Annotated in this window: 118 protein-coding genes and 2 pseudogenes (1 of these 120 cut by a window edge); 79 read left to right on the top strand and 41 right to left on the bottom strand. The window is 44.3% G+C overall.

Annotated features, from left to right (window positions below; genetic code table 11):
• Window positions 1-81 precede the first annotated feature (81 nt).
• Window positions 82-642 carry a GNAT family N-acetyltransferase gene (locus AC6CIB_RS09520; RefSeq protein WP_498279997.1) on the top strand — a complete coding sequence of 187 codons (561 nt, stop codon included), beginning with the start codon at window positions 82-84 and terminating at the stop codon, window positions 640-642.
• A 38-nt stretch (window positions 643-680) separates the two neighbouring features.
• Here AC6CIB_RS09520 and AC6CIB_RS09515 read toward each other — a convergent pair whose 3' ends face one another.
• The 5 genes from AC6CIB_RS09515 to AC6CIB_RS09495 form a co-directional block, all read right to left on the bottom strand.
• Complete coding sequence (locus AC6CIB_RS09515) at window positions 681-2,360, bottom strand: hypothetical protein (RefSeq protein ID WP_498279995.1); 1,680 nt, start codon at window positions 2,358-2,360, stop codon at window positions 681-683.
• 406 nt (window positions 2,361-2,766) lie between these two features.
• Window positions 2,767-3,570: an endonuclease/exonuclease/phosphatase family protein gene (locus AC6CIB_RS09510; protein WP_498279993.1), complete on the bottom strand. Its 804-nt coding sequence runs from the start codon at window positions 3,568-3,570 to the stop codon at window positions 2,767-2,769.
• 3 nt (window positions 3,571-3,573) lie between these two features.
• Window positions 3,574-5,208, bottom strand: coding sequence for a PTS transporter subunit IIBC (locus tag AC6CIB_RS09505; protein WP_498279991.1), 1,635 nt, complete (start codon window positions 5,206-5,208; stop codon window positions 3,574-3,576).
• Window positions 5,209-5,722: 514 nt separating this feature from the next.
• Window positions 5,723-7,639, bottom strand: a complete 1,917-nt coding sequence (locus AC6CIB_RS09500) for a heavy metal translocating P-type ATPase (protein ID WP_498279989.1) — start codon at window positions 7,637-7,639, stop codon at window positions 5,723-5,725.
• Between the two features lie 212 nt (window positions 7,640-7,851).
• Entirely contained in the window at window positions 7,852-9,036 is a 1,185-nt protein-coding gene (locus tag AC6CIB_RS09495) for an MFS transporter (protein WP_498279987.1), read from the bottom strand.
• A 129-nt stretch (window positions 9,037-9,165) separates the two neighbouring features.
• On the opposite strand from AC6CIB_RS09495, the gene AC6CIB_RS09490 reads away from it, so the two are divergent.
• Window positions 9,166-9,549, top strand: a complete 384-nt coding sequence (locus AC6CIB_RS09490) for an OsmC family protein (RefSeq protein ID WP_498280555.1) — start codon at window positions 9,166-9,168, stop codon at window positions 9,547-9,549.
• A 163-nt stretch (window positions 9,550-9,712) separates the two neighbouring features.
• On the opposite strand, the gene AC6CIB_RS09485 is transcribed toward AC6CIB_RS09490, so the two are convergent.
• Window positions 9,713-10,132 carry a pyridoxamine 5'-phosphate oxidase family protein gene (locus AC6CIB_RS09485; RefSeq protein WP_498279985.1) on the bottom strand — a complete coding sequence of 140 codons (420 nt, stop codon included), beginning with the start codon at window positions 10,130-10,132 and terminating at the stop codon, window positions 9,713-9,715.
• A 90-nt stretch (window positions 10,133-10,222) separates the two neighbouring features.
• Between AC6CIB_RS09485 and cax the strand changes: the two genes are divergently transcribed.
• The 4 genes from cax (at window position 10,223) to AC6CIB_RS09465 (ending at window position 14,729) form a co-directional block, all read left to right on the top strand.
• Complete coding sequence (gene cax / locus AC6CIB_RS09480) at window positions 10,223-11,278, top strand: calcium/proton exchanger (RefSeq protein ID WP_315634828.1); 1,056 nt, start codon at window positions 10,223-10,225, stop codon at window positions 11,276-11,278.
• Window positions 11,279-11,403: 125 nt separating this feature from the next.
• Window positions 11,404-13,362 carry a hypothetical protein gene (locus AC6CIB_RS09475; protein WP_498279983.1) on the top strand — a complete coding sequence of 653 codons (1,959 nt, stop codon included), beginning with the start codon at window positions 11,404-11,406 and terminating at the stop codon, window positions 13,360-13,362.
• A 236-nt stretch (window positions 13,363-13,598) separates the two neighbouring features.
• Window positions 13,599-14,441, top strand: a complete 843-nt coding sequence (locus AC6CIB_RS09470; protein WP_498279981.1) for a YfkD family protein — start codon at window positions 13,599-13,601, stop codon at window positions 14,439-14,441.
• A 102-nt stretch (window positions 14,442-14,543) separates the two neighbouring features.
• Window positions 14,544-14,729, top strand: coding sequence for a hypothetical protein (locus AC6CIB_RS09465; RefSeq protein WP_498279979.1), 186 nt, complete (start codon window positions 14,544-14,546; stop codon window positions 14,727-14,729).
• A gap of 296 nt (window positions 14,730-15,025) precedes the next feature.
• On the opposite strand, the gene yfkAB is transcribed toward AC6CIB_RS09465, so the two are convergent.
• Window positions 15,026-16,156, bottom strand: coding sequence for a radical SAM/CxCxxxxC motif protein YfkAB (gene yfkAB, locus AC6CIB_RS09460; protein ID WP_498279977.1), 1,131 nt, complete (start codon window positions 16,154-16,156; stop codon window positions 15,026-15,028).
• A gap of 114 nt (window positions 16,157-16,270) precedes the next feature.
• Between yfkAB and AC6CIB_RS09455 the strand changes: the two genes are divergently transcribed.
• From AC6CIB_RS09455 to AC6CIB_RS09415, 9 genes are all read left to right on the top strand, one after another.
• Window positions 16,271-16,453, top strand: a complete 183-nt coding sequence (locus AC6CIB_RS09455) for an SE1561 family protein (RefSeq protein ID WP_034761313.1) — start codon at window positions 16,271-16,273, stop codon at window positions 16,451-16,453.
• Window positions 16,454-16,747: 294 nt separating this feature from the next.
• Entirely contained in the window at window positions 16,748-17,194 is a 447-nt protein-coding gene (locus AC6CIB_RS09450; RefSeq protein ID WP_498279975.1) for a GNAT family N-acetyltransferase, read from the top strand.
• Between the two features lie 84 nt (window positions 17,195-17,278).
• Window positions 17,279-18,835 carry a fumarate hydratase gene (locus AC6CIB_RS09445; protein ID WP_498279973.1) on the top strand — a complete coding sequence of 519 codons (1,557 nt, stop codon included), beginning with the start codon at window positions 17,279-17,281 and terminating at the stop codon, window positions 18,833-18,835.
• Window positions 18,836-18,955: 120 nt separating this feature from the next.
• Window positions 18,956-19,522 (top strand): DUF4825 domain-containing protein, encoded by a 567-nt coding sequence (locus tag AC6CIB_RS09440; RefSeq protein ID WP_498279971.1) that lies wholly within the window; start codon window positions 18,956-18,958, stop codon window positions 19,520-19,522.
• Between the two features lie 286 nt (window positions 19,523-19,808).
• A complete protein-coding gene (locus AC6CIB_RS09435) occupies window positions 19,809-20,597 on the top strand; it encodes a DUF2935 domain-containing protein (protein WP_498279969.1) in 789 nt (262 codons plus the stop codon).
• A 106-nt stretch (window positions 20,598-20,703) separates the two neighbouring features.
• Entirely contained in the window at window positions 20,704-21,480 is a 777-nt protein-coding gene (gene pdaA / locus AC6CIB_RS09430; protein WP_498279967.1) for a delta-lactam-biosynthetic de-N-acetylase, read from the top strand.
• 566 nt (window positions 21,481-22,046) lie between these two features.
• A complete protein-coding gene (locus tag AC6CIB_RS09425) occupies window positions 22,047-23,438 on the top strand; it encodes a glycosyltransferase family 2 protein (protein WP_498279965.1) in 1,392 nt (463 codons plus the stop codon).
• 60 nt (window positions 23,439-23,498) lie between these two features.
• The gene (locus AC6CIB_RS09420) at window positions 23,499-24,932 is read left to right on the top strand and encodes a DUF1510 family protein (protein ID WP_498279963.1); all 1,434 of its coding nucleotides are present in this window, start codon (window positions 23,499-23,501) and stop codon (window positions 24,930-24,932) included.
• A gap of 98 nt (window positions 24,933-25,030) precedes the next feature.
• The gene (locus AC6CIB_RS09415) at window positions 25,031-25,219 is read left to right on the top strand and encodes a hypothetical protein (RefSeq protein ID WP_498279961.1); all 189 of its coding nucleotides are present in this window, start codon (window positions 25,031-25,033) and stop codon (window positions 25,217-25,219) included.
• 89 nt (window positions 25,220-25,308) lie between these two features.
• Here AC6CIB_RS09415 and AC6CIB_RS09410 read toward each other — a convergent pair whose 3' ends face one another.
• Complete coding sequence (locus tag AC6CIB_RS09410; protein ID WP_498279959.1) at window positions 25,309-25,677, bottom strand: DUF4362 domain-containing protein; 369 nt, start codon at window positions 25,675-25,677, stop codon at window positions 25,309-25,311.
• Between the two features lie 224 nt (window positions 25,678-25,901).
• Here AC6CIB_RS09410 and AC6CIB_RS09405 point away from each other — a divergent pair, with 224 nt between their 5' ends.
• A complete protein-coding gene (locus tag AC6CIB_RS09405; protein ID WP_498279957.1) occupies window positions 25,902-26,771 on the top strand; it encodes a DNA-3-methyladenine glycosylase family protein in 870 nt (289 codons plus the stop codon).
• A gap of 15 nt (window positions 26,772-26,786) precedes the next feature.
• Window positions 26,787-28,187 (top strand): 23S rRNA (uracil(1939)-C(5))-methyltransferase RlmD, encoded by a 1,401-nt coding sequence (gene rlmD / locus AC6CIB_RS09400; RefSeq protein WP_498279955.1) that lies wholly within the window; start codon window positions 26,787-26,789, stop codon window positions 28,185-28,187.
• Between the two features lie 60 nt (window positions 28,188-28,247).
• Here the strand turns inward: rlmD and AC6CIB_RS09395 are convergent, their stop codons facing one another.
• Window positions 28,248-29,021: a TerC family protein gene (locus AC6CIB_RS09395; RefSeq protein WP_498279953.1), complete on the bottom strand. Its 774-nt coding sequence runs from the start codon at window positions 29,019-29,021 to the stop codon at window positions 28,248-28,250.
• A gap of 416 nt (window positions 29,022-29,437) precedes the next feature.
• Here AC6CIB_RS09395 and abc-f point away from each other — a divergent pair, with 416 nt between their 5' ends.
• Complete coding sequence (abc-f, locus tag AC6CIB_RS09390) at window positions 29,438-31,069, top strand: ribosomal protection-like ABC-F family protein (RefSeq protein ID WP_498279951.1); 1,632 nt, start codon at window positions 29,438-29,440, stop codon at window positions 31,067-31,069.
• A 73-nt stretch (window positions 31,070-31,142) separates the two neighbouring features.
• Here the strand turns inward: abc-f and AC6CIB_RS09385 are convergent, their stop codons facing one another.
• Both AC6CIB_RS09385 and AC6CIB_RS09380 read right to left on the bottom strand, forming a co-directional pair.
• Window positions 31,143-31,601, bottom strand: coding sequence for a YusW family protein (locus AC6CIB_RS09385; RefSeq protein WP_498279949.1), 459 nt, complete (start codon window positions 31,599-31,601; stop codon window positions 31,143-31,145).
• A gap of 142 nt (window positions 31,602-31,743) precedes the next feature.
• Window positions 31,744-31,935, bottom strand: a complete 192-nt coding sequence (locus tag AC6CIB_RS09380; protein WP_498279947.1) for a hypothetical protein — start codon at window positions 31,933-31,935, stop codon at window positions 31,744-31,746.
• Between the two features lie 279 nt (window positions 31,936-32,214).
• Between AC6CIB_RS09380 and AC6CIB_RS09375 the strand changes: the two genes are divergently transcribed.
• Genes AC6CIB_RS09375 through AC6CIB_RS09365 form a run of 3 tightly spaced genes read left to right on the top strand, consistent with a single transcriptional unit; the run spans window position 32,215 to window position 34,717 of the window.
• Window positions 32,215-32,643 carry a DUF6526 family protein gene (locus AC6CIB_RS09375; protein WP_498279945.1) on the top strand — a complete coding sequence of 143 codons (429 nt, stop codon included), beginning with the start codon at window positions 32,215-32,217 and terminating at the stop codon, window positions 32,641-32,643.
• 59 nt (window positions 32,644-32,702) lie between these two features.
• The gene (locus AC6CIB_RS09370; RefSeq protein ID WP_498279943.1) at window positions 32,703-33,629 is read left to right on the top strand and encodes an ABC transporter ATP-binding protein; all 927 of its coding nucleotides are present in this window, start codon (window positions 32,703-32,705) and stop codon (window positions 33,627-33,629) included.
• The gene (locus tag AC6CIB_RS09365) at window positions 33,626-34,717 is read left to right on the top strand and encodes an ABC transporter permease (RefSeq protein WP_498279941.1); all 1,092 of its coding nucleotides are present in this window, start codon (window positions 33,626-33,628) and stop codon (window positions 34,715-34,717) included. The genes AC6CIB_RS09370 and AC6CIB_RS09365 overlap by 4 nt, the downstream gene beginning before the upstream one ends.
• Before the next feature lie 50 nt (window positions 34,718-34,767).
• Here AC6CIB_RS09365 and AC6CIB_RS09360 read toward each other — a convergent pair whose 3' ends face one another.
• On the bottom strand, window positions 34,768-34,902 hold the full coding sequence (locus tag AC6CIB_RS09360) for a hypothetical protein (protein WP_498279939.1): 135 nt from the start codon (window positions 34,900-34,902) through the stop codon (window positions 34,768-34,770).
• 399 nt (window positions 34,903-35,301) lie between these two features.
• Between AC6CIB_RS09360 and AC6CIB_RS09355 the strand changes: the two genes are divergently transcribed.
• The 4 genes from AC6CIB_RS09355 (at window position 35,302) to AC6CIB_RS09340 (ending at window position 41,255) form a co-directional block, all read left to right on the top strand.
• Window positions 35,302-35,616: a heterocycloanthracin/sonorensin family bacteriocin gene (locus tag AC6CIB_RS09355; protein ID WP_498279937.1), complete on the top strand. Its 315-nt coding sequence runs from the start codon at window positions 35,302-35,304 to the stop codon at window positions 35,614-35,616.
• 165 nt (window positions 35,617-35,781) lie between these two features.
• Complete coding sequence (locus AC6CIB_RS09350) at window positions 35,782-37,719, top strand: putative thiazole-containing bacteriocin maturation protein (RefSeq protein WP_498279935.1); 1,938 nt, start codon at window positions 35,782-35,784, stop codon at window positions 37,717-37,719.
• Window positions 37,716-39,659 carry a TOMM precursor leader peptide-binding protein gene (locus AC6CIB_RS09345; protein WP_498279933.1) on the top strand — a complete coding sequence of 648 codons (1,944 nt, stop codon included), beginning with the start codon at window positions 37,716-37,718 and terminating at the stop codon, window positions 39,657-39,659. Before AC6CIB_RS09350 ends, AC6CIB_RS09345 begins: the two co-directional genes overlap by 4 nt.
• Before the next feature lie 24 nt (window positions 39,660-39,683).
• A complete protein-coding gene (locus tag AC6CIB_RS09340) occupies window positions 39,684-41,255 on the top strand; it encodes a SagB family peptide dehydrogenase (RefSeq protein WP_498279931.1) in 1,572 nt (523 codons plus the stop codon).
• Window positions 41,256-41,592: 337 nt separating this feature from the next.
• On the opposite strand, the gene AC6CIB_RS09335 is transcribed toward AC6CIB_RS09340, so the two are convergent.
• The 4 genes from AC6CIB_RS09335 to AC6CIB_RS09320 all read right to left on the bottom strand — a co-directional run bounded on the left by AC6CIB_RS09335 (window position 41,593) and on the right by AC6CIB_RS09320 (window position 44,962).
• Complete coding sequence (locus AC6CIB_RS09335; RefSeq protein ID WP_498279929.1) at window positions 41,593-42,354, bottom strand: DUF3891 family protein; 762 nt, start codon at window positions 42,352-42,354, stop codon at window positions 41,593-41,595.
• Window positions 42,355-42,550: 196 nt separating this feature from the next.
• On the bottom strand, window positions 42,551-43,015 hold the full coding sequence (locus AC6CIB_RS09330) for a FixH family protein (protein ID WP_498279927.1): 465 nt from the start codon (window positions 43,013-43,015) through the stop codon (window positions 42,551-42,553).
• Between the two features lie 16 nt (window positions 43,016-43,031).
• A complete protein-coding gene (locus tag AC6CIB_RS09325; protein ID WP_498279925.1) occupies window positions 43,032-44,375 on the bottom strand; it encodes a PepSY-associated TM helix domain-containing protein in 1,344 nt (447 codons plus the stop codon).
• A 17-nt stretch (window positions 44,376-44,392) separates the two neighbouring features.
• The gene (locus AC6CIB_RS09320) at window positions 44,393-44,962 is read right to left on the bottom strand and encodes a DeoR family transcriptional regulator (protein ID WP_498279923.1); all 570 of its coding nucleotides are present in this window, start codon (window positions 44,960-44,962) and stop codon (window positions 44,393-44,395) included.
• 326 nt (window positions 44,963-45,288) lie between these two features.
• On the opposite strand from AC6CIB_RS09320, the gene AC6CIB_RS09315 reads away from it, so the two are divergent.
• A complete protein-coding gene (locus tag AC6CIB_RS09315; RefSeq protein WP_498279921.1) occupies window positions 45,289-45,684 on the top strand; it encodes a VOC family protein in 396 nt (131 codons plus the stop codon).
• Between the two features lie 468 nt (window positions 45,685-46,152).
• Here the strand turns inward: AC6CIB_RS09315 and AC6CIB_RS09310 are convergent, their stop codons facing one another.
• Both AC6CIB_RS09310 and AC6CIB_RS09305 read right to left on the bottom strand, forming a co-directional pair.
• The gene (locus AC6CIB_RS09310) at window positions 46,153-46,929 is read right to left on the bottom strand and encodes an alpha/beta fold hydrolase (protein WP_498279919.1); all 777 of its coding nucleotides are present in this window, start codon (window positions 46,927-46,929) and stop codon (window positions 46,153-46,155) included.
• A gap of 150 nt (window positions 46,930-47,079) precedes the next feature.
• Window positions 47,080-48,048, bottom strand: coding sequence for a helix-turn-helix transcriptional regulator (locus AC6CIB_RS09305; RefSeq protein WP_498279917.1), 969 nt, complete (start codon window positions 48,046-48,048; stop codon window positions 47,080-47,082).
• Between the two features lie 113 nt (window positions 48,049-48,161).
• On the opposite strand from AC6CIB_RS09305, the gene AC6CIB_RS09300 reads away from it, so the two are divergent.
• Window positions 48,162-48,995, top strand: a complete 834-nt coding sequence (locus AC6CIB_RS09300; protein WP_498279915.1) for an SDR family NAD(P)-dependent oxidoreductase — start codon at window positions 48,162-48,164, stop codon at window positions 48,993-48,995.
• A gap of 130 nt (window positions 48,996-49,125) precedes the next feature.
• Window positions 49,126-49,833 (top strand): YwaF family protein, encoded by a 708-nt coding sequence (locus tag AC6CIB_RS09295; protein ID WP_498279913.1) that lies wholly within the window; start codon window positions 49,126-49,128, stop codon window positions 49,831-49,833.
• Between the two features lie 120 nt (window positions 49,834-49,953).
• On the opposite strand, the gene AC6CIB_RS09290 is transcribed toward AC6CIB_RS09295, so the two are convergent.
• On the bottom strand, window positions 49,954-51,696 hold the full coding sequence (locus AC6CIB_RS09290; protein ID WP_498279911.1) for an ABC transporter ATP-binding protein: 1,743 nt from the start codon (window positions 51,694-51,696) through the stop codon (window positions 49,954-49,956).
• Between the two features lie 741 nt (window positions 51,697-52,437).
• Between AC6CIB_RS09290 and AC6CIB_RS09285 the strand changes: the two genes are divergently transcribed.
• From AC6CIB_RS09285 to AC6CIB_RS09265, 5 genes are all read left to right on the top strand, one after another.
• Entirely contained in the window at window positions 52,438-54,195 is a 1,758-nt protein-coding gene (locus tag AC6CIB_RS09285) for a cache domain-containing sensor histidine kinase (RefSeq protein WP_498279909.1), read from the top strand.
• Complete coding sequence (locus tag AC6CIB_RS09280; RefSeq protein WP_498279907.1) at window positions 54,173-55,330, top strand: response regulator; 1,158 nt, start codon at window positions 54,173-54,175, stop codon at window positions 55,328-55,330. The genes AC6CIB_RS09285 and AC6CIB_RS09280 overlap by 23 nt, the downstream gene beginning before the upstream one ends.
• Complete coding sequence (locus tag AC6CIB_RS09275) at window positions 55,327-56,595, top strand: ABC transporter substrate-binding protein (RefSeq protein WP_498279905.1); 1,269 nt, start codon at window positions 55,327-55,329, stop codon at window positions 56,593-56,595. The genes AC6CIB_RS09280 and AC6CIB_RS09275 overlap by 4 nt, the downstream gene beginning before the upstream one ends.
• A 255-nt stretch (window positions 56,596-56,850) precedes the next feature.
• Entirely contained in the window at window positions 56,851-58,320 is a 1,470-nt protein-coding gene (gene sacB, locus AC6CIB_RS09270; protein WP_498279903.1) for a levansucrase, read from the top strand.
• Between the two features lie 66 nt (window positions 58,321-58,386).
• A complete protein-coding gene (locus AC6CIB_RS09265) occupies window positions 58,387-59,949 on the top strand; it encodes a glycoside hydrolase family 32 protein (RefSeq protein WP_498279901.1) in 1,563 nt (520 codons plus the stop codon).
• Between the two features lie 267 nt (window positions 59,950-60,216).
• Here the strand turns inward: AC6CIB_RS09265 and AC6CIB_RS09260 are convergent, their stop codons facing one another.
• Window positions 60,217-60,816, bottom strand: coding sequence for a dienelactone hydrolase family protein (locus tag AC6CIB_RS09260; protein ID WP_498279899.1), 600 nt, complete (start codon window positions 60,814-60,816; stop codon window positions 60,217-60,219).
• A gap of 95 nt (window positions 60,817-60,911) precedes the next feature.
• On the opposite strand from AC6CIB_RS09260, the gene AC6CIB_RS09255 reads away from it, so the two are divergent.
• The gene (locus tag AC6CIB_RS09255) at window positions 60,912-61,127 is read left to right on the top strand and encodes a hypothetical protein (RefSeq protein ID WP_498279897.1); all 216 of its coding nucleotides are present in this window, start codon (window positions 60,912-60,914) and stop codon (window positions 61,125-61,127) included.
• Between the two features lie 277 nt (window positions 61,128-61,404).
• Here AC6CIB_RS09255 and AC6CIB_RS09250 read toward each other — a convergent pair whose 3' ends face one another.
• Both AC6CIB_RS09250 and AC6CIB_RS09245 read right to left on the bottom strand, forming a co-directional pair.
• Window positions 61,405-61,971 (bottom strand): DUF6434 domain-containing protein, encoded by a 567-nt coding sequence (locus AC6CIB_RS09250; RefSeq protein ID WP_498279895.1) that lies wholly within the window; start codon window positions 61,969-61,971, stop codon window positions 61,405-61,407.
• Between the two features lie 92 nt (window positions 61,972-62,063).
• Window positions 62,064-62,390: a YnfA family protein gene (locus AC6CIB_RS09245; protein ID WP_498279893.1), complete on the bottom strand. Its 327-nt coding sequence runs from the start codon at window positions 62,388-62,390 to the stop codon at window positions 62,064-62,066.
• 163 nt (window positions 62,391-62,553) lie between these two features.
• Here AC6CIB_RS09245 and AC6CIB_RS09240 point away from each other — a divergent pair, with 163 nt between their 5' ends.
• Window positions 62,554-62,922, top strand: a complete 369-nt coding sequence (locus tag AC6CIB_RS09240; protein ID WP_498279891.1) for a YkvA family protein — start codon at window positions 62,554-62,556, stop codon at window positions 62,920-62,922.
• 181 nt (window positions 62,923-63,103) lie between these two features.
• Here the strand turns inward: AC6CIB_RS09240 and AC6CIB_RS09235 are convergent, their stop codons facing one another.
• From AC6CIB_RS09235 to AC6CIB_RS09215, 5 genes are all read right to left on the bottom strand, one after another.
• Window positions 63,104-63,289, bottom strand: a complete 186-nt coding sequence (locus tag AC6CIB_RS09235) for a hypothetical protein (protein ID WP_498279889.1) — start codon at window positions 63,287-63,289, stop codon at window positions 63,104-63,106.
• 53 nt (window positions 63,290-63,342) lie between these two features.
• Window positions 63,343-63,684: a DUF3221 domain-containing protein gene (locus tag AC6CIB_RS09230; RefSeq protein ID WP_498279887.1), complete on the bottom strand. Its 342-nt coding sequence runs from the start codon at window positions 63,682-63,684 to the stop codon at window positions 63,343-63,345.
• Between the two features lie 153 nt (window positions 63,685-63,837).
• Window positions 63,838-64,074 carry a hypothetical protein gene (locus tag AC6CIB_RS09225; protein ID WP_498279885.1) on the bottom strand — a complete coding sequence of 79 codons (237 nt, stop codon included), beginning with the start codon at window positions 64,072-64,074 and terminating at the stop codon, window positions 63,838-63,840.
• A 179-nt stretch (window positions 64,075-64,253) separates the two neighbouring features.
• Complete coding sequence (locus AC6CIB_RS09220; protein ID WP_498279883.1) at window positions 64,254-64,436, bottom strand: hypothetical protein; 183 nt, start codon at window positions 64,434-64,436, stop codon at window positions 64,254-64,256.
• Window positions 64,437-64,468: 32 nt separating this feature from the next.
• Entirely contained in the window at window positions 64,469-65,251 is a 783-nt protein-coding gene (locus AC6CIB_RS09215) for a CPBP family intramembrane glutamic endopeptidase (RefSeq protein WP_498279881.1), read from the bottom strand.
• Between the two features lie 137 nt (window positions 65,252-65,388).
• On the opposite strand from AC6CIB_RS09215, the gene AC6CIB_RS09210 reads away from it, so the two are divergent.
• Window positions 65,389-65,841 carry an HAD hydrolase-like protein gene (locus AC6CIB_RS09210; protein WP_498279879.1) on the top strand — a complete coding sequence of 151 codons (453 nt, stop codon included), beginning with the start codon at window positions 65,389-65,391 and terminating at the stop codon, window positions 65,839-65,841.
• Window positions 65,825-66,004, top strand: a complete 180-nt coding sequence (locus AC6CIB_RS09205) for an HAD family hydrolase (RefSeq protein WP_498279877.1) — start codon at window positions 65,825-65,827, stop codon at window positions 66,002-66,004. Before AC6CIB_RS09210 ends, AC6CIB_RS09205 begins: the two co-directional genes overlap by 17 nt.
• A gap of 870 nt (window positions 66,005-66,874) precedes the next feature.
• Here the strand turns inward: AC6CIB_RS09205 and AC6CIB_RS09200 are convergent.
• Window positions 66,875-67,816: a nucleoside hydrolase gene (locus tag AC6CIB_RS09200; RefSeq protein WP_498279875.1), complete on the bottom strand. Its 942-nt coding sequence runs from the start codon at window positions 67,814-67,816 to the stop codon at window positions 66,875-66,877.
• Window positions 67,817-67,996: 180 nt separating this feature from the next.
• On the opposite strand from AC6CIB_RS09200, the gene AC6CIB_RS09195 reads away from it, so the two are divergent.
• The 17 genes from AC6CIB_RS09195 to AC6CIB_RS09115 all read left to right on the top strand — a co-directional run bounded on the left by AC6CIB_RS09195 (window position 67,997) and on the right by AC6CIB_RS09115 (window position 80,255).
• Window positions 67,997-68,641, top strand: coding sequence for an SDR family oxidoreductase (locus AC6CIB_RS09195; RefSeq protein ID WP_498279873.1), 645 nt, complete (start codon window positions 67,997-67,999; stop codon window positions 68,639-68,641).
• A 149-nt stretch (window positions 68,642-68,790) separates the two neighbouring features.
• Entirely contained in the window at window positions 68,791-68,988 is a 198-nt protein-coding gene (locus tag AC6CIB_RS09190) for a hypothetical protein (protein ID WP_498279871.1), read from the top strand.
• 64 nt (window positions 68,989-69,052) lie between these two features.
• Window positions 69,053-69,493 carry a hypothetical protein gene (locus AC6CIB_RS09185; protein ID WP_498279869.1) on the top strand — a complete coding sequence of 147 codons (441 nt, stop codon included), beginning with the start codon at window positions 69,053-69,055 and terminating at the stop codon, window positions 69,491-69,493.
• Between the two features lie 103 nt (window positions 69,494-69,596).
• Window positions 69,597-70,124 carry a nucleotidyltransferase family protein gene (locus AC6CIB_RS09180; protein ID WP_498280553.1) on the top strand — a complete coding sequence of 176 codons (528 nt, stop codon included), beginning with the start codon at window positions 69,597-69,599 and terminating at the stop codon, window positions 70,122-70,124.
• Between the two features lie 106 nt (window positions 70,125-70,230).
• Window positions 70,231-70,383, top strand: a complete 153-nt coding sequence (locus AC6CIB_RS09175; RefSeq protein ID WP_498279867.1) for a hypothetical protein — start codon at window positions 70,231-70,233, stop codon at window positions 70,381-70,383.
• Between the two features lie 85 nt (window positions 70,384-70,468).
• Window positions 70,469-71,020 (top strand): aspartyl-tRNA synthetase, encoded by a 552-nt coding sequence (locus AC6CIB_RS09170; protein ID WP_498279865.1) that lies wholly within the window; start codon window positions 70,469-70,471, stop codon window positions 71,018-71,020.
• Window positions 71,021-71,054: 34 nt separating this feature from the next.
• On the top strand, window positions 71,055-71,474 hold the full coding sequence (locus AC6CIB_RS09165) for a DUF4181 domain-containing protein (RefSeq protein WP_498279863.1): 420 nt from the start codon (window positions 71,055-71,057) through the stop codon (window positions 71,472-71,474).
• A gap of 404 nt (window positions 71,475-71,878) precedes the next feature.
• On the top strand, window positions 71,879-72,421 hold the full coding sequence (gene lepB, locus AC6CIB_RS09160) for a signal peptidase I (RefSeq protein WP_498279861.1): 543 nt from the start codon (window positions 71,879-71,881) through the stop codon (window positions 72,419-72,421).
• 39 nt (window positions 72,422-72,460) lie between these two features.
• A complete protein-coding gene (locus tag AC6CIB_RS09155) occupies window positions 72,461-73,075 on the top strand; it encodes a hypothetical protein (protein WP_498279859.1) in 615 nt (204 codons plus the stop codon).
• A 460-nt stretch (window positions 73,076-73,535) separates the two neighbouring features.
• On the top strand, window positions 73,536-75,305 hold the full coding sequence (locus tag AC6CIB_RS09150; protein ID WP_498279857.1) for a M3 family oligoendopeptidase: 1,770 nt from the start codon (window positions 73,536-73,538) through the stop codon (window positions 75,303-75,305).
• 217 nt (window positions 75,306-75,522) lie between these two features.
• Window positions 75,523-76,167, top strand: coding sequence for a uridine kinase family protein (locus tag AC6CIB_RS09145; RefSeq protein ID WP_498279855.1), 645 nt, complete (start codon window positions 75,523-75,525; stop codon window positions 76,165-76,167).
• A gap of 341 nt (window positions 76,168-76,508) precedes the next feature.
• Window positions 76,509-76,823 (top strand): hypothetical protein, encoded by a 315-nt coding sequence (locus tag AC6CIB_RS09140; RefSeq protein WP_498279853.1) that lies wholly within the window; start codon window positions 76,509-76,511, stop codon window positions 76,821-76,823.
• Window positions 76,824-76,909: 86 nt separating this feature from the next.
• Window positions 76,910-77,233: a non-canonical purine NTP pyrophosphatase gene (locus AC6CIB_RS09135; RefSeq protein ID WP_498279851.1), complete on the top strand. Its 324-nt coding sequence runs from the start codon at window positions 76,910-76,912 to the stop codon at window positions 77,231-77,233.
• A gap of 548 nt (window positions 77,234-77,781) precedes the next feature.
• Window positions 77,782-78,099 carry an RNA polymerase alpha subunit C-terminal domain-containing protein gene (locus tag AC6CIB_RS09130; RefSeq protein ID WP_498279849.1) on the top strand — a complete coding sequence of 106 codons (318 nt, stop codon included), beginning with the start codon at window positions 77,782-77,784 and terminating at the stop codon, window positions 78,097-78,099.
• Between the two features lie 166 nt (window positions 78,100-78,265).
• Window positions 78,266-79,159, top strand: coding sequence for a cidABC operon transcriptional activator CidR (gene cidR, locus AC6CIB_RS09125; RefSeq protein WP_498280551.1), 894 nt, complete (start codon window positions 78,266-78,268; stop codon window positions 79,157-79,159).
• 188 nt (window positions 79,160-79,347) lie between these two features.
• Complete coding sequence (locus AC6CIB_RS09120) at window positions 79,348-79,884, top strand: acyl-CoA thioesterase (protein WP_498279847.1); 537 nt, start codon at window positions 79,348-79,350, stop codon at window positions 79,882-79,884.
• Complete coding sequence (locus AC6CIB_RS09115) at window positions 79,881-80,255, top strand: hypothetical protein (protein ID WP_498279845.1); 375 nt, start codon at window positions 79,881-79,883, stop codon at window positions 80,253-80,255. The genes AC6CIB_RS09120 and AC6CIB_RS09115 overlap by 4 nt, the downstream gene beginning before the upstream one ends.
• A gap of 319 nt (window positions 80,256-80,574) precedes the next feature.
• On the opposite strand, the gene AC6CIB_RS09110 is transcribed toward AC6CIB_RS09115, so the two are convergent.
• Window positions 80,575-81,951: an aminotransferase-like domain-containing protein gene (locus AC6CIB_RS09110; protein WP_498279843.1), complete on the bottom strand. Its 1,377-nt coding sequence runs from the start codon at window positions 81,949-81,951 to the stop codon at window positions 80,575-80,577.
• Between the two features lie 143 nt (window positions 81,952-82,094).
• On the opposite strand from AC6CIB_RS09110, the gene blaOXA reads away from it, so the two are divergent.
• From blaOXA to AC6CIB_RS09075, 7 genes are all read left to right on the top strand, one after another.
• Window positions 82,095-82,877: a class D beta-lactamase gene (gene blaOXA, locus AC6CIB_RS09105; protein WP_498279841.1), complete on the top strand. Its 783-nt coding sequence runs from the start codon at window positions 82,095-82,097 to the stop codon at window positions 82,875-82,877.
• Window positions 82,878-82,917: 40 nt separating this feature from the next.
• Window positions 82,918-83,112 (top strand): hypothetical protein, encoded by a 195-nt coding sequence (locus AC6CIB_RS09100; RefSeq protein WP_498279839.1) that lies wholly within the window; start codon window positions 82,918-82,920, stop codon window positions 83,110-83,112.
• Window positions 83,113-83,400: 288 nt separating this feature from the next.
• Window positions 83,401-83,790, top strand: a complete 390-nt coding sequence (locus AC6CIB_RS09095; protein WP_498280549.1) for a GNAT family N-acetyltransferase — start codon at window positions 83,401-83,403, stop codon at window positions 83,788-83,790.
• 10 nt (window positions 83,791-83,800) lie between these two features.
• Window positions 83,801-84,061, top strand: a complete 261-nt coding sequence (locus AC6CIB_RS09090) for a hypothetical protein (RefSeq protein ID WP_498279837.1) — start codon at window positions 83,801-83,803, stop codon at window positions 84,059-84,061.
• Between the two features lie 274 nt (window positions 84,062-84,335).
• Window positions 84,336-84,524, top strand: a complete 189-nt coding sequence (ynzI, locus tag AC6CIB_RS09085; protein ID WP_498279835.1) for a small membrane protein YnzI — start codon at window positions 84,336-84,338, stop codon at window positions 84,522-84,524.
• Between the two features lie 46 nt (window positions 84,525-84,570).
• On the top strand, window positions 84,571-85,065 hold the full coding sequence (locus tag AC6CIB_RS09080; RefSeq protein WP_498279833.1) for a hypothetical protein: 495 nt from the start codon (window positions 84,571-84,573) through the stop codon (window positions 85,063-85,065).
• 101 nt (window positions 85,066-85,166) lie between these two features.
• Window positions 85,167-85,625 (top strand): DinB family protein, encoded by a 459-nt coding sequence (locus AC6CIB_RS09075; RefSeq protein WP_498279831.1) that lies wholly within the window; start codon window positions 85,167-85,169, stop codon window positions 85,623-85,625.
• A gap of 46 nt (window positions 85,626-85,671) precedes the next feature.
• On the opposite strand, the pseudogene AC6CIB_RS09070 reads toward AC6CIB_RS09075, so the two are convergent.
• Window positions 85,672-86,865 (bottom strand): annotated as a pseudogene (locus AC6CIB_RS09070) (MFS transporter).
• A gap of 322 nt (window positions 86,866-87,187) precedes the next feature.
• On the opposite strand from AC6CIB_RS09070, the gene AC6CIB_RS09065 reads away from it, so the two are divergent.
• The gene (locus AC6CIB_RS09065; protein WP_498280547.1) at window positions 87,188-87,427 is read left to right on the top strand and encodes a KGG domain-containing protein; all 240 of its coding nucleotides are present in this window, start codon (window positions 87,188-87,190) and stop codon (window positions 87,425-87,427) included.
• Between the two features lie 64 nt (window positions 87,428-87,491).
• Here the strand turns inward: AC6CIB_RS09065 and AC6CIB_RS09060 are convergent, their stop codons facing one another.
• Window positions 87,492-87,731 (bottom strand): hypothetical protein, encoded by a 240-nt coding sequence (locus AC6CIB_RS09060; protein ID WP_498279829.1) that lies wholly within the window; start codon window positions 87,729-87,731, stop codon window positions 87,492-87,494.
• A 236-nt stretch (window positions 87,732-87,967) separates the two neighbouring features.
• Between AC6CIB_RS09060 and AC6CIB_RS09055 the strand changes: the two genes are divergently transcribed.
• The 5 genes and pseudogenes from AC6CIB_RS09055 to AC6CIB_RS09035 all read left to right on the top strand — a co-directional run bounded on the left by AC6CIB_RS09055 (window position 87,968) and on the right by AC6CIB_RS09035 (window position 90,653).
• A complete protein-coding gene (locus tag AC6CIB_RS09055) occupies window positions 87,968-88,504 on the top strand; it encodes a CBO0543 family protein (RefSeq protein ID WP_498279827.1) in 537 nt (178 codons plus the stop codon).
• A gap of 97 nt (window positions 88,505-88,601) precedes the next feature.
• Entirely contained in the window at window positions 88,602-88,748 is a 147-nt protein-coding gene (locus AC6CIB_RS09050) for a hypothetical protein (RefSeq protein ID WP_498279825.1), read from the top strand.
• 324 nt (window positions 88,749-89,072) lie between these two features.
• A pseudogene (locus tag AC6CIB_RS09045) lies at window positions 89,073-89,534 on the top strand (DUF5412 domain-containing protein).
• 58 nt (window positions 89,535-89,592) lie between these two features.
• On the top strand, window positions 89,593-89,805 hold the full coding sequence (locus AC6CIB_RS09040; RefSeq protein WP_498279823.1) for a hypothetical protein: 213 nt from the start codon (window positions 89,593-89,595) through the stop codon (window positions 89,803-89,805).
• A 155-nt stretch (window positions 89,806-89,960) separates the two neighbouring features.
• Window positions 89,961-90,653, top strand: a complete 693-nt coding sequence (locus AC6CIB_RS09035; RefSeq protein WP_498279821.1) for a Dph6-related ATP pyrophosphatase — start codon at window positions 89,961-89,963, stop codon at window positions 90,651-90,653.
• 273 nt (window positions 90,654-90,926) lie between these two features.
• Here the strand turns inward: AC6CIB_RS09035 and AC6CIB_RS09030 are convergent, their stop codons facing one another.
• The 6 genes from AC6CIB_RS09030 to ahpC form a co-directional block, all read right to left on the bottom strand.
• Window positions 90,927-92,021, bottom strand: coding sequence for a Ger(x)C family spore germination protein (locus tag AC6CIB_RS09030; protein ID WP_498279819.1), 1,095 nt, complete (start codon window positions 92,019-92,021; stop codon window positions 90,927-90,929).
• Complete coding sequence (locus AC6CIB_RS09025) at window positions 92,018-93,112, bottom strand: GerAB/ArcD/ProY family transporter (RefSeq protein ID WP_498279817.1); 1,095 nt, start codon at window positions 93,110-93,112, stop codon at window positions 92,018-92,020. The genes AC6CIB_RS09030 and AC6CIB_RS09025 overlap by 4 nt, the downstream gene beginning before the upstream one ends.
• A gap of 31 nt (window positions 93,113-93,143) precedes the next feature.
• A complete protein-coding gene (locus tag AC6CIB_RS09020) occupies window positions 93,144-94,550 on the bottom strand; it encodes a spore germination protein (protein WP_498279815.1) in 1,407 nt (468 codons plus the stop codon).
• A 325-nt stretch (window positions 94,551-94,875) separates the two neighbouring features.
• Window positions 94,876-95,307 carry a CBO0543 family protein gene (locus tag AC6CIB_RS09015; protein ID WP_498279813.1) on the bottom strand — a complete coding sequence of 144 codons (432 nt, stop codon included), beginning with the start codon at window positions 95,305-95,307 and terminating at the stop codon, window positions 94,876-94,878.
• A gap of 271 nt (window positions 95,308-95,578) precedes the next feature.
• A complete protein-coding gene (gene ahpF / locus AC6CIB_RS09010; protein WP_498280545.1) occupies window positions 95,579-97,105 on the bottom strand; it encodes an alkyl hydroperoxide reductase subunit F in 1,527 nt (508 codons plus the stop codon).
• 12 nt (window positions 97,106-97,117) lie between these two features.
• Window positions 97,118-97,681, bottom strand: a complete 564-nt coding sequence (gene ahpC, locus AC6CIB_RS09005; RefSeq protein WP_498279811.1) for an alkyl hydroperoxide reductase subunit C — start codon at window positions 97,679-97,681, stop codon at window positions 97,118-97,120.
• A 140-nt stretch (window positions 97,682-97,821) separates the two neighbouring features.
• Between ahpC and AC6CIB_RS09000 the strand changes: the two genes are divergently transcribed.
• Both AC6CIB_RS09000 and AC6CIB_RS08995 read left to right on the top strand, forming a co-directional pair.
• Complete coding sequence (locus AC6CIB_RS09000; protein WP_498279809.1) at window positions 97,822-97,983, top strand: hypothetical protein; 162 nt, start codon at window positions 97,822-97,824, stop codon at window positions 97,981-97,983.
• A gap of 518 nt (window positions 97,984-98,501) precedes the next feature.
• Window positions 98,502-98,840, top strand: a complete 339-nt coding sequence (locus AC6CIB_RS08995; RefSeq protein ID WP_498279807.1) for a hypothetical protein — start codon at window positions 98,502-98,504, stop codon at window positions 98,838-98,840.
• Between the two features lie 666 nt (window positions 98,841-99,506).
• Here the strand turns inward: AC6CIB_RS08995 and AC6CIB_RS08990 are convergent.
• Window positions 99,507-100,055 (bottom strand): DUF3231 family protein, encoded by a 549-nt coding sequence (locus AC6CIB_RS08990; RefSeq protein ID WP_498279805.1) that lies wholly within the window; start codon window positions 100,053-100,055, stop codon window positions 99,507-99,509.
• 237 nt (window positions 100,056-100,292) lie between these two features.
• On the opposite strand from AC6CIB_RS08990, the gene AC6CIB_RS08985 reads away from it, so the two are divergent.
• From AC6CIB_RS08985 to AC6CIB_RS08975, 3 genes are read left to right on the top strand one after another with little or no spacing between them, the layout of a single operon-like run.
• Window positions 100,293-100,718, top strand: coding sequence for a DMT family transporter (locus tag AC6CIB_RS08985; RefSeq protein ID WP_498279803.1), 426 nt, complete (start codon window positions 100,293-100,295; stop codon window positions 100,716-100,718).
• A gap of 16 nt (window positions 100,719-100,734) precedes the next feature.
• On the top strand, window positions 100,735-101,430 hold the full coding sequence (locus AC6CIB_RS08980) for a Crp/Fnr family transcriptional regulator (protein ID WP_498279801.1): 696 nt from the start codon (window positions 100,735-100,737) through the stop codon (window positions 101,428-101,430).
• A 12-nt stretch (window positions 101,431-101,442) separates the two neighbouring features.
• Window positions 101,443-101,925 carry a DMT family transporter gene (locus AC6CIB_RS08975; RefSeq protein WP_498279799.1) on the top strand — a complete coding sequence of 161 codons (483 nt, stop codon included), beginning with the start codon at window positions 101,443-101,445 and terminating at the stop codon, window positions 101,923-101,925.
• A 471-nt stretch (window positions 101,926-102,396) separates the two neighbouring features.
• Here the strand turns inward: AC6CIB_RS08975 and katG are convergent, their stop codons facing one another.
• Window positions 102,397-104,613, bottom strand: coding sequence for a catalase/peroxidase HPI (katG, locus tag AC6CIB_RS08970; protein WP_498279797.1), 2,217 nt, complete (start codon window positions 104,611-104,613; stop codon window positions 102,397-102,399).
• A gap of 336 nt (window positions 104,614-104,949) precedes the next feature.
• On the opposite strand from katG, the gene AC6CIB_RS08965 reads away from it, so the two are divergent.
• The 4 genes from AC6CIB_RS08965 (at window position 104,950) to AC6CIB_RS08950 (ending at window position 110,024) form a co-directional block, all read left to right on the top strand.
• Window positions 104,950-105,636, top strand: a complete 687-nt coding sequence (locus AC6CIB_RS08965) for a response regulator transcription factor (RefSeq protein ID WP_498279795.1) — start codon at window positions 104,950-104,952, stop codon at window positions 105,634-105,636.
• Between the two features lies 1 nt (window position 105,637).
• A complete protein-coding gene (locus tag AC6CIB_RS08960) occupies window positions 105,638-106,633 on the top strand; it encodes a sensor histidine kinase (RefSeq protein ID WP_498279793.1) in 996 nt (331 codons plus the stop codon).
• A gap of 128 nt (window positions 106,634-106,761) precedes the next feature.
• Window positions 106,762-107,445 (top strand): ABC transporter ATP-binding protein, encoded by a 684-nt coding sequence (locus tag AC6CIB_RS08955; RefSeq protein ID WP_498279791.1) that lies wholly within the window; start codon window positions 106,762-106,764, stop codon window positions 107,443-107,445.
• Window positions 107,442-110,024, top strand: coding sequence for an ABC transporter permease (locus tag AC6CIB_RS08950; RefSeq protein ID WP_498279789.1), 2,583 nt, complete (start codon window positions 107,442-107,444; stop codon window positions 110,022-110,024). The genes AC6CIB_RS08955 and AC6CIB_RS08950 overlap by 4 nt, the downstream gene beginning before the upstream one ends.
• 68 nt (window positions 110,025-110,092) lie before the next feature.
• Here the strand turns inward: AC6CIB_RS08950 and AC6CIB_RS08945 are convergent, their stop codons facing one another.
• Entirely contained in the window at window positions 110,093-110,317 is a 225-nt protein-coding gene (locus tag AC6CIB_RS08945) for a YczF family membrane protein (protein ID WP_498279787.1), read from the bottom strand.
• A gap of 131 nt (window positions 110,318-110,448) precedes the next feature.
• Here AC6CIB_RS08945 and AC6CIB_RS08940 point away from each other — a divergent pair, with 131 nt between their 5' ends.
• From AC6CIB_RS08940 to AC6CIB_RS08930, 3 genes are read left to right on the top strand one after another with little or no spacing between them, the layout of a single operon-like run.
• Window positions 110,449-112,071 carry a spore germination protein gene (locus AC6CIB_RS08940; RefSeq protein WP_498279785.1) on the top strand — a complete coding sequence of 541 codons (1,623 nt, stop codon included), beginning with the start codon at window positions 110,449-110,451 and terminating at the stop codon, window positions 112,069-112,071.
• Window positions 112,061-113,290 (top strand): Ger(x)C family spore germination protein, encoded by a 1,230-nt coding sequence (locus AC6CIB_RS08935; protein ID WP_498279783.1) that lies wholly within the window; start codon window positions 112,061-112,063, stop codon window positions 113,288-113,290. Before AC6CIB_RS08940 ends, AC6CIB_RS08935 begins: the two co-directional genes overlap by 11 nt.
• 21 nt (window positions 113,291-113,311) lie before the next feature.
• Window positions 113,312-114,406, top strand: a complete 1,095-nt coding sequence (locus AC6CIB_RS08930; protein ID WP_498279781.1) for a GerAB/ArcD/ProY family transporter — start codon at window positions 113,312-113,314, stop codon at window positions 114,404-114,406.
• A gap of 195 nt (window positions 114,407-114,601) precedes the next feature.
• Here the strand turns inward: AC6CIB_RS08930 and nhaC are convergent, their stop codons facing one another.
• A protein-coding gene (nhaC, locus tag AC6CIB_RS08925; protein WP_498279779.1) for a Na+/H+ antiporter NhaC crosses the window boundary here: on the bottom strand, window positions 114,602-114,607 show its 3' portion. It continues 1,473 nt past the right edge of the window; the window shows 6 of its 1,479 coding nt (coding positions 1,474-1,479); its start codon lies beyond the right edge, outside the window; it ends in the stop codon at window positions 114,602-114,604.

Genomic DNA, 114,607 nt, shown 5'->3' with positions numbered 1-114,607 from the left:
TGAAAAAGGACTACCATTCTAAATGGCAGGTTGATACTATGAAAAATAGAAGCATGCATAAATGAAAAGGGAGGGGAAAGGATGAAGCACAAGGACTTAACCATCGAAACACCCCGATTGGTAATCAGACCTTTCGTAAACAGGGATTATGAAAACTGGTTAAGGGAACATCTGAACAGGCTCCCATCCCAGCATAAATATGACGTTGGCTATCAGGACATGAGTGAGTGCACGGAGTTTTGGTTCCGGGACATGCTTGAGAAGCATGAAGAGATGATTGATCGGGACCAGGTCTATATTCTAGGGATCTTTCTTAAAGAAAGTGGGGCGAATATTGGGACCATCGACTTCTCAACTCTGATGCGGTACAACTTTAACTGGGGAAGGGTCGGTTACACGATACATAATCGCTACTGGAACCGTGGCTACGGAAAGGAAGCGGTGAAGGCAGCTCTCCAACTGGCTTTTGTGAAATTGAATTTTCACCGGATAGAGGCCCATATCAATCTGGATAACGCGCCATCGATCAGCCTTGCAGAAAGTGTCGGCATGCAGTATGAGTGCACGCGGAAAGGTTTCATTTATGAGTTTGGGGAGTGGACGGATAATCTGGTGTATTATGTGAATGCAGGCGAGTCATGAAAAAACGATGAGAGCTCATGGGCCCTCATCGTTTTTTATTATAAGCCTTCGATGGTCAGTTCTTTCACTGGCAGGAATTCTTCCCCTGTATCCATGTACTTCACATTCACCTTGTCATTTTCCTTCAGGTAGATCGCAAGTAAGCTGTTTTCGGAAGAGACGATATAGTTTTTGCCGTTGTCGAGTAAGAATGATACGACCGTGTAGTCACCTGTCTTTTCTTTATAGACACGGACGACTGTACCATTTGTCTGTTTTTCCTCAGCTTTCGAGTTACCGTCAACGCTTCCGCCACCTCGTTGAAGTGCGGTTTTGTATTGCTTCAATGCCTGGTTTGGCGTGTTGGCATAGGCTGAGATTTCCGGATTGGCTGCCGAGACTATGAAGTAGTTTTGTAAGAAACCATTCGCATCGAGCACTGGTGTCAGCCAGCTTGCTTCTCCGTAGAAGTTATACAGTACCGGCATTTCGCCATCCCATTTTTTCTCGATGAATTTCTTCTGGATGATCTGCAGGGCACCCTGTGAATCCATGTAGGAGTCTTCAAGATTTCCTGTGTAGAACGTCGCTTCTCCCGTTCTTGAGTTCGTTAAGGAGTAACCGAGCATGGAATCGACGCCTTCTTTTGGCGAGGTGAAATCGGTGAAGTAGTACATGTCACCATTTTCGTCAAAAATAGGGCTCACATTGGCTTCGGTCCCTTCATCAGAAGGAAGCTTGACGTCTGATTTACCGAAGCGGCTGTTCCAGAATCCTTGAACGTAGTTACCGAAATAACTGTTTTGGAGGCTGACGGTTTCTGGTGAAATCGCGCCGTCAATGAAAGTCGGGACTTCATCGATTTTATATGACTTGGTATCACCGGATTTTGGATCCACCATGACGATTCCTTTTGCTTCAAATCCGTTACGTGCGGAAATGAACTCACCGTACGTTCGAATATAGAATGGCTTTCCTTCGTCATCGATCTCAAGCTGAACATCACCATTGAAGATTTGCTTCGGATAGTTCAAGCGGATGTGTCGCTCGATTTTTTTATTAAAGAAAGAAGAAGGTGTGTAGACCATTTCTTCTTTGATGAATTTAGGGTTTGATGATGAGTCGGTGGCACTTAGGGTGAAGTAACCAGGTGTTTCATCTCCCTTGAACCACTTGAAGAATCCGGAGAATTCAACCGGTGCAATGTAGACGTACTCACCATTTACCTTTTGAATCTGCAGTCGTCCAAGCTCATAGTAACTCGTATTCGGAACCTGACCGAATGCTTTCTTCATCTTGTTGCGGGCGAATTGTGGAGGGACGCTTGCCGGCGTTTCCTTCTCATCAAACGCTTCGATTTCCGTTTTTACGTCCATTTTCGCTGATTCAAATTTCTCATCGGCGTTGAACACAAAGGCGGTTAGGAAGTAAGCCCCGACAAGGAGACTTCCAAGGAACAAAGCGCCCTTCACCATTCGTTCGGTTCCAGTTGCAAGTGTGGCACCAAATCCTGCGGCAACGATGAGTAAGATCCACATGCTTGTAAAGTTCTGATCGAGATTCGTAATGTAATAGAAGACGAATACAATGATAGTCGTGATAAGGAGGGTGGCTCCGAATAGTGCTGCAAATGATGGATACCCCTCTTTTTTATTCTGCTTTTTCATAATTGCCATCGGTACGAGCAGTAAGGCCATGACCAATCCGACAATGACTGAAAATAATAAGATGTTTACCATATTGTTCCCCTTTCAAGGTTGTGTTTCTGTTTATAGTGTATATACGGATGAGGGGGTGGGGAGGTTTCATTTAGTTTTTTGGATTGGGGGGAACCCGTGTGTTGACTGAGTGATCGGTCGGGAGAGAGGGGACAGTGGCCTGGTTTTTGTCGATAAATGTAGAACGGTCGATATATGTGTATTTTTGGTTGATAAAATGAAATAACGGTCGATAAAATGAAAATAAGGTGGATATATTGAAAATACGGTCGATAAATCTCTGTAACGGTTGATAAACCCCAAAGCTCCCACAACCACCCCGGCAAGAACGACTTCAAAACCCAAAACTCATCCGATTCCCACCCAAACTGCCCCAAAAACAACTCAAACCCATTCGAAATACAAAAAAAAAGCAGCCAATCCAAGATCAGCTGCTTTCTCCGTCACCCAAAACCACTTCAACCCCGAAGTGATCCGATACAACAGGCTTATTCACATCATTAAAGATGACCCGTGAAGACCTAACGTCCACTTTCTCACTGGACAGTATAAGATCAATCCTTAAATCGACTATATTCTCATCCCATCCAGCAATCTTCCCTTCAACGGTGACGCCGCTGTCCGGTTCAACAGCCTCATTAAATGTGTCCACAAGCCCTCTTGAAAGAAGATAATCATACCCTTCCTCACGAACCCATGCATTATTATTGAAGTCGCCCATTAAAAAGAAGGGGGATTCAGGAGTGACTTGTTCGATCAATGAGTCAACCTGAAACTTAAACGGTTCTTCTTCGTCCATCCACCAGCCGAGGTGGCAGGAGTAGAAGGTGAGGGGATTTTCTTCATATGAAATCGTGGCCCCTACGATCTTACGGGTTTTCCAGTAAGATTGGTCATGGCTTTTTGAGATGAAGAAACGGTGTTCTTCTATGACCGGGTGTTTCGTTAAAATCGCCACGCCTTCTTCATACACGTCGTACCCAATATGAGCGAAGTCCCAGACGAGTGTGTAATCTGTCACGCCGAGTTTCTTCAGTTCCCCAAGAAGGACGAGGGCAAAATTGTCTTTTTTAACTAAGTCCTTCACTGGTTCACTTTCGATCAGCTGACTGACTTCCTGGAGGGCGATGACATCGTAGGATTTCTCCGCGATGTCATTTGCCAGGATCGAGATTTTTTCGAGTTGGTTGTCTTCTTGCCATGAGTGACAATTCAACGTGAGTAATTTCATGTATTACGCTCCCAGTAGATCTTGAATGTCAGATTTGATGACGTCTGCTTTCGGACCATAGATGGCTTGTACGCCTTTGTCTTTCAGGATGAGTCCCAATGCTCCGTTTTTCTTCCATTCCTGTTCAGTTCCAACAAGGCTTGTGTCTTTTACTGTTACACGAAGACGGGTCATACATGCATCCACGTCTACGATGTTGTCTTTTCCACCAAGCATGGCAACGACTTTCGGTGCGATGGAATCCGCTTTTACAGAACCGCCGCCGGTTGCAGCTTCATCTTCAATGTAGTTTCCGTTACGACCCGGCGTCGGGAAGTTGAACTTTTTGATTAAGAAATTGGCAACCGTAAAGTTAAGGCCAAAGAATACGATACAAGCAATCACAAAGTTCACAAGGTCAACCCATAGGCCGGCTTTGAGGATCATCGGAACACGAGTCAACAGTTCGATGGATCCGAAAGAGTGAACGCGGATGTTGACGATATCCACAATCGCGAAAGCAAGTCCCGTCATGATGGCATACACAACATATAAAAGTGGGGCTGCGAACATGAACATGAATTCGATTGGCTCTGTAACACCTGTTAAGAATACGGCTAAACCAGCTGATAGGAACATAGATTTGTATTTCTTCTTCTTGTCTTTATCCACATTGCGGTACATGGCATAGGCGATACCGATCAGGGCAGCTGTGGATAAAATCATTTGACCTACTTTGAAGCGGGCAGGTGTGACGTCATTTAATAATTGTTTGTAGCTTTCTGTATCTCCTGCAGCAAGGAAATTGTTTAAGTCAGCGATCCAAGCTAACCAAAGTGGATCTTGTCCGGCAACCGTCGAACCTGCACCTGAACCAGTCAGGATTTTGTATGTTCCTCCGAGTTCCGTGTAGTTAATTGGAACCGTTAACATATGATGCAAACCGAATGGTAATAATAGACGCTCTAACGCACCGAAGATGAATGGTGCAATGATTGGCGCTGTGTTACGGGATGTTGCGATCCATTGACCGAAGTCATTGAGTAACCCTTGAATGAATGGCCATACAATGGACATCACGACAGCGATTACAACAGAACCTACAATAACGACAAATGGTACGAAACGTTTTCCGTTAAAGAAGGAAAGGGCATCTGGCAATTTATCATAGTTATAATATTTGTTGAAAAGATTGGCTCCTAAGAAACCTGAGATGATTCCGACGAATACACCCATGTTTAAAGCAGGTGCACCAAGAACCGATGTGAAATAATCAGAAACAATTAACGTTTGTCCGAAAAGAGAAGAGACCGTTGCTTCGGGATCTCCAAGCATATCTCCATTGACTCCGAAGATCGCTCCGGTAATACGGTTAATCAGGACGAAGGCGATCAGTGCAGCGAAGGCACCGCCCGCACGTTCTTTCGCCCACGAGCCACCGATGGCTACGGCGAACAGGATGTGAAGATTGGTGATAATTCCCCAACCGATATCTTCCATAACTCTTGCAATCGTTTGCACTAGTGTGATGTCTCCACCCATCATCGCAATCAACTTACCGATGGAAATCATGATCCCTGCAGCTGGCATGACGGCCACTACTACAAGCAATGCTTTCCCGAACTTCTGCCAAAAATCAAACGACAATAAATTCTTCATAAACCCGTTTCCTCCTTTAATATCAATCTATTGGACTATATCACTTACATTGAATGACATGTGTGCGTTTACATTTCAGATTAAATGAAATGCTAATGGGTGCGTCTTCATCTTTAGAGTGCTATGTAACATGAAAGTAGATGCAACCGTTTGCACTAACTAAACACATTTTATGATATCCCTTTCAAGAAAGCAACCACAAAATATTATTTTAGTAAAATATCATTAGTTGGAGGGACGGACCTTGATAGGGGAAGATGTGTGGCAGAAATGTGGATAACTACCGGATGGAAGGTGGAGGAGTCTGAAACTGTGGATAATTTTAAGGGGGAGACATTGGTTGATTTATTGTGGATGGAATAGGGTGTGGATAAGTGTCGAAAATTCTTAGGAACGCCCTTAATTTTCAACCATTGCAGTTAAATCCCTCACGAATTCCATAAAGAGACATGGGACCCCACTAGACCATTTTCAAAAAAACATCCAATCTCTCAAGATTGGATGTTTTTCACCATTATTTCAACAATCGCAGACCATTTAATATAACTAAAATCGTACTACCTTCATGCCCGATGACCCCATAAGGAAGATCCAGGATTTGCAGGAAGTTCGACGCGATCAACAGCATGATCACAACAATCGAAAATACCACGTTCTGGTGCACGATCCGCTTCATTTTTTTCGATAGTTTAATAGCTTCAGCAATACGGGTAAGATCATTTTTCATTAACACGACATCGGCTGTTTCCAGAGCAACGTCGGTTCCTTCACCCATGGCGATTCCGACGTTGGCCGTTGCAAGTGCTGGTGCGTCGTTGATTCCGTCCCCGACCATTCCGACGGTACCGAATTGGCGTTTCAGCCTTTTCAGTTCGTCTACTTTCGTTTCCGGGAGGCACTCGGCAATGAAGGATGCGACCTTGGCTTCTACTGCAATGGCATGGGCTGTCTTTTCATTGTCCCCTGTCAGCATGATGGTTTGGACGCCTTCTTGCTTCAATAGCTCTAACGCTTCGATGGTTTCTTTCCGAACCACGTCTTTCAATGCGATCAAAGCGACAATCTCATTCTCTTTGGCAACAAAGACCGTCGTTTTTCCTTCAGAAGCGATTCGTCCAAAGGCACCATCCATAAATTGTTCTGCTAACACTTTATCCACAAAATCTGCTTTCCCGATTTTCCATTCGGCTCCGTCCACAAGCGCTTTGACTCCCCAACCGGATACGTCTTCAAGGGAATCAGGCTGGGAGAGTTCCAGGTCTAACTCGCGGGTTGCGTGGCGAACGATGGCTTGAGCAAGTGGATGATTCGACTGGTTTTCAATCGAAGCAACGGTAGTCATGACTTCACGTTCATCCACATGATCCGCAACCACTATATCCGTTACGACTGGTTTCCCCTTCGTCAACGTCCCCGTTTTATCAAAGGCAATCGCTTTGATGTTGCTTAAGGTTTCTAAGTGGGCGCCGCCTTTGAATAGAATTCCGTGACGCGCCCCGTTTGAAATGGCCGACAAGCTCGCTGGCATGATCGCGGCAACCAGGGCACAAGGTGAAGCAACAACGAGCAGGACCATTGCCCGGTAGAAGGTTTCCGTCCAGCTCCATCCCAGTAGGAAGTGGGGCAGGAACATCATCAGGAAGACAACGGCAAGCACGACTTTTACATAAGTTCCTTCAAAGCGTTCGATGAACTGCTGTGAAGGCGATTTCTCGCTTTGTGCGGATTGCACAAGATCAACGATTTTTTGAAAAAGGGTCTCGCTACTTGGTTTAGTCATTTCAATGGTGATGGCACCATTGATGTTTACCGTACCAGCGAACACTTCATCTCCTTGATCTTTTGTTACAGGGACTGCTTCTCCTGAAATGGCTGCTTCATCAATGGACGTTGTTCCTTTTAAGACAACACCGTCTGTTGGCACGCGTTCACCTGGTTTAATTAACATATGGTCGCCGATTTCAAGGCTTGAAACTTTGACTTTCTTTTCACCAGATCCTGTCACGAGCCATGCTTCTTCAGGCTGAAGCTGCATGAGAGCGGAGATTTCTTTTTGGCTTTTGTTCATTGTATACGTTTCAAGTGCGCCGCTGACTGCAAAGATGAAGATGAGGATTGCGCCCTCTGTCCAGTAACCGATGATGGCAGATCCCACAGCGGCAAAAATCATCAGCATTTCTACATTCAGTTCTTTGTTTTCAATGGTTTCTTCGATTCCTTCTTTGGCTTTGGCGAACCCGCCGATGGCAAAGGCGAGGAGATAGAAAATGATGCTTAAGGTGGAGTCGTCGTTTGACGTCAACCATCCCAGTAAAATAAACACACCACTGACCAGTGCGGCGACCAATTCTGCATGAGGTTTTATTTTTTCAAAGAAGTTAATTTTTTCATTAGGTGTCCCCATGGATAAGACTTTGGATTGTGAGCTCATAGCGTATTCCTCCTTCAGTTAAATGAAAATACGAGATTCTCATTGAGAATAATAATCAACGTCATTACCCCTATAAAACGACGAAAGCTGCCACCAGTGAAAGGTGACAGCAAAACTGCACGTGCTCTTAGTTATTTTATATGAAGTTATTAATTTATAATTATTATAATCTAATACTATCACATGTATATGATAATGGAAAGAGTTTTGTGCTAGTGATTCTGGGTTATTTCCCCGCGTCTATTTTGAAGGGAAAAGACGAGGAGGCTCACAAAAATCATCAGCATCATAAAGGCAATCAAATAGAAGAAGCTCGAGCCTTTGAACCAGTCGATGGTAATCCCCCCAACGAATGGACCGATCATGCTTCCAAAGCTGAAGAAGATTCCGCACATGATGTTCCCTGCAGGAAGTAATTCTTTTGGCAATAGATCCGTCATATAACTAATACCGAGTGAAAAAGTCGATCCGACCGCCATCCCTGCTAAAGTAAAGCAAATAAATAAGCCCAGAGTGGACTCTGCCACGAATCCTGCAGCGGAAAAACAGAGGAAACCGATCATCATGACGATGAGCAGGACGTTTTGTCTGCCATATTTGTCACTCAGAATTCCCAGTGGAACCTGAGATATGATACTTCCTACTGCAAAAGCGGGCAGTAGAATCGCGACGGCTTCAATGGAAAGACCATTTCTCAGTGCGAAAACAGGGAAGTTCCCATTTAATGAAGCTTCCAGGAATCCATATCCTAATGGAGGCAGCAGGGCGACCCATGCATATTTGAGAACCTTCCCGAAGCGCTGGAACGATCCAATGAATGAGGTACTTCCGATGTTTTGCTGTTCTGGGAATTCGTTTTGTAATTTAAAGACGAACATCCAGACTGTCAGGCTTAATAAGGAAGAGATGATGAATGGCAGTGCTTGATGGATGGTGATGAGCTGCGTCATCATCGGTCCAACGGCAAATCCTACTCCAAAAGAGACTCCGTAGATGGATATGTTACGTCCGCGATGTTCTTTTGGTGAAAACGATGTGATCCATGTCTGGGTGGCGAAGTGGAGCATGTGATCGCCGATTCCGATGCAAAGACGAAGGAAGAACCAGAACCAGAAGGATTTCCAGACCGGGAACAGTAAGAGTGACGCTGCTACCACGATTCCTCCGATGATGATCATCGGTTTGTATCCGATTTTCTGAAGTGGTCTTTCCATTAAAGGAGAGGCGAGTAAGATTCCGATATATAGGGCGGTTGCGTTTAATCCGTTAAGGGAAGAAGAAACGCCGTCTTGTTCGAATATGATGGCGATTAACGGCAGGAGCATCCCTTGTGAGAATCCCGAAATTGCCACGATTCCCACAAGGACCCAGAAACGGAAGGTTAGTGTTTGATTCATTTGCAAAAACTCCCAATCATTGATAATAGCTTCTTTGATGGTACCCCCAATTTCATTGTTTGGCAATACGAAACGAATAGAGTAAAATCAAAACATCTACTAACATAATAAGGAAGGATTGATGTGAAAATGGAATTTAACATGCAAGAAGGGGGATTTTATACAGATTTAGGGTTTGGGAAGCTGGAGGTTTCGGGTAACGAAGAGTATGGCTTTCGTCCATTCCAATTATTGGTTTCATCCGTAGCCGTATGCAGCGGGGGAGTGCTCCGAAAAGTCCTTGAGAAAATGCGCATCCAATTTGACGACATACATATCAAAGCCGACGTCACCCGCAACGAAGCCGAAGCAAACCGAGTCGAAGCCATCTCCCTTCACTTCACGATTAGAGGGACGGACCTCGACAAAAATAAAATCGAAAAAGCCATGAAGCTCACCCGCAAAAACTGCTCCATGGTTCAATCCGTACAAGACAGCATCAAAATCGAAGAAACCTTTGAGTTAGTGCAGTAAAGCGTTGAGGGACGGACCTCCAAACAGCATATGGCCCATTGTATCAAAGTTATAGCCAGATGAAGGTCCGTCCCTCAATACAGTAAAATGTTAAAGGACGGACCTCTAACTCAGCATGAACCCCATTAAATCAAGGTTCTCATCTGATCAGAGGTCCGTCCCTCTATAGGCTTAGTTCCTGCGGTTCTTTGCCTGTTTTTTCGTAGTAGAGGATGGTTTTGGGTGTGAGTTTGAGGAGCATGTATTCCGGGTCATCGGGGCTTGCGATCCAGGATTTGAGTTGTTCGTTCCAGAATTTTTCTTTCAGCTCTTTGGATTCTTCGACGGCAGCCTCTGCTTCAATTTCTACATAGTGCTCATGATCGGAATCGCGGTCATGGCCCAGAAGGATATGAACATGAGGGTTCTGTGCGATGTCTTCCGCTTTGTGCGCATGCTCATTGGTTGCAGTGTAGAGAATAAGGTCTTCATGGTAGAACATCATAAAGCGTGAATACGGTTTGTTGTCGCGAATCGTGGCAAGGGTGCCGATTTTATGGTGGGAAAACAGCTCTGCTATTTTATCTTTCAAGGTTTGTTCCATGGGTTGTACCTCCTAAATGGGATCTATCTATAATGTGTCTAATCTCGCTTGATTTAAACAAATTTTCTTTTAGAAAGAAGGATCTTACACATGAATAAAGTATTTGCATTGCTTGTATTTGCAGGAGTTCCGATCTCGGTTATCGGCTCTCTGCTTCATTGGCCTAGTGTTATCATGTTCGTGATCTACTGTGTCACGATCATTGCCCTTGCTGCTTTTATGGGAAGATCGACGGAAAGCTTGGCAGTTGTGTCAGGACCCCGTATCGGCGGATTATTGAATGCGACCTTTGGAAATGCGGTAGAACTCATTATTTCTATCTTTGCGTTAAAAGCTGGTTTGATCGGCGTCGTACTGGCGTCCTTAACTGGATCCGTGCTTGGAAATCTTCTCTTAGTTGCCGGGTTGTCCTTTTTTGTAGGGGGAATCAAGTTCAAGCGTCAGAAGTTTAATGTGTTTGATGCCCGTCACAACTCAGGGCTGCTCATGTTTGCGATCATCGTGGCATTCGTTATTCCTGAAGTATTCGCACAGGATATGAACGAAGCAAAGACCATGTCCCTATCCATCGGTGTATCGGTCATCTTAATTGCTCTTTATTTATTTGCCTTATTCTTTAAATTAGTCACTCACCGAGGGGTGTATCAGCATGAAGGCGAAGAGGGTGCGCACGCTCATGAAGAGCCGGAGTGGAGTAAGGGGAAAGCGTTGCTGATCCTTGCCGCTTCTACTGCAGCCGTTGCTTATGTATCGGAACGTCTCGTCCATACGTTTGAAGAGGTCGGAAACACATTCGGCTGGAGCGAGCTGTTCATCGGGGTCATCATCGTAGCTATCGTCGGAAACGCTGCTGAGCATGCGTCGGCGATCATTATGGCTTATAAAAATAAGATGGATATCGCGGTGGAGATTGCAGTCGGTTCTACTTTGCAGATCGCGATGTTTGTAGCGCCGGTTCTTGTATTGATTTCACTGTTTTTCGAAACGAGTATGCCGCTTGTGTTTACGTTACCGGAGCTGGTGGCCATGGTATCAGCAGTACTTGTCACGATCGTCATATCCAATGACGGGGAGACGAACTGGTTTGAAGGGCTTACCCTTTTGGCAGCCTACTTCATCATGGGGATTGGGTTTTATCTACTATAAAAAAATGGAGAACCCGGCAGATTAGTCTGTCGGGTCTTTTCTTTGTCCTGTAAAAGTTTGTGAGAACCGCCTACTCATTCCTGAATAAGATAACAGGAGAATTTTTGTGTAAAGGAATGATAATGGTGAGAAAAAAGAAAAGACCGACCTTAGTCAAATTCATTGATTGTAATATCGATTTACCTCCCAGAGGATGTCCAGGGATCTTCCCTTTTGAAGGATGCACGAATCCAACTATACAATTAGATGCAATTGGCATGATCAGCTGTGAAGGCATCATCAGTGGAAGAGTGCTATGTGATTATCAACCCCTCCAAGGTGTCACGGTTACTCTGTCGTCATCGTTCCCGGGACTGATATTTGATGATCCGGCACCGGTTACGGACAGCACCGGCCGGTTTTCAACGAGGGTAATTGTGGTTCCGGGCACTTCGATTATACCTAACGTAATCGTGACCGCAACGGCAGTGGTCATCGGGAAAACCATCAGGGATTCGATATCAGTAAGAGTGGACTGTATTAAATGTAAACATCCTGAACTTATGCTAGATCCGATCAAGGAGCCAGTCGGGTGCAAGGGGGCACAACTATCAGGACGACTCATTTGCGATGGAAGGGCAATAGGGAATGCTGCCATTTCATTTACCATTGAATCACAATCCAAGCGTGTAGTTATCACACCAAATCCTGCGATTACTCAGGGTGACGGGAAATATACGGCAACCCTGGTCCTTTTTCCTGATGTGAATGAGACCATTACCATTATAGCAACAACGAAAATCGGCGGTAAAAGGGTTACCTCAGAAACTAGAAAAGTGAAGGTTCGATGCGTCAAATGTAAGAATCCGGACATAAAGTTAAATAAATTAAAGAAAATCGATTGCCGTGCCATCGTGGGTGGGAAAGTTGCCTGTGATGGCGTACCACAGGCGAATGTTCCAGTAACATTAACCGGCTCACCAATTCTGAAGTTTAGGCCTACTACCCCAGTGACCAATGAGAAAGGAGAATTTTCATCGGTCGTCAAGGTGAAAAATGGGACTAAGTTTCAGTCTGCTTTCTATACAGCGGAAGCAGTGGTGGATGGAAAAGCAGTGGCGGACACGGATCAAGTCATTGCAGGCTGTATCAGGTGTGAAAAGCCTAAACTTACTCTCGAAGTGCTGTGCGAGGTCGTCCCTTGTGAAGGCACTAAATTGACCGGGAAATTAACATGTGACGGAACCCCTATCCGAAATGCAGCGATCAAGATTACTATCATAGATTCATCACCAGGTGCTGTGGAAGTGAATCCAAATCCTGCCCGGACCAATAAGCAAGGTGAATATGAAACAATGATCACTCCAGTCTCGGGAAAATCTGAAGACATATCAATTCAGGCGACGACAGTCTTTGGCGACAAGATAATCAAGTCGATGATCAAAACGGTCAAAATCCATTGCCAATGCAAAGATCCGACCATTGAACTGGATCATATTAATGAAATAAACTGCTGTGGAAAGGTGAGCGGTAAAGTATGTTGTGACAAGGAACCTTTGCATGATGTGAAAGTGAATTTGTCCAGTTTGGTTTTACAGTTTGAACCTGATGTTGTGTCTACAGATGAACACGGGAGGTTTACCAGTGACGTCAAAGTGCCGCCGAACACATCGTTCAATGACGTTATGTATTCGGCAAGCGCCGTGGTAGGGAAGGATAAGGAAATCTTAGAAAAAGCCTTTGTTTATGCGGGCTGCCTGGAATGCAGTGAAGTCAAACTAACGTGTCAAGTGCCGACGTATGTGGGATGTAAAGGAGCCAGCATTAAAGGGAGAGTGCTGTGTGACTCCAGGCCACTTGAAGATATCGAGGTTCACTTTGAAGTGAAAGAAAAGGACTATAAGGTTACCATCGCACCCAACCCTGCCATTACCGACGAGGAAGGGAACTATTCAGCAGAAATTCTTCCTGAAAACGGAATGCATGATCGTATCACAATCCAAGCTTTCATCGTCATTGATGGCAAGAAGATCTCCACCAAACCATATGACGTGCACATAAAATGTGTCTGTCCACCTGAAGAGTGCTCCTGTAAGTATGATTAAAAAAACAGCGGAGTTCAATCATGAACTCCGCTGTTTTTTTTAGAGAATGTAGGAATGATTGAAAACGGTCACTATGCTTTGTAGGTAGAAGCCTGACTGTTTTCTTTTCAATATTAGGATAAAATAAAAATTTAATATTATAAATATTCTTTCAAGTGAAGTTTTTGGGATAAGCTATTCCATCTAGGAAAAACTAACGGCAAACCCTTAAGTTAAGTTTGAAAGGAGTCAAATTCATGAAAATCATGCGCACTGTTCTTATGGTCATACTCGCATTCTGCGTTGCAACAACGGGTATTCACGCTGAAAATAGTCCTAAAAAAGAAAGCAAAGAATCGACGGAGAAAGCTCCGAAACCAATTGAAGATACCAGCGTAAAGGTCCCAAACTCAGTATTAAACATCGCAAAGGAAAATACGTATCCCAATTCAACCCAGGATCAACCGTATCTCCAACCGAGTGAATGGTCTCAGGAATTAATCGAAACGTCGAATGTGAAAATTGAAAACCCGAATCTGATCCGTATGCTGAATGAATCCACCATGAATAAAGCACCAACCATTGGATTACGGGCAACGATCTATTTAGGGGAATGGCCTTTAAACTATGCTTCAACCGAGACATCCCCTAACTGGGAGTATCAAAAGGTCAACACGAACTACTTCGATAACCGCGGCGGAAAATCCAACTATCAAATTCACTACGTCCAGGAAGCACAAAAAGTAGTGAAGGGCGGATTGACGGCTAAAGTACCACACGCAGATGATGTAGAAAAGATGATGCTCATCAAAGCAATGGATAAATCAAAGCTTCCACTTGCATTCCAAACGATTGTAGGAGCAGGAACGAAAAAGGATCAGGTGTACAACATCTCACCTAAGCGACTTGGATACCTTTATGCCTACGCTCCGGCGATTAACGAAAAAGGGAAAGTAACCTACGGTGAAGTGTTCCTTGTAATGAAAGGGACAAAACGCTCCGTCGTCGTGAAAAATGTTACATCCCAAGGAGTCGGAGCCTGGATTCCAGTCCAGGATCACGTCCACTTCGGCTTCATGGCAAGCGAAACACCAAGATAAATGTTTAACATGAGTGAAATGGGGTAAAACTTATTTCACTCTTTTATTATTTTCTTTGATATGTTATAATAATTAGAATATTCAGAAAGAAGGAGGGATATCTTGGAGTATTTACTTATTTTTGGTGGGATTCTGGTTGCGTATACAGCCATGAGAATTTGGTTTGGAGCAAAAAGGGCAAAAGTATATGCCGAAAACCTCAAGAATCAAAAATATAACGTAATGGACCCAGCACTACAGAAGATTGACAAACCCTTGAAAGATAAACACCGCGGCCCAATCGGATAAAAAGCACATCGGATGAATGTCCGTTGTGCTTTCTTTTTTTGTTTTTTTGGAGAGGGACGGACCTTATGGATAGGAGGAAGTGGCGGTTTGTTCACAGTTTGGCGCAACAAACCTGGAAAGTGGCACAAGTTTGGGCAGAAGTGGCACTAGTTTGTGGGAAAGTGGCACAACAAACCCGAAAAATGGCACAAGTTTGGTGAGAACTGGGACAACAAGACCTGAAAGTTAGTCAACAGATAGAATATCAGATCCCAATTTCCATGAAAAAAGCCCAAATCCATAATAGAGCCTCCACACTATTTTTGAGAAATCCTCGCTTCACGTTTCGAAAAGTCCACATCGCCATAATACATAGACTTCACAAGCACATTTGGGCCAAGGCAGCGAGCCATTGGGCAGTGGCAATTCAACTCTTTCGCAAGAGGTTGTTGTTTCCACTTTTCAAAAATGGCAGGCAGGGTATCCTTTGCTATATTTCCAAGGGGGGGCGTGTCGCCAAAGTCAGTGACGATGACATCTCCAGTGAAAATATTTACATTGAGACGGGAACGGCCGTCAGGGTCATTACGGACGCTGACATTTTTAGCCGCATAAAGTTCCGTCAGAAAATCCAAGTCTTCCTGTGAAGAACTGCATGGATAGAATGGAAGTGTTCCAAATAGCATCCACACGTTTTCATCCCGGAAGGAAAGAATGTCTCTAATTGCTTCCCTGGTTTCTTCCAATGAAAGGGTTTCTAAGCTTGACGCGAAATCGGAAGGGTACATTGGGTGAATTTCGTGACGACCACACTTCATTTCGTCAACTACCTGACGATGGATTTTTTCCAAGTAAGGCAGGGTGTTTTTATTTAACATCGTTTCTGCCGATACAAGGACTCCACGTTCAGAAAGAGCACAGCTGTTTTCGATCATGCGGTCAAACAGCTTCTGGCGCTGTTCTCTTGTTGGCTTTCGTTCCATATTGGCAAAGCCGACGTCGATGAACTCATCGATTGTCCCCCAGTTGTGCGAGATGTGCAGGACATCCAGGTATGGGGCGATTAACAAGTAGCGATCGAGGTCCAGGGTCAAGTTGGAGTTGATCTGGGTATGTACGCCTCTGGAATGTGCATACTTGAGTAATGGTAAGACATAATTTTCAACGGATTTCTTTGAAAGCATCGGCTCTCCGCCGGTAATACTAAGGGAACGAAGCGTTTTGATATCGTCGAGCTTCTGCAGAATCAATTCTATGGGAAGGGCGCTTGGATCCTTCGGGGATAATGTATAACCGACGGCACAGTGCTCGCATCTCATGTTACAGAGTGTCGTGGTGGTGAATTCTATATTGGAAAGAGTGATGTCACCATGCTCATCCACATCTAAGTAAGCCTCCCAAGGATCATGGTCAATCGACATTTTCTTGGAGAGAGTATCAGTTTTCATTATAAAAGCTCCTTTATAAATAAGTCACTTATCCATTATTGAGAAAGGGTCAGCCCTTGTCAATCGGAAAGTAATTGGTTACCATAGTAAACGTATTGAAAGGAGAGAGAACTCTTGGGTAAAGCAATCAACGATAAAGACTCACAAGTGAGCTATTTAAAACAACGCCTGAACCTGTTCGTCGACGTTCTGGACTCAATCGACCCCGAACAAGCTGACATTGACGATATCGATCGCCTGATCGCGATGATCGATGATATAGAAGTAAAATGCGAGCAATTTAAGAAGAGTGAGTAGGAGTCCTGGATGGGGCTCTTTTTTTTGGGGAGGGACGGACCTTTGAAAATTGGCTTTGGTTTGTGAGGTGGTGATGATGTGCGAAATTCGTTGGATTTTGTAGACCGGTCGATATATGTATGATTTCGGTCTATAAAATGAAATAACAGTTGATAAATTCAAATAACGGTTGATAAATCCACCAACCACGTTCGGTAAACCCCACCCTTCATCCTATGCAGGAAAGTAGACAAGAATGCCAAGCAGGATTTCCCCACCAAAACGTCAAACTTTATAAAAAAAGGAGTGACGCATATGATCATCACACCAATCGAAAAACACCAATGCCAAGCAGCCAAAGATGTGATCCTCTCTGGTTTCCTCGAGCGATTCGGGTTCATCGATCACAGCTTGAATCCCGATATCCATGATATTTCAGGAGAGTATGATGGGACGCACCATCATTTTTTTATAGGAAGAGAGAACAAAAACATCATCTGCACAGGCGCCATCCGAAAAAAATCACCTGATACGTATCAGATTGTGAGAATGTCAGTCCAATCCCCATACAGGAAACGTGGTCTCGGCCGCATCATGCTCAAATTTCTGGAAGAAAAAGCACACTCCCTTGGGGCTCGAAACCTCATCCTCGAAACCAACAAACAGTGGTCGGACGCCATCCGTTTTTACCAAAACAACGGGTACACCTATAAGGAAGAAGACGAGGTTTCATGTTATTTCGAGAAGGAAATTCCATTGTGAAATCCCTTTCAATCTTATTCTTATAGGAGTATAATGATGTATGAAAATTAAGACTGTTTTTGAGATCTTTAGAGGGGGAGAACGATGAATAAAGAGACATTACAGCAAAGTATGTACGATTTGATTGTGGAAACATCCACGAACTTGCCAAAGGATGTGCGACGTGCGATCCGCTCAGCGAAAGCCCGTGAGAACGCCGGTACGCGATCGGCGATGAGCTTGGACACGATTTCAAACAATGTAAAGATGGCGGACGACAATGTATCACCGATTTGTCAGGATACAGGACTTCCGACTTTTAAAATAAAAACACCGGTCGGCGTGAACCAGCTTGAGATCAAAGAAGCGATCTATGCTGCCATGGTAGAGGCGACGAAGGACGGGAAGCTTCGTCCGAACTCCGTTGATTCATTGACTGGGGCAAACTCAGGAGACAATCTTGGCCTAGGGACACCGGTCATCAAGTTCGAGCAGTGGGAAAAGGATTACGTTGATGCGCGTCTGATTTTAAAGGGCGGCGGTTGTGAAAATAAAAACATTCAGTACAGCCTTCCATGTGAGCTTGAAGGGCTTGGCCGTGCCGGACGTGACCTGGATGGAATCCGTAAATGCGTGATGCATTCGGTATATCAGGCTCAGGGGCAAGGGTGCAGTGCCGGCTTCATCGGCGTTGGAATCGGTGGAGACCGTTCTTCAGGCTATGATCTGGCAAAAGAACAATTATTCCGTTCTGTTGAAGATGTGAATCAGAATGAAGATCTTCGTAAGTTAGAAGAGTACGTAATGGAAAATGCAAATGAACTTGGAATCGGCACGATGGGATTCGGCGGTGAAACGACTCTACTTGGCTGTAAAGTCGGCGTGATGAATCGTATCCCTGCAAGCTTCTTCGTATCCGTTGCCTATAACTGCTGGGCATTCCGTCGTTTAGGGGTGAAGCTTGATGTAGAATCAGGCGGTATCGAGGAATGGTTCTACCAGGAAGGCGAGAAGATCGATCTTACTCAAGGATCAGAGGCGGAGCTTGAAACGGCAGCGGCTTCATCTGGGGAACAGCCAAACGTTGTGGTACTCCAAGCTCCAATCACGGAAGAAAAAATCCGTGAGTTGAAAGTGGGAGATGTGGTTCAAATCAACGGCCGCATGTTCACTGGCCGTGATGCGATTCACAAGCATTTAAGTGAGAATGATGCACCAGTGGATCTTGATGGCCAAATCATCTATCACTGTGGTCCGGTTATGCTGAAGGACGATGAAGGCAACTGGCACGTGAAAGCGGCTGGTCCGACAACATCGATTCGTGAGGAGCCTTATCAAGGGGACATCATGAAGCGCTTTGGAATCCGGGCGGTCATCGGTAAAGGCGGAATGGGTCCGAAAACACTTGCTGCCTTGAAAGATCATGGCGGAGTATACTTGAATGCCATCGGTGGAGCGGCTCAGTACTACGCAGATTGCATCAAAGGCGTAGACGGAGTGGATCTGATGCAGTTCGGTATACCTGAAGCGATGTGGCACCTGAATGTGGAAGGCTTCACAGCGGTTGTAACAATGGATTCCCATGGACATAGCCTGCATGAAGAAGTGGATAAATCGTCATTGGAAAAATTAGCTCAGTTTAAAGAGCCTGTTTTTAAATAATGAAAGGAACCACCTCGTTATAGATGCGGGGTGGTTTTTCTATTGGGTATTTATGTTAAAATATGAAACCATAAAGACCGTTCTTTCGTATTACATACAAACAGGATCTGGAGGGCTACGATGATTTTCAATAAATTAGTGAGCGTGTTGTTTCTTTCCTTAATGGTGTTCTTAACAGGGTGTGCAAGTAATAATGAAAAATCGAATATCACTTCAATTGAAGATGTGAACGTTGATATGTTAAAAGAAAACAGCGGAACCTATGTGGGGGATAACTCCAAGGTCAGTGCGATCCTTCAGGAATTGCCTGGTGGAGAAACCATTCAAGAAATCGATCTTTCAGGGGAAATGGTAAAGGTGACCTATGGCAATAAAGAAGAGAGCCTTTCTCAAAGTGACGTGGATGAGTTTTGGTTTGACGGTAATCATGCCGACCGGAAGAACTTTTATTACAACGCCATCTACCTTACCCTTCTTGTTCCGAATGCCCAAGAATATCACTTCCAAGTAGACGAATCCATGGTATCCGTTTCAAGGGACAAAATGGTCAAGAACCTCCAAGATGAATTTGAAGAATTCCCAACAGGCGAAGCGATCTGGGACAAAAAGATTGTATCTGAATTCATCGATGAACATAACGGAAAACTCACCGAAATGGCAACGAAGTATCAGACGTTTTTTGAGTGAGGGACGGACCTTATGTCGAAACGTGTCACACTTCGACGGACCTGAGACATTTGCCCGGATACAAACCCAATCTTTTGTAGAACCATTATGGTCATACAAGATATATATAATCATCTAAACTTTATTCTATTGTCATTCATTGTCGAAGATTCCTTTTGTACCAAAAGAAGGAATCTTTTTGCTTTTTCCTTATGGACTACGAGAATTCAACTTATTCAAAGTATTATTTTGAATACTTCTACATAAGTATGAGGGGGAAGAGTGAGAGTGGAGGGGGAAGAACAAAATGGCAAATCCGATCGTGGCTCGATCTTTAGATGAGATTCAATTCTGGTCGAGAATTATGAAGGAGCATGCGTTGTTTCTGAGCTTGGGATTCACGTATGATCAGAAGCAATTGATTGAAGAAGCACAGCAGTTCATTACGGTTTTTGAAAGAATCGAGGAGAAACTGAATAAATACTCCATCAACACGGACTTACGGCAAATTCAGGCATTTAACAGCGAAGTTTATCAAGCGGCAGCTGCAATTTGGAACTATAAGCGGAAAGTATTAGGTTTGACATTGCGATGTGAAATCCGTTCTAATAATTATCCATTGTTAGTGGATCATATTAGCAGGGAGGCTGCATTCTTTGCCAAACGTCTGCAGGAATTGAATGAGGGGAAACTTGTACCTGAACAGGATTGCATAATCCAGGAAAATGTATTCTTCCTGAAAATCATGGCCGATCACGCGAAGTTTATCGGACATCTATTGGATCCTTCCGAACGGAAATTAGTTGAGCAGGCGAGAGAGTTCAGCCAGGATTTCGATCAACTGGTTTTTCAAGCGATTGATTTAGACTCCATGCGTCCACAATCCGAAACAAAGCCGATGTTGAACCAATTTCTGAATCAAAATAAGGTTTCTGTTAAGTCATTACGTGATTTCAAGAAAACCGCAAGAGAATTAATTGAAGAATGCAGGATCAAAAGTAATATCCATCCACTTTTGGCTGACCACACATTTAGAGAAGCAGAACGATTCCTGGAAATCATCGATCTGTTTGAAGCGAGTTTGCAAACGAAATAAAGGTTGGAGTATGATAACCGCTTTAACTATTGGATACTTTTAGTACACATGAATCCTTCCCGTTCTCAAAAACTAAGGGAAACGGAATGTGAAAGAAGGGTTCAATTTGCGAAATTCACTAAAAGTGTTACTTATAGCATCAATCTTAGTATTGCTCATCCCGGCACAAGCCTATGCAGTTTCGAATAACCCGATTGGCTGGGGATTTAAGAAGAGTCAGAATGAAGTTCCTGCAGAAGCAGGGGCTCAGCATGATCAGCTGCTTGATAAATATGATGCTTTTTACAAGGGATCACCGGATAAAAAAGTCCTGTATCTGACCTTTGATAATGGGTATGAAAATGGCTACACAGGACAGATCCTTGATGTATTGAAACAGGAAAAAGTACCAGCCACCTTCTTCGTGACAGGTCACTACTTACTAAGCGCTGAAGACCTGGTCAAGCGAATGGTGAAAGAAGGACATATCGTAGGGAACCATTCCTGGCATCACCCGGACTTCACGGCAAGCTCCGACCAGAAAATCCGGGAAGAGCTGGAAAAAGTAAAAGTGAAAACGAAGGAATTGACAGGTCAAAAAAAAATGAACTACTTGCGACCACCCAGAGGTGTATTCTCTGAACGTACTCTCCAAATTGCGAAAGAGGAAGGTTACACTCATGTATTTTGGTCGCTCGCCTTTATCGATTGGAAAACCGATCAGCAAAGAGGCTGGCAATACTCGTACGACAATATCATGGCCCAGGTCCATCCAGGCGCGATCATCCTTCTGCACTCCGTCTCCAAAGACAACGCAGACGCCATGGAAAAAGCGATAAAAGACCTCAAGAAAAGAGGCTACACCTTCAAAAGCCTGGATGAACATCCAATGATGAAAAAATAAGAGGGACGGACCTTCATTCCCAGGATATTATCGAGGGAATAGAGGTCCGTCCCTCAATGCTCAGACAAAGGACATGCTCAATTTTCCTTACAACGCTTATTGTTATGAATAAAGAAAACCCTATCATTAGAATATTGTAAGTAGGAAGAATCACATGCACACTTAATTTCAGAAAAATAGTCAATGAAAATGGTCCGCGATTTTCAATAAATACCTTGATGAAGTATTTGTTTCCAATTTTACTTAATGAAGTAATGTGAAATGCCTACGGTGAGTGGGGGAAAAGGAAAAGGTTACCGTGATAAACACAGTTTGCACTAGATATGCCGGGTATTTTTTTAGATCCTTCTACTGTATTGGTTCCATTCCATAGTGTGCTATCATTTTAACAATGATAAATACTCGTCCTCCTTTTTGGGAGGGCGTTTTCTTTTTTAAAAGGGTGAGAATGTTCGTGTATGTGATTCGTCGCATAGTTTCTTTATAAAATCTTGATAGTCGCCTGCTTTGAGACGTGGATTAGGATAGAAAATCAGGCTGGATATTCGGTAAAGGAGGAGTGTTTTTTGGAAATAGTCATCGTGTTTTTTATTTTAAGTGTGACGTTCCCAGTGCTGCATTTATATCATTGTCTACCATTGTTCCGTGATCCTGACGAAAGGTCGAGGCGAAATCCTGCTTTGAAAAAGTGGATGATCGATCATGGGCATGAAGATGAAAAGGGAATGAGCATTTTGATTCCCTGTTATAACGAAACGGGTATAATCGAGACGTCCATTGAGAGCATGAAATCATTGCCGTATTCTCAAATGGAGGTTGTGTATATAAATGATGGTTCAACGGATGAGACAATGGGTTATTTGAAGGAACGGCTTAAGTTGAAATCATGTTCCATTGAACCAATCGGAAAGCTGTCATATGAAAAAGTTAAAGGGATCTACCAATCGGAGCTTTACCCTCATTTCTACGTGGTTGATAAGGAGAACGGGGGAAAAGCGGACGCTTTAAATGCGGGTCTCGAATATGCGAGCCATGACATCATCATCACATTGGATGCTGATACGATTTTGGCCGACGAGGCATTATCAGCTGTCAATGATGCGTTCGAAGATAAGAACATCGTTGCTGCAGGCGGGATGGTACATGTTTTGCAAGCAAAGACAAATGAACCTTCGAACCGATTGTCTTTAAGGCATACAAACATGCTATTAAGGGTTCAAGTGCTGGATTTTCTTAAAGCATTTTATATTTCAAAACTATCTCTTGTACGCTTCAGAGCTTTAGCCGTCATATCCGGGGCATTCGGGATTTTCAGGAAGCAATCACTACTCGATGTAGGGGGCTATCGCAAGACAATAGGTGAAGATATTGACATCACCCTCCGTATCCATAGACTCATCGCGAAACATAAAAACTTAAGAATCAAGTTCATATCCGATGCCGTCGGGTACACCGAACTACCGGAAACATGGAGGGACTTAACCAAGCAGCGGTTACGTTGGCAGAAAGCCTATATCGACTGTATCATTCATTTCAGCTCCTTCTTTGGAAAAACGTTATTTACGAAGACCGTTTCTTTCTTTTATATATTTGAAGCGTTTCTGATCGGCACCCTTGCTTCTTATATCATGACAGGAATCGTGATCTACAATATGATATACGACCCTCAGAACACGTATGTGGATTATCTGTTTTTTTATTTGTTTTGGATATTCTTATTTGGGTTCATGTATGACGTGGTGGCGATACGCCAAGGGAAGCGGTACGGTTTCACCTTCTCTATACAGGATCGTTTCCGCCTGTTTTTTGCGATTCTATTTGATATTTTCATCTACCGATTTGTCACGATGTATTTTGTCATGTATGGAAGCATCTCCTATTTCTTTAACAAAAAATGGAACAAAGTGTCCCGGACAGGACGGAATTATCATCAGGAAGGCTCGAAACCCGCAGCATAGTCACAGGCACGTTTTCGAGCCAACATCATGGTGAGCAGGTATTAGTGTGGAGGACAGATAATGGGTAAAAAATTTCTGCTATTCAGTTTAACCTCTGTGACAGTATTGATTCTGGGGGTAATCAGCTTTACATTTCAATTTGTCACGTCGATCGGAGCTAGCATGGACGAAGAGGTCGACAGGAAAGAATCCTTTGAGGAACATGTGGAAACGATCGACTTGAAGGATGGGGACCCCATCTCAATTCTGTTGATGGGAGTCGATACGAGACCGGGTGAAGAAGGCGGACGAGCCGATACCATGGTTCTCTTAACGCTCAATCCTCATTCCCAATCGATGCATATGGTCAGTATCCCCCGCGATACGTATGCCAATATAGAAGGCGGCCTGAACAAAATCAACAGTGCTTATCAAGTGGGGGGGCCAGAGGAGACCATCCATTCTGTCGAAAACCTCCTGGATGTACCCGTGGATTATTTCTTGCAAATAAACATGGAGGGCTTTGAAGGCATTATTGATGCGTTTGACGGGGTGGAAGTGAACAATGATTTAGAGTTCACTGACAAACATGTCCACTTCCCGGAAGGTCAGATTCGATTGGATGGTAAAGAGGCATTGATCTATGCCAGAATGAGAAAAAAGGACCCACGAGGAGACTTTGGCCGTCAAAAACGCCAGCGCCAAGTCATTGAAGCTCTGATGCAAAAAGGGGAGAATATATCATCGATCACGAAATTCGGTGAAGTCGTCAAGGTCCTTGAAAAAAATATCAAAACAAACATGTCCTTGATCGAGGTGTGGAATATTCAATCCAATTATAAGGGCGCTCGAGAAAACATCATGGAGCACAAAATCGACGGTAAAGACAAAACCATGATGGGTACGTACTATTACATGCCCGATAAGGAAAAGCTCCATGACATTTCTGATCAGCTGAAACAGAACTTGGAGCTTGATGGTGATCCAAAGCTGCCAGAAAAAGATCCGAAAACAAACAGTTCAGGGAATAAGCCCGATCATGTTAAGGAAAAAGAAACGTCCCCTAAACCAAGCGATACGGGATCAAGCGGATCGAAAGAAGATACACCCAGTGATGACGCAATGAAAGAAAAGGAAGAGTCTGATAAACAAAAAGATAATAAAGATTCGGACGGGATAACCGTCAAGAATAGCGACAAACCGAACGTGGATAAAGTCATCACGAAAGATTGGAAGGCAGTACCTACCAATCAACAAAACCATACAAGAGTCACATTGGATGAAGGTTCCCTGGATTGGGAGGAGATGACGGCTGCCATTTCAAAAGGCGTTGCTTTATCAAAAGAGGATATGATTCTCTGGTGGGTGGAGAGCGATCGTACTGATAGTGCCATTGCTACAGTGACGAATAAGGCACAAACAGAAACCTACCGGGTCTACGTATCATGGCTGGACGAGGCGGGTTATGCACCGACCAAAGTGGAAGTGCTTCATGTCAATGATCAAAAGCAGTAATTGTATGAAATTCTAGAGCAAGGATTCCGAAAGAGGGGGACATTTCCCTCTCTTTTTGGATGAATAGAATGAAAAGAATATAGAGGAGAGGCTAATTCATGGAAAACACAGTCATACTTACAGCAGTTATTATCGTATTGGTAGGTATCATTTTTGGGTTGCTACTATTCATAAGGAAGAAAACGAAAAAGTACGAAGAGCGAATGGCAGAATTTGAAACGGAAGCTCTTGCCAGTTTAAATAGGGTGGAGCATAATCTAACTATTAAAAGAGAGCAAAAAGGGTGAGATCCTTCGTATTCAGGTTAGGGTCTCACGCTTTCCCATGTACCAGATCTGATTTTCAGTCAAGAAGGAAGGTCCGTCCCTCCAAACAGTCAATACCAAAGCACACTATCATTCTTGTTACAATAAGACAGGTTATACATATTCTTCGCCATTGTTCCATCTTCGACATGCTCGATCTTCTTGCATGTCATCTCCATGATTTCACCGTTGCCAAATGTATCCCGACGAGAATCTCGTACTGAATGAATCATTGTTCCATCAAACGCAAGGTCATGCAAGATTGGATCGCCTTCTTCCGTATAGCTTACAATTCGGACACGATCCTCCACGCCATTCTTCACATTACCGTAAAGCTCCACAAATTGATCGAGATTTTGAACATCACCATGTGTATTTACAACATCCGTCTCTGCAGGTTCATTCATAATCCACCATTTGCTTACCTGAACCAACCTCAACCTGATCTCCGGCCTCATTACAACCAGCGACCGACAAAAGGAACAAACCAGTCCACATCAATTTCTTTCCAAATCATCCTTTTCAGAAAATCCATTTAGGGACGGACCTCTACTTTTAGAGGTCCGTCCCTCAGCTATTGTATTAGACGAACCACAACGTTGAATTGTTACACCCGCGGTATGCTATAATACACATACAAGTTTTGTGCGGAAGGATGAGGACGATGGTGATAAGGAATGTTAAGGTTGGGGGTCCGTATAATTTCGACCGGGTACTGGAGAGGCTGGCGCTGGATCCCTTGAACGCAGTGGATCAGAAAGACCGAAGCGTGAAGGTTCCATACTATCTCCCTGATGGGAAAGGCGAGGTCATCAAGGTTCAGGCGACAGGCACCACGGATCAGCCTGAATTCAGCATGACCTTTGAAAATGAAGAGAACCTTGAGCAAAAGCAGAACCGAATTTCGGACATTTTCCAATGGCACACTGGTCTTCGCGATATGCACGAGCACTTCCTGCAGACCGACCTTAAGCCCATTTTCGAGGAGCATATCGGAACGCCCATCATCCTGGAATTCGACCCGTTTGCGACGATTATCAAAAGTATCATCCATCAGCAGCTAAACCTAAAGTTTGCCTTCACCTTGACCCATCGTTTTGTCACGAAATATGGCTGGCAAAAGGACGGGGTCTGGTTCTATCCATCACCGGAAATAGTCGCCGGGCTCACCGTGGAAGAACTGCGGGAGCTGCAATTCAGTCAGCGGAAAGCGGAATATGCAATGGGCATCGGACAGAAGGTATCTAACGGAGAACTGGATCTGGGCAAACTAGCCAAGCAGCCAGACGAGGAAGTCATCAAGGAACTTACAAAAATCCGCGGCATCGGCCCATGGACAGCCCAAAGCTTTCTGTTATTCGGACTGGGACGGCCGAATCTCTTCCCGAAAGCGGATATCGGCATCCAAAATGCCATCAAGAAATTATTCCAAATGGATCAGAAACCGACCATGGACGAGCTGGACCAATTCAGTGCATCTTGGCATCCTTATTTAAGCTATGCATCCTTGTATTTATGGAGAAGTATCGAATAGAACGGACGTGAACCAATGAAAAAGCAGTACGCAAAAAAGCAACACAGCAATGAAGTGAAAATCGAGCTGAAACAACAGTTTCCTCTAACGATAAAAAAAATCGGCATCAACGGTGAAGGAGTCGGGTTCTTTAAACGAAAGATCGTCTTCGTACCTGGAGCCCTTGCAGGGGAAGAAGTGGTGGTCGAAGTGACTAAGGTCCACCCGAAATTCACCGAAGCCCGCATCAAAAAGATCCGGAAGAGGTCATCCCAGCGCACAAAAGCTCCATGCCCGGTATACGAGCAATGCGGAGGTTGTCAGCTTCAGCATCTCTCATATGAAGGACAACTGGATGCAAAACGGGACATCCTGCTTCAATCCCTCGAGCGTCACACGAAGCTTAAATTAGAAGACTTGGATATCCGTCCGACGATTGGAATGGACAACCCGTGGCACTACCGGAACAAAAGCCAATTCCAAGTAGGGACCCAAAACGGCAAGGCCATCGCAGGCCTATACAGCATGAACTCAAACAAGCTGATAGACATCGATGAGTGTATCGTTCAGCACCCGCTGACAAATAAAGTAACAAATGAAATCAAGCGCATCATCAACGACTTCAACATCCCTGTTTTTGATGATAAAAAGAAGAAGCCGATCTTGAAAACGATTGTGACCCGTGTCGGCTTTGAAACAGGCGAAGTCCAAGTCGTACTCGTCACTGCAGAGAAGAAGATTCCACGCAAGGAATTGCTGATTTCGGAAATTCAGAAACGCCTCCCGGAAGTCGTATCGATCGCCCAAAACATCAACCCTAAGAAGACGGCCCTCATATTCGGAGATGAAACGATCCATCTATCAGGAAAGGAAAGTATCGAAGAGCGGCTGGAAGAATTCACCTACGAACTATCGGCACGTGCATTCTTCCAGCTCAATCCGATCCAGACGAGCAAGCTGTATAATGAAGCGAAGAAAGCAGCGGCCCTTACAGGTGAAGAAAAAGTGGTTGACGCCTACTGTGGAGTAGGGACCATCGGATTATGGCTTGCTGACGGAGCCAAAGAAGTCCGTGGAATGGATGTCATCAAAGAAGGGATCGATGACGCAAAGCAGAACGCGAAGAAGTTCGGAGTCGATCATGCCGAATATTTCGTCGGAGGTGCCGAAACGCTCCTGCCTAAGTGGAAGAACGAAGGCTGGCGTCCGGATGTAGTCGTGGTCGATCCGCCACGTACAGGCTGCGACAATAAATTACTTGATACGTTGAAAGAGGTTAAGCCCAAGACATTCGTTTACGTATCCTGCAACCCATCGACCCTGGCGAAGGATATCGATTATTTGAAGAAGCAGTATCGTGTGGAGTATTTGCAGCCGGTGGATATGTTTCCGCAGACGGCACATGTAGAAGTTGTAGCGAAGCTGGTCCTAAAATAATGGAAACGGAAAAAGCCCTGTGAATCCTTACAGGGCTTTTTCTTATTGAATATTCATTCCTCAATCATTGCTATGCTGAGATGCTTTATTCCCAGGTGCAAACCAGCCAAACAAAGCAATCCCCAAAAGAACACCATAGAAAATGAGGCTCCAGACGGTGCTGTGAGGGAAATCATGATCAAGTACCCCAATATCTTCATGGGCAAGTGTAATGACGGCCAATTTCACCCCGACCCAGGCGACAATGGCATATGCGGTTGTTTCTAAAGCAGGGCGCTTTTCAAGCAGCTGCACAAACCAGGTTGCCGCATATTTGATTAAGATAAGCCCGGCAATTCCTCCGAGGACAACTATGATAAATTGTCCACCGTCCATTCCGCCGAAATCCTCCAGAGGAGAATCGGGGAGACCAAGGGCAAGAGCCACGGCAGCGAGAATCGAATCAATCGCAAAGGCAAGATCTGCCAACGCAATCTTTCCTACTGTCGGCCAGAAGCCTTTTCCGGCAGCTTCTTCTTCTGTATCTTCACGAATATTTTCATTCTCTTTTCCAAAACGTGCTTTGATGACATGTTTTAAGCCCAGGTAAAGAAGGTAGGCTGCACCGATCGCCTGAATCTGCCAGACGTTTGCGATAAAGGAAATCGCAAACAGGGCACCAAACCGGAAGGCAAAAGCGAGGAAGATCCCGTATTTGATGGCCCTTTTCTTCTCATCGTCCGGCAAATGTTTCGCAATGACCGCAAGGACAAGGGCATTATCGGCTGATAACAAGCCTTCAAGGCCGATAAGGATCAGTAAAGTCCATCCGTATTCTAACCAGATTGATTCCAAATAAAGTGCTCCTTTCCAATAAACATCCAGCCCAACACACAAAGCTGAATCTGTTAATGTAAAACTAGCCTCAGTGTTTATCATACCACTGATTGGGAATCTGATTCTTTATGGGAATTGGATTTTTTTAGATAATCCCAATTTCCTTTTGCACTTCCAAATAATTTCATGGTATAGTGAATTTACTAAATATGACAGGAGTGATGGGTGGACGATGAAGTACTGATCTTATTTTCGAGACGTTTGAAATTCTATATTTCAAATTAACCAAAATAGGATTAGTCTGCCCATTTTTATACGTCGTCTGAGCTATTGATTTCCAAGTGGCTTTCTTTGAGTGCGACAGGTACGGCTAATCCTTCCAGATGAATGGGGAGGATTTTTTTGTTCTCCCTTTGATGAGAGGGGAAGATGGTATGAGAGAATTAATGAAGTTAGTAAATATAAGCTATGAAATGATGGATCAGCCTATCTTTGAAGGGATCAATGCAAGTGTACAGGAAGGGGATGTCATCGGGATCATCGGGCAGAATGGCGCCGGAAAGTCTACGCTGCTGCAGTTGATTCACGGGGATTTAGTGCCTTCGATAGGCACACTCCAGTGGCTGCAGCACGACTTGAACATCGGTATGGTCGAGCAGGAAACGGAGTCCTATTCCTTTTACGACGCGTCACCTTCTGAAGCCAGGCTTTTGGAAAAATGGCATGTGCCAAATCATGAGTTCCAGCAGCTGAGCGGCGGGGAAAAGCTGAAAGCCCGTCTTGCAAAAGGGTTTGCGAAGAATGCCGACCTTCTTCTATTGGATGAACCGACGAACCACCTGGATCACGGGAGCATGAAACTCCTGACGAACCAGATCAAGGAGTATAAAGGGACGATCATTCTCGTGTCCCATGACCGGTATTTTTTAGATGAAGCGGTGACGAAGATCTGGGCGATCGAACATGGGAAGCTGATTGAGCATCGAGGCCATTATTCGAGCTACATGGAGGCACGAAAACAGAGACGGCTCACGCAGCAGCGTGAATATGAGAAGCAGCAGAAGATGGTGGAACGGATTGAAAATCAGATGAAAGAGCTTACATCATGGTCACAAAAAGCCCACGCCCAGTCCACCAAACAGGAAGGATATAAAGAATACTACCGGGTAAAAGCGAAAAGGACGGACAGCCAGGTGAAATCGAAGCAGAAGCGTCTAGAGAAAGAGCTTGAGAAAGCAAAGGTGGATGCGGTTGAGGAAGAGCATTCTGTGCGATTTTCGCTTCAGGCCACGCATAAGACAGGAAAGCGGTTCTTGGAAGTGAAAGATCTGATGAAAGCTTTTGAGGGACGAATACTATTCAGAAATGCCAATTTCACGATTCAGCATGGGGAAAAAGTGTCGATCATCGGACCGAATGGAAGCGGGAAGACGACATTATTAAAGGTGATCCTGGGGCAGGAGACGGCTGACGGTGATGTATGGATTTCACCATCTGCCCAAATCGGCTATCTGACGCAGGAAGTGTACGATCTTCCGCTTGACGAAACGCCCCAGCAGCTTTTCCATAAGGAAACGTTCGATGAAAGAGGGAAAGTCCAGACGCTCATGAAACACTTGGGATTCCAGACGACTCACTGGCGGGAATCGATCAGGAATATGAGTATGGGTGAGCGCGTAAAGTGCAAGCTGATGAAGTATATTTTAGAGGAACGGGATGTGCTGATCCTGGATGAGCCGACGAATCATCTCGATTTGGCCTCCCGTAAACAGCTGGAGGACACCCTTTCACAATACAATGGAACTTTGATCGTCGTGTCACATGACCGTTATTTTCTTGAGAAAACGACGAGTACGAAACTCGTGATCGCGGAAGGCAGGATTCAAAAGCAGCTGAATGAGCCTACTTCAGAACGGGATGACCGGGAGGAATTACGGTTGAAGCTCGAGACGGAGAGGCAGGAAGTATTAGGGAGGCTTAGTTTTATGGTGCCGGGAGATAAGGAATATGCAGAACTGGATCGAAAGTTCAAAGAGCTGACAGAACAAATAAATAAGTTAAAGTAAAAAACGGGACATTTCATACGCTTATTACATCAAAGCGTTTGAAACGTCCCTTTGTTTGAAAGAAAGCAGGTGCTTACGATTCTCTGTACTCTTTTTCCGTCCCACCAGGGAATTTGATCTCCAGCTCGAACTTCTCATAGCCATCCTCAATTGAAAATGCTTCTTTCACTTGTTTGATGACCTCTTGTTCATCGGTATCCTGATCAAACGAGAAATCTTTGAAGATTGGGGTAAGCTTATCCATCGCTTCATTAGAAGTCAGATTTTGATCATGGAGATCATCCTGATATTTCGCTTCCGTTGAGTCTTTTTCGTTCTCGTAATCCACGTCGATTGTTTTATTCTCCTTGTAATCAACTTCTAAATCAAAGTTCGTAAAAGAAAAAGTTTCATCTTTCGCTCCCTCATTATTGGCAGTATCCTCAACTGGTGCATTTTCAGGAGGGTTCTTTACTTCTTCCTTATCATTACAACCAGCTAAAAGAACCAACGAGAACAGAACAGCGAAGATACATGTTGTTTTACTATTCATACATTGACCTCCTTTATGATGATAAGGATAGTTTACCCAATTGTGGAAAAAATGAATCATGGAGGACTTGTCCTGCCTACTCAATAAGAAAAAGGCATTGCACTCAGCAATGCCTTTCAAACACGCATTCTTATTTATCAAATTACCGCCCGCCAGTATAATACTTGAATTGATTGGACTGCCCCTGGCAATAAGCGTTATAGCCCTCACTTTTGTGTGTATCATAGCAATCACCGGTGAGATAGTCTTGAGAAAAGTACGTTTCTTTGATACTGCCCACGATGACGACCCCAGCCATGAAGGATAAGGGAATCAAAACGAATAGCCAAACCATTTTTGAAAACCTCCTTTTTCTAAACCTTATTAGGTAAAAGCAGGTGAACGTCCTGTAAGTGTTGCTTTGCTTCTGCTACTATCTTACCATTATTATATGAAAAATATAGATGATAATGCGGGTGTAATATGGAATTGCCGCTAAGCCCATGAACTTGGTGTCAATTAAATTTAGATTATAAGGAATTCGAGAACACAAGCCAGAATAATATTCTTAGGTGTGCTCTTTTTTTGTTCCGCAACTAGGTTATAATGAACCTATAATCCTCAGGAGGTACATATGAAACAGCAAAACTATGAAAACCACAGTAAGATCGATCCCGCATATCATGTTGGGATTGCGCTATTATCACTCATCACACTCATTCTGACGATTACGTTTTTCGTTAAGAATGTTGGGACAGAGACTTTGCTAAGTTTTGTGGTGCTGTTTGTTGTGTTGACGATCATCCTTATAGGGATAAAGCTAAGAACCTATGCTCTTCAGCTACAGGATCGCATCATCCGCACGGAAGAAAATTTCCGCTATTATCGTTTAACGGGGAATTCGTTGGATGATACGTTATCCGTAAAGCAAATGATTGCGCTCCGCTTTGCTCCTGATGAAGAATTTCCAGGATTAGTGGAACGTACATTAACAGAGAACTTAACTGCCAAAGACATTAAAAAAGCGATACAAAATTGGCGTGCAGATCATCATCGCGTATAAACAACACAGAAGGACCGCTCACTCTTGGGCGGTTACATTTTTGTTAAAGGAGGCTCATTATGCCGAACGAAGTCATGGTGGATGTAAAAGATTTAGTGAAAAGATATGGCTCCTTTACGGCAGTGAAGGGAGTGCGGTTCCAAGTAGAGAAGGGTGAAATCTTCGGCTTGCTTGGTCCGAATGGGGCCGGGAAGACGACGACGATCGAGATGCTCGTGGGACTTCGAAAGCCGGATGAAGGGACAGCCACACTGGCGGGATACGACGTTCGCAAAGAGGTGAATAAGGTCAAAGAGGTGATCGGGGTTCAGCTTCAGTCGACCTCGTTGTTTGAGTTGTTGAAAGTGGAGGAGATTCTTCATTTGTATGCGAGCTTTTATCCGAGTCATGTGGACATCAATCAACTGATTGAGGATATGCTCCTGAATGAGAAGCGGAAGGACCGGATCAAGGGGCTTTCGGGCGGTCAGAAGCAGCGGCTGGCAATTGCCCTGGCGCTGATTCATGATCCGGAGATTGTGTTTCTGGATGAACCGACGACGGGACTGGATCCCCAGGCGCGACGGACGTTGTGGGACATTGTGCTGCGGTTGAAGGAGCGGGGGAAGACGGTGATTTTGTCTACGCATTATATGGATGAAGCTCATGTGCTCTGTGACCGAATAGGCATCATGGATCAAGGGGAATTGATCGCCCTTGACACGCCGACGAATCTGGTGAAAACCCTGCAATCAACGAGTACGATCGAATTCCATCTCAACAATCCTCCTGAACAGGAGTGGTTCTTGAAAATGGATGGAGTGGAGGAAGCGGCCATCAAGGATACCTTCGTCCAGCTCTATACCGATGAACTTCAGTTGGCGCTGACCTCCCTGATTTCCGTGTCGACGGAACACAATCTGAAAATCGAGGATCTCCAGACGCGCCAGGCGACATTAGAGGATGTATTCATTCATATGACAGGAAGGAAGTTGCGGGAATCATGAGAGCTTATTGGCAGTTAACCTTGGCACAATTACGGATCTTTGGACGTAACAAGCAAGTCCTCTTCTTTACGTTACTCTTCCCGGTCATTCTGATGGTGGCACTCGGGTCATTTGCAGGTGGGGGAAATTCGCTCTCGTTAACAGTAGGAATGATCGACGGGGATCAATCCGAAGCTTCGAAGGACTTAAAGGACTTATTTTATAAAAATGAGGGAATCGAGACCACGAAATATGAGAGCGTCAAGTCAGGAAAAGAAGCCGTTGAAAATGGAGATATCCAGCTTCTCATCGAAATCCCGAAAGGATATGAAGCTAACCTGAAAGACGGGAACGAGGCTTTCTCCCTTCCTGTGTACTATAACGAGAAAAACCTGACCACGTCAGAGCTTGGATTGACGGTGGTGAACGGCATCATCGATCAATACAGCAAGGACCTGGTTGACTATAAGCCGTTAGTGACGGTTGAGAAGGTAGGAATCGAGGCTCTGAACCTCCGATATGTTGATTTCCTAGTACCGGGGATCGTCGCCATGATGATCATGAGCAACAACATGAACGGGGTGGCTGGTCAAATTTCCGCCTGGCGTGAACGGGGAATCCTTCGGAGAATGCAGGGAACCAGATTGAAAGCATCCACGTTCATCGCAGCCCAGATCACGGCGCGCCTGATGCTGAACGGAACCCAGGCATTGCTCGTTGTCCTGATTGCCGATCTCATCTTTGACATTAACGTCGCCGGTTCGTGGCTCGCCATGATCTTCTTCATCATACTAGGAACCCTTGCGTTTATGGCACTCGGCTTTATCATCGCCGGCATGGCGAAGAACCCTGAAAGTGCCGGTCCGATTGCAGGTTTCGTCACGTTTCCGATGCTGTTCCTAGGTGGCGTGTTCTTCCCGATCAACAATATGCCGGATCTCATCCAGCCGATTGTGAAGGTGCTGCCGATTGCACATTTGAGTTCGGCGTTGCGGGAGACGATGAATCTTGGGACCCCGTTTATGGAATTGAGCACGGAGACGCTTATATTGGGGGCTTGGCTAGTTGGCGGGTTTGCGCTGGCTAGTTATGTGTTTAAGTGGGAGTGAAATAATGAAAAGAAGGTCCAATCGAGTCATTCAGACCCGATTGGACTTTTTTATGCCCTTTTCTCTAAATCCTTCTCGGTTTGGCTCGTTCCGACTTCTTTTTCGTCCTTCAGGGTTCCGAACAAAACATCTACAAACGTTTTCAAGATCATCTGCCCCCATTCATTTTTTGTTTCCATAGACATAAGCTGGTACCCATCATTTCTTTAACGATTCGTTCTGCCATCTAAAATCTCGCTTTTTAATATCGATTCCAAAAGCTCTTCGTAATCGTTACGGGATGTCTTACTTTATCGATTTGCTGGAAGAAAATAAAAAAAGGACACCTTGGAATTTCAGAATGAATTTAAGAATCAGGCTCAGTCATAGGACTGAGCTTTGTTGTTTATCAAGAAAATACAACCGTGTCAGGCACCAATATTGAACACCAGTTAATTAGGCATTTGAATCAGTAACTATACCCAAGCAGAGTTCATATGTTGTTGAGAAGAGTAATCGAAGTATCGTTCAATCTCTTGTTGAACTGTTCTTTTCGTTATGTCGTTGTCGGTACACCTAGTTATTTGATTAAGGAGGAACGAAAAATGAATAATTTTCAGAATGAACTTCAAATGTTGAATATTGGTGATTTCCAAGCAAACGAGGCGATCCCTTGGGATCAAAACCAATATATCGATCAAGATCCTAGACAAATAGGATTCTTCTTTAGGTGCTTCAGTTGTTTTAGTTGCTTCAGTTGTTTTAACTGCTTTAACTGCTTTAACTGCTTCCGTTGCAGTAATTGCGGCGGCGGGGGTCGCTGTGGCGGGCGCTGCGGTGGCGGAGGACGTTGCGGTGGCGGAGGACGTTGCGGTGGCGGAGGACGTTGCGGTGGTGGCGGACGCTGCGGCGGTCGGTGATTCTGATTTCTTATGAAATGTAAGGCAATCTATAAAGAAAGACCCCCTGAAACTCATGCAGGGGTCTTTCTTTCTATAAAGGAGACATAAGAGACAAATTCAGTTACATAGGATGAAAGTGAAAAGAAAAAATTCAATGAATGTTCACAGAGAAGGAGGACCGAGATGACAAAGATGCTCCCTTCTATGCGTTTAAAGGTGAAAAGAGACACTTTTTTTCTCCCTGATCCAAACAGAGGTGTGTATTTTCGAAATAATGCAAGTTCATTTCATATGAAAGGCAGTATGATAGATCAGTGGATTAACAAGCTGATCCCCATGTTCAATGGGGAGTACACATTGGGGGATTTGACAAACGGATTGTCTGGCCCCTATCGGGATCGGGTGTATGAAATTGCAGAAGTGCTGTATAAAAACGGCTTTGTTCGGGATGTAAGTCAAGATTGTCCGCATCAATTGACGGATCATGTGGTTAAAAAATATGCTTCTCAAATTGAATTTTTAGAGAATCTTTCAGATTCAGGTGCATACCGTTTTCAAGCATATCGTCAGGCAAAAGTGTTGGCTATTGGCTCTGGGCCTTTTATGATCTCGTTGGTGTCTTCGTTGATTGAATCTGGTTTGCCCGCGTTCAGTGTGCTGATTACAGATGAAGTCCAGACAAATCGGCTCCGGCTGGAAGAAATTGTTGTGAGTGCACGTAAAACAGACCCCGAAATAGTAGTGGAGGAGGTAAAAATGAATAAGGGGAGGGAAGGTTCTTGGCGGGACATCATACAATCGTTTGAAGCGATTTTGTATGTGTCGCAGGAAGGTGATGTAGAGGAACTGCGAGCACTTCACCAGAGTTGCAGGGAAGAGGAGAAAATATTCACTTCTGCAATATTTCTGAACCAAGTGGGTATGGCAGGTCCCGTCGTTCATCCAGAATCTGAAGGATGTTGGGAGTCTGCGTGGCGCAGCATCCACCAACCCGTTTTAGGCAATGACGATAAAATAAACCGTTTTTCTTCCATTGCTGGTGCCATGCTTTCAAATGTCATTGTGTTTGAATTGTTTAAAGATATAACAGGAGTTACTGAATCAAATCAGAAGAATCAATTATTCTTGCTTAATCTGGATACGTTGGAAGGAAATTGGCATACGTTTAAGCCTCATCCGATTGTGACTGGGCGTTTTACGGCTAAACGGATTCAAGAAATTGATTTGGAGATTAAACAGAATTTATTCAGAGGGGAACCGGGCAGGTTGCTTCTTAACCTTAGCCAGTTGACATCGGCAGTATCCGGTATCTTTCATCTTTTAGACGAAGAAGATTTAATGCAGTTGCCTTTGTCACAGTGCCGCGTTCAGGTAGTAGACCCGTTATCGCAAGGACCTGCAGGGTTATTACCAAGCATTGATTGTACAGGGATGACACATGAGCAGGCACGGAAAGAAGCAGGTCTATCTGGAATTGAAGCGTATGTATCACGAATGGTTGATGTCCTCGTTGAGTCTCTTCCTCCACAACAGAAAGCAGAGATAATAAAGAACAATGAATTTGTGGGTGTCGGAGCGGGAGAAAACATTGTAGAAAGCATTTGCCGTGGATTGCAAAAGTGTTTAACGGAGGAACTTAACAAACAACTGGCTGATAAGGAGCATACAGTCTCTTATGTACACTTAAGCGATATAGAAGATGAATGCTGCCAATATTATTTACAGGCACTTTCCACGTTGCAGGGTACTCCAATCATCGGCTTAGGTAAGGAAGTGTCAGGCTTCCCTGTGGCTTGGGTTGGCATGAAGGACCGTTGGTATGCCAGCACAGGTTTGAATCGGACAATAGCGTTACAAAAAGCGTTGCAACAGGTGCTTATAAACGGGGAAAATCAAGCATTGTGTGATGCATCTGTGGTTCTGAAAGAAAAGACCTCACAAAGCATTGTTTTCCCTAAAAGCGAAAAAATACAGCCCTACGAGGACTTAAAGTCTGCCATGAAAGTCTTGAAAAAAAACCGCAAGCAACTAATGACTCTAGAAATAGGGCTGGAATCACTTTTTAATAAGGAAGTGGTAGGGGTGTATGGTGTATTTCTTCGAGAGGAGGAATCCCTGTGAGTGAAGTGGTAGTCATAGTCGGAGAAGGTACTTTAGCCGCCAAAGTATGTGAAGAATTGTCACCCCAATTCCAGGTAGTTTGTCATATTGATTTCGATAAAGATATACCTGAAAACACAGATTTAGTTCTAGTGTTGCATGATGCCTGGAATCCATCGATTCACCAAAAAGCGGAGGATGTATTACGTCCAATCGGCATTCCATGGCTCCGAGGGTTCGTTTCATTTGGGGAAGGTGTCGTCGGCCCAATAGTCCTTTCAGATTCACCAGGGTGTTCCAGATGTGCGGACATGAGACGTCTCATGGCAGGACGCGAACGTAAAGAGATGTCGGAAATGCCGCAGCGGTTAGCAGCGACTGACGGAATTTCACGTGACGTGTGGGCATCGAGCACGGGGGTTTTACAAATCGCCTATCAGGTAGCGGCAGAGGCACAGAGGATTCTGCAAGGGGATAAGGTCCTATCAGAAGGACAAATATTTTTAATGAACATGAAAACACTAAAGAGTTCTTGGCATCCTTTTCTGGCTGATCCGTTATGTACTGTATGCAGTACATTACCTGACGATTCACCCGCTGCTGCAGCAATTTCACTTAAATCAAGTCCAAAAATAGAAGGTAGTTACCGCTGCCGTTCGATGGACGACCTAAATAAAGTGCTAGTGAAAGAATATTTGGATCATCGGACAGGCATTTTGAATGGGAAAATGCATGATTTCGTATCGATATTCGCTGATGTTGGTGTCAATTTGCCGTTATTCTCAGGAGACGAGGGGGTAGCAGGGCGGACTCATTCGTTCGCGGCAAGCGAATTGACGGCAATTTTGGAGGGCTTGGAGCGGTCCTGCGGTCTATCACCCCGGGGAAAACGAACAGTGGTTTATGATAGTTATCGTAACCTTAATGAACAGGCTCTTAATCCTCTAAAAGTAGGGGTGCACGCTGAGAAACAGTATGCACGGCTGGATTTTCCATTTGAAAAGTTCCATCCTGATCGCCCGATGAAATGGGTATGGGGTTATTCGTTTTTGGAAGAGAGTCCCATGTTGATTCCAGAATTACTTGCTTATTACAGCTTGGGGTGCAGTGGAGAAGGATTTGTCTATGAAACTTCCAACGGATGTGCGTTAGGTGGAAGTTTGGAGGAAGCCATTCTCTACGGGATAATGGAAGTGGTTGAACGTGACTCCTTCCTGATGACTTGGTATGCAGAGCTGCCTTTGCCGCGCCTTGACCCTGATTCATTGAACGATAAAGAACTGAGGCTGATGATCGATCGTGTTCGCACGGTGGGTGGATATGAACTTCACTTTTACAATTCGACGATGGAGCACGGAATTCCAAGCGTTGTTGCCATTGCAAAAAACAGAAAGCAAAAGGGATTGAATCTTATCTGTGCTGCTGGAGCTCACCTGGATCCCGTAAGAGCGGTGAAAAGCACGGTTCACGAGTTGGCTGCCATGATGTTAACGCTTGATGAGAAGTTTGAAAGCAACAAAGAGGAATTTGTGAGAATGCTGCACGATTCATCCTTGGTGCAGAAGATGGATGATCATGGGATGTTATATGGATTACCTCAAGCGGAAGAGAGACTGCAGTTTTTATTAGACGATCATCGCCCGATGAGATCATTCAAGGAGGAATTCAAGGAGAAGCAGGCTCAGGCTGATCTGACCGAAGATCTGCGGGACACTCTTCAGAAGTTTCGTCAATTGAACCTTGATGTTATTGTGGTAGATCAGTCGACACCAGAAACGAAACGAAACGGACTGTATTGTGTGAAAGTACTGATTCCGGGAATGCTGCCAATGACATTCGGACATCATCTAACGAGAGTTACAGGTTTGGAGAGGGTGCTGCGGGTACCGATGGAACTTGGTTATGTAAGGCAGCCGCTGACACCTGAACAGCTCAATCCGTATCCACATCCATTTCCATAAGCGGTGACTAGGAGGGGCAGGAGGATGGATCTAAAGACATTTCTGCACAATCTGCATTTTGATATTGAAAAGGTAAGCCCTAAAGACTGGGTAATTGACTGGGATGATGCGCCTCTTCCGTATAAACTCTATCGTGAGCTTCCAGTCTTTCCTTTATCTCTGGAAACTCCGTTGACACTTGAGGAATGCGAAGTACCAGAACAACCTAACCTTCAGGGGATCGGTCATTTTCTTTGGTATGTATTCGGCTTTACACAACTTACTCAGTCTGCCTTGTCTGCCACCGATCAAGCGCCGGAAATTATGCAGTCGTTTCGGAGATTTGTTCCTTCTGGCGGCGCATTGTATCCGAACGAACTGTATGTGTATCTGAAGATAGAGGAAGTGCCTGTCGGGGTGTACCATTATGATGTGGCCCACCATCGATTGGTATTATTGAGAGAAGGAAATGTTGATTCTTATATAGCCCTTGCTTTGGGAAATAGCTGTGAGGTATCTGATTGTTTTGGAACTGTTTTTGTATCGACGATGTTTTGGAAGAATTTTTATAAATACAATAACTTCGCCTACCGACTGCAAGGGTTAGATGCTGGTGTGATGATTGGACAGTTACTGGAAGTAGCAAAACGGTTTGGTTTTGCTACGGGAATCTACTTTCAGTTCCTGGATTCCGCGATCAACCATTTGCTGGGACTTTCAGAAGAAGAGGAGAGTGTGTACGCAGTTATCCCACTAACAGTGGAACCTATGAGCTGGTTTCCGAATGGGAGCGGCAGAAACGAGCCTATTACTGCTGCCAAACTGTGTCAGGAGTTGGAAATGATTCAAAATCAACACTACATGCGCTCTAAAGAGATTAAATCGTTTCCGATGTTAACGAAGATGAATGAGGCATCGATCCTAAAATCCACGCAATCGTTTCGGGGAATTAAGGGGAAGGAGAGGGTGAATGGCGAAGGTCAAGTCGTGACTCTTCCTCCTGTGAATCAGTTTTCTTATGATCTGGCATCAGTTTGTCACAAGAGATTTTCACCTGATATGGATTTTCTCTCTGGAAAGGTAAGTCAAACGCAGTTAGCCACCCTGCTCCATGAAGCAACATCGGCGTATTTGTATCGGAGTGATTTGGATGAAACCCATGAGAATGATAATCCTCGTGTCTCACTGTATGTCTGTTTGAATAATATTGATGGCATTCCGAATGGTGCCTATCAATACGACAACACAAATCATGTGTTACGACAGGTCGGTTTAGGTGACCACCGATTAACTTTGCAATACGGAATGTCTGCAGGAAATGTAAATTTATTTCAAACACCCCTCTGTTTTCATGTGGCAGGAGATAAAGGTCACTTCATAGAGGAATTGGGATACAGGGGATATCGTATTCAACAAATGGAAGCGGGTATGCTAGTGCAACGATTACTTTTGGCGGCATCAGCCCTTGAGATGGGAGGACACCCATTGCTTGGGTTTAATGCGAAACTGTGTGATGAGATTTATAAGATGGATAAACAAGGAGAAACCAGCCTAATTCAAATTCCGGTTGGTCCCTATCAACCCCGCCCTTGGTTAAAGGGGAGTCTGCAATGCTAAGAAAGATAAGAGTTGTGCTATTTACATCGAATGCATATGGGCAAGATAGGTTGATATACAGTAGATGAAAGGTGGGGTTATCTACAAGAAGGATATGAAATAACGAATTCTTCAGTGGGACATCACCACCATTAAACACTAAAGTGATAGAGACTAGTAGGTCAATCATAATGCCAGGGAGAGAATGATCTCCCTGGCATTGTATTTTCTATTAAAAAACGATGAAATAGGAACAACTATTCTTCCATGAACTCTCTCTTTAGAATAGAAGGCAAGTTTTACGAATGACTTAAACTGTGGTACATGTTATCGAATTAGCGTATAAGGAACAGGCTGTCTATTTACGGATGGAAATCCTCATCTCTTCCCTCTCACTCTTCTCATAAGCCTTGGCAATCCCCATTTCTGCAACCGCACTCCTGGATACGGTTTTGTATGGCATGGAAATATGAAATTCCTTGTCAAATGGAAAAGGATCCAATGTGACTTCGTTCGCCTTTCCCCATTGAGCCATAAGGGGTTGATTCTGGGGATGAAATGTCTCCGTGTTTTTAAATCCGTTCTTAAACCAGGGATGCTCGTCTTCTTTATCCACACCCGGCTCATTCAGACAAAGATATAAGGACAGATTATCTGAGAATTGCAGTAAGCGGAAATGCTGCTGTAGTAATTCTTCATCAAGGTCAGGAAGCGACTTCTTAAGTCTCATTTGTCTTCTGGCTTCTCCTGTTAAAAAGACAAGGCAGTCTTTATTTTCAGATTGGGAAAAGAAGGAGCAGAAGTGAAGGCTGCACAGGAGACTCGCATAGGTGTTCACTCTCTCAATCTCGTCCACACCGATTTTGTAGAATGCCAGTTTCGGCAGGAGAGGATAGTCTGAAAAGGTGTAGGGAATCTTTTCCCTGTCATTCCAGATTGGAGTGTCGTCCAAACCGATCCAGCTCCGGTCATGTTGATAGGCCGCATATAAGGCATCGTCAAAGACTTGATCTGATTTTAGTAGATTCCGGTTAAAGTGCTTGATGGTTTCGCCAGATAAAAAGGCGTGATCGTGCTGTTTGATCATGATAAATGAATCCTTGGTTTCCCGAATAATCATGATGGGGGCTCCTTTCTGTGGGTTGTCTGTGAATCCATTATAGCAAAGTTGATCTCTCTTAATCTTACCGGGAAGAATATAGGGGGGATACTTTTTTCTTAATAGGATCATAGGTAAATTAATATGGAGGGTCAGTCCTTTATTCAAAAGAAAAGACCGAAAGCGAGTACCTGCTTTGGTCTTTTGTGTAAATCAATCAATGGTGATGATCATGGTTTCCACTATCATCAGGGGTTTGATCGTTCAGGGCTTTGACATCAGCCCTGGACAGCTCACCGACAGCGAAAGGCAGGGTCGGCATGATGGTGGATCCGTTGCTTGCGGCATGGACCTTGATGTAATAGAGGCCATCGTCCGTCAGCTTTTTGTTGAATGTATAAATCCCGTCTCCGGCATTTTCGGCTTCCTCCATCTGATCATGGAAGGAGCCGTCACCTTTCCATATTTCGACATGGACAAAATCGGCATCATCGACCGACTGACTGTTTTGCGTGAGCGCAATCTTGATCGGCTCACTTCCGGATAAGTCTTCAGGCATGGTGATATCCGCCTGAAGCGGGGATTCTTGACGGTAAAGTTCGGCTGCATCCTCTTTCGGTGAACAGGCTCCGAGCATCATGCAAACGAAGATGAGACTAAGGTATTTCGTACGGTTTTTCATGAAGCATCGTCCTTTCTTATTCCGCACCGAGGAATTTAGTTAAGGCAGGGATCCGTTTGATAACCAGCCAGTCAAGAAGCAGGATCACGATCAAGGAAACTCCAACCAGTGGGAAGAGGATGCCCAAGACAATCATGAGAAGCAGGAAAAGCTTCATTTTCAGGATGCTGGGTGCTTTCGGTGCACCCATTTCCTTTTTCGGTTTCCTCTTTAACCATAGATAGAATCCGCTCACCACCACCAGGATGATCCCGAGGCATAGGAAGAGACTGATCAATTGGTTGATGAAACCGAATTGTGTGCCTGTATGCAGGGTAATGCCCATCGCGACGATTTTCCCGCCGATACCGTAGTGGTCAAAGCGATAATCAGCCAGGATAGCTCCTGAATATTGGTCAAGGTGCATGGTGACTTCATTTTGAGCTTTGGCAGGAAAGGCGGATAGAGTATAGACGCCTTTTTTATCTTGGGGAATGTACACCGTGTAGCTGGGATCGATTCTTTCTCTTTCGGCAATGCTCACAATATCGTTCATGGATACAGGAGTGTAACCTTCGAGTGCTGATACGGGAACGTCCAGGTTTTCCGCTGCCCAAGGGACGTCGGCGATTTCCTTTGTTTCCTGCACGGACTGTGGTGCATCGCCTGTCCAGATGGATGGAGGATATCCTGCACCTGAATGGGTCATGAGATTCTGGAAGTTGGTACCCCAGAAGCCCGACCACGGCAAGCCTGTCATGATCAGGAACAGCATTCCCGATGTAATCCAGAAAGCCGGTACAGCGTGAAGATCACGGCGAAGGATGCTCTTGCCTTTCCGGAAACGGGGAAAGAACACACCGGAAAGCTTTTCCTTTTTCCGTGGAAACCATAGAAATAATCCTGTGACAATCAGGACGATGGCCCAGCAGGCGACAAGCTCAACGATGCGGTCTCCGAGAGTTCCGGCCATCAGTTCTCCGTGGATCTCTTCTATTTTATTCATGATCCGGTCTTCGGGCTTTAACTCGCCAAGTGACTTCCCCGTGTAGGGATCCATGAAGACGGTGGCAGAACCATCGTTGGTGCTGATACCGATTTCACTGGAGCGTTCGGGGCTTTCTCCCGGACGATATTTAGTGATTTGTGCATCCGGGTGGAGTTTCTTCACTTCTTCGATTTGTTCAGAAGCAGGAAGTTTCTCCCCTTGTGCTTGGACCTCGTAATACTCTGTGTAAAGATTCTGTTCGATCTGGGGCTTGAATAGATAAATGGACCCTGTCACAGTGAGGATGAGCAAGAACGGGGAAATGATGAGTCCCGCATAGAAATGCCATCTCCAAATCGTTTGATAAGGAGACATGTTCGATTTTTTACGCATAGTGGAGTCCTCTTTTCTTAGTCATGACAGCAGTCCGTACCCTGCATTTCTTCTGAGATGACAGAGATGGCTTCTTGAAAGTTGTGAAGATGTCCACCAAAACCTGATTGGAATTGATGGGCTTGCTTGTTCGATTTGAATGTGATGACCTGGGGCTGGCAGCAGTTCAGGTTCAAGTCCGCAGCAATCAGGAAAGTGGCGGTCTTCCCACTTATCGTCATATCCGTTAAGAAATCGCGACAAAGGATCTGCACCACCTCATCCTTGATGTCTTCATAACGGAGCAATCCACAATGAGCGCAGCAGGCCTGCTCGATCGTGTGATCCTTCTTCACTAATTGAACCGCTATTCTGGAATTGACGGGCTTCAGGCAATAGATGCAGGTATTCGTTGGTACGCCTTGATCCTTAATGGTTGAAATGCCATTGGAGGTTTTGTGGACTAGGTTCTCTTCTAGGAGAGGCTTCAAGTCCCGATACACAGTCATTTCAGAGACATCAAGCCGGGAGCTGATTTCCGATACACGCAGTGTCCCTTCCTCTTCCAACCATGTTAAAATCTGTTGTTGTCTGTCGATAGGCAGCATAGTCATCGTCCTTTCGAATGATAGCGTTTTATAGTTAAATAGTATGGAAGGATCATAGTTTATTCAAGAGAATGATTGTTGGGAAATGTGAAAAAATGTTGACTTGTAACATAATGGACAATTGTTCTTCATATTTTTCACACATATTGGTTTCTCCCTTATGAATTTTGACACAGAGGCATTAAGAATACGCATTCTAATATGATTTGGTTCATAGATTCACAGAATTCTATTTTATATTGTAGAGTCCTTAAGGAAAAAGAAGGGTTTTTCCTTCAGAAATAGAATGATTATAGTGAATGCCAGTATTCTGGGAGGTATGAACAATGGGAAGATTAGTACATTTCGAAGTTCATGTGGATGAAATGGACCGTGCGAAGACGTTTTATGGAGAAGTATTCGGCTGGAAGTTCGAAGACTGGAGTGAATTCGCCGGAATGCCTTACTTTGGTGCGGTTACAGGGGATGAAAATGACATGGGGATCAATGGTGCGTTGATGCAGCGTCAAAGTCCTCGACCAGAACCGAATCAGCCGATGAACGGGTATACATGTACGATTGGCGTGGAGAATTATGATGAAACAGAGAAACTCATTCTTGACCATGGCGGCAAGGTAGCGATGCCTAAGTATGCCCTGCCAGGAATGGCATGGCAGGGGTATTACGTTGACACGGAAGGGAATGTGTTTGGGATTCATCAGCCGGATAAGGATGCGAAGTAGTTTTAGGTTAATAAAAATGATGTTGCCTGACCTTCTGCCGTGGATCAGGCAACATGTATGACAAAAAACTTTAAAGATAACTGGTGAATGTATGAACAGGCAATATAAGTGACACACAACAAACGTCCTGACTCAGGGCGTGTTTTTTTATTGTCTCCGTGTGTTAAATAAGGATGTTGTTTGCTAAGTGAAATGGAAACCTACCAATCCAGAACGATTTGTCGACTTTATAGAGGGCAATCGTTCAACGGATATCACATTATGGTCAATTGACAAGTGTGCGAAATCACTCAAAGTTATTAAAAATAAATAATCCGGAAAAATTAACAAGTTGATCAAATTAGAGGCGGTGGAATTGATTCAAAATAGAGATTATCCTCATTTATTAAAATAGACGAGCACATAGTAAGGAGGTCAGGCCCCGACTATTCGAGCCATTTCTACTCCTCCATGCCCTTTTGTATCCTTTCACTTTTTCTCATGAATATTAACAAATTGACTGATTAATGAATTTAATTCATTAGCTTTTTTTGTGGGAATTCTATGATCCGATTTTTCGATGAATTCCAATTGATTTACAGGTAACTTTTCATGTAATATCTCAGCATAATGGTGAAATTGATTATCCTTTTTTCCGTATATCAATAGTGTTGGAAGAATGATGTTTTTCAGACGATCGGTACAATTATAGATCAAACTATAAGTATAATATTGCTCGATGTTTCTGGAATCGCCTTGTTTGGCATCTTTGAACATCTTATTGAACAGTTCTTGATTATTCGAGTTGCCTTTTGATATAGACCATGCCAAAACAGAAACCAATCCAGCCCTCGCAAGCTTGGTTGCAACCCGAATTCTATTCTTTAGAAGTTTATCACTTACTTCAGACATCCCACTTATTATACAGCCACCTAAAGCACGGTTTGAAGAAGTCAGTAAAAATTCCAATACAATAGAACCTCCTGTGGAATAACCGCATATTAAAGCTTTCTCAATATGTAAATGATCCAGTATTTGAATCATATCTCTAACAATCAGCTGATAGGTGATGGGTTCGTTTGAGTACTGACTTCGACCGTGACCCCTAATGTCAAAAGTGATGACTTGAAAACTTCGAGATAACTCCTCTAATTGATACTCGAAGTTAACGGAAGTTAGAGTGGGAGGATGGATAAAAATGATTGGAGTCCCTTTCCCTTTAACTGAATAATGTACATTAGTCCCTTCAATGTCCAACAGTGGCATGTAATTTTCACCTCATGTCATGTATGCCATATATTCTATCTATAAAGTTCTTCACCAAGCTTTGATTTTAATTTGAATTCTATGGCATTTATATTATTCTATAAGAACCATTTATTTATTCCTTACTACATTTATTTCTCAATGTCTTCCTCATTTCTCCTGACTATAGAACGTAACCGTGACCTTTGCCATTTCAAGTATCTTCATGTGAAGCTCTTTAGGTTTGAGGACTTTCACCTGATCTGCAAATCCCAGCAAATACCCTTTTGCTTCTTCTTCTGTATCAAACGAGAGGGTAACGGGTATCCAGTCTTTACTGGTTTTATCGCCAATTTCAAGTACTCGTGCAAAGCGGCCGGTGAAAGTCAGCCTCGACAGGGTGGAGGGGGTGACTTCCACCTTCACTTCATATGAGGGCAATTTCTTTATAAAGGCTTTTGTTGAAGAATTCCAGTATTGAGCCAGGTTAAAGTCGATTGGTCTTTCAAATGTTTCGCCCAGAGGTACGGCAGATTGGATCCTGGAAGCTCTGTAATTCCGGATGTCACCATTTTCCTTGGCGGCAATCAAGTACCAGAGATCACCCTTCGCCACGAGTCCGAGTGGTTCCACAATGCGGTCGTCTGTTTTTCCGTCTGCTCGCTGGTAGGTGATCCTCAGTTTGTGTTCCTTCCAGATGGCCTCTTTGATCACTTCAAAGGAGGCTGTTTTTTCTTTCTGTTTCCGCCATGAGCTGGTGTCGATGTGAATCCGGTTCCATACGCCTTTCGCATTTTCACGGTAGGTGGATGGAAGGGAAGCGATGAGTTTGTTCCGGGCTTCCTCAGACGTACGGGTCAAGCCGAGATCATCGAGGAGGTGGGCTGACGGTGATACGAACAATGCCAGGATTTCCGATTCTTTCAACCCGGTCAGATCCGTCTGGTAATCTTCGAGTAAGGACCAGCCTCCGTTTTTCCCTCGCTCTGCCACCACCGGGATCCCTGTTCCGCTCAGGGCGTCCATGTCCCTGTAAATCGTCCGTTCGGAGACCTCCAATCTCTCTGACAGTTCTTTTGCGGTCATCTGCCCGTGTGATTGTAATAATAAAAGGATGGATACGAGTCTGTCGCCTCTCATCTGCTTCACCTTTTTCCTGAATTTATTAAGTTTATTTAATTAAATATGACAGTGGATGTCAAGAATAGGATCGTATAATAAACGTATCTTACTAGACGAAAGGAATGGGTTGGATGAAATCACTGACTGGAAAAGTTGCACTCGTAACAGGAGGAAGCAGGGGAGCCGGACGTGCGATCGCCATTGAATTGGGAAAAGCCGGGGCGACGGTATATGTCACGGGACGAAGCACCAAAGGGAATTCCACGAAGAATTGGGCAGGAACGATTGACGACACGGTTTCGCAAATAGAAGAGGCTGGCGGGAAGGGGATTGCCGTTCGTTGTGACCATACGATTGATTCAGAAACGGAAGCGGTCATCGGGCAAATTCGGGAGGAGCAGGAAAAGCTGGATATTCTGATCAATAATGTGTGGGGAGCTCATGACATCGGGGTTAAGCCGGGGGCATTCTGGGAGCTGCCCCTTACCAATTGGGATACGATGTTCACGGCCGGTGTGCGGGCTCAACTGGCGACCAATCATTTTGCCATCCCGTTACTCCGTGAGAATAAAGAAGCCCTCATCATTCACACGACCTTCTGGGATGATGGCAAGTACACGGGACAGTTCTATTATGATCTGGCCAAGAATGCTCTCGTTCGCATGGCGTACGGACTTTCAGAAGAATTAAAAGGGGACAATATCGCGGTCCTAGCTGTTTCACCTGGATTTATGAGGACGGAGCTTGTACTCGAGCACATGGGAGTGGACGAGGAACACTGGCAGGAATCGGAAGACTTAAGGAAATCCGAAACCCCTTATTATGTTGGACGTGCCATCACGGCGCTGGCGATGGATCCAGTGGTGATGGAGAAGACGGGAAAGGTGTTAAAAGCAGGGGACCTGGCGAAGGAGTATGAGTTCACGGATGTGGATGGACGTTATATTCCACCGTTCACGATGTAGCAGGTTGAATCTGTCCTCTGGATTAAGGGTCCGGGGGACAAATTCAATTGATGAAATCCAGTCTTAACCCCCATCTAAGCCGAATAGACTATTCATGATAACCACTTTCAAAAGGAATAGGGGTGGCATGATGTTTTCGGTGACAGAGATGCGTACATTCGAGTTGTTTTCTGTTCCCCATATGACTGTGCTTTTGATGTTTGTGGCTATATCTTTTTACCTGATTTATGGTAGACGTTTTCTGAAGCCTAATCAGTCAATCATGAAGGGGACATTATTCGGGATCTTGATCCTTAGCGAAGTGACATGGCATATCTGGCTCGTGGCAACGGGAACATGGGAGGTGGGTGACCTGCCACTTCAGCTCTGTTCCATCAGTACATTTATCTCGATTTATTTGTTCTTGAAACCGAATAAGAAAGCTTTTTATTTACTGTTCTTTATCGGGTTGCTTCCACCGATTTTAAGTATGGTAACGCCTGAAATGTATTACCAATTTCCTCATTACCGTTTTCTGAAATATTTCCTCCATCATGCAGCCATTGCGTGGTCCGTCCTTTATTTCATCATGTATGAGGGATACCGGGTACCAAGAAAAGCTGTATGGACCGGCTTCCTGATGATCAACCTTCTCGCCCTGCCGATTTTCTTTCTTAATCTTTTTCTCGAAACGAATTTCTTCTACTTAGCCAATCCGACGGAATCTAAAACGATCCTGTCCTTTTTTGGGTCGGGAGTCGTGTATTATCTAAATCTGGAAATAGCGGCACTTATGGTGTTTTTCGTGACGTATCTTCCAATGGGGATGCTTATGAAGCGGGAGAGGTTGAATGGGTAACACTGGGTATATGTTTATCATATACTAGCCAGCTGGAAGCAGGGAGACGGGAATTATGTGGAAATGAAATAGCTCAATCTAAAAGGCTCTCCCACCCCATGGTGGGAGAGCCTTCACGATTTACATCTGAATCTCAAACTGCTTCGAATACAGTCTGGAATAAGGGCCTTCTTGTTCGAGTAAAGCTTCATGGGTTCCTTCCTCAACAATCTTTCCATCTGACAAAACAACAATTCTTTCGGCGTTCCGGATGGTCGATAAACGATGGGCGATCACGAGCGTCGTTCTTCCCCTTGCCAGCAGCTCCAAGGATTCCTTGACGATGCTTTCACTTTCATTATCCAGAGCGCTCGTGGCTTCATCGAGAATGAGGATGGGCGGGTTCTTCAAGAAGACACGGGCGATACTGAGCCGCTGCTTCTGACCGCCGGATAATCGAACGCCACGCTGTCCGATTTCGGAATGATACCCTTTTGGCAAACATGTAATGAACTCGTGGGCGTTAGCCTGCTGAGCAGCCATCCTCACCTCTTCGTCTGTCGCTTCCGGATGACCATATCGGATATTATCCATGACGGTTCCGGAAAAAAGGTACACATCCTGCTGTACGATACCGATGTTGGATCTGAGGAACTTCAAGTCCAGGTCCTTCACATTTTCACCATCTACATAGATTCCACCTGCCGTGACGTCATAAAAGCGGGGGATCAGGGAGCTAATGGTCGTCTTTCCGGCTCCGGATGGTCCAACGATGGCTACGTATTCACCTGGGCGGATCTCGAGAGTCAAATCTTCGAATACCGGTTCTAAGGCCGTGTCGTAATGAAACGATATGTTTTTCAGTGCAATGTGTCCGACAACGTTTGAGTGAGGTTTTGATTCAAGAGCATTCTCGATGTCAGGCTTTGTATTCATGATTTCCATGAACCGTTGAAAACCTGTAATCCCCTCCTGGAATTGCGTACTCATATGAGTGAGCCTCTGGATGGGTTCGATCATAAAGCCTATATACAACAGAAAGGTGATCAAGTCAGGCAGGTCAAGGGACGCATCCACAATCTGAATGGACCCGAAGATGACGATGGTGATCGTAATCAGTTGAATGAATGCTTCCGTCCCGTTATAGAAGTAAGCTTCTGCTTGATAGGTTCCCTTCCGGCTCTCCAGAAATCGTTGATTCTCCCGGTTGAATTTGCTGATTTCAAGGGATTCATTGGCAAACGACTGAACGACGCGGATGCCGGATAAGGAATCTTCCACCTGGGTGTTGATATCGCTGATCCGCTCTTTGTTATCCGTCAACGCCCGGTTCAGCTTCTTATTGAAATAAAGCGAAAAGAAACCGAGGATCGGAAAGAAACAAAAAACGGTAAGAGTAAGAGGAGCATTGATAAAGAACAGAATCACAAACGCTCCAAGAAAACGAACCAGATACTTCACATAATCTTCCGGTCCGTGATGATAAAGCTCGGATACCATTAAGAGATCATTCGTCACTCGGGTCATCAACCGGCCTGTCTTCTCTTTATCATAAAAGCTGAAAGAAAGCTTCTGCAGATGAGAGAATAATTCGCCTCTCATGTCACTTTCCATTCGTGCCCCGATTTCATGCCCCTTGTAATCCACAATATAATTTCCGATGTTTTGGGCAATCACGAGGATAATCATCAGACCGCCAACCCAAAGCACTTCCACAAAAGCCGTGGAAAGACTTCCTGCCAGGACTTCCTTCGTCACATAGCGAACGAGCAAAGGAAAAACGAGGGTCAGGGACGATGTGATCAAAGCACAGAACAATACAATAAGAAAAATCGAACGATACGGCTTGTAATACGAAATGAATTTTTTCACTGGAAAGTGCATAATATACCCCTTTAATGTGTTATTTCACGAAACACATATAAGGGGGAAGACCGTCAACGTTAAAAAGGTGTTCCGCCCTTATATGTTTGTACGGTTATCATAGCGATGTTTTTCATGAAAACAGCCTCCTTTTGAGTCGATACATTCATTGTATGATGTGTATGAAGAAAAATAAAGTTAATTTTCTGATAATTAGAACAGTATGATTGTCTCCCGATTTCATACTGAATCTTGTGTAAATCCCTAATCAAACCGCTATATAAAGGATGAAAACATATAGGGGAGTAAATGGGATGCACGTACATATGAATGGATGGATGAATCTTCCGAGGACGATCCGGTGGAATGGAGTGTTTAAGCAGGGGCTTCCTGAATCTAGAGTCTGCTATCAACTTAATGACGGAAGGCAGGGGTCTTTACTCAGGAGCAGAATCCTTATTTCCTCTGAAGGAAAGAAAAAGCGATAGTTCATTTGTCCTCTCGACGTTGAATCAGCTAAGAATGAGTTGCGGGATAGACGTAGAAGCTTGTAAAGAAAGAAAAAGATAAAAGATAAGAGCACCGAGGGAGTGGCGGACGCGCATGAGGTGGAATGACCCCATCATGAATCATAAACCCACTTGTCCAGGTGCAACCTAATACAAATTGGCTATCTTTTCCCACTGGTTGCGACTTCCGGATCATTGACGGTCATCCGGCTCTATTATAGTGTGTTTGTCATGAAGAAAGGGGGGTGTGCCGATGCGAAGTGTCCGCAGCCGGTTGTTCGGGATGCTGATCGTGTTCATTATCCTGCCGTATTTTCTGTCGGTATTCATCATTTACAGCAACACGAAGACAAGTGTCGAGGACCATGAAATCGAGACAAGCCGGGAAGAGCTGCAGGAGAGCGGGGCGGTGCTGGAGCGGTATTTCGAGGACATGATTTCCCTTCCCTATGCCCTTTATAACGACCCTGATGTTTTACAGGTATTTGAACAGGGACTGAAGGGGGATCAGGAGGATTCCTTCGAGAGAAGCATGAAGATTTTCTCCGTCACGCGTCCTGACATCCGGCAGCTGCGCTTTTACTTCAATCGGGATCAAGAGGCGATGACGGTGTATCGCTCGAAGTTCAGTGCCCCGAAAGTGCAGGAGGATGTCCTTGAGGAGCCCCTTTTTAAAAAGCTGTATCAGTCAGAGAGGAATTATCTCATCGAAGCCCCCCATGTGATCGAGAATGTCGGAAACGCGGCGATCATCCCGGAATCGGATAAGACGAGGGTGCTTACCATCCATCACAAGGTGAGGAATATCCTTACGGGTAAGTTCCTTGGATTCCTGTCCATGGATATCGAAGTGAATTCGTACGGGTCGATCATCCAGCATCTGTCCGATACGGGGGATGCACGAGTGGCGCTCCTGGATGAGAAGGGCACCATTATCTATTCCAACCATAAAGACACTATCGGGGAATCCTTCAAAGGGAAGCCGTCACCTGACGAACTCATCCTCCAAGAAAAGTTTGAGGGGAACCTGGAAGGCTGGAAACTGGTGAAGATCATATCAAAGGATTCCCTGTTCAAGGACGTAAATGAAGCGGCATATTCAAATATTATATTGGGGATAGGTGTAGTGGGCCTCGGGATTATCATGGTCATGGTGATTTCTCATATCATCACGAAGCCCATCGTCCACCTTAGTGAAAAGGTAAGGTCCATCGAAGGCGGCAATTTGGACATCGATTTCACAACCTCCCGGAAGGATGAACTGGGGCATTTGGAGGAACATATGGATGATATGATGCATCGGATCAATCAGCATATCGACCGGGAGTATAAACTGGAGATCGAAAGCCGTAAGAATCAGTTCCGTGCCTTGAAGTCCCAGGTGAATCCTCATTTCCTTTTCAATGCCTTACAGACGATCGGCGCTGTCGCCCTCAGGTCCAATGCGAAGAATGTGTACAGGCTCATCACTTCCCTTTCGAAGATGATGAGGTATTCCCTTCATGCGGATCAGTGGGTCACGGTCAAGGATGAGCTCACCTATATCGAGTCGTACCTCTTCCTGCAGAAGGAACGCTTCGGGGAAGGGGTCCGCGCGGATATCATCGTCGAAGAGGACGTACTTCCTGCATCGATTCCGAGCATGATCCTCCAGCCCCTTGTGGAGAATTATTTCAAGCACAGCTATGAAGAAGGATATGAGAATTCTACCTTAGCCATCCATGGGAAACGAGAGGGGGATTCCATTACCTTCAGCGTACAAAATACCGGTGCGTCCATGACCGAAGGAGAGCTGGAATGGATCCAGGCATCCCTGTACAGGAAAGCCGCCGCCGAACAGTCTCGGGACAGTGGGATCGGGCTGAAGAATATTTATGAACGCCTGCAGTTGAATTTCAATGAGGAAGCATTGTTTGACATAGACCGAATGGAGGGGAACGGCTTCAGGGTCACCATGACGCTTCCATTCCTGGAGAGGAGGAAACCGAATGAAAGCACTGATAGTCGATGATGAACGGAATGTTCGCAATGTCCTCCGCCAGTTCGGGGAATGGGAGAGGTTCGGCATCACGGAGATCTTTGAGGCGGCGAATGGAGTCGAGGGACTCGGGATCATCAAGCAAGAGGAACCCGACATCATATTCACGGATATCAAAATGCCGAAGATGACGGGGATGGAGCTCATAGAAGAAATCAATAAGCTGTCCTTCAAGGGAAAGATCATCCTCGTTACCGGGTATGACGATTATACCTTTATGCGGAAGGCGATCCAGTTGAACAGCTTCGATTATTTGCTGAAGCCCATCGAGGAAGAAGCGTTTCAGGCCGTCCTGGAGAAAGTGGTGGAGGCAGTGAAAGAGGAAGCAGCAGAGGTGATCGAGCAGGGAGAGATCCTGGAAGAAGCGATAAGATTGCGCGGAAATCAGATCATGACCGCCATCTGTTCAGGGGAGAACATGGAGGAAGACACCATTGCGCCCCTTCTCCCCGATGAAAAGGAAATGGACATGACGCTTCTTTCCTTCTATGGGAAACAGCGTCCGGAAATACATATAGAAGCTTTGGATGAGGAGCTCGGTATCCGGAGAATCGGCAGGGCATTCACCTATCTTAATGGGGAGAGCCTGTGCATCGTGATCACGTCGAAGGATCAGTGGCTCTATGTGGAAGAATGGATGAGTGAAAACATGACAGTCCCCGTCCGTCTTGTCCAGAACGGGCTCGATTCCCTGGGAAGCATCCAGGATGTGTTCGAAGGATTATCCAGCGAGCTCGAACAGAATCAGTACCGGACGATCCGCCGTCCCGATGAAATGGAGGCGGCAAGGCGTATCCAGGAGATCGTTTCCTATGTAGAGACCTATTATATGGAGGATATTTCCCTTGAAAAGCTGTCGAAAATGTTTTTCCTCACCAGGGAGCATATTTCAAGGACATTCAAGAAAGAAACCGGCATGACCCTGTCGAAGTTCGTGACAAAGCTCCGGATCCAGCAAGCGAATTCGTGGCTCGTGGAGACGGAGGAGTCGATCTATTCGATTGCCACCATGCTCGGCTATCAAGATGAGAAATACTTTTCCAAACTATTTAAAAAAGTGACCGGACTGACGCCGTTTGAATTCCGGTCAAGCGGGGGATCAGAATGAAACAGAAACTACTCAAAGCCTTTATCATCGGCTTCATCTCTGTCACACTCACTGCTTGCGGCGAGTCCAAAGAAGAGAAAAAAGAATCGGAACCTGAAGAAGAAAAGGTCACCCTCACGATCCGGAATCCCAAGGTGGAAATCGCCAACGAGTTCGAACAGATGGTATCCACTTATGAGGAAGAGAACCCGGGAGTCGCCATCAAGGTGGAGACGGTTGGGGGAGCGGCGGATGATTATTCCGATATCACGGCGAAGCTTGCAGCGGGTGAAGGACCGGATATCTTCACCAATCTCGGACGGGAAGCCGCGAAGGAGTGGAGACGGTTTTTAGAAGATTTGTCAGATGAGCCGTGGGTCAACCGGGCATCTGAGAATGTGCTAGCCGGGATTACGTTGGATAATAAGGTATACGGGATGCCGATGAATATAGAAGGCTTCGGTATCGTCTACAACCGGGATCTCTTTCAAAAGGCGGGCATCACTTCCCCGCCATCGACCTACCAGGGGCTTGAGGAAGCAGCTGCTAAGCTCGACCGTAAGGGAATCATGCCCTTTGCCAACGGCTATTATGAGGATTGGAAGCTCGGCCATCATATGGCGAGTGTCGCCTTTGCTCAAGCAGACAAGGGATTTCCTCAAGGATTGGATAAGGGTTCAGCAAGCTTCCGGGACAATCCGTCATTCCAGAATCTATTCACCCTCCTCGATCTGACGGTCCGTTACGGAAATGAACGCCCCACTAACACCGACTATTACACGGAGCTAGAACAGTTCACAGAGGGAAAGGCCGCCATGATCCTGCAGGGCAACTGGATTCAGCCACTGCTCGAAGGCAAGGCAGTTTCTGTGGGCATGTTCCCCGTGCCTCTCAATGATCGTAAAGAAGGCAGGATCCTAGCAGGCGTCCCGAGCTATTGGGTCATTAATTCCCAATCCTCCCCGGAGGAAAAACGGGAAGCGAAGAAGTTCCTGAACTGGATGGTGTCATCAGAGAAAGGACAGGCATACATGACGGAGAAGTTTCACTTCATTCCGGCCTTCAAGGACATCCCCGTCCAGGACATTGGTCCACTCGGAGAGGAAACCCTGAAGTTGATCAAGGATACGAACACCTTCAACTGGTCCTCCTTTTCCCCATGTATCAAAAAGGAGATGGGAGGAATCATGCAGGATTATATCGATGAAGAGAACTCGGGGCAGGAAGCATTAGAGGAATTCGACAGGGCTTGGAAGGAAGGGGCGTGCCTGTCATCCTCCTCTTAGGCTGGGTGATCGAGCATGGAAAGCGACTCGTCGGGATGGACGGTCGTTTTTTTGTACGGTAGGTCCCTCTCCCTGTTAATCGTCTCCATGACTTTCATCCCCCCCCATATGAGCCTATCCTCCCCCTTATCAATTTAAGACGAAAATGACATCAATCCATGCCATATCCAGTTCTGGCCCCCCCTCTTATACTGATATATGTAAGGCGAGCTTAGAGCGCCGGAACTTATAACTATCATTTAGGAGGAGTACATAATGAACTATCGTCAATTTGCAAGCAAAGCAACCGTTGTTTCGTTAAGTGCAGCCATTCTTTTCGGAGGCGGCTTCACATCTGCTTCTGCCAACGGGGCTGGGGAAGAAGGATACAAAGAAACGTACGGCACGTCACAGATCACCCGCCAGGATATGAAAAACATGGTCGAGCAACATGGGGATGACCGCTTCACCGTTCCTTCCTTTGACGCTTCTTCCATCAAAAATGTAAAATCGGCAACCAAGGTGGATGAAAACGGAAACGAAATCAAAATGGATGTATGGGATACATGGCCGCTTCAAAACGCAGACGGCACCGTGGCTGAGTACAACGGCTACCACATCGTCTTCGGACTTGCCGGTGATCCGAAAAACGCCAATGATACATTCGTCTACATGTTCTATAAGAAAGTCGGCGATGATTCCATCGATGCCTGGAAGAATGCAGGACGAGTTTTCGACGATGAAGATAAATACAAAGCGAACGACGAAACCTTAAAGGGTCAGGTAGAAGAATGGTCGGGATCAGCCCTCTTCACAGAAGACGGTGACATCCGCTTATTCTACACGAATCGCGGAGACTTCAACGAAAGCAAAGGCCTATTCGGACGTCAAACATTGACCACTGCCCAAGTCAACGTATCAGAAGAAGCGAAAAGTGAATTGAAAATCGACGGTATCGAGGATCACAAATCCATCTACAGCGGTGGAGACGGGGAAACCTATGAAACCGTGGGCCAAGCATTCGAAGACCGCAACTTCATGAACAACCACACGCTCCGTGACCCGCACTACATCGAAGATAAGGGCAAAAAATACTTAGTATTCGAAGCAAACACAGGTACAGAGTATGGTTACTCAGGTGAAGATTCCCTGTATAACCGAGCTTACTACGGAAAAGGAATGAAATTTTTCAAGGAGGAGTTCAAAGCCCTTCAGGAAAGCCCGAAGAAAGATCTGGCTGAACTGGCTAACGGCGCAATGGGAATCATCGAAATCAACGACGACTACACGATCAAGAAAGAAATGAAGCCGCTTCTTGTATCCAACACGGTGACGGACGAAATCGAGCGCCCGAACATCTTCAAGAAAGATGGCAAGTTCTACTTATTCACTAGTACACGCGGATCGAAAATGACCATCGATGGCGCTGATGATCAAGATATCTACATGCTTGGTTATGTTGCGGACTCATTAACAGGTCCTTTCAAGCCAATGAACGAAACAGGGATCGTCCTGCATCAGGATCTGGATCCTAACGACCTCACATGGACGTACGCACACTATGTCATCCCGCAGCAGGATTCCGATCAATTCGTTGTGACGAGTTATATGACAAACCGTGGCTTCTTCCAAGATCACAAATCAACATTTGCTCCTTCATTCCTTCTTGATATCAACAACAAGAAATCATCTGTTGTGAAAGACGGCATTCTGGAGCAAGGTCAAATCACGTACGACGAACAATAATAGCAAACTTCAAAAAAAGAAAATGTCAGAGATGGCATTTTCTTTTTTATTAGGTGGTGGAAAGAAATGAATCCAGTAAAAAGAAAGAAGGGAATCGTCATGCTAATGGTTCTGATCGTCCTGATGGTTGGAGCGTCTGCATGGTGGATGAAATCTCAGGACAAAGACGAACGCCCTGAGGCTGAAAAGAATGTTTCGTACCGGTCATCCTACCATTTCACGACCCCCGACAAGTGGAAGAACGACCCGCAAAAGCCGGTCTACTATAAAGGGAAATACCACTACTACTATCTTTACAACAAAGACTACCCGGACGGCAACGGGACGGAGTGGCGTCATGCCGTATCCGAGGACCTCATCCACTGGGAAGACCAGGGAGTGGCGATCCCGAAATACACCAATGAAAACGGCGATCCATGGTCCGGCTCCGTCGTCATCGACCGGGAGAATACAGCCGGTTTCGGAAAGGATGCCTTCATTGCGATCGTGACCCAGCCAACCGGGGAGACCGGTGAGCAGGAACAATACATGTGGGTGAGTAACGATGAAGGAAAGACATTTGAAAATTATAGTCATGAGCCAGTCTTGAAGAATCCTGGTACGAAGGATTTTCGTGATCCCAAAGTTGTGTGGGATCACGAACGGGACAAATGGGTCATGCTCATGGCAGAAGGTTCGAAGGTCGGTTTCTATGAATCTGAGAATCTGAAGGATTGGACGTTTACAGGGGATTTTCAGACATCGGACTTAGGCGTGTTGGAATGTCCCGATTTGTTTAAAATGAAGGCGCCCGACGGCACGGTGAAGTGGGTGCTCGGAGTGAGTGCCAATGGAGAAGCGATCGGGGAACCGAATACGTACGCCTACTGGACAGGGGAATTCAATGGCAGTACGTTTGAAGCCGATCAAGCTGATCCCCAGTGGCTGGATTATGGATTTGATTGGTATGGTGGGGTGACGTTTGAAGATGGTAAGGCTGAGGATAAGGAAGAGAAGAGGTATGCGTTTGCCTGGATGAATAAGTGGTCGTATGCGGATAACACTCCGACGATGGAGCATGATGGGTTTAATGGGACTGATTCGATCTTACGGGAAATCAGGTTGGATGGTGATGCTGGGAGTGGATATTACCTTGTGTCGAAGCCTATTGAAGCGCTTGATGGGTTGGTGGAATCTACAGAGACGTTTGAGGGTATTACTGTTGAAGACGGAATGGAGAAGCTGGATTTTGAAGGTGAGACTTATCGGATAGAGGCGGATATTTCTTGGGAGGATGCTGATCAAGTCGGCTTCAGATTACGCGAGTCCGAAGATCAATCCCGACATATCGATGCTGGAATCTCCCTTGAAGGCGACTATTCATACCTAAACCGGAGCTTTATCGATCAACCGGACAGAGAAGGGACATTTGTGGAAAGCAAGGCACCATTCGATTCCGCTGCTAAACAGGCTCATCTCACCATTTTTGTTGATAAGACGAGTGTCGAGGTCTTTATTGACAATGGTCGAACCGTTCATACTAACTTGGTCTTTCCACGACCTGAGGATCAATGTATTTCTTTATTTTCGGAAGGGGGACAAGTGACGTTTGAGAAGTTGAAGGTGGAGAAGCTAAGATCATCTCAATAACTATGAGTATTTTAATTTTCGAAAACATTCGTGATGAAACACCCTAATGAAAATTTTAAAGGGTGTTTTTGGTGAAGTGGTTCAATATAAGGGTCAGACCCCTTATGGTCAGGTACCGGTTATAAGAGGTCAAAATGAGGTGACACGGTGGGAATCAGGCCATAACTTTAACAACCTCATCATCATGCAAACAAAACTACAAATTCACCTAAATATGCTCCTTCATCAAAATTTGGAGTATGATCCCCGGGCATGCGAAATTTCTGTTTAATCCTTACTTACATTAAGAAAACCTATGATTCTATCCCTCGCTTTTTGCGAGGATTCTCTATTATAGTTTGACGAATAAGGGTCACTGTACCCGTGTTTCCCCTTGTACTTCTGAATTTCGATATTCTTTTTTTCTAACGTCAAAATGACTTCATCAACCTGAAAGGATGGCTCATCTTCAGGAAAGAACAATAGAGTAGGGCATCGTGGTGTGATCTCCAAATAGTTTCGGATGCGTGAACCGTAGTATCCTATGACTCCATCAATCTTTTCATCTTCACTGCATAACCAAGCAACCGTTGCTCCTACGCTGAATCCGATGGTCACCACTTTTTTGTATTCAAGTTTGCAATCTGACAGGGTTTCCATTATTTTTTGTGAAGATCGAGCAAATCCGATATTCTCCATGAAATGACGGTACGCCAGTTCTTCTTGAGAATAATCGAAAGGGGTGTCCCTCTCTAATAAATCCGGGCAGATGACATCCACACCCTGTTCTGAAATAAATTCACAAAAGTTCTGTATATGCTGGTTGATTCCGTAAATCTCGTGAATGACTATCGTAACCGTACTGGAATTTTGCTGTATTCGAATCATGTTCTTGCCCCCTTATTCTTCACCGTCTAGTATACTATTTTTTCCATATCCACATAAGATGAAAAAGACATCAACCCAGATTAGGGTCTATGGGCATGTCGGCACAGGTAGTGATAAGGATAAGAAGGCTTCCTGTTCGAAGATTGAGGAGGTTTATCCGTTCGGCAAGTATGATGAAGGGATTAAAGGAAATGGCCGGTGCTTCAGGAGGGAATTACATTAACGCGAGAAGTCATGAGGACCTGACGACGGAATTCAAGCAGACGGCGGATATGCGAAGGTTTGGTTACAGTGTCATGATGATACTATGATGGCATTGAATGTTTTGTATACCATCAAAAGGCAACTGGATAATTGGTATAACATGAAAGAGAAGCATAGCAATCGAGAAATCAACAACCTTGAGAATGCAACGAACTATCTTAATACCCAAGGAATCATAGATGATTCTGTGTTCCTTGATTTTATGATACGAACAGAGATAGTTTCTTAAATAAGCACGACGAAGTAACAGACGGTTTCTAGGATCTAATGATTGATTAATGAAGAAGGTCCGTCCCTCATTTCGAGGGACGGACCTTCTTAACGTTACTTATCCGCTACATATTTATTACTCCCAGGAAGCTTCTTTATTTCATTCCAGGCTTCAATGGCCTCGGTTCTACTTTTGCCCCGATTATTCGGGTCGGAAAAGAAGTCGCGGGTGAATTGATTGTATTCGAATTGTGGTGCAATCTGTTTCTTGTATGAAGGGTCTTTCTTTCGTTTTTCTTCTTCATACCATGCTTCCACTGCATCACGATAGGTCTTCCCTGTACTGTTTTTGAAGTAGTCTTGGATATAGGTCGAGAAATGAAATGCCGGAATGACCGACTTGAAAAATGCCCTCACTTCCTGACTGCAGCGATGATGTTCTGTAATGAGGGTATCAAGATTTAAATTTACTTGAGGTACTGATTTCCGGTTTCCTTTTTTTCTAACAGGCTTTTTGATTTCACCTGTCTGCAGGAAGGTCTCAATCCGTTCTGATAGCTCTACCTTCGAACCTGAAGCACTGATTCCATTGGCCCGGCTAAATGTTTGCAGCTCTTCCTTTAACCAGTAATACTCTTTGAACGCTTGAATGGGTGTATTCTTTGTTAATGGGGGTCTCAATCATACCAGTTCCTGAAATTCCATTTACATCCATTTTAGAACAAATGTTCTTGTTTGTCCATAAAAATTGATGTAACGAGTGAAATGGAAGCTTACTGCCTCGGACCAAGCAATATCACACCAACCCCAACGAAACAAATCCCCGCACCAACCCAGTCATACAAATCAGGTGTTTTCTTATCGATTCCCCATCCCCATAGGACGGACAGGACAATGAATACTCCCCCATATGCCGCGTAGACCCTGCCGAATGAAGGGAAGGATTGGAAGGTTGCGATGACGCCGTACAGGGCAAGGGAGATTCCGCCGGCCACTCCCCAATAGACTGGCTTCCCTTCCCGAAGCCATAGCCAGATGAGGTAGCCTCCTCCTATTTCAGCGATTCCGGCAAGGAAGAATAATATGATGGCATTTAGCATGTGGATCACTTCCTATATAAGTTTATGTACTTGGATTATAACGTACTTTCGAAGATCAGGGCTTAGAATCCACGTTTCCAAACATTTGTCTATTTCCACCAAACCTTCTACAATAAAAGGAACAAGAGATGGCAGCTCGTCTCATACTGGAGGTGGAAGTGAAATGGATAATACCGAGAAACATTATTCAGAGGAAAAGTTTTGGGATAAGTTGAAAAGGTACGGCTTGAAGGCGGGACATTCCGTCGTTTATACGGCTTTACTTCTTTATTTTGTCCTGCAAAAGCCAGATATTCCCGTGAAGGCGAAGATGATCATTATCGGGGCTCTGGGGTATTTCATCCTTCCGACAGATTTCATTCCCGATATGGCGGTGGGAGTAGGGTTTACAGATGACCTTGGTGCGTTGGGTCTGGCTTTGCTGCAGGTGGCCATGTATATCGATGACGAGGTGAAAGGTAAGGCTAAGGCGAAGTTGAGTGATTGGTTCGGGGAGGATGTGGATACGTCTGAGGTTGATGGGAAGTTGTAGTGAGATAAGAGGGGAAAAATAAAATGCCTTGAAGATTTCAGTGTCATTGACGTAAATGTTGATGATGCTTTTTTTTAATACGAACTTCATGTCCACGTTTGACCAAGGTGACGAACGTTGTGAAGTGTGTGATGTGGGATGATGTTCATATTCTAGTGAGATTTCTTTCTCCCCATATCCACTATATATCGTTCACCTTATCATCATTGGGCTCATACTTTTTGGTAAAGTAAAGCGTAAGGATCACCCCAAGTATTACGATGCCGATACAAACAGAGAGGGGGAAGTCCCAGCGGGTGTAGAGGACGGTTGAAGCCCCAATGATCGTGATCCATTCAAAAGCTAAAAAGGATTTAAGGTATTTCATCGTGTGTTCTCCTTTTATTCCAATTATTGTTAATTAATAGTACCATATTTTAGTTACGATCGTGAAGAATATCCATCTATTTTTAATGCTTTCGTCTGTGGAGGGTTGGACTCGCGAATGAAATCATACCAAACGGATAGATTCTGTCCTTCCTCTATGCGGTTGAACTTTTCTTCATCCGTAACACCGACGCGGATGGTGTCAGAGAATGTCTCTTTGGACTCGCCGGTTAGTTCCAGAGTTATGCCTTTGCAACGTTTCTGGATGACTTTTCCGTGAATGATTTTGTCGTCGGACAAGTCGTCATAGCTTGCGTTGTCCAGGTGTACGCCTTCACAACCAATAAGAAGAACCAGGTTTGTCACTAGAAGAATCAATAAGCTTTTTCTTTTCATTCGATTCACCTCAATGGATCAGTCGAAGAGAAGGAGAGTTATGTTACAGGTAGGGCAGATGAAAGTAGTGGTATTAAACATGGAAGCGAAGAGAGTATAGGAGATTTAACGGAAAAAGGAGCTCACCCTCTATCGGATAAGCTCCTTTTCACTTCACCAATTAAAAAAGAAGTAAGCCAGAATGAAGTACAGTACAAACATTGTTTCAAGAAGTAACATCACCAGATCCCATTTGCTCTTGCGGAACGTCTCCCCATCTTGAATGCCGATGATCAGCTTTAAGACCAACAGAAGGAATCCTATTACGATCGCATAGATATTGTGGAGGACAAAAGCGGCTATGATATAGATAAGTCCTTTAAAGATAAACGTGCCGATCAGGATTCCCATTGTCAGTCTGAATTGACTTATAGGGAAGAATGCCCCGGAATCCTAGAATTCTATATACTTATCTTTATTCGAGCGATATCTGAAGATCAGTTCGACATTGTTGATCAATAAGATTGCACACCACACTAAGATCAGTGTTTCTTCAACTGACATTCCAAACAACGGATCACCCCTCATGATTACTTATCGTCGAATAAATCCTCGTCCCCCTGTGGTTCTTTGATTCCATGCTTTTCTTCGAGGAGTCGCCCGATGACCGAGTTGTTAATGCCTTCTCGAACGGCTCGCTCAACAATGATGTAGAAGATAAAGAGAAAAACTATAAGAACGATAACGATTATAAAGATTAAAAAGAGTTCCATGACATTCAATTCCTATATTCGATTAGTGGCGCTCAAACAATCCATCCATTCAACACCATCCCCACATTAATCACCATGTGAAAAACGATTGAAGGATAGATACTATCCGTCTTTAAAACCACCATGGCATAGAATAGGCCCCCAAAAGAGAAGAGGAGACTGATGAGTACAGGGATTCCGATGGATATATGTAATATTCCGAATCCGATGCTGGTGACGACTACTGCATAAAGGGTGGAGACGTTTCGTATCAGAGATGACAATATGATCCCTCTCCAAATGAGCTCTTCTAATATAGCGTTCAGGATGGCAAACCCTATAGCGAATAAGAATACGGATTTCACATCACTGATTCCCGCAGACCAGATCAATGGGATGAGGATGGTACTGGATCCCAATAGCCCAATCAGTAAAAATAAGGGCGTTGAAATGGTATGGGAGGGCATAGAGATGCGCCTTCTCCAATTCGGGAACACAGTGAAGAAACGAATTTTTTCTTTTGATATTAAGTGTGAGACTGCTAAAGCCATCAGGATGGATAGAAGAATACTTCTATTCAACAGGATTTTCGTTTCTTTTGAAACATTCCACTCGTTAATCCAGCCTGTTGTGAATTGAAATACCAGTAACCCGAACAGGAAGAACAGGAATAGGGAAATTACGGACCGGTTCTTTTTAGTAGAGAGATAGAGGATGAATAGGCCCAGTAGCGGCAGCAGTCCCCAATCGTATGTTCTATATGAAAGAAGGATGATTCCTGCGAAAAACAGGGCGGCCGAACTTATAAGGAAAATCGTTTGTTGTGAACGAATCATCAAGCTCCCCCTTTGATTATCTTTAAAAATAGTTTAGCATAATTTTCCTATTTTGCATGAGTACTTTTTCCATTATGGACGAAAAGACCATTACTTGTGGTAAAATTAGGATAGTTTACATAAGCGGAGGAATGGACATGTACAAACACATCATATGGGACTTCGATGGCACTCTTTTTGATACATATCCCGTGATGGCGGGCACCTTCAAGGAAACGCTAGAAAGACATGGAATCGAAGAGCCGTTAGAGGAAATTATGAAACAGATGAAGGTATCGATCACATCCACTCTGAAACATTATGAAAAAAGGTATGGGATTGGAAAGGAATTTGTCACAGCCTACAATTCCCGCAGAAAAGAAGTGGAATTCGATTTGTCCAAGCCCTTTGAAGGGATCGTGGAACTCTGTAAGTATATTCATGAAACGGGCAGAAGAAATTATTTGTACACCCACAGGGGCGAGTCTTCGATCAAGATGCTGGAGAGTTATGGGCTGACGGGCTACTTTTCTGACTTCATCACCTCTCAGCACGGGTTTTTAGAGAAAGCCGAGTCCGGATGCCATACAGCATTTGATACGTACGCATGATATAGACCACTCAGAAGCGATCATGATCGGGGATCGGGATTTGGATTTATTATCTGGAAAAAATGCAGGGATCAGTGCCTGTTATTTTACGGATAAGGTTGAAGAGAATCCTCATGCTGATTATGTTATGACGAGTGTGGAAGAATTGTATTCTATCATTTGAGGTTTGAACTTCTAATTCGATATGATTTATTTGGAGTCGCCCTTCCTCTACCTAAGATATTTTATGATTGAGTTCATTGGATAATTTTAGGGTGGATGGATACGTCAGAATTTGATGGTAAATTGTAAATGGACAGAGAAAAGCCACCCGCTGAATTCAGTGGGTGGCTTTTCACATGAGTTGGTCAATTTCAAGATAGTAACACATTAACACAGAGTTCAATGAATGACAAATTTAAGTAATCAGGATTAGATGGGGCGGTGCGTAGAATGGGTTATAGGCTTGTTGATTTTCCTTGCCACGAACTGAAAATTGGTATATGTTGATTTCGAAAATATGTTGGCGTCCATTTGGTTAATGACGATGTGTTATCGTAGCGCAGTGCCTCCTGAGTATCGGGGGCACTAGCAACTTCTGCTATCTAGTTTAGTTTTTTATCTCTTTTTGTATTGCCAAACAAATAGATGAGTCCAACAATAACGAATGTAGCAATTGAAAGACAATTAAATACATTCTTAAACATATAACTAATCGAATCTGAATTATTAATTACCAGCGACAATAATACTATTATAAGCAGAAACAAGCGCCAAAACTTATTATTCAATTTGCCAATCCTCCCATCAAACAAACCCAAAAAATCCAATTATCATTTAATTTTACCATATTAATCTCATACATTTAAAAACAACAAAGTTTACGAAAACAGCTTTTCTGAAAGATTATAGTTTACTTGGTTCTTGTAGAGGAAAAGTTGTGTCATTGTGAATCGTGCGAAAGCGGATTGTTTGGACTTGAACTCTTAATCAAGAAGATACACGGGTGTGAGGAAACGTACCGTTCCTTTCCTGATAATCGACCATTGATTTTTCAGGGTTTTCCATCTGCTTTTCCCATGACCGTGATGAAATCCTCGACAAACCGTGGATAGTCCAATTCAAGGAAGATGTTGATGTTTTTTTCAGCCGGCTTGGAACTGGCCCTGAAATCTGCGATGGACGTTCCCATTCCAATTCCCGTGGTCAAGATGTTGACCTCCCTTCTGATGGACCGCCCCATATCCGGGTTCGCCATCAGGGATAGGGTCACGACATCGTGCATGGGTGCACCGTTTATACCAGGAATGAGCTTCTTATATGCTTCAATATAGTATTCCATGACTTCATCCATGATCTCTATCAATGGGTTATCTGACATCTGCTGGATGTAACGGATTTGGTCCATGGTGATGATGGCTTTGTTCGAGACATTCAAGGGAACGATGTAAAGATTGGTCAGTTCCCTGACCACCACCTGTGATGCAATGGGGTCACCATAGAAGTTCGCTTCTGCAGAGGGGGTCACGTTTCCAGGAACCAAAAAGGCGCCTCCCATAATGTAAAATTCCTTGATGTCTTCGACGATATTTTCACCTAATAAGTAAAGGGAGGCAAGGGATGTATTTCTCCCCACGTCAACTATGGTGATATCGTCTTGGTCCTTGATGATTTTGTAAAGTTCTGAGAAATTGGTGAGTTCACCAGATAAGCTCTCAGGGGGTCTGATGGGACCGAGCCCTTCCTCTCCGTGGATCTCAGGATAATACGTTGGGATTTCCCCTGTGGAGGGACTATTGGTTCCCCCGATGATCGGGATATCCTCACGTCCTGCAAGTTTGAGCAAATAGGCGATATTATCCGTGGCCTGCTCTTTTGATGTATTCCCATAGCTTGATACGATGGCGAGTATTTTAATGTCGGGGTTCAGCAGGGCGTACATGATGGCAATGGAATCATCAATGCCGGGATCCGCAAACAAAATGATTTTCTTCATCGGACATTCTCCTAACCAATTATGATGTATTTATATAACGTATCAATAGATAAATGGGATTATTCCTTTGATAGAGCAATTAGGTTAGCCACGTACTGCCCAAACAGAAGATTTGTCATCATTCACGAAACATGTGATGATTTATTCATACTCAATTCATCAGAATAAGGAGATGAGGATATGAACGTAGCAGTAGTAGGAGCGAACGGACAAATCGGGAAGCAAGTGATCAGGCTCTTAATAGAAAGCAGCGAGCATACGCCAAGGGCCATTGTGAGAAAGAAAGAGCAAGCCCAGGCCTTTGAACAGGATGACGTCCAATCTTCACTGGTTGATCTAGAGGGTACGGTGGATGAGATTACACATGGTCTGAAGGGGACCGATGCCGTCGTATTCACAGCCGGGTCCGGTGGTAAAACGGGTGCGGATAAGACGCTTCTAATCGATTTAGACGGAGCGGTCAAAACGATGGAGGCGGCCAAGCAGGCAGGAATCGACCGGTTCATCATGGTGAGTGCCCTGCAGGCACATAATCGTGAGAATTGGAACGAGTCCTTGAAGCCGTATTATGTGGCGAAGCATTTTGCTGATCGGGCTTTGGAACAGAGCGGATTAACCTATACTATCATCCGGCCGGGCGGGTTATTAAATGAAGCAGGTACAGGGAAGGTGACCGCAGGAGAGAATCTATCAAGAGGATCGATTCCGCGGGAAGATGTAGCGGGCACGATCGTAGCGAGCCTGGACGAAGAACGTACATGTAACAAGGGCTTCGATTTGATTTCAGGAAATGATGGGATTGAAGAGGCTGTTCGAAACGTATAATTTGAGAAGAAAGAATGATCATCCTGAGGGTGGTCATTCTTTTTTTATAAAAATTAATGATTGTGATTAACATCCTATTTTGAAATAATTGGTAGTAAGACAAAATGGGGTTATAACGGTCCTGAACAACAAGCTCGAGGGGGAGTCAAATGGAATGTATTCATTGCAAAAATGAAATGGTAAAAGGGTGTAACGTCAATGTTGAAGGTGTCATGTATGGAATAAAAATAAGTGAAAAACGGAAAGGTTTTTTTAATAAAGTTTCGGCAAAACCTAAAGCAGCTGTTTGTTCAAACTGCGGCTATGTGGCTTTCTATATGGAGGATTATAAATCATTCAGAGAGTAGAAATATTTACTGAAAGGAGACTACACAGGAGGGCATGATATCCAATCGTAAAAGGGGGTTTTTTATGAATAGGAGATTGGTATTTTTTTCACTATTCATTCTGGTCGGTATCATTCTCTCTGGTTGCAGCAGAGAGAAGGATGAAACCACGTGGATGGAATCTGAAACCTTTCAACATGAAAACGTAACCCTGTATGGAACCGAGGGTGTGTTCGGAATGACTAAGGTTAACGGTGAAGGGGATGAACCAGAGTTTCCGGTTGGTGAGGGAAGACATTATGATGTTTATTTTCGGGAGGATTCAATTGCTGTTAATGGAAAGAAGTATAAGATGTTAGCCACTCATAAGGAAACCAATGAAACAGTTCATCTATATGAATGGGGGATCGACAATAACAGGAGTGGTGCGAAATTCGCCCTGGGTAGAGAAGGGCTTTGGAAGATTGACGTTTTTGTTGATGAAGAAGAATTAACCAGTTTTGTTGTGAATGTAGAAAAGCCGTAGATTTACCTTTTTCTGGATAGAGAGAAATGAATAGCTGGAGGGGGATGTTCAAGTGCTGAAAAATAAAGAAGATGTCATCAAGTTGATTGGGAACGATCCTGGCATGATAGAGATTATTAAGGCTGCAGGCTCATTGGATTTACCGGATTGGTGGATATGCGCTGGATTTGTACGTTCGAAAATATGGGATACTCTCCATGGATATAAAGAGAGGACCTATACTCCAGATGTGGATGTCATCTATTTCGATGAAAAAAATAGTGATGAAGAAATCGAAAAAAGGTTTGAAGCAGAATTACGATCCATCATGCCTGCCATCCCCTGGTCTGTTAAGAATGAGGCAAGGATGCATGTTGTAAACGATCTTCCGCCCTACACTTCTTCAGAGGATGTGATTTCAAAGTTTCCTGAGACAGCCACTGCTCTTGGAGTAAAGATGGACAGGGAAGGTCAGTTGGTCCTTACGGCTCCTTGTGGCCTAGATGATGTGATCAATTTAGAAGTAAAGCCTACCCCTTTTTTTAGAGAGACAGAAGAGCTAGTTTCCATTTATGAAGAGCGGATAAGGAAGAAGAACTGGAAGGGGACTTGGCCTGGAATTATCGTTCACCATATAAATAAGGGGGAGTAAATGGTCTTCCGTAAAATAAAGTCATAATTTTAATACTATTAATGAGTTAGAATCAATAATTTGAATTAATTGGAATGTTAACTTATTTCATAAAGGGGGATGTTGATTGAAGCACTTAGAGCAAGAGTTAGGGGAGCGAAACTTGAAGCTGCTTCAGATGCAGGTAATTGAAGGGGCTCATGCAGGGAATATCTATCGAATCGAAGTTCTCGATTTATACATAACTGGACCATCGATGATCTTCAGCAGATCGAGGTAATGAAGCTACATCGATACCGTGGATTATATGAAATCACTGCACAGATTTTCGGGTGATCCTTCCTAAGATGAAGAAGGGAGAAAACGTGAAAAACTCTACAATTCTCAAATATGTATTTTTATTTATAGTTGTTATTGCCCTAATGGCTGCCTGGGCTTATACAGAAGACCAGGACTCTTATTCGGAACCGTACAAAGCCATTCAGGCGGTTGATAAGGAACTCCAGTTGATTCCTGCCTATAAGGTGGGGGATGAGTCCCTGTACTTTGTCATTAAAGATAAAACCAACCTTGGGGTTACGGTCGTTCGAAAGGGAATATTCGGCTGGAAAAGCGGGATGTTTACCTGGGGACCCTTAGATCCTAATCGAGAATATGAAAAGCTGCAAGGAATTCAAGGACATGGAGAGGGCTTGGTTTATGGAATGATCAGGAAAGGTGATGAGAGAGTGGTGACCGTTGATGATCAAGAAGCTACGGTATTAAATTTGACCATTTTATCCCCCTCAGTAGTAAAGGAATATCATTTGGAGGGGCTATATCTTTGGTATTTAGAAAGCGACAAAAATCTTAATGATCAACAGGTTAAGTTGCTGCGTAAAGATACTCGGGAAATCATCGAATCCCTAGAATTATAGAATTCAATACATGCGGGAGGGGGAATTCGATTACATGGATCAATTCTGGTTGAGATTTTTTCTGTTTATAGCGAGTTATGGATTGTTGATATTTTTGTTTAATAAAGGAATGAGAAAGTGGTTTAAAGTAAAAAAGAAAAAGCTCTTCTCCTATCATCATTTGAATGAAAAACATAAGAAGATAGATTGGATGATCAGAATTACTTTCGCTACCCTGATTGTCGTTGGCGGTATATACAATGCTACCCAGCCTCCACTAGAAAGAATTTGGTTCTTTGAAACTCATATCTTGCTTATTGTCTCTGTCATTGTGTCTGAAACGATTAGAGCTGTTGTGGAGAAGCGATACGCAGAAAATAGGAATGATTATAAATTCACCATTTCTCAGTTAGTCTTACTGTCATTGTCGTTGCTATTGATTTTCAGTACGGATTTTTTTGGTTTGTTTGATTAATCATATTTAATAAGGATCAGAAAAAGGATGAGGGAACAGGGGATATTACATTAAAAATTAAGGGTCCCAAAACTGAAGTTCAATAAGACATTTGATCTTCAGCTTTTTTTATGAATTTCCAATAAATGAAACTTTCACCGGATTCAAACGTATGTAAGAAAAAACCAAATGATAGATTGAAAGGGTTGATCTGGTGGATGCCATTGGACTTCTATCCATCTTATTTGTATCAGGTTGTGCAATGGTCGAAACCTTATTTTTATATGCATCAAAATAAGGAAATCAGTCAAAACTCTGCGACAGTTGTTTGTCCTAAATGCGTGTAACAAATAAGCGGCAAAGGAATGGGCAGCAGTGTGAAGGTGCTATTTTTCATTTTAAGTATAGGAAAGAGGATGAAGAGCGTGGTTGAAAAGGAAAATGTGCTTTTAGAATGGATTAAAGCTTTGGTTATAGCGTTAGTCGTTGTATTTATTGTTCGTACTTTCTTGGTCACTCCTATCATGGTGAAGGGATCTTCCATGAATACGACTCTGCAAGACGGGGAGCGAATGATTGTGTCTAAATTAGGGGATACAGAGCGCTTTGATATCGTTGTGTTCCACGCAAATGAGGAACAGGATTATATTAAGCGTGTGATTGGCCTTCCTGGAGATAAGATCGAGTATAAAGGGGACACGTTATATGTAAACGGGAAAGCGTATGAGGAACCTTTCCTGGATGAACAAAAAGAGAATGTACAGGGTGACTTGACCATGCCTTTTACCTTGGAGGATACGGCTGTCGGACAATCGACCGTTCCGGAAGGTCATCTGTTCGTGATGGGTGATAACAGAAGGGATAGTAAGGATAGCAGGCATATTGGGGCGATTCCCATGGAGAAGATTGTAGGGACTACGAATGTTGTGTTTTATCCGCTTAAGGATATGAAGATTGTTGGAGAGTAGTTCATTTGATGCAAAAAGATGGGGGCAGGTGAGCGTACTATGAAAAGATCTTGTATGTTTGTCATTCTATTAATCCTGATTAGTGTGGGGTGTTCTGATGAGCGCGAGCCCGATCAACCTACTATTTCCATGAAAACAGATTCTGAATATGAGGATACGTTTGAAGGCTTAAACTTAGGGGTCTTATTTGATTTTGACTTTTATTTGCCTAATGCGGATAAAAGGTGGGTAAACCTTTGGGTGGAACGATACAGCGCTGGAACTAAAGATCCTCAGTCATTAACGGAACTATCATACGGCAATAGCCCAGAAGAAATGGAAGAGGGACGAATGGGGTTTGGTATGATCAATCCGAACGCAGAAGATACATTAGTCTTTCTCTATGGACCTGGTGTAAGCACACAACCATCAAGAATTGAAAAAGATTTTAGGACGGATGTCATTTCTTCTTGGGATTATGCCATTGGAAAAGAAAAAGTAGAATTAAAACTAGGAGAAACGAAAATTCTGGCGGCTTATAGAGAGACCGGGAGTAACTCAATGAGGACGATTGATTATCAAGATGAGGAATCAGTCAATAATATGATCAAGCAAAATGATACGGTACTATTACTGAAGATAAAAGTAGAAGAGAAAATGATGGATTCTTATTAAAAGGATTTTTACGGAGTTTTTGAGTTGAAATCCTGCTTTTTGGGTGATGAATCAGTTGTTTTGCGTTAAAAGAGTGCTCTAGAGCGGCATTGTGGGGTGATTTGATGGTTCATTCATCGAGAAACCATGGTCTCTCGGAATTTATGAACCGGCTTTCGATACTTATGATCCGCTTTTGGGATTTATGAACCGGTTTCAGCACTTTATGACCCGGATTTCATGATTTATGACCCGGTTTCGGAATATATGATCCTTTTGTCGAAAAATCGTGAGGGTTTTACTGACTCAGAAGTAAGGGAACCTTCCTTGCGCTTGTTGTGAGTGGGATGACATGATCTTTCCTTCAAATTAGTAGGATTAAAACTTTTGGAATTTTAGATAAGTAAGAGTTGGAAAATAGTTCAAAGAAAGGTAAAATAAGAACATACGTTTCATTGGAACTTGATAGGGGGAGATTATGATGACTCATACAAAATATAAACCAGTATGGAATCTCGACAGTATCTTTGAAGGTGGGAGCACCTCACCTGAATTACATGTACATATGAAACAGACGGAAGGCAAAATTTTGGAGCTGGAAGAGACCGTGAAAGAGTGGACGACGCCAATAAGCGATTCTGATCAACTAGCAGCTTTTCTTGGTCGTCTTAGAGAAATAAAGATGTCCATATCACAAGCAAGATCCTACGCCATATGTCTTCTTTCAGAAAATCCGAAAGACCAGGGTGCACAATTCTACAGAGGCGAAACCACGGCTCTTCAATCAAAATATGACTCTATCAACAGTAACATGAAAAGGAAATTAGCTGATACGGAGGAATCGGTATGGGGAAGCCTGCTTGCTTCAGAGGATCTGAAGGAGTATCGATTCATCCTCCAAGAATGGCGGGAAGAAGCGGACCGGGAGTCTTCGCAGGAAGTGTCGGAACTCATGGCAGACGGGTACCACGCCTGGGGGCAATTCTATCAATCGTTCATGAGCAGTATCAAGGTCCAGGTGAATGGTCAGGATCTCTCGGTTGGACAGGCCATCAACCTTCGCTCTCACCAGGATGAGTCGGTGAGAGAAGAATCTCATAAAGCATTGGTGGAAAAGTGGAAGGAACATGAGGGGGAATTCGCGCAAATCCTGAACCATCTGGCAGGTTTCAGGTTGAATATGTATAAGAGCGTGGGGATCGAGGACGTCCTCCATGTTCCTCTCGCCCAAAATCGGATGAAGAGGGAAACACTGAATGCGATGTTCTCGATGATGGATGCTTATAAAGAACCGTTTGCCCAATACTTGAACGTGAAGGCACAAATGAATGGCTATGACAAAATGAAGTCCTATCACTTTTGGTCCCCAATGAATCACCATCATCAAGGAATCGAATACGAGGAAGCGGCGGCGTTGATCGAGGATCAATTTCGCACATTTGGAACGGAAATGGGACAGTTCGCGGAAAAAGCATTCCGTGAAAGCTGGGTCGAGGCAGAAAATCGTCCGAATAAGTCGGCGGTTCCCATTTGTGCAGGGTTTCCGTTAACGGGTGAGTCCAGGGTGTTCCTGACCTTCAATGGCAATTTCAAAGGGGTATTGACCCTTGTGCATGAATTGGGGCATGCCTTTCATAACCATGCGATGAAATCGGTAAATGGGATAAACAAGTCCTATCCCATGAGCTTGGCCGAAACGGCGTCGACCTTTGCCGAGATGATCATCCTGGAAGCGGCCATGGAGAAAGCGGATTCTGATGAAGAGAAGTTGTTCCTCCTCGATGAGAAACTGAAGCGCAGCGTCATGAACTTCATGAACCTCCATGCAAGATTCATCTTTGAAAAGAACTTTCACGAAGAACGGAAAAAGGGGTTCGTCTCCCCGGCACGCTTGAACGAACTGATGGAGTCTGCTATGGAAGAGGGCTATGCTGGCTCCCTTGATGAGATTCCGGTTCATTCTTGGGTATGGACGCCCCATTTTTATAAAACAGAATCTCCTTTCTATAACTTTCCTTACTCCTTTGGTTATTTACTTGCACTGAATCTCTTCGCCAGGGCGAAAGAAACGGGGAAAGGATTCGAGGAACAGTACATGCACTTCTTGCGGGATTCAGGAAGCATGTCGGCAGAAGAACTCGTCATGAAGCATCTGGGGGAAGACATTACGAAGGAAGCCTTTTGGGAAAAAGGGATGAGGTTATGTGTAGAGGATAGCGAGGAGTTTGTGAGATTGGCAGCTTCCCGATGAAAAGCTTCAATTGCTAATTGCCCTTCCTTCTATTCTATTATTGTGTGTTTCTTTGCCGGTTTCCTCCTGGTAATGATCATCAAGCAATTAAGGGTGCGGAATCGGTGATCATCCAGACCGGAATTTTGATCAGCATGAAGATGAGGACGAGGATCATTCAGAAATTGATGTCAGCGGAGATGATTGAGGATTAGAATAAGGAATAAGGAGAGAGTTCATGGATAAGATCTTACATAACATAACCAATCTATTAAACAAGCACGATGGAAGAATGATCATCGGTATTTCAGGACACGGTGCTTCCGGTAAAACCACTTTTGCCAAAAAGCTTTTGACGCTCATGGAAGGAAAAGGGGTCAATTATATCAACACCGATCCCTATATCGTCAATTCCGACGTCAGAAAGTACACTTCCATCCAATATGAGTACAACAATGAAATCCATCAATCCAAAATGACCGCCTGCCATCCTGCGGCCCATCATCTATTCGCCCTCGATCGGGACGTCAAGATGGTGAGGGAGGGATTGGATTTCTACACCCTGGACGTCCACTATGAACGAAGTCAGCTCATCTCGTCCCGAAACAACTTGACGATTGTAGAAGGGATGTCCGTTGCGTTCAGCAATCCCGATCTTTACGACCTTAAGATTTACTTCTATACAGATGGTGAGACGGAGCTCGTGAGAAGGGGAATCCGAGATATTTCCGAAAGAGGCATGGATGTGGAGTATTTACGAAAAACCCACGACGAGCGGAGAATTCAATACGAGGTCTTTATGCACCCGAAGCATGAGAATTTTGATGTGGTAGTAAGGAATTCGGATGAGGGGTATTGGGTGGAGAAAGATATGGAATGGTAGTCCATTCATCAGTGGAAGCTTATCGGGAAATGGGTAAGCTTCTTTTTTGAAATGAATGGTTGAGTAAAATGGAATATATTGGAAAAATTGGTTGTGTATTCATTTTAAAGTGGGTGATTGCGTGACAAGAAGTTCAAAGGTTATCGGAAGCGTAGCAACCGTGTTTTGCCTTTTCTCGATCATATGTTACTAGATGGGGGAGCCTCTGGTGTGTAGAGTGAGCATTATGCCAAGAATGATTTGAAATATGAATCTAGTAGAGTCGGAATGATATCTGACTGAAAATTGAAACTATTTAACAAGTCCATTGGTAAGTATTAGTAATACGAGGGGGAATATATGTGAAGAAATTCATAACACGAACGTCATTAGTGACGGCTGCGATACTTGCTATTGGTATTTGGATCGGGAGCCTTCTGTTCTCTTTTTCTTACGGGGAGTGGAGCTTTTTCATCGGTCTCGGAATAACGGTGGGACTTTTCTTTTTTAACAGTAGTGGTGGTGCGTTATCCAAAGGGGCCGCTCTGGAAGCGAGTGAGGCAGGGTGGAAAATACAAAAGGATAATGAATTGAAAACAAATGTAGGTTCAGTGTTTTATGGATCCGTGTTATTTACACTTACCAGTTTGATTTTCATGATCATTACGTATTTTTAATGATAGGTTAAAAGGTTTCGAGATTATAGTTAATTGAGTAGAGAAACCTGAAGGAAAGCAACTTTTACGATTAGTATTCAGGAACAATGTTGAATACGATCGGCATCGAGGGGATTTTGAAATTGCTAGGGAGTGAAGAGAACCGGGAGTGTGAATTTAGATCCTGCCTGGCCTATTATGGTGGAGAGGAAATGAGATTCTTTGAAAGTAAATTTCCAGGAATCATCGCAGAGAAGATAAGAGGGTCTGAGAATGAAAGTAAATGGTCCGATCTTTGGTATCTATTTATCCCGCAGCATTTCCATAAAACACTGGCCGAATTTAATGAGCAGGATTTTATAAAATACAACAGGGTAAAAGAGGATTCCGGTATTAAGAAGTTTGGGGAATGGTTTTCGGTTTCACGATAAGGGGGATGAATGATTATAGGCTTGTTAGTATTGGCTATTATTCTATTAATTGTTGGGTTTTTAACACCAATCGATTTACAATTCATTTTGTCAAAACGGGTGATCTCCTGGTAGACCAGATGGCAGGTGCATCTGTAGGCGGGATTCTTCTGATGTCATCATGGATTTGGAGAATATGAGTAAAAAATATGTCAGCAGATGGTGGAGAATTATTATGTTTGGTTTCTAAATATTGGCAGCCTTATACTGGGTTTACTGGCCTGGACTCTTCCAGTAGTGAATCTCATTCGGTATGGAAAGAATGATCAGAGGAGTTTGGTCGCCCTTTCCGTTATGAGCCCCCTCAGTGCGTGTGCAATATCGTTATGTTTCCAGATTTTCTACCACTATCATCTGGTCACGATCGAGGACTGATCCGCTCTTATGGATATAACGGAAACAATGGTGGTCAGCGCATCAGTGCTTCTCATTGTAACAATCTTATTAATACGGTTACTCTGATCGTATATCGTAACAGGAGCACAACATAATAAGAAAGAGGTGTTATCATGACTCCAAATGAAAATGTGAGGATATGCGACAAAGGGCACAGATATGTGAAAAAGAGCGATTGCCCGACCTGTCCCATTTGTGAGAACGAACGAAAACCCGAAACAGGATTTCTTTCCGTCCTCCCTGCACCAGCCAGAAGAGCATTGGAAAACAATGGGGTTACCTCTTTAGAGACGTTATCGACATTCAATGAGAAAGAGGTTCTTGCCTTTCACGGTATGGGACCGTCTTCTATACCGAAGCTTCGGAAGGTGTTGGGGGAGAATGGGTTGTCTTTTAAAAAACAGGAAAAACCGCAATCACGTAAGGGTTAAATAAGATGAAAATGGTGTTGGGAAAAATCATTTATTATTTTTATCGGTTCAAAAAAGCTCAGAGCAAGAATCATCCGCTCTAAGCTTTTTTGTGTTGGACGAAAAGTGAAAAAGCATCATGTATGGTAATATGGTGCCATGCTATCCAACAGAAGAAGGTGAGCAAGTGGACATCAGGCATTTGAAATATTTTATAGAAGTAACGCGATTTAAGAGTTTCACCCGTGCCGCGGATCATTTGTTTGTGACCCAGCCGACGATCAGTAAGATGATCAGGAATTTGGAAGATGAGCTTGGGGTGGAGCTGTTTGATCGTTCGCGGAAACAGCTGGTGCTGACGGATGCGGGTCGGGCGATTTTGAAGCAGGCCCAGACGATTGATAAGGCCTTCGAGAATGTCCAGCATGAACTCGACGACCTGATCGGCCTGCAACGGGGGCATATCCGCATCGGACTGCCGCCGATCATGGATGCAGGTCAGTTCATCCGGGTCCTAGGGGAGTTCCATGCGTTGTATCCGGGTATCACGTTCCAGCTGATCGAGAATGGGACGAAGCGGATCGAAGAAGGTATTCTCGCTGATCAGCTGGATGTTGGGGTAGGGGTCCTGCCGACTGCCGGAGAGGATTTCCACCATTTTTCCTTTATGAAAGAAGAACTGCGGATCGTGGTGCCGAGGACGCATCGATTCTCCGGCAGGAAGCAGATCAAACTGAATGAGCTGGAGAAAGAACAGCTCATTCTCTTTAATAAGGACTTTGCCTTAAATGACCGGATCCGGGGGGCATGCAAAGAAGCAGGCTTCCTTCCGAAGGTTGTGTCAGAGAGCTCCCAATGGGATTTCATAGGGAAGATGATCGAGGCCGAACTCGGGATTTCGATCCTGCCGTACAGTGTCTATGAGCAGTTGAAGGAGGATCTGGTCGCCATCCGGGTCGTGAAGCCCGTCATCGAATGGGACCTCGCAATCATTTGGAGAAAAAATCAATATTTATCGTATGCCACGAAAGAGTGGCTGACATTTACCCAGGAACGATTGATGGGGAGCATTTCTGACTGAGGAATGCTCTTTTTTTGCACCCGATTTGGGAAAAGTGGATATTGATACCATTTAGATGTAAGCCGTTGCATAGACATTATCTATGGTGATGATGAGGAACATTCATTTCACTTATCGTACTTCGAGGCGTACACTTTGGGTATCAAACGTTTGAGAAACCATTTTACAAAAGAAGGGACTTGTTCTTCATGTCACAAACAAAGCATCCGAAAGAGAGTCTGGTCGTCAGCACGGACCAGGTTATGATCAATGATTTAAATAATTACAATACCCTGTTCGGGGGAGTATTGATGAAAAAGCTCGATAACAATGCGACATTATCTGCAAGACGTCATGCTCGGGTGAAGGAGTGTGTGACGGCATCAACGGATTCCATCGACTTCCTGTACCCGATCCATCAGTCGGATTCCGTTTGCGTGGAATCCTTCGTCTCATATGTCGGGAATAAATCGATGGAAATCTTCTGCAAAGTGATCGCCGAAGACATGATTACGGGCGAAAGAAGGATGGCGGCAACGGCTTTTCTGACCTTTGTGGCACTCGATGAGAATAAAAAGCCCGTCAAGGTTGCTGAAATCGTACCGGAAACAGAAGAAGAGAAATTCCTCTTTGAATCCGGAAAAGAGCGGGCTGAAAGAAGACGGATCCGCCGGAAACAAAGTAAACGACTCAATGAAATCATCGGATTGGAAAAACCATGGAATTTGGGAGGGGAAGCATCATGACAACAATGGTAGCAGGAATGAACGAATTGCACGAAGCCAAAAAAGATGTGGAATCGCTCAAGGAGGAATACCCAGAACTGAATGAGCAGCTCGTCCACGTCGCAAGCCTGACGAGACAACTACAATTGAAGTACGGATATATGGGGTCATTATTGAGAAATCAGGATTTGCCCAATTATGAGCCGCAGTTTGTGAGAGACTCGATCCTATCCCTCTATCAGGAGGAAGTCCGGAAGCTGAAAGAGAACCCGAATATCGTTCAGTTGATAGACATTATGAAAAAACACCGCCAAGTCAGCGATTCGAAATTGTTCTTATTGATCCTCGGTGCGAAGCCTGAGTTGCTGCAGGGGTCGACGATTATTAAATAGTGGAGCGGGAAATCCGGGAGAGGGGATTCTTCCGGATTTCGTACGTTTGGTACTAGGCAAAGGGAAGGGGGAGGTGGTTCCAATAGAAAGATTTTTCGACAAACGGCTAAAAAAGTACTGGAACCGGCTCATGGATGGCGATACCCGTTCGAAAAGGGCAGAACCGGCTTCAGTTGTAACAGGAAACTGGTCATAAAGTTCAAAAAACTGCCCAGCCATAGTCAAAATCTTTTCCAAAATGGGCAGAACCAAGAACCTCTTCATTAAGAACTGCAATCCATTCATAACCCAGCTTATAGGATTCTCCGACCCCGATCCACTACCTCCAAACCACCCCTTTCTCCCGTTCAGCCACCATTTCTTGAATCGTCTTCCCTATCAATTCGACGCCATCCCCGATCATGTTCTCCTCCACATGCGACACACTGAGACGGAGCTCGTCCTCTCTTTCCCAATCCGGTAGATACATCGATTCCGTGCTCTGAGCGAGAACATTCTTTTCCCTTACTCGTTCAATCAGTTTACTGGCTTTCAAATGGGAAGGAAGTCTGACTGTGGAGTAGAATCCCGATGCGGGGCATCTATAGATCGTCCCCTCCGGCATGAAGGTCTGATAAGCCTTACGAAGCAAAACTCCTTTTTTCCGATACAGCTTCCGGATCTTTTCAATATGGGTAGCAAACATCCCGTTTTTTAAGTAAATCTCCAAGGCTCCCTGGGTGATGACGGGAGTGTGGACGTCGGAGGCAAATTTGGCCCGGGTAAATCCTTCGATCAGTTCCTCTGGCAGGACAGCAAGCCCGAGGCGGAGACCGGGGAGGAGGGTCTTGGAAAAACTCTTTGTATAGATAACCCTCCCGTTCGGTTGATAGGCAAACATGGGATCCTGCTTTAAATCGGGATCCAGGTCCCCCATATAATCATCCTCCACAATGTACACATCATATCGATCTGCAAGCTCGACGATTTTCTTTCTTTCCCCGTTGGTGTAGCTGTGGCCGGTGGGATTATGAAATCTCGATACGGCATAGAAGAACTTAATGTCATCGTTTTTAAAAAGGGTCTCGAGCTGCTCAAGGTCCAGTCCATCCCTGCCGACTTCAATACCGACGCTTCGTACGGGTTGATTCTTCAATGACTCTATGAAACTCGGATGAGCCGGCTGCTCGGTGCAGATGGTCTGTTTGCCATTGGGGAAGGGAAGGCCGATCAGGATGTGAAGGGCCTGCTGGGATCCCGTCGTCACGGCGATTCGTTCCGGGACCGCAAACACCTGAAGATCCCGCAGGTGCCGGGCAAGTTCTTGTCGGAGGGTGAAAAGCCCGAGGAGTTCGGAATAGGTGAACATATCCTCTTTGTACCGGTCGATTGCCTGGTTCATGCAGTGCTTGTAATCAAGATAGGGCATGGCATGGGTATCGGGACCCGCAGATAAAAAGTCATAAACGGGCACCGTGGCATCGCGCTGCCTCTTGAAAGGAAAGTCTTCGACAAGATAATATCCGCTTTTATTGACGGCATAAATTTTGTGGCTGAACTCTAATTCTTTGTACGCTTTGATGACGGTATTCAAGCTGCAGGAGTACTGTTCAGCGAGGGATCTGATCGAAGGCAGGCGGCTTCCGGGCTTGAGAACTCCGGACTCGGCCAGCTCTTCGATGTAACATATGATTTCTTCAAACTTTGCAGGGGACATCTGGATCTCCTCCTAATCTGTATGGGTATAGTCTATGAAAAACGGCGTTGGGGCCTTCCTTTCCTGTCAGTATACTAGAAAACAAGAACGGGAGGCATGACGATTGGCCTGTCATTCTAGGAAATTAAAAGGAGAGGAACGAAATGAAACGAATGGCCGTACTTGTACTGAGCGTTGCCCTTGTTGTCATGGGGGGAACGTATGCCGATGCCAAGACAGATATCCAGACAGAAATAACCGACATGCTAAATGGGAAAGACGCGACGATCATCATCCGTAACCTGAAGACAGACAAAGAATTCATCTATAACAAGGCGCGAAGCAAACGGAGGTATACCCCGGAATCGACCTATAAAGTGCCCCATGCATTGATTGGATTGAAGACGGGAGCGGTCAAGGATGAATACGAGGTGAAAAGATGGGACGGGACAGTGAGGGAATTTCCCGATTGGAACAGGGACCACACCCTCGCATCCGGTATGAGATACTCCGTGATTTGGTACTATCAGTCCATGGCCCGGGATATTGGGAAAGAGAGAATGGAAGAAAACCTGGAGCTCATGCACTATGGGAATGAAGACATCTCAGGAGGCATCGACTCCTTCTGGCTCGACAGCAGTTTGAAAATATCGGCCCGTGAACAGACCGACTTTTTCGAAGGTCTTGTAGAAGAAAACCTCCCCTACGACAAGCAGCAGATGAGAACGGTGAAACGCATCATGATCAATGAAGAGCAGGATAACTATATCCTCCATGGCAAGACAGGTACCCGGCTATCGGATTTCGGGCTCGGCTGGTACACGGGCTATGTCGAAACGGACAAAGGCAACTGGGTATTTGCCGTCAACATGGACGGAAGCGGAACAGAAGCGAAGAATCTCACGGTGGAGGTTTTGGAAAAGCTGCGGATTATTCCGGGAAAATAAAGATGAGGGAGCTTATCTGATATGAGGGTAAGCTCTTTTCATGATTGAAGTTCGGATCAAGCTTGATTTTGATCGAAATCGAACCAACATGTCCAATTTTCAGCTTAGAGGTCCATATATACCGGATCTTGAAGCTCCAAACAGTCATCCGTCCTTCTCCAGTCCAATATATGAGCCGTTTGTCGAAATATCGCGGTTTTCGACTGGAGCATTCTCAAACATCTTCGAACGGTAATCCGCAAAAAGATTGAGAAAGATTCCAATATTTGAAATAATTAGGGTATCCGAATGAATGGGGGGTTCAGATGATTTTTCTTGCTGGAGGCATCATCGACATCCTGAGTGGGGTCGGCATTGTCTTTTTAATCCTGATCTCCTTTTTGATATTTACGATTTTGAGAAATAAAAAATAATGCTCGGAGAAGGGATCGAATGTGTTAAGAAATCCTAAGGAGGTGCACGGGTGAAATCCGAAATCAAGATTATCCCGTTTCAACCCCACTATGCCGAAGAAACCGTAAAAATGTGGAGGGAAAGTAAAGAACGGGCGATTGGCCAAAAAGAAAAACATAGCTTTGAAAGCCACCTCTATTTTTTAACGAGTATCCTGCCTGAACAATTTCATATTGATCTAGCATTAATAGGAGAGAGGGTAGTGGGAATGGCAGCTTATAATGAAACGGAAATCGGTCAGCTATACATTCATACAGAATATCAAGGGTTAGGAATCGGTCAGATCTTATTGGATAAAGCGAAAGCACAATCGAGTGATCGCTTAACCCTGTACACATTTGAAATAAATAAAAATGCCCAATTATTCTATGAAAAGAATGGATTTGAAATCATCGGAAGAGGGCAGGAGAATGAGGAGAATCTGCCGGATATTCAGTATGAATGGCGTTTGAAGGATTAGGGATACGAAGATGAGAAAATACTTTGGCATTGTATCGATCTTCATCCTGATTGTGACCTTCTTGATTTTACAATCTCTCGTTGGAAAACAAATCGGGCATCTGTGGGTGTGGATTATCGGAATAGGATATGTCGGTTCGGTCCTGGCTTCATGGTATAGTGCGCCGGGATTTTGGAGGAAGGCATCGGCGGCGATTTTGGTGGTACTTCCGGTTGGGTTTTTGATTTTTATTGTACTGTTTATGATTGGGTTGAGGGGGTCCGGGTTTTAAATCTCTTCATAATGAAAAAGTGTCCATAGACTTGCGGTCGTTCATTCGGAACACTTTTGTAATGCGGAGGGAACCATACTGCTTATAGAAACGGTCCACACATAGGATCGTTTTTTTATGCCGATATACGGCTCCCAACATAGATACGGAGACTTAATGTACTTGGAAAAAACAGGATTATTATCATGGGCTGGCGAATATTTTAGAGTGAAAGCAGGAGACGAGACGGAGATTTATTGGAGTATCAAAGATGGCGATAGATAAGGAGGAACACATGAGCCAACATAACCACGAAAAGCAAAAACGGGTTCAACACCTATACCGGAAGAAAAAGCGTGAGGACTCTTCCCATAAATTCTGGACGGTGATCGTGACTCTCTGTGTGATCCCGGTGCTGATTCTTCTGGTGACGAGCGCATTATTCGATCTTGGCGTACAGCTGCCGGAGTTTTTTGGAAGATAATAAAGGGTCTGCACTATTATACGTTTGTGAAAAAGGAGATCAACTGATGAAAAAACGTTGGATTGCAGTTGTCCTACTGGTGCTTGCTGTCATGGTAGGGAGTGCTTATTTCTGGCTGAGAGGGAATCAGCCACTCGAAATCGGCGTCATTGGTCAAAACGAAAATGGGACGTCCGTCCTGGTGGAGGTAACCAATCATGGTTTCCGTGAAGCTCAAGTTGTGAGAGTCACGGTCAATAATGATAAAGCTCCCGAAAAAGCGAGGATGCAGGTTAGTAATCTCCTACAAGGTTTCTCTATAACCGACGATGATCGAGATAAGCTTCCAGACGAAATAAGACTCAAGAACATAGAGGATGTATCGATCAAAGCGGGGCCATCTCATTCAGAGCAAATGGGGAAGTTGGACGATGGGGCTGCGACGAAAGACGATACCATTTATGCCGTGAATGTGTTTCATGATGAAGAAGTCAATCGTGTGATGATCGAATATCAGTACTTCGGGTTGTCTTTTCATGAAACAGTGGAGGTCCCTTTTTAAAAAAAGTGGATCTTTTTTCATGGAGAATCCATATGTAAAGAGGAAACGCACCACTCCATCTTGAAAGTATAAGTGATATGGAAATACTGGAGGAGAAAAAGATGAATGCGAAGGAAGTATTACTCATGCAGTTGGATGCCTGCCACACCGAAAATACCTGGTTTGTGTCGTTGATCAATTCCATTAACGGTCTCACCGAGGAACAAGCAAAGTGGAAGCCAAATGAAGCCACCAATTCCATCTCTGAAATCATCCATCATCTCATCTACTATAATCAACGCCATTTAAATCGATTGAAAGGTATTGAGAATGAAGAGAGTACAGGTGAGAGTACGTTCTTGAACAGGGAATGTATCAGTTGGGATGAGACGGCACTGCGGGTTGATCAATTGATGGATGACTGGAAGAAAGCGGTTGAAGAGTCCGATGAAGCGGACCTGAATAACTGGGCGACTAACATTGCCCACCTCACCATTCATACCACTTACCATGCAGGGCAAATTCTTTATATCAGAAAATTACAGGGCTCGTGGGATTCGAAAGAGGGAGTGAAAGGATAACTTCTTCTCGTCCCGACCAGTGAAGAGGACTTGGGGCAAGTCCTCTTTAGTTTGTTTGCGCCACGCTCCTTCTCCCCAACCGCATGGACATCCCGATCGAGATCAAAGAAAGGGTGACGATCATCCACACCACACCGGGCCAGTCGAAATGGTGATAGAAGCTTCCGCTGACGGTACCGCCGATGCTCGATCCCGCGTAATAGGCGGATAGGTAGAGGGCAGAGGCCTGTGCTTTATCGTGGACGGCTAAGCGTCCGACCCAGCTGCTGGCGATGGAGTGACCGGCGAAGAACCCGTACGTAAAGATGGCGCTCCCGATGATTTTCACCAACAGGTTCGGATGCAGGGTGGTGAAGACCCCGGATAACATGATGACTAGCGATAGTGGCAGAATTCTTTTTTTTTCCATACTGATCGGCGAGCATCCCCATCCAGGTCGAGCTGAAAGTGCCGACGATATAGACGATGAAGATAAAGCCGACGACGGTCTGGCTTAGTGAGTAAGTGGTGCGATCAGCTCGAATCCGATGTAATTGTAGAGGGACACGAATCCGCCCATCAGTAGAAATCCGATGGTGAAGAGATAGGTGAGTCCCGGCACTTTGAATTGGATGAACAGAGATCCGGCCAATGATTTCAGCTGAAATGTCTGCGGTTTGAAATGGGCAGACGGGGGAAGGAGCACAAGGAAGATGATGCTTGATAGCAGGCTGATGACTCCGATTCCCATCAAGGCAATATGCCAGCTGAAATAATCGGTAAGGACGCCGCTGATGATCCGACCGGACATTCCCCCGATGGAGTTTCCGCTTATATACAACCCCATGGCCATCCCGAGACTCTTCGCTTCGATTTCCTCACCCAGGTAAGCCATGGCGACAGCGGGAAGCCCGGCGAGTGTAATCCCCTGCAGGATCCGGCCAACGACGAGCATATGGAAGCCTGATGCAAATCCTGTACAAACGGCAAGAATGGAAGATGCCAGTAATGAAAAAGTCATGACGGATTTTCTTCCATAGACATCGGATAACGAACCTGCGATTAATAGACTGATGGCCAGGGCAATCGTGGTGGACGACTGGCTTAGACTTGAGGTGGCTGGTGAGATATCGAACTCACTAGCAATGTCCGGAAGCAGGGGCTGTGTTCCCCACAGGATGGCAAAGGTGCTGAATCCGCCTGCAAACAGGGCCAGGTTTGCATTTTTGAAGTCCGGTGTTCCCCGTTTGATGTAATCCATGTAGCAAGACGCCTTTTATACTTATCCTCTTTGATCCCTTCATCGTACACTTCTTCTGAAAGCACTTCTAATAGTAAGGATGCATGAATCATCCTGCCAATCCTCCTGTATAAATTAAATTACAAAAATGTTAAAAACCCCCTTTTTCTGTTTGATTCTTATCTCATGGAGGTATATAACCAATGTACAAACGTACAACACCACTTTACTACACTTAAGGAGGATTTTATTTATGGCAAACAATAGCAACAGTAACAACAGTAACAACAATAGCAACAGTAACAACAATAGCAACAGTAACAACAATAATAACGGCAACAAAATGAGTTACGAAGAAGCTGGTCGTAAAGGCGGCGAACAAACGGCTAAGAACCATGACAAAGAATTCTACCAAGAGATCGGAGAAAAGGGTGGAGAAGCAACCTCAGAAAATCATGACAAGAAATTCTATCAGGAAATTGGAGCGAAAGGCGGAAGCCAGTCCAGTAACTCCAGCAACTCAAATAACTCCAACAGTTCAAGTAGATCCAATAGTTCAAGCAATTCCAACAGCAATAAATAGCCACCGGTGGTTTCCTGAAACTCAAGAAGACCTGTCGATCGACGACGGGTCTTTTTGAGTTGAATTATGGGTCATTTATAAGAAGCTTAGAGTGTAATACATGTTCTAATAAGGCTAAGGCGGAGTCGATATCATGATAGCTTTTCTCAGAGTCATGTTGAGTGATGACGAATGAGTTTAATTCCTTGGAGTAAGAAACCAGCAATACTTCAGCATCATGTTTAGAAAATGACTGGGTGATATCACAATCTGAAAAGGTTTGGAGCGTCTGCAAAATGGTAAGCAGCTCACAGTTTCTTGACATCATCTTTATCTCCTTTCTAAAAAAAAGGGAAGAAAACTGTCTGATTTTGGCTAATTTTAACATACTAATAAGTTGCTTGTAAGGGAGAAAAGTCGTGTTTCTTACCTGAAAGTATGTATGAATAAGGGTCCTTTAATTGGTAGAGACTATAAATGAACACCCTTCATAAACTTTCTTTGCCCTCTTAACTTGTAGAGGGTCTTTTTTATAAAAATTCTTCAGCATAGGAGACGTGTATGCGAGAGTATGATCAAATAAGAGAAAAAGATGTAGCCCTTAACCATGAATACATCCAGTATTGGCTGGACCATTGCTTTCTATCTCCACGCTGGTGGTTTATAGTCGTCCTCTTTATCCTATCCTGGGTCATCTTTTTTCGCTTAACGAAAAGAGAGGAGTTGCCGAGGCTTCTTTTTCTTGGATTGATTTGGATCATGGTTGCCGCAAACCTGGACGGGATGGGGTTTGACCTTGGCTTATGGGGCTATCCGGGACAGCTACTCCCCATACTTCCAAAAGCATATGTCTTTGACTATGCGCTGATCCCTGTCACATATATGCTCTTGTATAAATACTTTCCTAAAGGAAAAGGGTTTCTGTATGCGAATATCGTTCTTTCGGCAGGAGCATCGTTTATCGCCGAGCCTGTTTTTGAATGGTTACATATTTATCATATCTATCATTGGAAGATTGGGTGGTCCTTTGTCATCTATATCGTTCTTTCGTACTTGATCAGGTGGGTGGTCGAGTTGGTATTTAGAGGGGAGAGGTAGGACTAATCTAAATCAGAGTCAGTATTTCTATGTGGATGAAGAAGGAAAGCGAACCCTCCTCTAAGATGATTGCATTCACCATAGTGGCGGTGGAGGCATGACCGGATCCGACGACGGGGAGATTGTATATGATGAATTCCAGGTGACGAATACGTCCTGCGGGGAGGAGTTCTTCTTAGAAGGGAATGAACGATACTCTGCCCAGGGTCGGGAGATTGGGAAGTATTATGATGGGCTCGACTAAATAGGTTGAGCCTCTTTATTTATGAGGGATTGAGTTCGCGGCTTTCTTTTGAAATAATTGGTAGTAACATACTTAAGGAGGTTATGCTGAACGATCATACGTTTAAGCCGTTTCTTGACGCATTTTCAGATTGATTATCAAGCCAGGGAAATCGTGGATTTAGGATAGGATGAACTGTACCCAATGGATTCGCTGATAAGTGGGTATGGAGGCTATTAAAGACAGAAATTACGGGGGCATTTCTGGTGATTAGTGAGAATATAAGCTGTCCCTATGAGTTCCAGGGAACGTTTTTTTGAGTAATCGTCAATTTTCACTGTGAAAATGACTAGAACTTTAAAAGTAACGGAAGTAAGAGAGCAGTCTCCATGCTTCCCAAAAGGAGTACATAAGATGGGATCAAATCCGGGTGTAGAAACCGAAAAGAAAGTAGTCTTCACTATATTGGGCATCTTTTGTTTGTGTGTCGTGGCATTCGGGATATATGCAGTCTATTGGGCTTTTTATGATATGAACAGGCTGCCGAAAGGAGAATATCTGACAGAAGAATCATCCCCCGACGGGAAGTACACATTGCGGGCATACGTAACGAATGGATGAGCGACGACTTCCTATGCTGTCAGAGGCGAGTTAGTATATAACGAAAAAGAGAACAAGACTAAAAATATCTATTGGGACTACCGGGAAGAAAAGGAAGAGATTACGTGGACGGATGGGGATACGGTGGTGATCAATGGGGTGTCGTTGAATGTGCCTGGCGAGGAGTTTGATTTTCGGCATCAATAGAAGTGCAGGGACGGGTGTGATGCTTCCGGAAATGAATGATAGATAAAGGATGATTTAAATGAAGAAATTTATCTATTCCATTTTAGTATTATTGATAGGGTTGGTGTTTACTATTTTCTTAGGTGGAAGTCTTTGGAGCGGAGACGGACCCATCACGAGTGGAACGTTTAACTCAGCGATGATGGCTTTGATTTTTGCTATTCTCTTCCTGTGTGCCACCATTGTGTTTTCGACCTTTTTGATGATTGAGGAAATGAAGAAGATAAAATAAATTCTTTAAGGGGGCTCATCTAAAATCAGATGGGCTTTTTTAGTGAAGTAATGATTGAGTTCATTGCTTGCTTTTGAAATAATTGATATGGAGATAGTGGCCAGGATGAAGCTGGTTGATAGGGATATACAAAATCGTAAACAGTGGAGGTCGAAATGAAAACAGTGATAGCATTCAGCGGTGGGAAGGATTCCACCCTGGCATTATTTAATATTCAACAAAATCCGGAATACGAGATTGATTCATTGCTCGTGACCCTGACGGAAGGTTTGGACCGGGTTTCGATTCATGGAGTCAGGTATGAGTTATTAAAGATGCAGTCGGAGTCGCTCGGGATTCCGCTTCGTGAGGTCTGGATCCCGCAAGCGTGTTCGAATGAGATGTATCAGGAACGGATGGAGAGAGCCGTGTCAGATATGTTGGAAGACGGGGTCACACACATGGTCTTCGGGGATATTCACCTTCAGGATGTTCGGGAGTATAGGGAGAAGATGCTTTCGGGAACGGGGATCACTCCGGTCTTTCCTCTTTGGGGACGACCAGTCGGGGAATTGAGCCGTGAATTCATTGACCTCGGGTTTCAAACCGTGCTCACTTGTGTGGATATGGATCAATTGGATCGATCTTTCGCAGGCAGAGTGTATGATGAGGCCTTTATACGGGATTATCCTGAAGAGACTCACGATATATGCGGGGAGAATGGGGAATTCCATTCGTTTGTATTTGACGGTCCTAACTTTGCGTTTTCGGTTGAGTATGTAGTAGGGGAAGAAAGGGTGACACCTGATTATCTCACTAAAAAGGATAGGTTCTTATTCATAGATTTAATACCAGCTAAACCAAGATAACTTTCTAAATCAATGCGTACGATGGAGTGTACAGGCTACTTTTTAAACTAATCCAATGGTAAATAAGAATAATTTTTTGCCATGCGCATGGCCTGAGTAATTGAAATATCATTTAGTGCAGTACACTTGATGAGGAAAACCGGCCAACCCCGGAATTGGCCGGTTTTTTTAAAAAAGCTAGCAAACCTATTTGTTGTAAGGGGTAATTTGTAAAAATCATGAAAAAGGAACTGATTTATAGGACTTTAAACTTAATCAATGAATGGCAATGATTTACTTAAGATTGTTAGACCCGAGGATCTCAACGTTTACCTTTGGCTTTATCGTCACTTGTTGATAGTCCTGTTTCCACGCTTCGGCATTCCAGGATTCAGGATGTTTCGTGGAGAGTTCTTTGGCGATTCCTAAAGCGTCACTATTGGATTTGATTAAAAGATCGGTAAGTTCTTTTGCTTTTTTCGTGAGCTTCTTTGAAGCTAATGTATTTAAGTTCTTGAGATCCTCAGAAGGTTTTTCTTCATAATAGCTTTGAATCCTTGCTTGTAGATCAGCGGTAATCGTGCATGTCACTTTTCCGTTTTCTTTCTTGACATCCATTTTTGTCTTGGCATTATCAATGGCAAGGGTAAAAGGCTGACTTAATTCTTCTGATTTTATACTAAATAGCGCCCTGTTTTCCAATTCATTCCTTAATATGAGCAGCAGTGAGGTTTGGCTTGTTGTGAGTGTATCACCAGTGAATTTATCACCGTTAAATAATGCTGACCCTGCCAGCATCACCTTGTTTTGGTGATCTTTTTTAATATAAGGAAGAAAGACATCATTTGTCTTGTCTGATATATCATTCCAAGCAGTAAACGTTGTTTCTTTAGGAATAGATGTTCCTTTTGTCCCACCGGTAAGCAGATTATCTATCTCGAAAACAATGGGACTATCTTCAAGCTTCAAGGACAAGATTTCATGGCCCTTTCCTTCACTTATAACAATTCGCGAGGAGATATATCCCCTAGTGGATCGAAGAATCGGCTCTACTAATGAAGTGATGCCCTTGGTTTGGGCCAATTCTTCCCCGACAATAATGATAAATGCTTTTCCAACATCCATATTCCCGGATACTTTATTTTGAAGATCCATCGCAAGCTGGGTAACCGTTTCGTTCTCAGTTTCATAAAATTCATCCTTAACTTCAAACTTACCTCCACCAGCGCTGCGTATATTAATCGCCCTGACTGTCCCCAGAATATGATCGGACTCTTCAGCCTTGTCAAAACTGATCCCGTTAACGAGTCTGTTGTCGTTTAGCTGGTTTTGGTCCCAACACCCTGCCAGAAGGAAGATCGCAATGAAAATAACCGGAATCTTTCTCAATAGGAAACCTCCTTTTCCCGTTTCTTTACTAGGTAAGAAAACAATAGCAACATGCATGGAATGGCGAATACGACTGCATAGCTCAGATATTCAACATAGCTGGCATAGAGTTTTTGGGAGTCGGGATCTTTCTTTGCAATCGTAAATAGGACGAAAATCAACGTGCTATTCATCAAAACCAGTTTATAAGGTTTGCCCTTAAAAAAAGAAAGACTTTTACTGCCCAGATATATATAGATGACAATCGATGCTGCCAGTGGAACAATCCATATCGATATAAAAAGTAAATCGACACGGTCTACCATTTGAAAATAAAGGGGACGCAAAAAGTAGATAACGGGATATTTAATTTGTTTCAGGACGGATTCACTGAAAATCATGATGCAAAGAATGACAAAATAAGTAGTTAAACCTGTTACAAAGACATTGGCCCATGTGATGACTTTTAAGAATGAGGTTCCCTTCTTAGAGGCGAGGGGATATAAAAACAGGATCACCTCAAATCCTAAAATGGCTAACAGACAATCTTTGCTGCCGATGACAATTTCCTTTATGCCGGTGGTTCCTAAAGGGAGAATATGGTGTATGTCCACAGGCAGAAGAAAGGAAAAAAAAGAGATTCCAAATAAGAAAAGAAAAAGAATGGATATGAGCCCAAAGAATCTGGCGATAATTCGAATGTCACTGATGGCTAAGTACGTACAGGTAAGCATCATCAGCAATCCGATTACCCAAAAAGGAGTGTTCGTCAACAGATGTTCTTTTATGATGGACGTATACCGAAGCAATACAAACGATGCAGTTACGATAAAGTAAAGATACAAGATCATATTTACAAAGCTTCCTACATATTTCCCCAGTAAAACTATTGTGATTTCGGCATAGTTTAAATTTGGGAAACGCCTCAATAATAGCCAGATAATAACTAGAAACAGCTGGAGAACCACTCCTGCCAAAAGAACCGACATCCAGCCGTCTCCTTTACTTGTACTTTGCAAGGTATTTGGCAATGTAAGAATGGCGAATCCGACTTGAGTTTGGGTCATAAGAAAAAATATCTGCCAGTTCGTTAGGGATCCTGTCTGTGACATTGACTATTCCACACTTTCATTTCTGGATTACCTACGTTTGTTTTAAAGTGTTATTCCTCTTTTTGGTTTTGATAATTGAATCTTTAATTCCCTTGAAGTGTAATGGGGCTACGGGTTCCAAGTAAGGTTTTCCGAAAGACTCCAACCTGCAGAGGTGTATCAGTAATACTGTAAGAGCAAGGACAATGCCTAAAAAGCCAAAAAAAGTGGCAGCGAGCATAATAGGAAAAGCCATGATTCGGGCACCCGTCCCCATTTGGTTGACAGGTGCTACGAAAGAGGCAATGGCAGTAAGTGCAATGACTACGATCATCGTGTTGGAAACAAAACCCGCTTCTACTATTGCCGTCCCGATGACCAAACCGCCGACAATCCCGATTGTTTGTGCGATTGGTGAGGGGAGGCGGATCGCCGCCTCCTTTAACAGTTCCAGCACAAGCTGCATCGCAATGGCTTCAAAAAATGGTGGCAGCGGGACGTATTCAATTTGAACCCTGATCGCATATTGAATCCCAATGGGCAGAACTTCTGAATGAAAGGAAACGACTGCGATATAAATGGCGGGTAAGCAGATGGCCACCAAAAAGCTGAATATCCGTATGAGCCGGAAAAAAGACCCGATGATCCATCTACTATTATAGTCATCAGGTGACTGATAAAAGCTGAAAAATGTAATAGGAGAAACGAGTACATGTGGAGTTCCATCCACGATTACAAGGGATTTCCCTTCTAACAAATAGGATGCTGCCCGGTCGGGTCTTTCAGTTGATAATATTTGGGGGAATATAGAATAGCTGTTGTCTTCAATTAATTCTTCCAGTTCCCCCGCAGATTGAATCTCCTCAACATCCACCGCTTCTATCCTTTTTACTAACACGTCTAATGGACCATGATCCACCAGTTCTTCAATATAGACAATCGATGCTTTTGTATTTGTTTTAGAGCCCAACGTATAATTTTTCATTCGTAACGAAGGGTTTTTCACTCTTCGTCTGATTAAGAAGATGTTTTTACTGATATTCTCCGTAAAGCCATCATGGGATCCTTTGATGATGTGTTCATTTTCCGGTTCCTGAATGGCCCTATCATCACCGGCGGAAACGGGCATCAGGAGGGCGGTATTTACACCTTCTGATAACAGGGCACAGCTCCCCTCGAGTAGACCATTCACGGTCACTTCAAGAGCGGTCGTTCTACTATACTCCGCATTTTTTATCACGGATTCCGGGACAGTCTCCTCTTTGCATTCAAGAAGCGGCTCAATAATATTTCTTTCTATCAGCTTTTTATCCACTAGAGAGTCGATAAAGACGAGTTTGCAAGGCTTATTCAGGAAGATGAGATCCCTCGTCTTCAAATCTTCTGTTTCATAGAGGGCAGATCGAATGACCTCTACATTCTCTTCCATTTTTTTTGACAGCTTATTAGAAGGACTCATTTATTGTTCACCTGCAACTCCGTTATGGTTTCCTTTATTCTTGCCCCAAATGGTGTTTTTTATGTTCGGTAAAGAAGGGATCGATGGGACAGACAATACTGTGCCAGGGATATTCGCCCCTTGATCATTGCAATGGGAAGAATGGAAAAGGATCTTCTGTACCTCTTTTTTCTATAGCAAGAGGTTTGATTCTAAGCATCAAAAGTCCCTTTTCTTTTGTATCTTACTAAAGTGATTTCTCGTGCTTAAATAATGAGAGATGAAATGAATTCCTGTATAAATAGGAAATGAATAAATGTATTTCCATCCTGTATAAACCACAAAATCACTCCACAAATAGCGGATCTGCTATAAATGAAATCAAAAAACCATACAGTATCCCTTTTTTAAGGAAACCTACATTTGGTTTGATTTGAATGAAAACAATTGTTAATACAGGAATAAGTGTAATATCCCATGGTTTATAAGAGGGGGAGAAGGGAAGAACCTCATAATTGTAATGCCATAATCCCAATTGGACCCCGATACTGTCCAGCCAAATCGCGATAACCATGACACAAAAGGCGATATATAATAACCGGTAGGTGCTCTCTTTGGGGCTGTATTTGGCCAATAAGATCCAAGGGATGATTGTCAGAAAAACTCCTATCCACCACTGCCACCCGAACACAATTTCTTCTTGCCATAAGTGGAATTTTTCTAGGTAAGTTTGGTGCATGGTTTCATATATTTTTTGGGCTTTTTGTTCGGTGCTCATTTTTCCCTCCTGACCACTTGGTGTAAAATGGTTAAATTTTTGCCGATCCATACTCCAATAGATTTGAAATGATATTATTAAGTAGTATTAGAGGAAATAAGTGATTTATTCATTCGCGGTATTGTACTTAAGATTTATTCCTGGTTTGGCTAGACTGGGGTTTCATGATGATTTGCCAGGGAGAATGGTAAGGAGTCTGTTTCGGAAGAAGCTGTCCTGAATACAAGAAAGGTCCGACCCTCAAGATGGAGGGACGGACCTTAAGCTTATATCAATGTCGGATAAGGTAGTCGAATGCGCCTAGTGCGGCGTTCGCGCCTGATCCCATGGAGATGATGATTTGGTTGTATGGGCTGTCCGTACAGTCTCCTGCGGCGAATACGCCAGGGACGTTGGTGGCACCATGTTTATCAACCACGATTTCACCGAATTTCGTGCGTTCCACAAGGTCGCCGAGCCAGTCTGTGTTTGGAACGAGACCGATTTGGACGAAGACCCCTTGGAGTTCGGTGTGTTGCTCTACATGTGTATCACGATCGGTGTAGGTAATCCCGTTTACCTTATCAGTACCGGTGATTTCCTGTGTCTGGACGTTTGTCAGCACCGTGACGTTCGGCAGGCTATGAAGACGTTTCTGCAGGACGTCATCTGCCTTCAGTTCAGGATTGAACTCAAGGACCGTAACATGCTTGACGATTCCTGCAAGGTCGATGGCTGCTTCGATTCCGGAGTTTCCTCCGCCGATGACAGCGACATCTTTGCCTTCAAACAGTGGTCCGTCACAGTGAGGGCAGTACGCCACTCCTTTGTTCTTGAACTCCTGTTCACCAGGAACGCCGATGTTACGCCAGCGTGCACCTGTCGAGATGATCAGACTTTTACTCTTCAGGACAGCACCGTTTTCAAGCTCTAGCTCAACAAGGTCTTTTTTCTCAAGACGGCTTGCGCGCTGAAGGTTCATGACATCGATACCGTAGTCCTTCACATGCTCTTCAAGGCTAGCCACAAGCTTCGGTCCTTCCGTGTGCTTCACACTGATGAAGTTCTCGATGCTCATTGTGTCAAGAACTTGACCTCCGAAGCGTTCCGCGACGATTCCTGTACGGATTCCTTTACGCGCAGCATAGATCGCCGCACTGGCTCCCGCTGGTCCACCACCGACGACAAGGACGTCATAAGGATCTTTATCCGATAGCTCTTCCGCACCGGGGCCTTCCACGATTTTAGAAAGAATCTCTTCTAGAGTCGTGCGTCCACCGCTGAAGAATTCAGCATTCAGGTAGACAGCAGGGACCGCCATGACGTTCTTGCGTTCCACTTCTTCTTTGAAGACAGCTCCGTCAATCATCGTGTGCGTGATATTCGGGTTCAGGACACTCATGATGTTCAGTGCCTGCACCACATCAGGGCAGTTGTGGCAGCTTAGGCTGACATACGTCTCGAAGTGGTGTTCGCCTTTGACGCTCTTGATCTGGTCAATGACGCTTTGATCCACTTTCGGCGCTCTGCCGCTGACTTGAAGGAGAGCAAGAACCAGGGATGTGAATTCGTGTCCAAGAGGAATCCCTGCAAAAGTGATTCCGGTCTCTTCACCAGGGCGATTCACGCTGAAGCTTGGTGTTCTTGTCAGTTCTGCTTTTTCTACGCTGATGCTGGATGACAAGGAAGAGAGCTCCTCGACAAGAGCCAGCATGTCCTTCGAAATGTCATCGTCGCCCGCACTGACTTTCAGGACGATGTCGCCTTCCATCATTTGCAGGTATTGTTCTAATTGTGCTTTTATATCTGCTTCAAGCATTCTCAGCACTCCTTATAATTTACCAACTAGATCAAGGCTTGGTTTAAGGGTTTCAGAACCTTCCTGCCATTTAGCCGGGCAAACTTCGCCTGGGTTGTTGCGCACATATTGTGCCGCCTTGATTTTGCTTACTAGAATGTCTGCATCGCGGCCGATTCCGCCTGCATTGATTTCAACTGCCTGGATAACGCCATCCGGATCGATGATGAATGTTCCGCGGTCAGCAAGACCATCTTCTTCATTTAATACATCGAAACCGCGTGTGATGCGTTGTGACGGGTCACCGATCATTGCATATTTGATTTTACCGATTTTTTCAGAGCTGTCGTGCCAGCCTTTATGTGTAAAGTGAGTATCTGTAGAAACTGAATATACTTCTACGCCAAGCCCTTTAAGAGTTTCATAGTTATTTTGAAGGTCTTCAAGTTCTGTCGGGCATACGAATGTGAAGTCTGCAGGGTAGAAGCAGAAAATGCTCCATTGACCTTTCAGGCTTTCGTCTGTCACAGTGATGAACTCACCGTCTTTGAATGCTTCTGCTTTAAATGGTACGACTTGTGAACCGATTAATGACATAGTGTAAATTCCTCCTAGTAATGTGTGTGATTGAGAATCATTAATAGATTATAATAATTCTAATTCGATATTTATTATTATATATATACGTTTTTTTGTCAAGGGAAAAGATTGAGGTTCTGATAGAAAGGAAGGTGGAATTGAAGAAACGAGTGCTGGTCCTGTTTATAATGCTTTCCACCCTGCTTCCCGTCCATATCTATGCAGCGTCACCATTTGTGATAGGGGAAGGAGAAGCGGGTGGTTATCAGTACAGGATTATAAAAGGAGAAAATACGTTCACGTGGAAAATCGGTTATTAAGATCACCTGATGACAATCGACGAGAACCAGGAAAATCGAGATCATCTTTATAGGAGTGCAGACAGCATTAGAGGATGTGGAATATTATTACGGCATCATGACTCATTCATGAAAGCAGAATTTCTGAATTGAGATGGAACAATTGGCCGCAATGATGGCATGTGTAGCAGGGGTCAGAACATCATGAAGAAACGTTCACCCTGCTTTTGGTCTGAAATAGGATCCTATTGTTCAATTTTTCGGAAAAAGGAAGTGGATTGACGGGTTAAGTAGATGATTTTGACTAACCACACTTAAAAAATCATACTTTATCCCACGTTATGACCCAATTTTCGTTACTTATGATCCGGAATTAGGATTTATGACCCAGTTTCCATCAGTTATGATCCGAAATTTCGAGATATGAACCTTTTGTCGAAAAAACTCAGTTTTGTGAAGAGGTGCAGGATTAGTATGCAAACCGTCGAAATAGAGCATGAAGAGGAATTCTAAGCATAAAGCAAAAGAGGTGAAGATACATGTATTCTACAGAAACCCTGCCACAATGGTTTTGGCTTTTCTATTACTCTCTCATTTTATTAACGATTGCAGTAGCCGTACTTTCGATAAAAAAACAAAGGGATATATGGAGCGCGTTGGTCACCCTCTTTGTCACCCTTTCCATTCCGGTTGTCGGCTTTGTGAATGGAATTTATCGAGAGGAAAATCAGAATGAACTGGAGCAATGGCTGAGCCACCTGGGAAAAGGGGAGTTGTGGGCTTTATATATTCTGTTCGGTTATATATATGTGATCGTTTGGTGGGGGGGATTGATCCGGAAGAGGAAGGAAGCGGAAAGAGGAAGTAGACATGGGTAAGGTGTAATCCGGGCAAATTAGGGGGAATAAAATGACAAACATAATAAGGTTCAACCTGTTCCTGCTAGTTTTGTATTCAATAATTTTCTATTTTTTATCAGTCGATTGAAATTGTTTGGAAATTTAACACCTTTTATTAATCTATTTACAATCCTGATCCTACTCGGTTTGGGGATCTATTACCCCAGATTCAGTAAAGGTATTAGTGAGGAGAAGGTAAGTAGGATAAAATGGGTCTGGAAGACGTCGTTTTTGCTGCTGTTTGTTGGATTTCAAATGGTGATGCAAATGATTAATAGCAGTATTTTTTATGTCATTGTTATGATCACGATGGTGTTGATGGTGATGGATTTCTGGAGAATCAAGGGTCGTACCTAGAATTAAAGCTCAGGAATCAATCCCACAATCTTATTAAGTTTCAATGATTTTATCAGTTGCTTCTACTTTGATTTCTGAGAAGTTATAGCGGTTTTGATTGACTTTTTTTCAGTCATTACTTTCTTGTAAAATATAGGTTGGTCAAAGTGGGACAAGGTACCTTTCCCCTTGTGCCTTTTTTCATCTCATGAAATATTCCATGAGTTTCTTTCATCTAAGGGAGAATAAGCTACAAAAGCTGAAGATCAGGAAGGGGATCTTCAGCTTCTTTTCATATGAGTGTGCTTCCTAATTTTTAGGTGCGCCTGGAGGATAATAGTACGGTGGTACCTTTAGCCACCCTCTTTTTCGCATAGCTGTTTTCAGTTCCATACCAAGCACCATTTTTTCAGACTGAAATCGCGCCCACATGAGACTAATATCAGTACGAATGCTTTGGCTCATGTTTGTGGCACACATCACTACATTCGTGGCAATTTTAATGGAAATAAAGTTAGCGATTTCATCATCTGTCATTTTTGCCCCTAAGGGAATACTGTTGGGGTCAGATTTAGGTCTGGTTTCTGAAATTTGCGATAGGGGTATCCCTTCTTCAACCATGAATTGTCGAAGTATTTTCAATTGGTGTTCCCCAAGATTCTTTGATTTGTTAATGAGTTGGATTAATTCGTTGTCTGTCGTTGTATTTAATGAAGCTTCGAGGACAGGTACTTCTTCTGCCAAGGCAGTGAAATAGATCCAACAGCCCATCGCTTCACCGATATGTGGAGGTGCCTTTGGTTCCGTATCAAAGGTTGTTCGTAAGTAATCAAAAGCGGTTTCAAAGAGATTCTGCATTTATTTTCATCCTTTTTTTACTACCATTGTTCCCAAGTTTCATCCTTTTAATCTGTTGTACTTCATTTGAGGAAATGACCAGGGGAAAATTGTCTCGGTGCTTCGAAAGTAGCCACGGTACCTGTCCCCTTGGCACCATGGTTTACCAAATCACAAAATCGGCAACCCTTAGGACATATGTCCTTTCACAAAAATCAGTCCTCCTATTTAATAGAACAAAGAATAGGAGGATGAACGATGAAAGGTGCTTTATTTGCGCTGCTTGGGGGACTTTGTATCACCATGCAGGGGATATTCAATGCAAGGATGAGTGACGCGATCGGCGGGTGGCATACGACTTCGATGGTTCATCTTGTTGCCTTTACGATTGCGGTGACGATATATATGAAAGTAAGAGATGGAAAAGGAAAGAGCTTCAGGCAGGTGCCGTTCCTGTATTTGATCGGGGGATCGTTCGGTGTGATCGTGGTGTTCTCGGAACTGACGGCGATTCACATGATCGGCCCGGCATCGGCCATTGCGATCCTTCTCGTGGCACAGATCGGGACGGCATTCCTCATTGAATCACGGGGATGGTTCGGGGAAAAGAAGATCCCGGTTACACTGAGGCAGGCTGTCGGACTGACGATGATGCTTGCAGGGGTCATCCTTTTCCAATTGTAGAAGAAGGAGTCAAACGATGAGAGAAATACAATGCGCGGAACCAGACCATTATATAAAACAATACGAGCTGGATGAGTTATTTCCAGACCATTTCAGAAAGCATATCAAGATGTATTCTTTTGAAAAAAGGGATGTCTTATTTTCGACGGGGGAAGAGCTCACTGAACTGTACTTCCTCATGGAGGGGAAAATCAAGATCTTCACCCATACACCTGACGGGAAACTATTGATCAACCGGTTCAAGCGTCCCCTTGCTCTGATCGGGGATGTGGAATATGCGAAAGGCAGTGCGGTCATCAATTCGGTGGAAGCCGTCACGGACGGGATGTTCCTATCCGTGCCATTCACGGACCTGGCAAGGCTTGAAAAGGAGCATCCGGCCATCATCCGATTCTTGTTTGATACGGTGGCTCATAAGTTTTACACAGAATCCCATGCGACGAGCATGCACATGCTGTATCCCGTCGAAGTACGATTAGCGAGCTATTTGCTATCCATTTCAGAAGCGGGCGAAGGGACCATGTTCCATCAGGAAATGCATACGTCCAATCTCATGGAGCTCGCCGAATGGATCGGCACCAGCTACCGTCACCTGAACCGGGTACTAAAGAAGATGGCAACGGACGACCTCATCGAGCGGGTCAACGGTTCCATCACCATCAAAGATCTTGAAAAACTCAGCATCCTTGCGAAAGGAAACATCTATGAATAAGGAGGGTCTCAAATGATCGGAATCGGATTAGCCATCATCGCAGGAATTTTAATCAGTTTGCAAAATGTCTTCAATGCACGAGTCAGTGAAAAAACAGGCCCATGGGCAACGACGAGCCTGGTCCTCGGCCTTGGTCTTGTCTGTTCACTGCCGGTATTCTATACAATGGAAGATAAAAGTCTACTGGACTTCAGCGGGGTTAATCCCGTCTTTCTGTTCAGCGGGGTGTTCGGAGTCGGAATCGTGTTCTTCCTGATGAGGGGAGTCACGTTGATCGGACCGGCGTATGCGATCTCGATCGCGCTTATTTCTCAAATCACCATCGCATTTATCGTCAATACAGGTGGATGGTTCGGGTTTGAACCGTCTGCCCTTTCCTGGGAGAAGATGCTTGGGATTGGATTGTTGATTGGTGGGGTGTTGGTTTATAAGTTGGAGAAGCGGACGGATGAGAAAGAGGATGTTGTACGTGAACGTGAGAGAGTGGGGGCTTGATGGTTTCCGCTTAAAAAGTAGGTCTCTTCCTAGTGATTGCTGGGAGAGACCTTTTTTATTGGAGATAGGGGAGCTGCATGAGAAAGATTCAGATTCCTATGCCGCATTTTGAAAGAAAATACTGCTTTTGGATGGGAATCATGATGGTTTTTATCAAATAAGTTTGAAAAGTGTTCTGTTGTTGAGGTTTAGAGTCATTTCAAGGGTATATCTATTTTAAATAGGAGCCTCTTTCAGTTTTATGACCCGGTTTTCGCTCCTTATGATCCAAAATAACCATTTATGATCCGCTTTCGGCTATTTATGAACCGGAATTTTGATTTATGATCCCTTTTTTCATTTTATGATCCTTTTGTCGAAAAATCTTTGCACATCCAGGGGGAGCGAAAAGGATACTTTAACTGCTTTCATAGGCAGGAGAATCATGTGAAAAAACACGCCTCATCCCAACAGGGATGAGGCGTGTTAAGTTTATCTCAAATCGAACCGATCCGCATCCATCACTTTCACCCAAGCGGCAACAAAGTCACGGATAAATTTCTCTCGATTGTCATCTTGCGCATACACTTCTGCTAGAGCACGAAGCACAGAGTTGGAACCAAACACCAGGTCAAATCGTGAGGCCGTGCGCACCACTTCACCCGTCTTGCGGTCGCGGCCTTCATATTGATTGAAGCCGGCTGGTTTCCACTCGATGCCCATATCCAACAGGTTCACGAAGAAGTCGTTGGTCAATACACCGACGCGATCGGTGAAAACCCCATGATCCGTGCCACCGTGGTTGGCGCCAAGGACACGCATGCCTCCGAGGAGAACGGTCATTTCCGGCGCAGTCAGGCCGAGTAGCTGTGCTTTATCCACAAGCATTTCTTCCGGGCTGACAGCGTATTTCTGCTTCTGGTAGTTACGGAATCCGTCTGATACCGGCTCCAATACACCGAAGTTCTCAGCGTCAGTCTGTTCGGCTGATGCGTCACCGCGGCCAGGTGAGAATGGAACGGTTACATCGAAGCCTGCGTCTTTTGCGGCTTTTTCGATGGCTGCGTTTCCGCCTAAAACAATCAGATCTGCCAGGCTGACTTTTTTATCGAGCTTGCTTTGAAGGCCTTCGTAAACGCCAAGGACTTTCTCAAGCTGCTCCGGTTCGTTCGCTTCCCAGTCTTTCTGAGGAGCGAGGCGGATACGGGCACCGTTCGCGCCTCCGCGCATATCGGAACCACGGTACGTGCTGGCGGATGCCCATGCGGTTTTCACCAGTTCGCTCACGGTTAAGCCTGTGTTCATGATCTTTTCCTTCAAAGAAGCCACTTCGCTATCAGAAAGATCATAATCCACCGCAGGAACCGGATCCTGCCAGATCAGCTCTTCTTTCGGAACCTCTGGACCCCAGTATCTTGCTTTCGGACCCATGTCACGGTGTAGCAATTTGAACCAAGCACGGGAGAAGGCATCGGCAAACTCTTCCGGATTCTCATGGAAACGACGTGAAATTTTTTCATAATCCGGATCCATGCGTAGGGCCATATCAGCAGTCGTCATCATCGTCTTCACTTTGATGGATGGATCTTCGGCATCAGGTGCCATATGTTCTTCCGTCATGCCGACGGGTGCCCATTGGGATGCACCTGCCGCGCTCTTCGTTTTCTCCCACTCATAGCCGAACAGGAGGTCGAAGTAGCCGTTATCCCATTGGGTAGGATTCGTCGTCCAGGCACCATCGACACCACTTGAAATCGTGTCGCGGCCTTTCCCGCTTCCATATGAGCTGATCCAGCCAAACCCTTGATTTTCCATTTCCGCCGCTTCCGGATCGTCACCAACAAGAGAAGCGTCGCCAGCTCCATGGGCCTTCCCGAATGTGTGACCGCCTGCGATAAGGGCGACAGTTTCATAGTCATTCATCCCCATGCGTCCGAATGTGTCGCGGATATCACGGGCACTTCCCAGTGGATCTGGTTCACCATTCGGGCCTTCCGGATTGACGTAGATCAGACCCATCTGGACGGCAGCGAGTGGATTTTCAAGTTCACGGTCGCCTGAATAGCGGTTGTCAGCAAGCCATTCCTTCTCATTACCCCAATACACATCTTCCTCAGGATGCCAAATGTCTTCACGTCCTGCACCGAATCCGAATGTCTTCAAACCCATGGATTCAAGGGCAACGTTACCTGTCAACACAAGCAGGTCCGCCCAGGAAATCTTATTCCCATACTTTTGTTTGATCGGCCATAACAGACGGCGGGCTTTATCAAGATTGACGTTATCCGGCCAGCTGTTGAGCGGAGCAAAGCGCTGTGAACCTGATGAACCGCCTCCGCGTCCGTCCGTTTCCCGGTATGTACCTGCTGCGTGCCAAGACATCCGGATGAAGAATGGACCATAGTGACCATAGTCAGCCGGCCACCAGCCTTGACTGTCTGTCATCAGATTGTGAAGATCCTGCTTCAGGGCATCGTAATCCAGCTTCGAGAATTCTTCCTTATAATTGAAGTCTTCCCCCATTGGATTCGATTTCCTGTCGTGCTGGCGAAGGATGCCGAGGTTCAGCATGTTCGGCCACCAGTCTTTATTCGTCGTACCACCAGGAGCCGTCGTCGTTGTGATGGCGCTATCCTTATGATGGGTGACAGGGCACTGGCCCGATGCTGCTGTGTGTTCCTTTTGATCTGGGCGATTGTTGTTTTCCATTTACCATTCTCCTTTCAGATATGGGACACTTGGTCGAATAAACCATGACAATTTGCTAGAGGTAAAAAGTTAGACTATTATGATAATTCTTACTTATATTATAGTGGACCGGGAGTCTGATTCAAAGTGGGAAGTGTTGAATCGACTCTTTTTTAATAGGAATTGTATCAAGTAGAAGGCTCCTTATAGAATAAGAGTAAACCGACGGGGAATAACTTGAAATGAAACAGATCTCCAGGATAAGGGAATGAATCGGTTGACCGAAACTTGTCCCTGCATCCCTCTTCCATGATAAAATGTGTTGACAGAAATGAATGAAGGTTAGGGTGTATGTATATGAAAGTGTTGTTGGTGGAGGATGATCGGACGATTGCAGCTGGTTTGGAGTATTCGTTGCGCCAAGAGGAATATGAGACGATTCTTTGTTATGATGCGGAGTCTGCAAAAGCTATGATTGATGATCGGCTAGGGGAAATCGATTTATGTTTGTTTGATTTGTCGCTTCCTGATGGAAGTGGCTATGATTTGTGTGAGATGGTGAAGAAGCGGGACGATAAGCCGGTGATCTTTTTGACAGCGCTTGATGACGAAGTGAACGTCGTGATGGGGCTGGATATGGGAGCGGATGATTATATCACCAAACCGTTCCGGGTCCGTGAGCTGCTATCCCGTATCCGATCGGTGCTCCGGCGGTATCATAAACAGCCGGTACAGGCAAACGTGTGGATGGATATTGAGGATATCCGAATTAACACGTTGGAGGGCAAAGTGTATAAGAATGGTGACGAGGTATTATTGACCGCTTTGGAATATCGACTTCTCCTCATCTTTGCGAATCATGTCGGCCAGGTGCTGACGAGGGCTCAGCTCCTTGATCGGATTTGGGACGTGGCCGGTGATTTTGTCAATGATAACACGTTGACCGTTTATATCAAGAGGCTGCGTGAGAAGTTGGAGGACCATCCGCAGCGACCAACGATCATCAAGACCGTTCGCGGTATGGGATATAAGGCAGGTGATTGATATGTTGAGGAATCGGGAAGTTCAATGGCTTTTCATCAGCCTTTTATTCATTAGTCTTGCGGCATCGGGATTGGCAGGTTTTCTATTTTCGATTTGGGTTGCATTGTTTGTGCTGGGCACATCCGGCTTGCTCGCTGGATACAGCTTTTTCTTTACCAGATGGCGATATCGGGAAATTGAAAAGCTTTCGGGTTACTTGAGGAAGATCAGCAGCGGCAATGACAGCCTCGATGTTCGTGACAACCAAGAAGGAGAGCTCAGCATATTAAAGAATGACATCTATAAGGTGACCTTGATGCTGTCTGAGCATCGTTCATCTTTAGAGAAGGACAAACTCACTTTAACCAACGCCCTGTCTGATATCTCGCATCAGTTGAAGACACCTTTGACTTCGATGATGGTGATGGCCGATCTCTTAAGTGACAGCACATTGGAGGAATCCAAACGTGCCGAATTCACTCAACATATCCGGGTGCAATTGGAAAGAATCGAGTGGCTTGTCTCATCGCTTCTGAAACTATCCAAAATCGATGCAGGAACCATTTCGTTTAAGAAAGACAATGTGAGCGTCCGGGATCTGATTCAGCATGCCGTGCAGCCTATCTTGATTCCAATGGATATTAAAGACCAGACATTGAATGTGAGCGGGGACGATTCGGTCACTTTCTCAGGTGATCTGCGGTGGACGGCCGAAGCCCTCATCAATATTCTCAAAAATGCTGCGGAGCACACGGGAGACGGAGGGGTGATTTCCATTTCTTTTTTGGAGAATCCGCTCTATACCGAAATCACCATTGCGGATAATGGAGCCGGGATTCCAAAAGAAGATCTTCCATACATATTCAGGCGTTTTTACAAAGGCAAGAATGCAAGCGAAGACAGTGTCGGAATCGGTCTGGCGATGGCCTACAGCATCATCACCAGTCAGCAGGGGGATCTTGAGGTCCGATGTGAAAAAGGAAATGGCACCGAGTTTTCGATTAAATTTTATAAATAGGATTCAGTATAGGGTACTTATTCTTGCCCCCGTACCCCTAAAGTGAATAGATTGTCACTTTCTTAGTCACCTTAAAGTCATATTGGACAGATATACTGGGGTCTACATTAACATTATGGAGGTACCAAATGAATATTTTGCAAATCGAAAATCTGTCTAAAATATATGGCAAGGGGGAGACGGCGGTCAAGGCACTGGATGATGTCTCATTTTCTGTGCAGAAAGGAGAATTTGTCGCGATCATCGGTCCTTCCGGTTCGGGGAAATCTACCTTGCTTCACCTACTTGGAGGCGTCGACCGACCGACAAGCGGGAAAGTGCTAATCGATCAAACCGATATTTATCAATTGGATGAAACCCAGCTGGCCGTTTTCAGAAGAAGGCAGATCGGGTTGATCTATCAGTTCTACAATCTGATTCCGATCCTGACGGTGGAAGAGAACATCACCCTCCCCATGCTATTGGATCAGCATAATGTAGATCATAAGCAGTTGACTGATCTTGTGTCGACATTGGGCCTTCATGAAAGGCTGAACCATCTACCGAACCAATTATCCGGCGGACAGCAGCAGCGTGTATCCATCGGGAGAGCGCTTGTCAGTAATCCTGCCATCATTCTCGCGGACGAGCCGACAGGAAATCTCGACAGCAAGAACTCTACAGAAATCATCGATCTGTTAAAAATGTTCAACAAAACCTATAATCAGACATTGATCATCATTACCCATGATGAACGGATTGCGCTGCAGGCAGATCGTGTGATCGAAATCGCAGATGGAAGGATCGCAAAGGATGAGGTGATCCGCCCGTGAATATCATCAACAAACTGACGTTACGGCATCTGAAAGAAAACAAAAGAAGGACCCTTGTGACAATCACCGGGGTCATCATCTCGGTGTCGATGATCATGGCCGTTGCGACACTCGGCGTTTCATTCCTGGACATTATGAAAAGACAATCGATAGCCGACAATGGCGAGTGGCATGTCCAATATCAAAATGTCAGCCTCGATCAAATCGAAGCGATAGCGAATGACGAAGATACGGGAGACTTGCTCCTATCTAATGACTTGGGGTATGCAAAACTCGATGGGGCCAAGGTGGAAGACAAGCCTTACCTATTTATAAAAGAATATAATGAAGAAGGCTTGAAGCAGTTTCCGATCGAGTTGAGTAAAGGTCGCCTGCCTTCCGCTGAACAGGAAGTGGTCATTTCCGAGCAAATTGCAAATGATGCCGGTGTTCAGTACGAGATCGGGGACCAGATCAAACTGGATATCGGGAGCCGGATGATGGAGGGGGAAAGCAAGCCATTAGGACAGAATGACCCGCTCCAACGGGATGAAGAGGGCATTATGGAAAGGCTTGAAGTGAACTCCATGGAGACCTTCACTGTTACGGGCATCATAGAAAGTCCATCATGGGAACCGGCATGGTCTCCCGGTTATACGGTGCTCGGCTATATCGATAAGAGTTCCATGAATAAGTCGGATATGGTGGATGCGATTGTGGTGTTGGACAAAGTGAACTCATCCGTATTTGAGCATGCTGAGAAACTGGCAAAAGAGAATGGCATTGAGAAAGTAGCTTTCAACGATGAATTGCTGCGCTACTACGGTGTCACAGACAATGACAACCTCCGCTTCACCCTGTTTTCCTTACTCGGGATCATCATGGCAGTCATCATCATCGGTTCGGTATCGCTCATTTATAATGCATTTGCCATCAGTGTATCCGAACGTGCAAGACACTTAGGGATGCTTTCGAGTGTGGGTGCAACGAAGAAACAGAAGAGAAATTCCGTCTTTTTCGAAGGGATGGTCATCGGAGTCATCAGCATTCCGCTTGGTCTATTGGCAGGGGCCTTGGGGATCGGAGCTACCTTTTGGTTTATCAATACCTACATTGACGGGGCGTTGGGCATTTCGGAGATGCTTCAGGTCGTCGTCACACCGTCAACGGTTCTGGTTTCATGCCTGATTTCAAGCGTGACGATATTCATCTCCACGTATATGCCTGCACGAAAAGCCTCGAAGATTTCAGCGATCGATGCGATCCGGCAGACGCAGGATATCAAACTGACTGGTAAGACGGTCAAAACGTCCAAGCTCGTCAGGAAGCTGTTCGGGCTGGAAGCGGAAATCGGATTGAAGAATCTGAAACGGAACAAACGTCGTTACCATGCGACGATTTTTTCCCTGGTGATCAGTATCGTTCTCTTCTTATCGGTGTCTTTCTTTACTGATAACTTGAAGAAATCGGTGCTCATGTCCCAGGAAGGTACGAATTACGATATTTCCGTAACCGCCGATCAATCGGATACAGAGCAATTGGAAGACTTGGTTCATCTGGAAAATATTACAGCATACAGCATCCAAAAAAGCCTGAATCCAACTGTGCTTATTGACAAAGGCAAATTTCCTAAAGAATTGAAAGACATGATCAAAAGGGATAACATCTCCCTTGATGATGGGCGCTATCAATATTATGTTAATTTCCATGGATTGGATGATCAAAGCTTTAGAGACTTTGCCAAGAAAGCAGGTGCGGATCTTGAGATGTTCGACGATCCCGAGAAGCCAACAGCCATCGTCATTGATCAGATTTCCTATCAGGATCCGACGACGTCCAAGTTCATTGAGACCAAATCGATCGTAGCAGCGCCAGGCGACGTCCTTGATTTGATTTTCACGGACTATGCTACAGAGAAATCGAAACCTTTGGGATCGTTTACGATTGGGGCCCTGACAGATCAAGTGCCCATGGGGGTCCGTACTTCAATGATTGGCGGATTGGATGTCATCGTGCCGATGAAAACGATGGACTCCTTGATGGATGACCAGATCAAAAAGGAAGTCCGCAGCCAATTATATATGAATAGTACTGATCCGATGGAAACCCAGCAAGCCCTTGAAGAAGTGGTTCCATCCAATCTATATATCTACAATGTCTATCAAAATAGGCAGCAGGAAGAACAGCTCATCCTATTCCTGTCAGTCTTCACGTATGGGTTCATCGCACTGATTTCATTGATATCCATCGCGAACATCTTCAATACGATTTCAACGAGCATTACCTTGAGAAAACGGGAGTTCGCCATGCTGAAATCCGTTGGGATGACCCCGAAAGGATTTAATAAAATGATCAACTATGAAAGCATTTTTTACGGAGTCAAGGCCTTGCTGTACGGGCTGCCGATCAGTATCGGTGTCATGTATATGATCCACAGATCTGTCGGTGAGACCTTCGATTACGGGTTCGTGCTGCCGTGGATCGATATCCTATCTGTCATCGCGGCGATATTCATCATTGTCAGCTCGGCCATGCTATATTCAATCGGAAAGGTCAAGAAGCAGAATATCATTGAAGGATTGAAGCAAGAGAATATATAGAAGAGAAGGGATGGGCCTTTAGAGGCTCATCTTTTTTTTGTGATCCCTCCCCTTGCTTCGCTATATACTTATTTGTCTTCGTTTCTCTTCTTTATAAAAAAATAGGCAGATTCAACAAAAAAAAGAAAAAGAAGAAAAAAGAGCACGAATAATTCGGCCACTTCCATTACTCGAAAAGGACTGACAGCATTATACAATGCTTGCGAAACATCAAACCCTTGGAGAATATCGAGACTTAGAGAAAAAGCCATTAAACATCCCATCATTAAAAGGGAAATACCCATGATTTTCATGCTTATCACTCTCCTCCTACTAGGTTTTCTCTTTGGCCTTGTATCATACAGTAATATCTTTTGTTAATAATTACATAATAACCCCTGATATGGTTAAAGTAATAAAAAATAAAAGAAGGGTGCCTGAATATATGCCTTCGTTCTTTAAAGGTCGAAAACCAAAAAAGAACCAACAACCGGATGCTGAAAATCAAGCTACAGTTCACTCAGAAGAACATATACAAGATTCATTGTCAGTCAACCTTGACATCATTCGACAGAAAACAGGAAACAGTTCAGACATCGTCGTGCGTCAATTAAAAATGGGGAGAAACTCCGATATTAAAACAGCTATTGTCTATATCGAAGGAATAGTAGACAATCAATCGATTCAAGAGTTCTTACTGCAATCCATGATGAAAGACGATGATAAAGAAAAATTGATTCAGCACGATGCGTTAGATCTGATTTCTGAAGACATGATGACATTTGGTAACGTGTCATCCTTCAATACTTGGGATGACCTGTTTTTATCCTTAATGGCAGGTGATACCCTTGTCCTGGTGGATGGAATAGCTAAGGCTCTCAGTGCAAGCACGAAAGGTGGAGAAAAACGTCCCATTTCAGAATCTACCACTCAAATGGTGGTCCGTGGTCCCAAAGGGGCGTTTACAGAGTCGATTGGGACCAATACATCCATGGTACGTCGCATTATTAAGACCCCTGATTTATGGATGGAGTCCTTGAAGGTTGGTCGCGTAACCAAAACAGATGTGACGCTTATGTACATACACGGCATTGCCAATGATCAAGTTATTGAAGAAATTCGTCAGCGATTAAACAAGATTGACATTGATAGCATATTGGAATCAGGCTATATCGAACAATTAATTGAAGATCAAACAATGACTCCCTTCCCAACTATTTTCAACACCGAAAGACCCGATGTGGTGGCAGGGAATTTGTTTGAGGGAAGGATAGCTATTTTTGTCGATGGAACACCTTTTGTACTGATTGCACCTGCAGTGTTTATACAATTTTTCCAATCGGCTGAGGACTATTATATCCGTTTTGATATTGCGACATCGATTCGCCTTTTACGTATTTTGATGTTTATCATTTCTCTTATTGCCCCTGCTACCTTTGTGGCAGTCACAACCTTCCACCAAGAAATGGTGCCCACAACGCTCATTGTGGCCATTGCAGCACAGAGGGAAGCCGTTCCTTTTCCCGGATTCGTGGAAGCCCTTCTTATGGAAATAACGTTTGAAATCTTACGGGAAGCAGGGATTCGCCTGCCCAAAGCGATTGGTTCGGCGGTATCCATTGTCGGTGCACTTGTTATTGGACAAGCAGCCGTTCAAGCGAGCATTGTGTCACCGGCTATGGTCATTATCGTATCGATCACAGCGATTGCCAGTTTTGCCACTCCTTCCTTTGATATGGCCATTTCAGCCCGTTTACTTCGGTTTTTGTTTATGATCGGTGCAGCAATATTTGGTTTCTACGGAATCATTTTGATCCTTCTGATGATGGTCGTCCATCTATGCAGCTTGCGTTCATTTGGTGTGCCCTATATGGCCCCATTTGCTCCCTTTATACCCGTAGATAATGGAGATACATTTATAAGATTACCATGGTGGACACTAAGACAAAGACCACGCTTAATTAGTGCAAATACCGTTCGAGAAGGGAAGAATCAGCGTCCTCAACCTCCTGCATCTCGTGGTATGGTCAATCGGGATCTTAAAGAAGGTGACAACAATGAAGTATAAGCTGGTTTTCCTTATTTTATTGATGACAATGACCGTCTTGCTTTCCGGTTGTTGGAGCAAAAAAGAGTTAACGGATCTTGCTATCGTGGCAGCCATGGGAGTAGATAAAACGGAAGATGGAAAATATGCCATAACACTTCAAATTATTAATCCTGGGAACGTGGCTGGAGGCATGCGTGGAGGTGGTGGTGGTACTCAAAGCCCACCTGTTACGATCTATTCGGCTACTGGTACTAATTTAGTAGAAGCAAGTAGGAGTGCATCTAGCAAAATTTCCCGAAGATTATATTATGCTCATACCAACCTGGTGGTCGTTGGTGAGAACCTAGCAAAAGAAGAAGGATTGGCTACTTTAATCGATGCAATCGATCGAGATCATGAATTTCGAATCACTACAACCATGGTGATTACGCATCAATCAACTGCAGAAGAACTCGTGAAAACATTAACACCCGTTGATAAGATTCCAGCGAATAAGGTGCTGAAAACATTAGAATTTTCCCAAAAGAAATGGGGAGAGAGTATTAAGACGTCGGTCCAAGATGTGATGAAAGGCCTGCAATCCCCTAATGAGGTAACCGTGGTATCAGGATTCCGTCTTATAGGAAATCCCAAGCATGCCAGCCAGTTAGAGAACATTCAAGAAAGTGAGCCCGAATCTACCCTTCAAGCCAGTGGAATCGCCGTTTTAAAAGAAGGAAAGTTAGTCGATTGGTGGTATGGCAGAGCAGCTAGAGGAACGGTATGGATCCTGGATAAAATCCAAGGAACAACCATCAACATAGATTGGAAAGGAAAAAAAGAAGCTATCGCATATCAAACTGTCCGTCAAAAAACAAAAGTGTCTGCAGAAGTGAAGAAAGGTCAACCCTATATCTCTATCCATACACGCGTAGAAGGAAGCATAGGGGAAATGAATGTACCTGTAGATATCACAGATGTAAAGGTTATTACAAAGATGGAAAAAGAATTGGAGAAAGAGATTAAAAAAGAAATTAAAAAAGCGATTGAACAGGCTCAAACAAATAAAGCAGATATTTTTGGATTTGGAGAAGCCATCCGGCGTTCCAGACCAATTGACTGGAAAAGACTAAAACCGATGTGGAACGATGTGTACTTTCCAGAATTAAAGGTGGATATTACGGTGGAAGCCTACATCCGTCGTGCCGGCTTACGAAATAAATCGTTTCTTTCAAGTATAGAAGAAAAACAAAAGTGAGGAAAAGGAGGCACCAGTGGAGTGGAGAAAGCAAAAATCAGTGCCAGTCAGCTCTTTATCTTAATGGTTCTGTTTGAACTGGGGAGTGCTTTACTAGTACCTCTTGCGATAGACGTAAAACAGGACGCCTGGTTAGCTATTCTGCTAGGAATGGCATTCAGTTTCGTTCTTTTAATAGTCTATCATAAACTTTATTGGTATTATCCCGATCTTTTGCCTACAGAGTATATGCAAAAGATTCTAGGTAAAGTGATAGGAACCGTACTTGCCTTTCTCTATCTTTTTTACTTTATGTATGATGCCTCCAGGGTTCTTCGTGATTTTGGTGAAATGCTGTTAACCTTTGCCTATCCGGAAACTCCTTTATTCATCGCGAATGCACTGTTAATGCTGGTCATTATTTATACGGTTCGAAAAGGAATTGAGGTCATCGCCCGATCAGGAGAACTGCTTTTTATGCTTATGTTTATGCTTTCGGTCGTTGGGTTTATATTGATTGTATGTTCTGGTTTAATCGATTTTACCAACTTACAACCGGTACTTGAAGAAGGGATTGTACCTGTCCTAAAAGTGGTTTTTACTCAAACCTTATATTTCCCGTTTACAGAAGCCATTGTATTTACGATGATTTTGCCGTATTTGAATAATCCCAAGAAGGTAAAGATGACCATGATATGTGCAACGGGATTAAGTGGAATCAATTTGATTATTACGATGCTCGTTAATATTAGTGTGCTTGGTGTGGGTCTGACTGCACGTTCCCAATTTCCCCTTCTTAGTACGGTTCAGACCATCCAAGTAGCAGATTTTTTAGAACGCCTGGATGTGTTTTTTATGCTTGCCTTAGTGATTGGTATTTTTTTTAAGATAAGCGTGTTGTTTTATGCAGCTGTCATAGGAACTGCTAGCTTATTTAAGATTAAAACCCCTTCACGACTGTCTTATCCTTTGGGCCTAATCGTTCTATTTATGTCTATGACGATTGCGAGCAATTTTCAAGAACATATCCATGAAGGATTAAAGATAGCCATGTTTGTCTTACATTTGCCTCTCTTCGTGATCATTCCTATCCTCCTTCTTCTTGTTGCGTTCTTGAAAAATAGAAAAAAGAAATGAACATTTTGAGGGTGAAGGGGAGTGGAGGGAAGGTGAAAATGATTGATTGCGCCCCACAATATAATGATTCAAATGTGGAAAGTAGTCGGAAAAACTGTCTCCAAAAGGATTACCTTTTGAGACAGCCTCTTTTTTTCTACGGAATTTCTAAAATACAGGGAATGTCCTTTTTTTGAGCCAGGGAGCTAGCTATTATTAGAT

This window comes from Rossellomorea sp. GQ25 (assembly GCF_059758515.1).
This window is presented reverse-complemented; position numbering and strand designations above follow the sequence as displayed.

Coding starts and splice junctions, on each gene's coding strand:
- AC6CIB_RS09520 (WP_498279997.1), top strand. CDS start 82: ATGAAGCACAAGGACTTAACCATCGAAACACCCCGATTGGTAATCAGA.
- AC6CIB_RS09515 (WP_498279995.1), bottom strand. CDS start 2,360: ATGGTAAACATCTTATTATTTTCAGTCATTGTCGGATTGGTCATGGCC.
- AC6CIB_RS09510 (WP_498279993.1), bottom strand. CDS start 3,570: ATGAAATTACTCACGTTGAATTGTCACTCATGGCAAGAAGACAACCAA.
- AC6CIB_RS09505 (WP_498279991.1), bottom strand. CDS start 5,208: ATGAAGAATTTATTGTCGTTTGATTTTTGGCAGAAGTTCGGGAAAGCA.
- AC6CIB_RS09500 (WP_498279989.1), bottom strand. CDS start 7,639: ATGAGCTCACAATCCAAAGTCTTATCCATGGGGACACCTAATGAAAAA.
- AC6CIB_RS09495 (WP_498279987.1), bottom strand. CDS start 9,036: ATGAATCAAACACTAACCTTCCGTTTCTGGGTCCTTGTGGGAATCGTG.
- AC6CIB_RS09490 (WP_498280555.1), top strand. CDS start 9,166: ATGGAATTTAACATGCAAGAAGGGGGATTTTATACAGATTTAGGGTTT.
- AC6CIB_RS09485 (WP_498279985.1), bottom strand. CDS start 10,132: ATGGAACAAACCTTGAAAGATAAAATAGCAGAGCTGTTTTCCCACCAT.
- cax (WP_315634828.1), top strand. CDS start 10,223: ATGAATAAAGTATTTGCATTGCTTGTATTTGCAGGAGTTCCGATCTCG.
- AC6CIB_RS09470 (WP_498279981.1), top strand. CDS start 13,599: ATGAAAATCATGCGCACTGTTCTTATGGTCATACTCGCATTCTGCGTT.
- yfkAB (WP_498279977.1), bottom strand. CDS start 16,156: ATGAAAACTGATACTCTCTCCAAGAAAATGTCGATTGACCATGATCCT.
- AC6CIB_RS09450 (WP_498279975.1), top strand. CDS start 16,748: ATGATCATCACACCAATCGAAAAACACCAATGCCAAGCAGCCAAAGAT.
- AC6CIB_RS09445 (WP_498279973.1), top strand. CDS start 17,279: ATGAATAAAGAGACATTACAGCAAAGTATGTACGATTTGATTGTGGAA.
- AC6CIB_RS09440 (WP_498279971.1), top strand. CDS start 18,956: ATGATTTTCAATAAATTAGTGAGCGTGTTGTTTCTTTCCTTAATGGTG.
- AC6CIB_RS09435 (WP_498279969.1), top strand. CDS start 19,809: ATGGCAAATCCGATCGTGGCTCGATCTTTAGATGAGATTCAATTCTGG.
- AC6CIB_RS09420 (WP_498279963.1), top strand. CDS start 23,499: ATGGGTAAAAAATTTCTGCTATTCAGTTTAACCTCTGTGACAGTATTG.
- AC6CIB_RS09415 (WP_498279961.1), top strand. CDS start 25,031: ATGGAAAACACAGTCATACTTACAGCAGTTATTATCGTATTGGTAGGT.
- AC6CIB_RS09405 (WP_498279957.1), top strand. CDS start 25,902: ATGGTGATAAGGAATGTTAAGGTTGGGGGTCCGTATAATTTCGACCGG.
- rlmD (WP_498279955.1), top strand. CDS start 26,787: ATGAAAAAGCAGTACGCAAAAAAGCAACACAGCAATGAAGTGAAAATC.
- abc-f (WP_498279951.1), top strand. CDS start 29,438: ATGAGAGAATTAATGAAGTTAGTAAATATAAGCTATGAAATGATGGAT.
- AC6CIB_RS09385 (WP_498279949.1), bottom strand. CDS start 31,601: ATGAATAGTAAAACAACATGTATCTTCGCTGTTCTGTTCTCGTTGGTT.
- AC6CIB_RS09380 (WP_498279947.1), bottom strand. CDS start 31,935: ATGGTTTGGCTATTCGTTTTGATTCCCTTATCCTTCATGGCTGGGGTC.
- AC6CIB_RS09375 (WP_498279945.1), top strand. CDS start 32,215: ATGAAACAGCAAAACTATGAAAACCACAGTAAGATCGATCCCGCATAT.
- AC6CIB_RS09370 (WP_498279943.1), top strand. CDS start 32,703: ATGCCGAACGAAGTCATGGTGGATGTAAAAGATTTAGTGAAAAGATAT.
- AC6CIB_RS09365 (WP_498279941.1), top strand. CDS start 33,626: ATGAGAGCTTATTGGCAGTTAACCTTGGCACAATTACGGATCTTTGGA.
- AC6CIB_RS09360 (WP_498279939.1), bottom strand. CDS start 34,902: ATGTCTATGGAAACAAAAAATGAATGGGGGCAGATGATCTTGAAAACG.
- AC6CIB_RS09355 (WP_498279937.1), top strand. CDS start 35,302: ATGAATAATTTTCAGAATGAACTTCAAATGTTGAATATTGGTGATTTC.
- AC6CIB_RS09350 (WP_498279935.1), top strand. CDS start 35,782: ATGACAAAGATGCTCCCTTCTATGCGTTTAAAGGTGAAAAGAGACACT.
- AC6CIB_RS09340 (WP_498279931.1), top strand. CDS start 39,684: ATGGATCTAAAGACATTTCTGCACAATCTGCATTTTGATATTGAAAAG.
- AC6CIB_RS09335 (WP_498279929.1), bottom strand. CDS start 42,354: ATGATTATTCGGGAAACCAAGGATTCATTTATCATGATCAAACAGCAC.
- AC6CIB_RS09330 (WP_498279927.1), bottom strand. CDS start 43,015: ATGAAAAACCGTACGAAATACCTTAGTCTCATCTTCGTTTGCATGATG.
- AC6CIB_RS09325 (WP_498279925.1), bottom strand. CDS start 44,375: ATGCGTAAAAAATCGAACATGTCTCCTTATCAAACGATTTGGAGATGG.
- AC6CIB_RS09320 (WP_498279923.1), bottom strand. CDS start 44,962: ATGCTGCCTATCGACAGACAACAACAGATTTTAACATGGTTGGAAGAG.
- AC6CIB_RS09315 (WP_498279921.1), top strand. CDS start 45,289: ATGGGAAGATTAGTACATTTCGAAGTTCATGTGGATGAAATGGACCGT.
- AC6CIB_RS09310 (WP_498279919.1), bottom strand. CDS start 46,929: ATGCCACTGTTGGACATTGAAGGGACTAATGTACATTATTCAGTTAAA.
- AC6CIB_RS09305 (WP_498279917.1), bottom strand. CDS start 48,048: ATGAGAGGCGACAGACTCGTATCCATCCTTTTATTATTACAATCACAC.
- AC6CIB_RS09300 (WP_498279915.1), top strand. CDS start 48,162: ATGAAATCACTGACTGGAAAAGTTGCACTCGTAACAGGAGGAAGCAGG.
- AC6CIB_RS09295 (WP_498279913.1), top strand. CDS start 49,126: ATGTTTTCGGTGACAGAGATGCGTACATTCGAGTTGTTTTCTGTTCCC.
- AC6CIB_RS09290 (WP_498279911.1), bottom strand. CDS start 51,696: ATGCACTTTCCAGTGAAAAAATTCATTTCGTATTACAAGCCGTATCGT.
- AC6CIB_RS09285 (WP_498279909.1), top strand. CDS start 52,438: ATGCGAAGTGTCCGCAGCCGGTTGTTCGGGATGCTGATCGTGTTCATT.
- AC6CIB_RS09280 (WP_498279907.1), top strand. CDS start 54,173: ATGAAAGCACTGATAGTCGATGATGAACGGAATGTTCGCAATGTCCTC.
- AC6CIB_RS09275 (WP_498279905.1), top strand. CDS start 55,327: ATGAAACAGAAACTACTCAAAGCCTTTATCATCGGCTTCATCTCTGTC.
- sacB (WP_498279903.1), top strand. CDS start 56,851: ATGAACTATCGTCAATTTGCAAGCAAAGCAACCGTTGTTTCGTTAAGT.
- AC6CIB_RS09265 (WP_498279901.1), top strand. CDS start 58,387: ATGAATCCAGTAAAAAGAAAGAAGGGAATCGTCATGCTAATGGTTCTG.
- AC6CIB_RS09260 (WP_498279899.1), bottom strand. CDS start 60,816: ATGATTCGAATACAGCAAAATTCCAGTACGGTTACGATAGTCATTCAC.
- AC6CIB_RS09255 (WP_498279897.1), top strand. CDS start 60,912: ATGTCGGCACAGGTAGTGATAAGGATAAGAAGGCTTCCTGTTCGAAGA.
- AC6CIB_RS09245 (WP_498279893.1), bottom strand. CDS start 62,390: ATGCTAAATGCCATCATATTATTCTTCCTTGCCGGAATCGCTGAAATA.
- AC6CIB_RS09240 (WP_498279891.1), top strand. CDS start 62,554: ATGGATAATACCGAGAAACATTATTCAGAGGAAAAGTTTTGGGATAAG.
- AC6CIB_RS09235 (WP_498279889.1), bottom strand. CDS start 63,289: ATGAAATACCTTAAATCCTTTTTAGCTTTTGAATGGATCACGATCATT.
- AC6CIB_RS09230 (WP_498279887.1), bottom strand. CDS start 63,684: ATGAAAAGAAAAAGCTTATTGATTCTTCTAGTGACAAACCTGGTTCTT.
- AC6CIB_RS09225 (WP_498279885.1), bottom strand. CDS start 64,074: ATGGGAATCCTGATCGGCACGTTTATCTTTAAAGGACTTATCTATATC.
- AC6CIB_RS09220 (WP_498279883.1), bottom strand. CDS start 64,436: ATGGAACTCTTTTTAATCTTTATAATCGTTATCGTTCTTATAGTTTTT.
- AC6CIB_RS09215 (WP_498279881.1), bottom strand. CDS start 65,251: ATGATTCGTTCACAACAAACGATTTTCCTTATAAGTTCGGCCGCCCTG.
- AC6CIB_RS09210 (WP_498279879.1), top strand. CDS start 65,389: ATGTACAAACACATCATATGGGACTTCGATGGCACTCTTTTTGATACA.
- AC6CIB_RS09200 (WP_498279875.1), bottom strand. CDS start 67,816: ATGAAGAAAATCATTTTGTTTGCGGATCCCGGCATTGATGATTCCATT.
- AC6CIB_RS09195 (WP_498279873.1), top strand. CDS start 67,997: ATGAACGTAGCAGTAGTAGGAGCGAACGGACAAATCGGGAAGCAAGTG.
- AC6CIB_RS09190 (WP_498279871.1), top strand. CDS start 68,791: ATGGAATGTATTCATTGCAAAAATGAAATGGTAAAAGGGTGTAACGTC.
- AC6CIB_RS09185 (WP_498279869.1), top strand. CDS start 69,053: ATGAATAGGAGATTGGTATTTTTTTCACTATTCATTCTGGTCGGTATC.
- AC6CIB_RS09180 (WP_498280553.1), top strand. CDS start 69,597: ATGATAGAGATTATTAAGGCTGCAGGCTCATTGGATTTACCGGATTGG.
- AC6CIB_RS09165 (WP_498279863.1), top strand. CDS start 71,055: ATGGATCAATTCTGGTTGAGATTTTTTCTGTTTATAGCGAGTTATGGA.
- AC6CIB_RS09155 (WP_498279859.1), top strand. CDS start 72,461: ATGAAAAGATCTTGTATGTTTGTCATTCTATTAATCCTGATTAGTGTG.
- AC6CIB_RS09150 (WP_498279857.1), top strand. CDS start 73,536: ATGACTCATACAAAATATAAACCAGTATGGAATCTCGACAGTATCTTT.
- AC6CIB_RS09145 (WP_498279855.1), top strand. CDS start 75,523: ATGGATAAGATCTTACATAACATAACCAATCTATTAAACAAGCACGAT.
- AC6CIB_RS09135 (WP_498279851.1), top strand. CDS start 76,910: ATGTTGAATACGATCGGCATCGAGGGGATTTTGAAATTGCTAGGGAGT.
- AC6CIB_RS09130 (WP_498279849.1), top strand. CDS start 77,782: ATGACTCCAAATGAAAATGTGAGGATATGCGACAAAGGGCACAGATAT.
- AC6CIB_RS09120 (WP_498279847.1), top strand. CDS start 79,348: ATGTCACAAACAAAGCATCCGAAAGAGAGTCTGGTCGTCAGCACGGAC.
- AC6CIB_RS09115 (WP_498279845.1), top strand. CDS start 79,881: ATGACAACAATGGTAGCAGGAATGAACGAATTGCACGAAGCCAAAAAA.
- AC6CIB_RS09110 (WP_498279843.1), bottom strand. CDS start 81,951: ATGTCCCCTGCAAAGTTTGAAGAAATCATATGTTACATCGAAGAGCTG.
- blaOXA (WP_498279841.1), top strand. CDS start 82,095: ATGAAACGAATGGCCGTACTTGTACTGAGCGTTGCCCTTGTTGTCATG.
- AC6CIB_RS09100 (WP_498279839.1), top strand. CDS start 82,918: ATGATTGAAGTTCGGATCAAGCTTGATTTTGATCGAAATCGAACCAAC.
- AC6CIB_RS09095 (WP_498280549.1), top strand. CDS start 83,401: ATGTGGAGGGAAAGTAAAGAACGGGCGATTGGCCAAAAAGAAAAACAT.
- AC6CIB_RS09090 (WP_498279837.1), top strand. CDS start 83,801: ATGAGAAAATACTTTGGCATTGTATCGATCTTCATCCTGATTGTGACC.
- ynzI (WP_498279835.1), top strand. CDS start 84,336: ATGAGCCAACATAACCACGAAAAGCAAAAACGGGTTCAACACCTATAC.
- AC6CIB_RS09080 (WP_498279833.1), top strand. CDS start 84,571: ATGAAAAAACGTTGGATTGCAGTTGTCCTACTGGTGCTTGCTGTCATG.
- AC6CIB_RS09075 (WP_498279831.1), top strand. CDS start 85,167: ATGAATGCGAAGGAAGTATTACTCATGCAGTTGGATGCCTGCCACACC.
- AC6CIB_RS09065 (WP_498280547.1), top strand. CDS start 87,188: ATGAGTTACGAAGAAGCTGGTCGTAAAGGCGGCGAACAAACGGCTAAG.
- AC6CIB_RS09060 (WP_498279829.1), bottom strand. CDS start 87,731: ATGTCAAGAAACTGTGAGCTGCTTACCATTTTGCAGACGCTCCAAACC.
- AC6CIB_RS09055 (WP_498279827.1), top strand. CDS start 87,968: ATGCGAGAGTATGATCAAATAAGAGAAAAAGATGTAGCCCTTAACCAT.
- AC6CIB_RS09050 (WP_498279825.1), top strand. CDS start 88,602: ATGACCGGATCCGACGACGGGGAGATTGTATATGATGAATTCCAGGTG.
- AC6CIB_RS09040 (WP_498279823.1), top strand. CDS start 89,593: ATGAAGAAATTTATCTATTCCATTTTAGTATTATTGATAGGGTTGGTG.
- AC6CIB_RS09035 (WP_498279821.1), top strand. CDS start 89,961: ATGAAAACAGTGATAGCATTCAGCGGTGGGAAGGATTCCACCCTGGCA.
- AC6CIB_RS09025 (WP_498279817.1), bottom strand. CDS start 93,112: ATGTCACAGACAGGATCCCTAACGAACTGGCAGATATTTTTTCTTATG.
- AC6CIB_RS09020 (WP_498279815.1), bottom strand. CDS start 94,550: ATGAGTCCTTCTAATAAGCTGTCAAAAAAAATGGAAGAGAATGTAGAG.
- AC6CIB_RS09015 (WP_498279813.1), bottom strand. CDS start 95,307: ATGAGCACCGAACAAAAAGCCCAAAAAATATATGAAACCATGCACCAA.
- ahpF (WP_498280545.1), bottom strand. CDS start 97,105: ATGCTTGAAGCAGATATAAAAGCACAATTAGAACAATACCTGCAAATG.
- ahpC (WP_498279811.1), bottom strand. CDS start 97,681: ATGTCATTAATCGGTTCACAAGTCGTACCATTTAAAGCAGAAGCATTC.
- AC6CIB_RS08995 (WP_498279807.1), top strand. CDS start 98,502: ATGTATTCTACAGAAACCCTGCCACAATGGTTTTGGCTTTTCTATTAC.
- AC6CIB_RS08990 (WP_498279805.1), bottom strand. CDS start 100,055: ATGCAGAATCTCTTTGAAACCGCTTTTGATTACTTACGAACAACCTTT.
- AC6CIB_RS08985 (WP_498279803.1), top strand. CDS start 100,293: ATGAAAGGTGCTTTATTTGCGCTGCTTGGGGGACTTTGTATCACCATG.
- AC6CIB_RS08980 (WP_498279801.1), top strand. CDS start 100,735: ATGAGAGAAATACAATGCGCGGAACCAGACCATTATATAAAACAATAC.
- AC6CIB_RS08975 (WP_498279799.1), top strand. CDS start 101,443: ATGATCGGAATCGGATTAGCCATCATCGCAGGAATTTTAATCAGTTTG.
- katG (WP_498279797.1), bottom strand. CDS start 104,613: ATGGAAAACAACAATCGCCCAGATCAAAAGGAACACACAGCAGCATCG.
- AC6CIB_RS08965 (WP_498279795.1), top strand. CDS start 104,950: ATGAAAGTGTTGTTGGTGGAGGATGATCGGACGATTGCAGCTGGTTTG.
- AC6CIB_RS08960 (WP_498279793.1), top strand. CDS start 105,638: ATGTTGAGGAATCGGGAAGTTCAATGGCTTTTCATCAGCCTTTTATTC.
- AC6CIB_RS08955 (WP_498279791.1), top strand. CDS start 106,762: ATGAATATTTTGCAAATCGAAAATCTGTCTAAAATATATGGCAAGGGG.
- AC6CIB_RS08945 (WP_498279787.1), bottom strand. CDS start 110,317: ATGAAAATCATGGGTATTTCCCTTTTAATGATGGGATGTTTAATGGCT.
- AC6CIB_RS08940 (WP_498279785.1), top strand. CDS start 110,449: ATGCCTTCGTTCTTTAAAGGTCGAAAACCAAAAAAGAACCAACAACCG.
- AC6CIB_RS08935 (WP_498279783.1), top strand. CDS start 112,061: ATGAAGTATAAGCTGGTTTTCCTTATTTTATTGATGACAATGACCGTC.